Genomic DNA, 115343 nt, shown 5'->3' on the forward strand with positions numbered 1-115343 from the left:
GGTTCTGCACGGCGGCACGGAAGCCGACGTCGGCGCCGCTCGACCAGTCCCGGCGGAAGTGATGGCCCTCGACGAGCATGTCGGTGGAGATGGCGGCGTCCCCACCCATCATCAGGACCGCGCAATCGTCCCCCGAAGGCACCGCTACCCCTTCGCCGCGAGGCAGAAGGGGTAGGAGGCGGGCGATAAGATCGTCCTCGGTCGTCTGCGAGATGAGCATGTGCTCAGACTAGCAAACGGCCACCGCGTTCTTACTTGTTGTTCTCGACGAACTGGGCAAACGCGCCAATGAAGTTCGCGAGAATCTCGCGGGTGGCCTCATTCGTGATCGCGCCGTCTTCGAGCTGGCCAGTGCGGGTGGCGTCGATGTAGGCCTCCGGCTGGGTCATGAGCTTGGGATTGAAGAAGAGGAGGGTGCTGCGCAGGTGCGCCTGGGCGAGCGAGGTTCCGATGCCCGACGCCGAGGTGCCAGCGATCGCGATGGGCTTGCCGGCGAGGTCCCACTGGCCGACAGGGCGCGAGGTCCACTCGATGGCGTTGTGGAGCAGGGCGGAGAACATCCGGTTGTGCTCGGGGGTGATGAGCAGGACGCCGTCGGCGGAGGCGATGAGTTCCTTGAACTTCACGGCGGTCTCGGGGTAGTTGCCGTCGAGGTCGCGGTTGTAGAAGGGCAGGTTCGTGATCTCGGCCTCGACCATCTCGACGCCCTCGGGGGCGAGCTCCACGATCGCCTCAGCGAGCTTGCGGTTGATGGAGGTCTCAGACGGAGAACCGACCAGGTAAACAATCTTCATTTTTAGCCTTTCGCCAGTATGTATTTTTCGCGAGGACTCGCGATCTGATTTAAGGCTAAACAGCATTAGTGGAATCTTCAACTATATCGGCGGTGTGCTATGTCACTGTGCAAAACGCGCGCCTAACCCCGCATCACGACGCCGTTCGCCCGGCTAACGTAGCCCACGCGGCCGCTCAAGCGCGAGCGCCACCAGCTCATCCACCAGCTCCCCATAGGGGATACCGGCCTCGCCCCACAGCGCCGGGTACATCGAGAACGGGGTAAAACCGGGCATCGTGTTGATCTCGTTGATGATCGGTTCACCTCCAGCGATGAAGAAGTCCACCCGCGTGAGCCCCTCGCATCCGAAAGCACTAAAAGCCTGCACGGCCAACTCCCGCACGCGCGCCGTCGTCGCCTCGTCGATCTTTGCGGGGATCGACATCGTCAGGCCCGACGTGGAAACGTACTTCGAGTCGAAGTCGTAGAAGCCACCGGCCGGCGCCTCCAAAACCACCTCCCCAAGAACCGAGGCCTTGGCCGGCTCGTCCCCACGCCCGCCGAGCACCGCGCATTCGACCTCGCGCCCTGAAATCCCCTGCTCGATCACGACCTTCGGGTCGTGCTCCTGGGCCGCCTCCACCGCGGTGCCAATCCCGTCCAGGCTCGCCACCTTGGAGATCCCCAGCGACGAACCGGCGCGTGCCGGCTTGACGTAGACCGGGAACTCTAGCTGCGCGACCTCAGCCAAGACCTGCTCGCGGTCCGCTCGCCACCGATGGGGGCTGACCGCCAGGTACGGGCCAACCGGCAGGCCGGCAGAGGTCAGCACTTGCTTCATGAAGTCCTTGTCCATCCCCGCAGCTGACGCCAACACGCCGCAGCCCACGTACGGGATACCCGCCATCTCGAGCAGACCTTGGATCGTGCCGTCCTCACCGAAAGGCCCGTGCAAGACCGGGAAGACGACGTCGACGCCGCCCAGCTCGCGCACGTGACCGCCGCTGATCTCGAGTAACGACTGGCTGCCGTCTCCCGGCGGGATGACGATGCGCCTGTCGGAGGGGCCCACCTCGGTCAGGCCGCGGGAGATGTCCAGCGCGTCGGGGTCGGTCTCCCCCGGCACCCACGTGCCGTCTCGGCGAATGCCAATGCTGACGACGTCGTAGCGGGCCGGATCCAGCGCCCCCATGATCGCGCCCGCAGTCACGCACGAAATCGAATGCTCCCCGGATACTCCGCCGTAAATCAAGGCGATACGAATCTTCTTCACCTATCCAGCCTACCCGAGGCTGCTAAAAGTGTCGGAGAGCCACGGTAGTCTGTTGGGCAACACCAAGGAGGAATCGTGAAGGCACACCTTATCGCTGCGGCCGCCCTACTGACGCTCGCCGCCTGCAGTCAGCCACCCGCCCCGGAAAACAGCGCCTCGCCCACGCCAGAAGCGAGTACGACGGCGTCGCAATCCCCCACCGCAACCGCGCCGGCACCCGCCACAGATACATCCCACACTGCCGAACCCGGCGGGGGCGAAGAGCAAAGCAGCACGCTTGAGCGCGCCGCGCCGGCCGGCTCCTACACCGCACCGGATCAGTCCTCGCAGTCTTCCACCTGGCCCGACACCTCGGCTCAGGCCCTGCCCTACGCCGTCAACTACGGCTACAACTACGTGGACGTCGTCTATTCATGGGACGGCACGGGCGAGCTGAGCTGGTACACGCCCGGCTGGGCGGATGAGGCCTTCGAGGAGGGCTCGGGCCTGCCCATCGATGTCCACTCGAACAACGTGCTCCAGATCCACGTGGGCGGCCTGCGCCTACCGGAGCCGGACGAGTACGACTCCAGCGCGTTCACCCTCAGCCAGACCCTTACCGAAGGGATGACCAGGATCGCGGTCTCCGGCGCGTTTGAGGGCCAGCACACGGTCACAATCGGCGCGCGCACGCGCATGCCCTACGCCGTGGAGGTCATGAATCAGCCCAATGCGCAGGGAGGCACCGACGCCGTGTTGCGCGTCTACTTCGAGGAGTAGGCCCCGACCAGCGCAGTGACGCGGCAGGCGGAGCCTGGCGGCGGGCGGCTATTCGACGCGTTCGACGACGGCGCCGACCGCCGCGAGCTTGCGCATGAAGTGCTCATAGCCGCGGTTGATGATGTCGATGCCGGCCACGCGCGATTCTCCCTCGGCCGCGAGCGCAGCGATCAGGTGGGAGAAGCCCCCACGCAGGTCGGGCACCTCGATGTCGGCGGCGTGTAGCTTGGTCGGGCCCTGGATAACGGCGGAATGGTAGTAGTTCTCCTGGCCAAACCGGCAGCCCTTGGAACCGAGGCACTCGCGATAGACCTGGATCTTCGCACCCATCTGGTTGAGCGCCTTGGTGAACCCAAAGCGGTTCTCGTAGACGGTTTCGTGGACGATGGACACGCCCTCGGCCTGGGTCAGGGCCACCACCATGGGCTGCTGCCAGTCGGTCATGAAGCCGGGATGGACGTCGGTTTCTAGCGGGATGGACTTCAACGGGGTGCCGGGGTGCCAGAAGCGGATGCCGTAATCGAGTACGTCAAACTTGCCACCCACTTTCCGAAACACGTTGAGGAAGTTCATCATGGACTCCTGCTCGGCGCCGCGAACGGTAATGTCGCCGCCGGTGGCGAGCGCCGCGCACGCCCATGAGCCGGCCTCGATGCGGTCGGGCAGGGCGGTGTGAACGTAGCCGTGCAGCTCCTCCACGCCCTCGATGTGGATGGTGCGGTCGGTGTCCACGGTGATGAGCGCGCCCATCTTCTGCAGGATCGCGATGAGGTCCATGATTTCGGGCTCGACGGCGGCGCCGCGCAACTCCGTGATACCGCGAGCGCACACGGCCGCAAGCAGGGTCTGCTCGGTGGCGCCCACGGACGGGTAGGGCAGGTGCACTTTGCGGGCCCGGAGCCCGGAGCGGGCAACGAGGTGTAGGCCAAGCTCCTGGGCGTCGCGGGTGGCGCCGAAGTCCTCGAGAACCTTGAGGTGGAAGTCGACCGGGCGGTCACCGATGTGGCAACCGCCGAGGTCAGGAATGAACGCCTCGCCCAGGCGATGCAGGAGCGGGCCGCAGAAGAGGATCGGGATACGGGAAGAGCCGGCGAGCTGGTCAACCTCCGCCGGATCCGGTAGGTGAAGCTTGCCGGGGGTGATCTTGAGGATGCCCTCGTCTTGGTTGTAGTCGATCTCGGCGCCGTGCAGGCGCAACAGCTCGGAGACGACGTCGACGTCCCGGATCAGCGGCACGTTGCGCAACACGGACGTCTCCTCCGTCAGTAGCGCGGCCACCATCGCTTTCGATACGAGGTTCTTCGCCCCGCGCACATGGATCTCGCCACGCAGAGGGTGTCCGCCCCGGACGCTCAAAACTCCCACCATCACTGTCCTTCCCTGTGTGGTGCCATCATAGCCACTACCGGGAACAATTCCTGTGATCTAGCGTCCACGGGGAGTTCGCCGGGTGATGAATGCCGTGGCGGGGCGGGGATGGTGTGATGATAGGTGTATGGAAATCAATGGGCTTTCATTCGGCGAACTGCTCGGTATCACCGGCCTGCAGGCGCTCGCGGTGGTGGTGGGGACGGTGGCGATGTACGCCTTCCTACTCCTCATCCTGCGTGTGATCGGCCAGCGGGTAAGCGCGCGTCTGTCCACGCACGACATGGCGGCGATCATCATCGTCGGCGCGATTGCCGGCCGCTCCACGCTCGGCCACACCCCCACGCTCGCGGGCGGCGCGATCGCGCTGGTCACGCTCTTCCTCATGCGTTCGGTGCTCGGGCGGATGCGGCACAACCCGCACGGTGACTCGCTTATCAACAACCCGCCCATCGTCGTCATGGCCCGCACCGACATTTTTCCCGATAGCCTCCACCACGCGCGCGTGACCGAGGCCGAGCTGTGGATGGCGCTACGTCAGGCCGGGGTGCGCAACGACGACGAGATCGCCGCCGTCGTCTTCGAACCTAACGGGCAGTTCTCCGTGCTGCGCACGGGTGTGCCAATCGACCCGCGAATCCTCGAGCACGTCGATGGCGCCGATCGCATCCCGCGCGAATACATCGGCGACAAGCACTTCGGCGATCTCGACGGGCAGGGCGGCTAGCACGGGGGCGCCGCCCGAGGGGCGGCGCCAACCGGGCCTTAGCTCAATTAGCTCAGTGGGGCATCCCCGCCGACGGGCCGAGCGGCCTTGACCTCGAACTTCGCCTCGGTCTTGGCGGGCAGGGTGCGCGGCTTCCAGCTGGGGCGCGTAGCCTCGAAGGCGGTGATGAGCTCCTCCTCGCGCAGGGTCAGGCCGATGTCGTCCAGGCCCTCCATGAGCATCCAACGGGTGTAGTCGTCGATGTCGAACCGGCAGGTAAATCCACCCGCAACCACCTGTCGGTTCTCCAGATCAACCGTGACCTCCGTGCCCGGCTCGGTTTCGAGGATCTTCCACAGCTGCTCGATGTCTTCCTGGGCGACGACGCCGGCAACCAACCCCTGCTTGCCCGCGTTCCCGCGGAAGATATCCGCAAAGCTCGGGGCAAGGACGGCCCGGAAGCCATAGTCCTTCAGCGCCCACACCGCATGCTCACGTGAGGAACCGGTGCCGAAGTCGGGACCGGCCACCAGCACCGAGCCGCGTCGATACGCCTCCTGGTTGAGGACAAACTCGGGGTCCTTGCGCCAGGCGTAAAACAGTGCGTCGTCGAAGCCCGTGCGTGCCACACGCTTGAGGAAGACGGCCGGGATGATCTGATCTGTGTCCACATTCGAGCGGCGCAGCGGCACCCCCACGCCCGTGTGCGTGATGAACTTGTCCATTTACTTCCCCGCTTCCATGAGGTCTGCCGGCGTGGCGAAGTGCCCCGCGATCGCCGTCGCCGCCGCGACCAGCGGCGAGACGAGGTGGGTTCGCCCACCCTTGCCTTGACGGCCTTCAAAGTTCCGGTTCGACGTCGACGCCGCCCTCTCCCCCGGCGCCAGCTGGTCCGGGTTCATGCCCAGGCACATGGAGCAGCCGGCGTTGCGCCACTCGGCACCAAAGTCGAGGAAGACCTTGTCCAGGCCCTCGCGTTCGGCCTGAAGGCGAACGCGCGCAGATCCGGGGACCACGAGCACGCGGACGCCGTCGTGCTTCTTCTTGCCCTGGATGACTCCGGCAACCGCGCGCAGATCCTCTATACGGCCGTTCGTGCACGAGCCGATGAATACCGTGTCAACCGCGATGTCGCGGATCGGCTTGCCGGGCTCGAGGCCCATGTATTCGAGGGCGCGTTCGGCGGCGGTGCGCTGAGTTTCGTCGGCCATGTCGGCCGGGTCGGGTACGCCGGCTGAGATCGGCACGCCCTGGCCGGGGTTGGTTCCCCAGGTCACATACGGTTCGAGGTCGTCGGCGTCGAGGTCGACCTCGGCGTCAAAGACGGCGTCGTCGTCGGACTTGAGCGTGCGCCAGTAGGCCAGCGCGGCGTCCCAGTCCTCGCCCTCGGGGGCGTGGGGGCGGCCCTTGATGTAGGCGAACGTCGTCTCGTCGGGGGCGATCATGCCCGCGCGTGCGCCGGCCTCGATCGACATGTTGCAGATCGTCATGCGCGCCTCCATGGACAGCGCGCGGATTGCCTCGCCGCGGTACTCCAGCACGTATCCGGCGCCGCCGTTGGTGCCGATCTTGGCGATGATGGCGAGGATGATGTCCTTGGCGGTGGTTCCCGGCTTGAGGGCGCCGTGGACGTTAATCGCCATGGTCTTGAACGGGGCGACGGGCAGGGTCTGGGTGGCGAGCACGTGCTCGACCTGCGAGGTGCCGATTCCGAATGCGAGCGCACCGAAGGCGCCGTGGGTGGAGGTGTGGGAGTCGCCACAGACGATCGTCATGCCGGGCTGGGTGATGCCCAGCTGTGGGCCGACGACGTGGACGATGCCCTGATCGGCGTCGCCTAGGGAGTGCAGACGGATGCCGAACTCTTCCGCATTCTTGCGCAACGTGTCAATCTGGGTGCGCGAGGTGGGGTCGGCGATCGGCAGGTCGATGTCGAGAGTGGGGGTGTTGTGGTCTTCCGTGGCGATCGTTAGATCGGGCCGGCGAACCTTCCTTCCCGCTAGGCGCAGGCCCTCGAATGCTTGCGGGCTCGTGACCTCGTGGCACAGCTGGAGGTCGATGTACAACAGGTCAGGGGCGCCATTCTCCCCGCGTTTGACGATGTGGTCTTGCCACACCTTTTCAGCCAAAGTTCCGCTCATGCCTTCACTTTAAGGGGCTGTCACCCACGATCACTTGCATCTCACCCTGTGAGATGGGAAGATCATTGCATGGACAAGCAAAACGGAAGCGGCGTCGGCGTTCTCGACAAGGCCACGCTTGTACTTAACGCGCTCGAATCTGGCCCACTGACCCTGGCTCAGCTGGTGCAAGCCACACACCTCGCACGCCCGACAGCCCACCGGCTCGCCGTGGCTCTAGAATATCACCGCTTTGTTGCCCGCGACATGCAAGGACGCTTTACCCTCGGCCTGCGCCTGTCCGAGCTCGCCTCGGCAGCCGGTGAGGACCGGCTGCTCGCCGCGGCCAACCCCGTCCTGACCGCACTACGCGATCACACCGGCGAGTCCGCCCAGCTCTACCGCCGCCAAAACGACGTGCGCGTGTGCGTGGCCGCCGCCGACCGCTCGATGGGCCTGCGCGATTCGATCCCCGTAGGGGCCACCCTGTCCATGCTCGCCGGCTCGGGCGCGCAAGTGCTACTCGCCTGGGAGGAGCCGGACAAGCTCCACCGCGGCCTGCACGGCGCCGAGTTCACCGCCACCGTTCTGTCCGCCGTGCGGCGCCGCGGCTGGGCCCAGTCCATCGGCGAGCGCGAGCCGGGAGTGGCCTCGATTTCGGCGCCAGTGCGCGGACCGTCCGGGCGCGTCATCGCGGCCGTGTCGATCTCCGGGCCCGTCGAGCGCATGGGCCGCCAGCCCGGGCGCCACCACGCCGCCGCCGTCGTCACCGCCGCAAATCGGCTCACCGAAGTACTCAAGCGCTCCGAGTTCTAGCCAGCCATGCGTAAGACCCTCCTCGTCACCAACGACTTCCCACCGCGCGCCGGCGGCATTCAAACCTTCCTCGAAGGCTTCGTCGGCCAACTCGACCCGGACCAGCTCCTCGTCTACGCCTCCACTCCCCCGGACGCCGACGCAGTGGCGGGTCCGACGCTCGCCGCGCAATACGACGCCAAGCAGCCCTACGACGTCGTGCGCTACCCCGGCACCATGATGCTGCCCACGCCAACCGTGCGCCGTCAGATGCAGCAACTGATCCGCGAGCACGACGTGAAGAACGTGTGGTTCGGGGCCGCAGCACCGCTGGGCGTCATGGCGAGCGCCGCCCACGCCGCCGGCGCCGACCGCGTCATCTCCACCACGCACGGCCACGAGATCGGCTGGTCAATGATCCCGGGCGCCCGGCAGATCCTGCGCAAGGTCTTCCGCGACGCCGACCTCGTCACCTACCTGACCGAGGCTACGCTCGCCCGACTCAAGCCCTTCATCGGTGACACGCCTATCATGCAACTACATGGCGCGATCGACCCCGAAATGTTCGCGTTCAATGCCCGCGCGCGCCGTGAGCTACGCGATCGCTACGGGCTGGGCGAGGCGCCGGTCGTCGTGTGCATCTCGCGGCTTGTGGAACGCAAGGGCCAGGACCGGCTCATCGACGCCTGGCCTGCGGTTGTGGCGCGCCACCCGCAGGCCAAGCTTGTGATCGTGGGCAAGGGGCCCTACGGGCAGCGGTTGCGGGAGATGGCGCAGTCCTCGCCCGTGTCAGCCTCCATCATTTTCACGGGCGAGGTGCACTACGCCGAGCTCGTGGCCCACTATTCGCTGGGAGACATCTTCGCCATGCCGTGCCGCACACGTGGTGCGGGCCTCGACATCGAGGGACTCGGCATCGTCTACCTGGAGGCCTACGCGGCGGGGCTACCCGTCGTCGCCGGGGATTCCGGCGGGGCGCCCGAGGCGGTGCAAAATGGGCGCACGGGTCTGGTGGTCAACGGCCGCTCCGTCAACGCGATCGTTGCCGCCCTGGACTACCTTCTCGAAGACCCCGAGCGTGCCGCTGCCATGGGCGAGGCCGGCAAACGCTGGGTGGACGACGAGTGGCGCTGGTCCGACGTGGCAAAGCCGCTCATCGAGGCTCTTTCCTGATGGCGAGAATCGGCCTGAGCGCCTCCTCGAACCCCATCTCAGAAAGGCGGGCGCAGCGGCTGGCCGACCTCGTCGGCGTGTTCGAGCGCGCGGGGCATCGCGTGGATGCGAGGTACGTGGAGCGTTTCTCTGGGCACGAGCAGCGAGTCGATGTAGCACCGGGTCAGCGCGGGCGCGTGTGGCGCGTGAACCCGCGCGTGCGCGCTGAGCTGCTCACCGAGCTCTTTGCCGACGCCGCCGTCGACGCCATTTTCGACATCACCGGAGGGGACCTCGCCAACGAGGTCCTCGGGTGGGTGGACTGGAACATCGTGGCGGATAATCCGAAGCCGTTCGCCGGCTACTCGGATCTGAGCGTCGTGGTAAACGCGCTGGTCGCATCCGGTTCTGGCGGCTCCCCGACCGTCAGGGCGGGAGCGGCCGGGACGGGGCGGACGGCGACGCTTTGGAATCCGTGGACCGCGCTCGAGCGCGGCCCTCAGGACGTGGCGCAGATCCTCGCCGGCGGGCGGATCCGGCCGGCGTGCGACCATGAACTGCCCGACCTGCCGATCATCGGAGGCAACGTGCGCTGCCTCGCCAAACTCGGCGGGACACGCTGGTGGCCTGCCCCTGGCGGAGGACACCTGGTGTTATTGGAGGGCATGGCGACCAGTCTGGAGGCGGTGGCCACCTACGCCGAGCAGCTGCGCCAGCTCGGACTCTTCCGCGGCGCTGCGGGCCTCATCCTCGGCCAATTCACGCACATCGACGCGGCCGGGCAACGCGACGTCGTGACCGCAACGCTCCAGGAAATCACCGGGTTGGAGATCTGGCACGCGCCTGAGATCGGGCACTCGCGCTCCGCGGCGCCCGTCACCATCGGCTAGTGGTCATTAGCGAATGAAAGCGGCCACGCGGTCAAAGTCCTCCTTAGTCGGACGTTTTTGGCCACGAATGGGCTTGCACATGGCTTCGGTGGCCTTGTAAACGACGGAAGGAATCGCGTACAGGCGGCCCGCGATGGTGGCCAGGGACGAGAGCTCGATGGCTCCACGGCTAGGGCGGTCAGTGAGCGCGACGAGGAAGACGGCGTCAGGGTCGATCACGAGCGCCTTGGTCTTGCCGTGCCCCTTAAGCCGCGCTTCGACGACCTGGCCGGTGATGAGCGAGCCCTCGCCGGCGTCGAAGGCAGCGATTTTCGTAGCACCCGTGGCGGGCTTGGCACGGCTGAAGGACTCAAACGTGTCTGGCAGCACGGCGTCGACGAAGAAGTCGATGATGATATCTAACAGCATGCCCATGGGAGTATTCTGACACACCGAAATCACCCGATATCCGACTAATGGTCTACGAAAGCGATGTTGACCGCATCAACGTCGAGCGGCTACTCAGGCATCGGCCGGGTGGTCGGCGACGGTCACGGCATGATGCTCGACGTAACCGGGACGAATCGAGCCTCATCTACGAAATAGAGAAAGATGAGGCTCGATTCGTCCCCTGAAGGGAAGGATTAGCCAACCCATAACACGGCCTAGACCGCCGGCTTGCCAGCCACGCGAACAGTCGCGCCACGCTCGCGAAGTCGGGCGACGACGTCGTCGGGCGTGTCGGAATCGACCACTACACTGTCGAAGTCGGCGGTGTCAGCCACCTGATAGAGCGCCTTGCGTTCGAACTTGGATGCGGTGACCGCCAGGTGCGAGTGAGCCGCGGAGGTCAGCATGAGGGCCTTGTACTCGGCGACCTCCGGGTAGGGGTGGTAAACGACGCCGTCGGAGATTGCCGCCGCGGAGATGAAGGCGTGGTCGGCGCGCATGTGTCGCAAGGCCTTCATGCCCTCGGGCCCGTAGTTGGCGTCGAGGTGGCGGTGATAGCGGCCTCCCAGGGTGACGAGCTCCCAGTCCGGGACCGTACCCGCGAGTTGGATGATCGACCAGTTGTTCGTGATTACGGTCAGCCCGCCGACATCGGTGAAGTGCTTGAGGATTGCATAAACGGTGGACGAATCGTCGCAGACGATGGAGGCGCCGCGAATGATGTAGTCCTTGAACTCGGGAGCCAGGGATTCCTTGGCCGCCTCCTCCTGGGTGAGGCGGTACTTCATGGAGGTCTCGCTCAACGACGTCGCAACCGCGCTCACCACGCCGCGCGAGCGCACGATGACGCGGTCGTTCTCCAGCTCAGACAGGTCACGGTAGATCGTCATGGATGAAGCGTCAACCAGCTTCAGAAGATCCTCCACCCGAACCGTACCGGCGTTGAGCACGTGTTCCGCGAGCAACTGTTGGCGATCGTTCTTGCTGAGTTGTGCCACTGAGGTTCCTTCGTGTCGTCTATTGAACGTTGCTATTGAACGTTGCCATCGTATCGCCGCCCGCCTCAAAGCGGCGAAAGGTGTGCCGGGGAGAGGAACCCGCCACACCTTTCGCCGGCCGCCAGACACGCGTGGCCCGGCGGCGCTCAGAGAGCAGGACGTCAGGGCCGAAGAATGTACTTCGAGCCCTTGCCCTGCGCCATGTCCTCCAGTGATTCGACGAGGGCCTCGAGCGGGCGCACCTCGCTACACAGGGACATGCCGTCGAACTTGCCCGTGGACAGCAGCTCCACCGCGATCTTCACGTAGCGCGGCTGGTGGTGGTAGACGCCCTTGAGCGTGTACTCCTTGTAGTGCATGTCCGAGGAGTTCACTGAGAACGGAGCGCCCTTGGGCGTACCGCCGAAGAGGACGGCGGTGCCACCCGGACGCAGGCAGTGCACGGTCTGCTCCCACACTTGAGGCAGGCCGACCGCCTCGACGGCCACGTCAGCGCCGCGCCCGCCGGGGGTGAGTTCGGTGATCTTCGCGGCGCACTCCTCCGGGCTCTCCAGGCCAGTGAGGTTGACGGTGCGAGCACCGGCCGCCTCAGCCTGCGCGAGCCTGCCCTCGGAGCGGTCGGCGGAGATGACGCTCGCTCCACGCAGCTGGGCGAGCTTGATGAACATCTGTCCGATGGGGCCGGCGCCGTTGACCACAACCGTGTCGCCCAGCGTGATGCCGGACTCGGAGATGCCGTGGACGACGGTCGACAGCGGCTCCAGTGGCGCTGCGGCTTCGAAGGAGAGCGAATCTGGAATCATGTAGGTGTTGCGTTCGACGATCGCTTTGGGGATGACGATCTGCTCGGCGAACGCGCCATTCAAGTATTCAAGGTTCTCACACAGGGACTCCCGCCCGATGGAGCAGGCCCAGCAGTGTCCGCAGGGCGCGGTGTTTGCCGCGACCACGCGGTCGCCCGGGGCGAAGTCGGTCACGCCTTGGCCCACCTCGGTGACGACGCCGGCGAACTCGTGACCGAACCTGGCCGGAAGCGTGGGAAACAGGGTGGGGTGCCCACGGCGGTAGGACTTGAGGTCGGTGCCACAGGTGGCGGCCGCCTTCACCTCGACGGCGACCTCGCCCGGCCCTGGCCTACCCGGCTCGATGTCCTCGAGGCGAAGGTCTCCGGGACCGTAAAACATGTATGCGCGCATGGTTTCTCCTCCTTGTTACGGGCGTGCGGGGAGCACGGCTCGGGCCAACACGTTGGCGTAGTCCGGGTCGTCCTGGTAGACGATCCGTTCGGCTGCATACAGCAGCGGCAGGCGGTCTTTGACGCCGCCCGTCTGCTCGACGAGTCTGATTGCGAGCGGAATGGCGGGCACGCCCTCCACGGTCTGCTCGAGCTCCTCCATCGTCTTCAGCGCCGCCTTTGCGCCCTCGCCGCGGCCAATGCGCACGCCGTAGACCTTGTTGCGCCCGGACAGGCCGGTCACCTCGAGGTCGCCCACGCCCGGCAGGCCGTAGGCGGTGGCATCCTTCGCACCGAGCGCCACAGACAGGATCGACATCTCCCGCACACCCTGGGCGAAGGTGGCCGCCTTGAGATTGTGATGCGGATGGCCAGTCTTTTCCTCCAGCCCGTCCGCGATGCCGAGCATGATGGCGTAGACGTTCTTCATCGGCGCACACAGCTCGACGCCGACCTCGTCGTCGGAGGCTTCGATGGCATAGTGCTCCGAGCGCGCCTGACGGGCATAGGTGAGGGCGACGTCGTAGTCCCGGCAACCAAAGATTGTGGCCGTGGGCTCGTTGGCCGCGCACTCGTTGGCCTTGACCGGGCCCGCGATCGCCACGATCGGCGGCAGCGTGACCCCGGCTTTCGCAGCCATGCGGCGCAAACCCACGGGCAGCAGCTCAATGGTGCCGTCCTCGGCAGGCAGGAAGCCCTTCGTGGTCAGCCACAGCGCCTTGGCCTTCGAGATGCCGTCGAAGGCCAGCTCGGCCACTTTCGGCACGCCCACGGACGCGACCGACATCACGACGACGTCGACCCCGTCCATCGCCTTGGCCAGATCGTCGGAACGGAAGGTGGTGACCTTATCTGAGATGACGACGTCGATACGCGGGTGCGGCTTGCCCGCCTCGATCGCGTCAATGAGGTGGTCGTCGAGCCAGGTTCCCCACAGGTTGACCTGCCAGCCCGCTCGCACGAGCGCGTTGGCCAGACCGGAGCCCATGGCTCCAGCACCGAGGATTGCAATGGATGGCATATCTGTTCCCTTCCTATTCTTCTTCGTTGGACACTTCGGCATCCGGGTAGCGGCGTGCGAACTCATGGAGTTGATCGTTGGTCTCCTTCAGGTCCGCGTACAGGCGCCCCTGGATCTCGCCGAGCTCGGCATAGATCTTGTGGTTTTCCTCGTTGGGCTCGGTGGAGTCGGTGAATTGGGCCATGTGCTTGGCTGCCGTGGCGATGGAGTGATCGCCGAAGACGCCGGTGGCGGACATGGCGACGATGCCCGCGCCGAGCGCCGAGATCTCGTCTTCCTTGCACGCCGTCATGGGCAGGCCGATGGCGTCGGTCATGATCTGGCGCCATAGCTGGGAGCGCAGGCCGCCGCCCATCGCGCGCACGGTGGTCAGCTTCGTGCCTGTGGCCTCCTGTAGCGCGTTCAGCGAGCGAGCCATCTCCATTGAGATCGCCTCGAGCAGGGAGCGGTACATCGAGCCGCGCCCGTGCGTGCCTCGCCAGCCGACGACGGCGCCGCGGGCGATCGGCTCCCAGTAGGGGCTTTGCACCGCGTTCCAGTAGGGCAGGGTCACGAGGCCGCCGGAGCCGACGGTGCGGGCCGCGGCAGCTTCCTCCAGCTCGGGATCGGGGCCTCCGTTGAGGGCGGGGTTGCCGAACTGCTTACGGAACCAGGTGGTGAGGAACGCGCCGGAGGATTGCAGGACTTCGAGGACGTAGGTGTCCGGGATGCCGCCGGCGAGCGTGCGGAAGACCTCGCCGTACTGGTATTTGTTTGCGGTCACGCCTGCGTTGACCGCCGTGCCCATGTTGAGGTAGGCGACCTCGGGGTCCACCGCCGCGGCGCCGACGCCTGCCGCCTGGCCGTCACCTAGCCCCGAGATGACGGGTAGTTCTTGGGAGATGCCCCAGAACTCGCGCACGTCCTTCTTCACGTACCCGATCACCTCGCCGGGCTTGTAGAGCTTGGCCATCTGGCTGCGCGTGACGCCCGCGATGTCCATGAGCTTGTCGGAGAAGTCGAGCTTTTCGATGTCAAACAGACCCAGGGAGTCTGCGGAGGTGACCGAGGAATTCCACTTGCCGGTCAGGCAGAAGACGAGGTAGCCGTGGACGTCGACGATCTTGTCTGCGCTGGCCCACATCTCGGGCTCGTGTTCCTTGACCCACGCCATTTTGTAGATCGCGGGAGTAACGTCCGCCGGTTTGCCGGAGAGCTGGTGGATCTCGGGGCTGCCGTACCTTTGGATTTGGTCGGCCGCGCGGATGTCGAGCCACAGGATGCCGTTGCGCAGCGGCGTACCGTCCGCGGTGAAGGGTGCGAAAGACTCGCGCTGGTGGGTGATGCCGATGGCCGCGATCCGGCTGCGGTCGGCCATCGACAGGCGGGAGAGTGCCTCCGCGACGGCGGCGTTGGTCGAACTCCACCAGTTCTCGGGGTCGTGCTCGCCGAATCCCTGGTGAGGGGTGCGTAGTGGGATCTCGCGCTTACCGAGCGCGATCACGTTTCCTTCAACATCGACGACGATGGCCTTTGACGACGTCGTGGACGAGTCAACTGCGATGACGAGCGGGCCATCGGCCGCGTTTAACTTGGTCATGGTGTTCTCCTGATTCTCCTTTGAATCCGACCGGCTGGGACAAACCGGCGCTAGTTATCAACACTAACACTCATGAATGATAATTCCACCAAAAAAGAATGTTGAACAAACGTGCAGAACCCGTGTTCTATTGTTAAATTTTCAGCCCCGGCCGTTTGCATTGGCACGGCCGGGGCTGAACTCCCTCAATTCTGTACGCCGACTTGGCGCCCTGTGCGCTTATTCCCGCCCGGGCTGCTTGCCGTAGTTCGCCATGCCGGCCAGGGCCTCGGCGATCTGCGCGTCGTCGAGAAGGGCGATCGGGGCGCCGGTGGCCATCGCTCGCAACTGAATCTCGCAGAGGTATTCGAGGATGGGCAGCAGATCGACAGCCTTCTTCAGGTTCGGGCCGATCGTGATGGCCCCGTGGTTCTTCATGAGTGCCCCCGTGCGCCCCTCCAGAGCAGCGGCGACGTTCTTGGCAAGCTGATCCGTGCCGAACGCCGCGTAGGGCGCCACCCGCACCACACCGCCGAACATGGTCGAATAGTAGTGCGACGGCGGAATCTCATCGACCACCAGACCGAGCGCCGTAGAGGCGTAGGCATGATTGTGAGTGATCGCCTTCGCGTCCGTCGCCCGGTAGACCGCGATGTGGAGGGGAAGCTCCGAAGATGGGTTGAGAACGCCGTCGACGTGGTGGCCGTCCATGTCGTAGACGACGACGTCCTGCGCCGTCATCGTCGCGTAATCGACGCCCGAGGGCGAGATGACCACGTGATCTCCGATCCGGATCGAGACGTTGCCGGCGGTGCCGACCACAAGCTTTTCTTTCACCATGAACAGGCAGGTATCAACGACTTCTTGACGTTCTTTTTCGTACATCATGCTGAGCTCCTTTACCTGACGCCGCGGCGGTGCGGCATCTGTGTCCGTAAATCCGACGATAGTGGACGCAGCTCACGCCCGCGGCCAGCTCGGACGTGGGTGCGGCAGGAAAGCACGTATGAGCAGGGGCTCAGCTGAGTTCGGCAACTGGGCGTAGCGGCGTCGGCGCCCGTAGAATCGTGCCATGACTAATCCATTGCTTTCCCGATCTGCACTCCCCTACAACGTCCCCGACTGGGGCGCCATCAAGCCCGGCCACATCGTGCCCGCTCTCAAGGAGCTCATGGCCGCCGAGCGTGAGGCCTGGGAGCAGATCGCGACGAATGCCGAGCCCGCCACCGTGGCCAACACGGTCGATGCACTCGAGGACGCCGGCCTGCCCCTCGCCCTCGCCCTGAACGCCGCCTACACGCTCATGAGCTCGATCGGCGGCGACGAGCTCGACGCCGTACAGTCCGAGGTGCTGCCCTTGCTGTCGGAGCACGCGAACGCCTTCCGCCTCGACAGGCGCATCTACGACCGCTTCGCCGCCATCGACCGCACCGGCCTCGATCCCGAGACCGTTCGCTACATCACCGAGGAGCTCGATTCCTTCACGCGCTCCGGCATCACACTCGACGACGCCGACAAGGCGCGCCTTCGCGACCTCGACTCGCGCTTGTCTACCCTCGAGGTGGAATTCTCACAGCGCGTGATCAAGGCGATGGACGACAACGCGGCGGTGCTGGGCCCGGACGACGTGGCCGGGGTCGACGACGCACGGCTGGCCGCCGCCCGTCAGGACGACGGCACGTACCGCTTCGCGCTCGACAATTTCACCAATCAGACCCTGCAGGTGGCGCTCGAGAAGCCGGAGGCCCGCGCGGCCGTCCTTCAGGCCTCGCTCAGCCGCGGCCTGGGCGCCCACGCCTCCTCAGACACCCGCGAGCTCGTGCTTCAGATTGCCCGCCTGCGGGCGGAGCGTGCCGAACTGCTCGGCTACCCGCATCACGCGCAGGCCGTGGCCGACGCCGGGATGGCGAAGGACTCACAGGCGATCGTGGACCTGCTGGGATCCGTGGCACCGAAGGCGCTGGCAGCTGTGGAGCGCGACAGGGTCAAGTTGGACGAGCTTGCCGCCGCCGACCGCGTCACTCTCACGGCCTCCGACTACAGCTACTACCAGGAGAAGCTACGCGGCGAGCTCGGGCTCGACGACGAGGCGCTCAAACCCTACCTTGAGCTGAACAACGTGGTGGAAAACGGTATCTTCTTCGCCGCCGGCAAGCTCTACGGCCTGACCTTTAAGCCCCGCCCGGACATCGCGGGCTGGGTGGATTCGTGCAAGACGTGGGAGGTCTTCGACGAGTCCGGGGAGGGCATCGCCCTGTTCCAGGCCGACTATTTCCGGCGCAAGGGCAAGTCGGGTGGGGCGTGGATGAACCCAGCTGTGGACGGCTCGGCACACGACGGTTTGAGGCCGGTCATCCTCAACAACTGTAACTTCCCCGAGCCCGCCGACGGCGAGCCGTGCCTACTGAGCTGGGACAACGTCATCACCGTGTTCCATGAGTTCGGGCATGCCCTCCACGGCATCCTCACCCGCACGACGTACCGCTCGCTGGCCGGAACCGAAGTTCCGCGCGACTTCGTCGAGCTACCCTCCCAGCTGAACGAAATGTGGGCCTATAACCCGCAGGTTATGACCTCTTACGCCCGTCACTACAAGACGGGCGAGCCGCTGCCGGAACAGATGGCGCGCAAGCTCACTGAGGCCGCGACCTTCGGCCAGGCCCTCGACACCACCGAGTTCCTCGCCGCTGCCCTCCTCGATCAGGCGTGGCACCGGCTTCGCCCGGACGAGGTGCCGACCGACGTGGCCGAGTTTGAAGCCTTCGAGGAAGGAGCGTTGCGGCAGATGCACATTTTCCACGAGCTCGTGCCCCCGCGCTACCGCTCCGCCTACTTCGCCCACACCTTCGGCGGCGGCTACGACGCCGGCTACTATTCGTACATGTGGGCTGAGGTGCTGGTTGCTGACCTGGAGAATTGGTTCCGCAACGATGCCGCGATCGAGTCCGACGGCGGGCTGAACCGAGCTGCCGGGCGCAAGCTCGCTTCCGAGTTGCTTTCGCGCGGCAATTCCCGTGATCCCATGGAATCATTTGTGGCCGTGCGCGGACGCAAGCCTCGCGCCGAGGCGCTGCTTGAGCGCCGCGGGCTCGCCTAACCGCAGCTGTTCGCAGGACAGGAGCGTCGCGGGGGCTCGGCGTCGTAAATCGACGGCGGGCCCCCGACGTGGGGTCAATAGACAAAAAATGTGTTTTATGATCGAGTTTTTCGTTGGTGTAATAAGGGAAAGTCAGGGTTCTTAAGGTTGAGACGCTGAAAGTGGTTGCTTCGTTGACATCTGCCCGGTTACGTGCATGGGGTGAGAAGACCAAACCCGCACGCCCGCCGCTGCCCGATTTGTCAGACCGCCACGAAGAAGAACGGCTCAACGAGTGCTGGCCGGCAGCGCTGGAGATGCCCGGCTTGTGGCCACAGCTTCACCAGCACTCATCGGCGCCAGCAACGCGAAAAACAGTTCCGCGAATTCGTTGAATTCATTACCGACACTGAACCCAAACGTCGCCTAACCGGCTCTACTCGGACGTGGGATCGCGATCACGCTTGGTGTTGGGATACCCGCCCGATCTGGGACATCACCGGAGAGGTTCATGACCAGATCTTCATCGACGGGACCTACATCGCTCACGGCTGGTGCGTCTTGGTGGCGGCTACCACTGACGGTGTTATCGCCTACCAGCTATGCGCCAAAGAATCCAAAGCCGCCTACACGGCCTTACTGTCGCGTATCCCTGCTCCGGCCGTGGTCACCACCGACGGGGACCGCGGGGCCCTGGCCGCGATCAAGGCCTGCTGGCCTACCAGCCGCCTGCAACGGTGCCTAGTCCACATCCAGCGCAACATCCGCACCCTGACCACCACCCGCCCCAAGACCGACCAGCACAAGGCCCTATACAAACTGGCCTTGGACCTGACCAAGATCACCACCGCCGACCAAGCCATCGCCTGGCAAAAAGGCCTCGCAGCCTTCCACACCCTCTACGACACCTGGCTGGCCGAACGCACCTACAAGGCCACTGTCGCCCCCTCACAGATCCCGCGCTTTGCCCAGAACAACAAGTCCTGGTGGTATACCCACCACGCCACCAGGCGCCTGGTCAGAGCCTTAGACGGCTACGTCAAGGCCGGGGTGCTCTTTACCTACCTCGACCCCACCACAGGCGCGACAAGCCCCCTGGCCTCAACCACGAACTCCTTAGAAGGCGGGACGAACGCCGTGCTGAAGACCTACCTACGAGCCCACCGCGGCCTATCCGAAGAGCACATGAAGACCGCCCTGGACTACTTCCTCTACACCCGCTCCATCGACCCCCAACCCCTGGCCACGTTCATCAACAACACCCCCGCCACCACCAAGCCCAAACCCGAACCTGAGCCCGACGGGCCAGCCTACATCGACAACGCCATCAACACCCAAGCCCCTTGGGACGACGGCCTGACCATCCACCAAGGCTGGGCAGGACACTAACGACACGCCCGGATAAGACACATTTTTTGTCTATTAACCCGCGGGCCCCCGACGTGCCGGACGCTACGGGTTTCCTTCCGGACCGGGGCTATAGGACAGACAAAAGGCTCCGAGCCAACGCTCGGAGCCAATCTGTACCCCGTACCGGATTTGAACCGGTGTTACCGCCGTGAGAGGGCGACGTCCTAGGCCGCTAGACGAACGGGGCCTTGACGAAAGATCGTCGGGTTTCACTTTACACAACGAGTAGTCAAGAGAAAAACTAGCTCGGCGCGACCTCTATCACATGCATCGTGCGACTGAACTTCACAGTTTAACGGACCGGCTCGTCAGGGCGAGCCCGGCAGATCCGCGCCGGGGAACGCGTCGGCCGACTCAACACGCAAAAGGGGCTGTATCAAAAGCCCTATTGAAAGTGGGAGTCGATTTCAGTTTTTTGGGGTCGACTCCCACTTTTTCACACCCCTCCTGATGGGTGTTTTTCCGCGGAATAGCAACGCTTCCGGGTAAAATGAGGGGTGTAAGGAGGGCGTGATGGACAAGCGTTTCCGACCAGTTTTTCAGCATCAACCCATGCTGCTTCCCCCTGATATTGAACAGCTCATCGACCAAGACGCACTCGTACGAGTCGTTGACGCGATCGTGGACCATATCGATCGTGAACTCATCGATGGTCTCTACCCCGGAGGCGGAGCACCGGCCTACGATCCGGTGATGCTGCTCAAAGTGGTGATGTATTGCTATGCCAGTGGCATCTACTCCTCTCGCCAGATCGCCCAGGCCACAAGGAAGGACCTGCATGCGATGTGGCTTACCGGGTTGCAGCCCATCTCGCATAACACGATCAACCGCTTCCGGTCTTCACGTATTGAACCAGTCTTCGAACAGATCTTTACCCAGGTCGTCCAGCTACTGGCTGATCGAGGCTATATCGACTTATCAACCTATTTCCTTGACGGGACCAAGATCGAGGCCAATGCTAATAAGTTTTCCTTCGTGTGGTCGAAATCCACTGCGCGTTATAAGACGAATTTGCAAACCAAGATCCACGCTCACTTGGCCGCAATTAACCAGCTGGAGGCTGATGAAGAAAGCGGTGGACAGCTTCAGCCTGAGCATATCGATTCAACGGTGTTAAAGGAGGTAGGTCAGCGTATTAGCCAGCGCCTTGCTGATAACCCAAAAGATAAGACCTTAAAGCAAACCAATCGGCTCATCGAAAAGGAATGGGCTCCCAGGCTGGCAAAGTACGAGACCCAGGAAAAGATCGCTGGATCGCGCGGGTCGTATTCGAAGACTGACCCCGATGCTACTTTCATGCGCATGAAAGATGATCACATGGGAAATGGGCAACTCAAAGCTGCTTATAACATCCAAGTGGGTACCAGTGGTCAGTTCATCATTGATGCCACCGTCCATCAACGTCCCGGCGATACCGCGTGCATGATTGACCACTGTGAGCACCTTCAGCAAGCAATGGGTAAGTTACCCCCAATCGTGGTTGCTGACGCCGGCTATGGCTCAGAACAAAACTATGCCTACCTCGAAGAACACAACGTCCTTGCCCTGGTCAAACACAATGAGTTCTACCGCCTGACAAGGAATAAGAAATGGCGTGAAGACCCCTTCAGGATTGCTAATTGGCCCTACGACCAAGCCAGTGATACCTACACCTGTCCCAATAACCAAACCCTGGCCTTCAACCGTGAAAGCACCACCACAACCACCCTTGGCTACCCCTCCACCGCACGCTTTTACCGATGTCGCTCATGTGAAGGCTGCCCGCTTAGAGCCAAATGCATCAGATCAGATAACCCAAAGACCTGCCGTCAAATCAGTATCAACCCATCAGCCCAGGCCTACAAAGACAAAGCCACCAAAGCACTAAGAACCGAAGAAGGAAAAAGGCTAAGAAAGCAACGCTCAACCGACGTAGAAACAGTCTTCGGAGACATCAAACGCGGGTCAATAGACAAAAAATGTGTTTTATGATCGAGTTTTTCGTTGGTGTAATAAGAGAAAGTCAGGGTTCTTAAGGTTGAGACGCTGAAAGTGGTTGCTTCGTTGACATCTGCCCGGTTACGTGCATGGGGTGAGAAGACCAAACCCGCACGCCCGCCGCTGCCCGATTTGTCAGACCGCCACGAAGAAGAACGGCTCAACGAGTGCTGGCCGGCAGCGCTGGAGATGCCCGGCTTGTGGCCACAGCTTCACCAGCACTCATCGGCGTCAGCAACGCGAAAAACAGTTCCGCGAATTCGTTGAATTCATTACCGACACTGAACCCAAACGTCGCCTAACCGGCTCTACTCGGACGTGGGATCGCGATCACGCTTGGTGTTGGGATACCCGCCCGATCTGGGACATCACCGGAGAGGTTCATGACCAGATCTTCATCGACGGGACCTACATCGCTCACGGCTGGTGCGTCTTGGTGGCGGCTACCACTGACGGTGTTATCGCCTACCAGCTATGCGCCAAAGAATCCAAAGCCGCCTACACGGCCTTACTGTCGCGTATCCCTGCTCCGGCCGTGGTCACCACCGACGGGGACCGCGGGGCCCTGGCCGCGATCAAGGCCTGCTGGCCTACCAGCCGCCTGCAACGGTGCCTAGTCCACATCCAGCGCAACATCCGCACCCTGACCACCACCCGCCCCAAGACCGACCAGCACAAGGCCCTATACAAACTGGCCTTGGACCTGACCAAGATCACCACCGCCGACCAAGCCATCGCCTGGCAAAAAGGCCTCGCAGCCTTCCACACCCTCTACGACACCTAGCTGGCCGAACGCACCTACAAGGCCACTGTCGCCCCCTCACAGATCCCGCGCTTTGCCCAGAACAACAAGTCCTGGTGGTATACCCACCACGCCACCAGGCGCCTGGTCAGAGCCTTAGACGGCTACGTCAAGGCCGGGGTGCTCTTTACCTACCTCGACCCCACCACAGGCGCGACAAGCCCCCTGGCCTCAACCACGAACTCCTTAGAAGGCGGGACGAACGCCGTGCTGAAGACCTACCTACGAGCCCACCGCGGCCTATCCGAAGAGCACATGAAGACCGCCCTGGACTACTTCCTCTACACCCGCTCCATCGACCCCCAACCCCTGGCCACGTTCATCAACAACACCCCCGCCACCACCAAGCCCAAACCCGAACCTGAGCCCGACGGGCCAGCCTACATCGACAACGCCATCAACACCCAAGCCCCCTGGGACGACGGCCTGACCATCCACCAAGGCTGGGCAGGACACTAACGACACGCCCGGATAAGACACATTTTTTGTCTATTAACCCTCAAACGCAACCACCACTTCACACGCTTCACCTTGCGCTCGTTGAAGAAAGTCGCCCTCGAATTTCGCCTCATTGCTATCGGACACAACATAAGAAAGGCACACATCGCCAACCAACACCACGAACAAGCCAACAAGAACTAAGGCCAGGGGCCCAGGCTCACCCCACAAGCCCAAGCCAGCACCCCCGCAACAAAAACAAGGGATGGCTGGAAGCCTCAACACGCTTCCAGCCATCCCAAACAGGACTAGTGATACAGCCCCAATCTGTACCCCGTACCGGATTTGAACCGGTGTTACCGCCGTGAGAGGGCGACGTCCTAGGCCGCTAGACGAACGGGGCCTGATCCCTTGCGGGTGAACCAGCGAGCGAACTCGCGGTTTCGCTGGGGTACCAGGACTCGAACCTAGACTAAATGAACCAGAATCACTCGTGCTGCCAATTACACCATACCCCATGGCGCTACTCCTCAGGAGTGCAACGAATAGATATATTACGCAGGCGCATGCCTCCACGCAAATTTCCGGACGTGAAGGGAATCACGCCGGCTGTCGACTATACTGACCCCAATGTTTCTGCCATGGAAGGAGACGTATGAGAATCCGCCGCGAGCCACGCACGCTCCCCTGGGGTCCCTCGCGAGTCAAGGTCTTCCCCGGTCACCTTGGCCGCGCAGTCGCCCGCCGACTCATCTACAACGCGCGCTTCTTGCTCGATGATCCCGGCGCGCGTCCCGCCTGGGCGCGGTGGCTACCCGAGGTGCCCTTCGTCGAGGCGATACCCACCGCCAACTCCTCACTGCTCACTCGATTCGTTGGCGATGTGGCCGACGACGACCTCCCACAGATCCCGACCGCGGCCTCGTCACTGCCGGAGGTCACCGCTTTCATCCGCGCCTACCACGCCGCCGCGATCGCCTGGTTGACGGCCGCCGACGCGGCCGGCGCGATCACGCCCGCCGATGTTCAATGCGCGATCAGCGACGCCACGGTCGGTTACGCCTTCGGCGATTTCGAACTGATCTGCGTCGATTCGCTTGCCACACCCGTACAGCGCGCGACCACTGACGCGCTCTTGGCCCGCTTTCTCAAGACCGTTCCGTGGGGCGCCCACCCCGTCGCCTACGTGGCCGCCGAGCCCGGCAGGGCTCGGCGCAACATTCGCGCCGGCGAACCCAGCCTCAGCGACTACCAGTGGGAGATTGCCTCCCAATCTCCACGCGAGATGTGGATCGCCTACGACCCCGTCAACCCCGAGATCTTCGTCCCCAACCCCGAGGTCGCTATCGTCTCCACGTGTGAGGTCTACGGCGACGACGCCGGGGATTTCGAGGTCAACCACCGCGCCGCCCTCATCCGCGAGGACCTGCGCGTCTACGAGATCACTAGCACCGACGACGCCGCCGCGCTCATCTCGCGTTACCCCATCCGGCTCGCGGGAGACCCGCAGCTCTACGACGAATGGGCGGGTCTCGAGGCTCCAATTGACTACGTCATCGATTGGGAGGCCCTCGCCCGCGACTGGGACGGGGTGCGCCTGGGAGTACCAGCCGCGCTCGAGGTCGGCTACGTGCCGTTGCGCATCCGCGCCGCAGCCGGCGAGGGCACGGGCATGATCACGGGCTGGACGCCGGGATCGACACTGTATGTGCGCGACCCCGTAGCCAGGTAGAAGGTAGCCAGGTAGAAGGCAGGGCGACCCGGGCGAGCCGCCCCTGCCTCGGAGAGCCTAAAGCGTGGCGCGGAAGCGGCGCAGGCGCGCGAGCGTCTCGTCCTTTCCGAGGATCGCCATCGAGTCGACCACGGGCAATGACACGTTCGTGCCCGTCACGGCCACGAAGAGCGGCTGGAAGGCCAGGCGCGGCTTGAGCTCGAGGGCGGCGACCACGTGCTCGTCGACGCCGGCCTTGATGGCGTCGACGTCCCAAGACTCGGGCGAGATCTGTTCGAAGGCTGCGATAGCGGCGTCGAGCGCGGCGGGTGCCGAGTCGCGAAGCTTGGCTACGGCCTTCTCGTTGTACTCGATCTCGCCCGCGCTGATAAAGAGGAAGCCCATGAGCGCGGGCGCCTCGCCGAGGAGCTGGATACGGGTCTGGACGAGCGGGGTGGCGGCGTCGAGGAGACGACGTTCTTCGACGTCGGCGGCCGCGTAGGATTCGGCGTCGATGATGCCTTCGCGCTTCAAGAACGGCACAAGACGGTCGCGCAAATCGCTCACCTCGAGCATGCGGATGTGCTCGGCGTTGATGGCCACGCACTTCTTGTCGTCGAAGCGGGCGGGGTTGGGGTTGACGTCGGCCACGTCGAAGGCCTGTGCCATCTCCTCACGGCTGAAGAGGTCACGGTCCGCGGCGATCGACCATCCGAGCAGGCCCAGGTAGTTGAGCAGGCCCTCGGGGAGCATGCCGCGGTCGCGGTGCAGGAGGAGGTTGGCTTCGGGGTCGCGCTTGGAAAGCTTCTTGTTGCCCTCCCCCATGACGTAGGGAAGGTGGCCAAACAACGGGGTCTCCTTCGCCACGCCGATGGCCTTGAGTGCATCGTACAGCACGATCTGGCGCGGGGTGGACGAGAGCAGATCCTCACCGCGAAGCACGTGGGTGATCTCCATGAGTGCATCGTCTACCGGGTTGGTCAGCGTGTAGAGCGGCTGACCGTTGCCGCGCATGATGACGTAGTCGGGCACCGAGCCGGCCTTAAAGGTGATCTCGCCGCGCACGAGGTCCGTGAAGGTCACGTCCTCGTCCGGCATGCGGATGCGCAGCACCGGTGCGCGGCCTTCGGCGCGGAAGGCCTCCTTCTGTGCCTCGGTCAGGTCGCGGTCGAAGCCGTCGTAGCCGAGCTTCGGGTCGCGGCCAGCCGCGCGGTGACGGGCCTCAACCTCCTCCGGGGTGGAGAAGGACTCGTAGGCGTATCCCGCCTCCAGCAGCTTCGCCGCCACGTCCTTGTAAATGTCCATGCGCTCGCTTTGCCGGTAGGGGGCGTGCGGGCCGCCGACCCCGATGCCCTCGTCCCAGTCCAAGCCGAGCCAGGTCAGGGAGTCGATGATCTGGTTAAAGGATTCCTGGGAATCACGCTGGGCGTCCGTGTCCTCGATACGGAACACGAAGGTGCCGCCGGTGTGGCGGGCGTAGGCCCAGTTGAACAGGCAGGTGCGCACCATGCCGACGTGCGGCATGCCGGTGGGAGACGGACAGAAGCGGACGCGGACGGATGAATGTGAAGTGCTCATAGTGTCTTAAGGCTACTCTGGATAGAGTAGAAACATGAATTTCGATCAGATCACCATCGACCAGCTACGCGCCGCCGGCTCCCTCAAGTGGAGCGCCCACCCGGATCAGATCGGCATGTTCGTCGCTGAGATGGACCTTGGAATCGCGCCCGCTGTCCGCGACGTCCTCACCCGCTTCGCGGGCCTGCCCGGCATCGGCTACCGCTCGGCCGCCGATTCGCGAGCGCTGGCGGAGGCCACCGCCGCGTGGATCTCCTCCATCTGTGACTTCTCGCCCTCTCCCGACGCCGTCCACGCCGTTCCGGACGTGGTCTCCTCGGCCCGCTTCGTCATCGACGCGCTCACGACGCCGGGCTCGCCCGTCATCTTGCCCACCCCGGCCTACATGAGCTTCGTCGAGCTGGTTCCGACGATGGGTCGGCCGCTCATCGAGGTTCCGTCGGTGCCGGTGGGCGGCCAGCTCCAGCTGGACCTTGACGGGATCCGTGCCGGTTTTGAGGCCGGCGCTCGAATGCTTATCCTCGTCAATCCTTCCAACCCCACCGGGCGGGTGTATTCGCGCGCCGAGTTGCAGGCACTTGCCGCGGTGGTGGGCGACTTCCCGGAGGCCGTCGTCTTTTCCGACGACATCCACTCTCCCTTCGTCCTCGACGGCGAGTACGTCCCCTACGCCTCCATCTCGGATCAGACCGCGGCCCACACCGTCATGGCGATCGCCGCCTCCAAGGGGTGGAATATCCCTGGACTCAAGTGCGCCCAGCTGGTGGTGCCGAGCCCCGCGCTGGCCAAACGTCTGGAGCCGTCGCTGGGGTGGGCGAAGAGCATGACCTCCACCATCGGTTCGGCCGCCGCAGTGGCCGCCTACAGCGACGGTCGGGAGTGGATGGCCGACGTCGTCGACTATGTGCGTGGCAACCGTGACCTTTTCGCCGCCGCCGTTGAGCGCTGGCCCGGCGTGACCATGGAGCACATGGAGGGTACCTACATCGCCTGGCTCGACTTCGCCGGCGCCATCGAGGCCGGCGCCGTCGGCGAGCCGGTAGCCGAGTGGTTGGGCGCGAACGCCGGAGTCGCCATGACGCCCGGCGCGTCCTGCGGGGCCGGATACGCCGCGCATGCCCGCGCCATCCTCGCCACGCCGCGCCCGGTCCTGCGTCAGGCGATCGAACAGATCGACCGGGCGCTCGGGCTGTAGCCGTGGCTGGCCGCCCACCAGCTAGGGCGCACCGGCCCGAGTAGATGCGACGGTGGGCCGCAGGAGGCGACGCTAGAGTTGACGAGCGTTGCCTCCTGCGGCTTTTACAGTGCGATCGTTATCCTTCGCTGCGACAACGCCTCACAAGAAGCGCTCCGAGCGCCGTCACCGCCGCGCCGAGGGCTCCGAGGCCGACGACGCCGGCGCCCGCGTGGGCCAGGCTCTTCTCGCTCTTGCCCGCCTTAGCCGGGGCCGATGCGACAACCGGGTTTTTCTGCGTCGTGCCATCGACCATCGGAGCTTGGGCGCCGGCCTTATGCTCCTTGGAGCCAACCTTTTGATCAGGGCTAGGGGTCACGGCCGTATCCGTTTCAGGTGCCGGCGCCTGCTCCTTGTCTCCTTCAAGCTTGTCTTTACCTTCGGGGTTGCCGGCATTGCCGCCCTCAGGCGCCTCCGGCTGACCGGGCTGCGCGCCTGGCGCGGGCGTGTCGACGTCGTCGGCCGGGATTGCCCAGCCCCGATAGACGACGTTGTTCTTCACAACAAAGTAGTCGGCGTGGTAGCCGCGGATGCCAAGAGGCGAGAGCACGCGCAGGGTGTAGCGGCCGTTCGGGAGGTCTCCATCGGGTAGCGTGACGGACCCGCCGATCGCGCCCTTTGCGTCGACGGTCAGCTCGCCCTTGGCGATCTCATTCCCGTCTGGCCCAAGCACCGAGGCGGGCAGCGCGCCGGGCTCGGTGAAGCCGGAGGCGTTCGGCTCCATCGCCGTCGGCCCGACCTTAACCGTCCGCCCTTCCACACCCACGATCTCAAACGCGGAACGCGGGCTGTCGATCAGCGTGCCGGTGTAGGTGGTGGCTCGCTTGGAGCTCTCGCCCTGGGCCACAAGCGTAAAGCTCTTGGCGCCGGCCGGGCGCTGCGGTAGCCACTGGTCGAGCGTCAGATGGCCGGAGTCGTCGGCGTTGGCGCGGGTGATCTCGGTGGCCTCTGCCTCGCCGAAGGACATCCTTACGACGACGGTCTCGCCCGGCTCGTACGGCCCGGCCTTAATGGGCAAAGCGTTGGCCGGGGCGTGGGTGGTGAGCGTCACGCGTTCGCCGGGGTTAGGCACGAGGCCGTAGAGCGGGTCGCCGGAGTAGCTCACCCACATGTTCGACCTCGTCAGCTCGACGTCCTTGGTGACCTTGCCCAGTTCCTTCCCGTCGCGCATGTTGACGCACCTCGCGGTGAGCGTATAGGTGCCGGCGGGCCATGTGGAGGCGTTCGTGCTCTCCTTGCGCGACTGTCCCCGGACAGTGAGCGCCTCGGTGCCGCGCGAAAGAGAGACCTTGACCGTCTTCTTATTCAGGACGGAGCAGCCATCGACCTTCCAGCTGAGGGTCCGGCCGTGCTGAGTCTCGCCGAAGGCGAGCTCGGCGATGACCGGAGTGTCGGATGCCTTCTCCCCCGCCTTGGGCTCACCCTGTTTCGGGTCTTGCGGCTTGGGGGTGCTCGGAGCCAGCCAGCTACCCAAGTCGTCTCCGGAGGGGGCCTTGATCTCTGGGTCGGCCGGTTTCGAAGAGCCGGGAGCGAGCCACTCGCTTAGATCCGAATGACCCGCTTCGGGAGCGGCCGGCTCCGTCGACTCAGCCTTCTTTGACTCTGGGGCTTTATCCTCCGGAGTCTTAGGCGTCGCGGGCTTCGGGGTCGGAGCGAGCCAACTACTCAAATCGTCCCCACTCGGGGACGCGGTCTCCTTCTCGGCGGGTGGCTGACTACCCGGAGCCAGCCAACTGCTCAGATCCGAATCAAACGGGGATGTCTCGGCCGCTGTGGCGGTGGCCGGCATGGCGATTCCCCCGATGAGGAGGGCTGCGGAGGCTGCCGAGGCGATCTTTCGTCGCATGCTATTCCTTTCGTCGTGAAATTGCGTAGGTAAGGCTACCCTAACTTCATCGAGGTTGGTGCTGACGACGTCATACCCAGGTATCGAATTCGCCCTTGCGACCCGCAAACCACCCCGCTCCGCTCTGAGCCTTCCGGCTAGCTCAGATCGGTGCGGCCCGCGAGCTTCGCCGCCAATTCACTGCGTGACAGGGTTGCGCAGATCTCCGATCCCCTCCACCGAGCACACGACCTCCATGCCCGGGCCCGCCGGAATCGACGGGAAGGCGGCACCCGTAAGGATGATGTCGCCAGGCAGGAGCGTGAACATTGACGAGGCGAGCGCAACAAGCTCCGGGACGGAACGGGCTAGGTCGGCCGTCGTGCCCCTCCCCTTGACCTCGCCGTCCACCGACAGCGTGATCTCCAAATCCGAGACATCCAGGGCTGTGACGATCACCGGACCGATCGGGCAGGAGGTGTCAAAGCCCTTGGCCCGCGCCCACTGCAAGTCGGACTTCTGGGTGAGCCCGTCCGCGACGTCGTTGCCCACCGTGTAACCGAAGATAACCTCGTTTGCACGCTCGAGCGGAACATCCTTGCATAGTCGGGAAATGACGACGGCGAGCTCGGCCTCGTGGATGATGTTCCCCGACCACGCCGGCGCCACGATCGGCACGTTCGGCCCCACCACGGCGGTGTTCGGCTTCAAGAAGGTGGTCGGAACCGCGGCCGGATCCGGGCGGTAGTCGGGGCGATTGTAATTATCGCCGAAGCCGATCACCTTCGAGCGCGGGAGCATGGGCGCCACAAGGTTGGCGTCGCTCGCGGAGACGACCTGTCCCGTCGGGTTGATCCCGGCATACAGAGGGTCGTCCGCAAGCACGTGATAGTTGCCGGTGGCCTCGTCGACGACGGCGAAGCGAGGGCCCTGATCCAGAGAAAGTCGCGCGATCTTCATACGCCCATCCTAGCGCCGCAGCATCCCCCAACACCGGCCCTTTGGCGTCGTCTCCACCCGCCGCCTGTGTCGCGTGCCCCACGCCGGCAAATCACCCCGCACCCCACGTCTAGTTACGGTAACGTAGCCTTTAGTTACGCTGGCGTAGCATTCGTCGACTGAGGGGGAAACATGGTCAAGAAGCGTCGAGGCGGTATCGTCTCCGGGAAGCGGTACGTCACGCCCGAACCCTGGATGAACATCCCCTGGCTCCTCACCCGCCGCCAGGAAGCCCATCCGGACCAGATCTGCATCGAGCGGCAAAGCACCCTCGGCGTCTGGACGCCGATGACCACCACCGAATACCTCGCCGACGTTAACGCCGTCGCCCGCGGCCTGGTCGCCGAAGGACTCAACGAAGGTGACGCCATTGCGATTTTCGCCGCCACCTCCTACGAATGGAGCCTCGTGGACATGGCGGCACTCAGCGCGGGCCTCGTCGTCGTGCCGATCTACGAATCCGACTCCGCCGAGCAGGTGCGCTGGATCCTGGAAAACTCAGCCATCCGCTTCGTCGTCACCGACACGCACGCCCAGCAGGCACTCGTCGAATCGCAGCGCACACCCGCCCTCGGCCGGGTCCTCGCCTTCGACCAAGACGCCCTCGTCAAGCTCTACGCCCAGGGTGAGACGATCGACCAGTCCGAGATCGACGGGCGCCGCAGCCGCCTCACCCTCGACACCCTGGCCACCGTCATCTACACCTCCGGCACCACGGGGCGCCCCAAGGGGGTCGAGCTCACGCACGGCAACTTCGTGGATATCACGTTGAACACCATTCCCCACATGCGCCAGGTCATCGACAGCCCCGAGACCCGCGTCCTCCTCTTCCTCCCCCTCGCCCACGTCATGGCCCGCTCCGTGTTCTTCTTCACGATCGCCGGGCGCGGCGTCGTCGGGCACACCCCCTCCATCAAGAACCTGATCTCCGACCTCAAGACCTTCAAGCCCTCCGGCCTACTCGTGGTGCCGCGCGTGCTGGAGAAGATCTACAACGCCGCCGAAGCCAAGGCCGGCTCCGGCCTCAAACGCAAGATCTTTAGGTGGGCGGCCAACGTCGCCGTCGCCTACTCCGAGCGCGGGCGCGGCCCCATCCGCTCACTCAAGCACGCGATCGCCCGCAAGCTGGTGTTTTCCAAGATCACAAACATCATCGGCGAGGACTGCCACTACGCCGTCGCCGCCGGCGCCCCGCTGGGCAAACGCACCGGGCACTTCTTCCGCGGGATCGGGCTGACGGTCCTCGAGGCCTGGGGCCTGACAGAATCTACCGGCGCCGCCACCGTCAACCTCGTGGACTCGATCAAGATGGGTACCGTCGGCGTGCCGATGCCGACCACCGAGATCAAGATCGACGACGACGGCGAAATCCTGGTTCGCGGCCCGCAGATCTTTCGCGGATACCAAAACAACCCCGAGGCCACGGCGGAGGCCTTCGATTCCGAGGGCTGGTTCCACACCGGCGATCTCGGCACACTCGATCGGCAGGGTTACCTCACCATCACCGGTCGCAAGAAGGAAATCATCGTCACGGCCGGCGGCAAGAACGTCTCCCCCGCCGCGCTCGAGGATCCGCTCAGCTCCCACCCGCTCATCTCCCAGGTCATTGTGGTGGGGGACAAGAAACCGTTCGTCGGCGCCCTCATCACGCTCGACGCCGAGATGCTGCCCGGCTGGCTTGGCGCCCACGACCTGCCAGCGATGGACGTCACCCAGGCAGCCCGCCACCCCGAGGTGCTCGCCTCACTCGAGCGCGCCATCAAGAAGACCAACAAGCGAGTCTCGCGCGCGGAGTCCATCCGCAAGTTCGCGGTCATCTACCCCGACCTGACCGTAGACAACGGGATGCTTACCCCCTCCCTCAAGGTCAAGCGCGAGGCGGTGGCGCGGCGCTACGCGCGTGAACTCAAGGCGCTTTACGGGGAAGGGTAGGGCGGCAAACGAAAGAAGAGTGCGCGAGGCGGGACTTGAACCCGCACGCCCGAGGGCACTGGAACCTAAATCCAGCGCGTCTGCCAATTCCGCCACTCGCGCTCAGCAGAAGTGTATCCTCGCCGCCACCCCATTCCAAAAACGAGGTGGCGGCGAGGGGCCGATGAATGTCTAGGCGGGGTCGATGCCCAGCTCGCGGCGCAGGCGCGCCACGTGCCCGGTGGCCTTCACGTTGTACAGCGGCAGGACAACCTTGCGGTCCTTACCCACCACCACGGTGGAGCGGATCACGCCCTCCACCTCCTTGCCGTAGTTCATCTTCTTGCCAAACGCGCCGTAGGCCCTCATGACGGCCTTGTCCGGGTCGGAGGCGAGCGGGAAGTTGAGCGACTCCTTGTCCACGAACTTGCGGATCGAATCCACCGAGTCGGGCGAGATGCCGATCACCGTGTAGCCGGCGGACTTCAGCGAGTTCTCGGAGTCGCGGAAGTCGCAGGCCTCAGTGGTGCAGCCGGGGGTCATGGCTCGTGGGTAGAAGTAGACGATCACGCCCTGCTCGGCGCGTTCGATCTCTTGGGACAGGGTGACGGGGCCGTCGACCGTATCCAGGGTAAAATCGGGGGCCTCCTGGCCCACCGTGAGCCGTACGTCAGACATGTTTCCTTCTTTCTGTTAGCTGTTCAGGAATAGCCTCAAGGTGATGAGCAAGATAAAGATGATGAAGCCGACGATCATCGGCACGATGCCCGCGACGGTGGGCAGCAGGAGGCCCGCTCCGAGCGCACCTGCGCCCACCCAATAGGCCGAGTCTTGGCGCCACCCCCACACGCCGGCGCCGACCGCGAGCGTCCCGAGCACGGCAGTGGCGATGAGCCCGGCCGCGAAACCGGCCATGGCGACGCTCACCCAGCCGATCACCAGCATGACGACGCAGAACACGAGCGCCACGCCCATCACAGGCCTTTCGTATTTCTCCACGGTTCCACTTTGCCACACCCCCGGCCCACGCGCGCGGGTGAGGCGTTCACCAGTGGCAAATTGTCCGAATCAACGCGGATTCTTCGCCTCGATGCTGGCACAATCGAAGTATGAGTGACGTTGCATCTTCCGACATGGGACCCTGGTTATCGCCCGAAGACCTCGCTTTTGTGCGCCGTAAGGTGCCGATTCTCTACGTCGACGCCGTGCCCGTTCGCCTTCACGACGACGGCTCGCTGGCCTCCGTGGGCCTGCTATTGACTGTCACCGACGAGGGCCTGACCCGCTCGCTCGTCTCCGGCCGCGTGCTCTACCACGAGAAGATCCGCGAGGCACTACGCCGCCACCTCGAAAAGGACCTGGGCGAAATGATTCTGCCCCAGCTTCCAACCTCGCTGGTTCCCTTCACGGTGGCCGAGTACTTCCCGACGCCGGGCGAGGGCTGGCACGATCCGCGCCAGCACGCCGTCTCCCTGTGTTACATCATCCCCGTGCTCGGCGATTGCAACGTCTCCTCCGATTCCCTCGAGGTCAACTGGTTCACCCCCGGCGAGCTACACACACCCGAGCTTCAGGCGGAGATCCTCCCCAAGCACCTGCCCGTCGTGCGCCAGGCGCTCGCGCTGCTCGGGCACGTCTAAGATTCCCACGGCGCAGGGGAAAAACGCGCCCGAGCGGGTTGGCTAGCGCCCGGTCCGCGTTAGAGGATCTTCGCGATGTGCGGGGCCAACGCGGCGAGCGCTCGCGCCCGGTGCGAGATCGCGTTCTTCTCCTGCGGGGGTAGTTCGGCGTTTGTCACGCCGTAGCCCTCGGCTTCGAAGATCGGATCGTAGCCGAAGCCGCCCTTCCCGGCGCGCTCGTAGCGCAGGCTGCCACGCATCTGCCCTTCTTCCACGACGACGCTGCCGTCGGGCATCGCCAACGCCGCCGCGCAGACGAATCTGGCACCGCGCTGTTCAGGCTTGACGTCTGCTAGCTGGGCGAGCAGAAGATCGAGATTGGCGGCGTCGTCACCGTGGTGGCCGCTCCAGCGCGCGGAGAAGATTCCAGGTGCGCCGCCCATGATGTCCACGCACAGGCCGGAGTCGTCTGCGATGGCCGGCACACCGAGTTCGCGCGCCACCTGAGTGGCCTTGATAATCGCGTTCTCTGCAAAGCTGGCGCCGTCCTCCACCGGTTCGGGCAGGCTTTCCGGCACGGCTTCGAGTACGAATCCTTCGGGCAGGAGCGGCGCGAGGATCGCCCGCACCTCGGTGACCTTGTGGGCGTTTCGGGTGGCCAGGATCATGCGAACTCCCTCAGCGTGACCGGGCCGTCGGATTCGAGCGCGGCCTTCTGCAGCTGCGCCAGCTCGGTGTTGCCCTTCGCGGCCAGGTCGAGAAGCGCTCCGAGTTCGGAGCGCGAGAACGGGGTTTCCTCCGCCGTGCCCTGCACCTCCACGAACTCGCCCGAGCCCGTCATGACCACGTTCATATCCGTCTGCGCGCGCACGTCCTCCTCGTATGGGAGGTCGAGGCAGGGCACCGAGTCAATGATGCCCACCGAGATCGCCGAGATTGAGTCGCGTAGCACGGGGGTGCCGCATCGCGGCTTGATCCAGCCCTGCTCGGCGCCGAAGGTGACCGCGTCGGCAAGCGCCACGTAGGCGCCGGTGATGGACGCGGTACGGGTTCCGCCGTCGGCCTGCAGCACGTCGCAGTCAAGCACAATCGTGTTCTCCCCCAGCGCCGCGAAGTCGACCACCGCTCGCAGCGAACGTCCGATGAGGCGCGAGATCTCCTGCGTGCGGCCGCCCACCTTGCCCTTGACCGATTCGCGTTGGGAACGCGTGTCGGTGGCGCGCGGGAGCATGGAGTACTCGCCCGTCACCCAGCCGAGCCCGCCATCCTTACGCCAGCGCGGAACGCCCTCCGTCAGCGATGCCACGCACAGCACCTTCGTGCGCCCAAATTCGACGAAAACCGAGCCTTCGCCCTGGTCGAGATACTTGCGGGTAATACGGATCGGGCGTAGCTGATCGGTGGCGCGCCCGTCTTTTCGACTAAATTCACTCATGCCTCAAGCCTACTCCCCGCCTCCGACAAATCCGCCCCGACCGGTCCGGCACCGCGCCAGCCGACGCCGCCCTGGTAGCCAACGCTCGCCGCGCGCAGCCCCCGGCGTACCGGCCGAGCTAGATCTTGTAAACGGCCCCCGCGCGCACGGCCTCCACGTCGCCGTCGTAGACGGACCGGGCGTCCTTGACGGTGCGCACAGGACTCGTCCACGGCTGTAGGTGGGTCAGCAACAGCCGCCCGACCCCGGCCTCGCTCGCCAGGACGCCGGCGCGCCGGCCCGTCATGTGGATCCCCTCCACGAGGTCGCGCCCCTCCTCGAAGGCGGCCTCGGACAGGAGGAGGTCGACCCCCCGGGCCGCGTCCACCACGCTCGAAATATAGTCGGTATCCCCCGTGTAGGTCAGGCTCACGCGGCGCTCCGGATCGGCCTCGGATGGGCCGGTGATCCGCATCGCCACCGCAGGAACGGAGTGGTAGCCCGCGAAGAACTCCACCTCCATCGGTCCAACCTTGACCGAGTCCCCCGGCTTGATCTGCTGGAACTCGAACTCGCTGGCGTAGGTCTCCTCGAGCGGGTCATCGGCGATCCCGCGGGTGCGGGCGGCGCCGTCGCCGGGAGAAAACACCGGGATCGGACCCAGCGCACCCTCGGGATACCAGCGGCGGTAGACCTGCATGCCCACGATGTCCGCGCAGTGATCGGCGTGCAGGTGGGAAAGGAACATGCCATCTAGGCGCGCCGGATCTACGTAGCGCAACAGGTGCCCCATCGCGCCTGGCCCGAAGTCCAAGACGATCGACCACACGCGCTCCTGACCCGCGTGATCCACGCCGGTGGCCTGCAACAGGTAGGCGGAGGCCGGCGAATCCTTGCCCGACATCGACCCCGAGCACCCGATAATGGTCAGTTTCACGATGCTTTCCCCCCGAGCTGTTGAACGCTCGTCACCTCTGGGCCGAGGAATCGGCGAGCAAGTGTTTGGAATTCGTGGGCGTCGCCCGTGGATTGGAAGGTGTGGGTGGGCGCGGGCGCGCCGGGGTCGCGCAGCAGGGCGCGCGCGGTCAGCTCTCGGTAGACGTCGCGCGCGGTTTCTTGAGCGGATGAGACGAGCGCGACGTCCTCACCCATCACGTAGGAAATCACGCCGGCGAGGATCGGATAGTGCGTGCACCCCAGGATGAGGGTATCCACGCCTGCCTCCTTGATCGGGGCCAGATACTCCTCGGCCACCGCGTGCAGCTCGGGGCCGGTGGTGATCCCGTTTTCCACGAACTCCACGAAGCGCGGTGCCGCCCCCGCCGTCAGCGTGATGCTGGGGACCACCGAGAAGGCATCCTCGTAGGCGCCGGATTCGATCGTGGCCCGCGTACCGATGATGCCGATGCGGTTGTTGATCGTCACGCGCACCGCCGCTCGCACCGCCGGATGGATCACCTCCACCACCGGGATGCCCTTGGATGCGGTGTAGCGTTCCCGCGCGTCGTGAAGCACCGCCGCCGACGCCGAATTGCACGCAATGACCAACATCTTCACGCCGGAGTCAACCAGCTTGTCCATGATTTCCAGCGCGAGCTCGCGCACCTGCGCGATTGGCCTCGGGCCGTAGGGATTGTTGGCGGTGTCACCAATATAGGTAATGGATTCGCCGGGCAACTGATCCATGATCGCACGCGCGACCGTCAGCCCGCCCACGCCAGAGTCGAACACACCTATGGGTGAATCGTCCATACGGTGAATACTACCGGCGCAGAGCCTTGTTCCTCACGGCGGTCACCAGTGAATCTTGCCACCAGGTGCTCATCGAGTACACGATCGCGAGGACGTCGTCCGTGCTTGGCTCGGCAGAACTCTCGCCATGCTGGAACGGGCGCACGCGCTCAGCGACAGCCTCGGAGGACTCCTCGTCGTTGATCCCGAGCCGCGCCGCGAGCACGATCCGCACGTCATTAAGCGCGCTCATCCACGCGGGCGCGTCCTCGTTGGCCACGAGCACATCCCCGCCTCCACGCGCCGACTCCAAACCCTGGTAAACCGTCACCAGATTCTCGATCTTCTGCGAGGCCACCGACGTCTCCGTCAGCTCGCGTAGCGTGGCCGCCTCGTCCGGGTCCTCGCTCATGTCGGGCAACAGTTGCTCGACGACGACGTCGTACGGGGCTCTCGCCCGCGGCTCGCCCTCCGTTGCGATCGCGTCGGCGATGTCCACGACGTCGGCCTCCAACTGCGCGAGTGGATCATCCGGGTCGACCGTCTGGGAGCGGCGCTCTGCCTCGTGGTCGACGTCCGAGCCGAGCAACCACACCGTATCCTTGACCAGCCCGGCGAGAACCCGCCGCTCGTCGTCGTCGATGTGGGCGAGGTAGCCGCCGCGCGCGATGCGGAACGCTGTCAGCATTCGCCCTCCTCGATCGTGGCCCGCAGGCCGTAGGTGTGCATCGCCTGCGCGTCGCGTTCCATCTGCTCTCGCTGGCCAGTGGAGACAACGGCGCGGCCCGCGTTGTGAACCTCCATCATCTTCGCGTACGCCAGGCGCGTGGGCATGGAGAAGTAGCTTTCAAAAACCCATTGAACATATGTCATGAGGTTAACGGGGTCATTATGCACCACGGTGCGCCAACCCGAAGCGGACTGTTGCGTGCTCGGGCGGGGGCTCACCATCGGCCTTTGTATTCTCTGACTCCCTATTTGCACGCTTTCCATAGTAGACCACCGCGCCTTTTTGGGTGAGTAAAACAGCAAGCCGAGCAAAGGTGCAGAAGATTTTTGCCAAGAGAGTTACCGTTAAGACATGACACCTAAGACTAGCACTGCCTTGCTCACAGACATGTACGAGTTGACCATGATCGAATCGGCGATGCAGTCCGGCACCGCCAACCGCCGCTCCGTCTTCGAAGTCTTCGGCCGTCGCCTTCCCGGCCACCGCCGATACGGCGTGGTCGCGGGCGTGGGGCGCGCGCTTGAGGCCGTGAAGAACTTCCGCTTCGGGCCCGAGGAGATCGACTACCTGCGCCAGGCCAACGTCGTCTCCGAGGACACCCTGGCCTATCTGGCCGACTTCACCTTCACCGGCGACATCTACGGGTACCGGGAAGGCGAGCTGTACTTCCCCGGCTCGCCCATCATGACAGTGGTGGGCACGTTCGCTGAGACGGTCCTGCTTGAAACCGTGTTACTGTCCATCCTCAACTACGACTCGGCCGTGGCCACCGCCGCCTCCCGCATGACGATCGCGGCACACGACCGCCCCTGCCTCGACATGGGGGCGCGCCGCACCCACGAATGGTCCGCGGTCGCCGCCGCGCGCGCCGCCGTCATCGGAGGCTTCACCGGCACGTCGGACCTGGAGGCCGGGCGCCTGTACGGTATCCGGCCGATCGGCACCGCCGCCCACTCCTTCACCCTTCTGCACAACTCGGAGGAAGAGGCCTTCCGCGCACAGATCGCCACGATGGGCACCGACACCACGCTCCTGGTAGACACCTACAACGTGGAAAAGGGCGTAGAGCTGGCCGTCCGCGTGGCCCGCGAGGCCGGCGGTGAGCTCGGCGCGGTCCGTATCGATTCGGGCGACCTCGTGGCTCAGGCTTTCAAGGTGCGCAAGCAGCTCGACGATCTGGGTGCGACGACGACGAAGATCACCGTCACCTCCGACCTCGACGAGTATGCGATCGCGGCCCTCAATGCGGCCCCGGTCGACTCCTACGGTGTGGGCACCCGCCTCGTCACCGGATCCGGCCAGCCCACCGCCCAGCTCGTCTACAAGCTCGTGGCGCGCGAGGGCGAGGACGGCACCATGGAGGGCGTGGCGAAGAAGTCCGACTCGAAGACCTCGGTGGGCGGGCTGAAAGTGGCCGGGCGCACCCACGACGAGACGGGCCGCGCGCTCGAGGAGATCGTGGTCGCCGCAGACACCTGGGAGGCGGGCCTGGCCTACCTTGCCGAGCACGAGGCACGCCCGTTGCAGGTCAAGCTGGTCGAGGACGGGACCGTTGACGAACGGTACATCGCCCGCAACTCCCTCGCCCACGCCGCCGAGCAGCACCGCAACTCCCGTGCGGCTCTGCCTTACCCGGCCTGGCGCCTGTCCGAGGGCGACCCGGCCCTCCCCACCGTCATGGTGGACATCACCGAGCGTGGATAGCACAGGGCTACGGCACGCAGTTCGCTGAGCCCATCAGGACGCGTCCAAGCACGCGAGGGCGCCGGATCGGATCCGGCGCCCTGCGCTAGTTTCGGCCCACAAACCACCGCTGGATCTTCGCGATCCTAGCCTCGACCTCTTCGAGCGAGGCGCGAGCCACCTCCGGCCCGCCACAGACTCGGCGCAGGTCGGTGTGGATGAGCGCGTGCGGGCGGTGCGTCTTTGCGGCGTAGGCGGCCACGAGGCTAGAAAGTTGCTTGCGGGCCTCGCGCCGGCGTCGTGAATCCATGACGGTGCTGCGCGCCTCGCTGGCCTTGCCCGTGCTCTTCTTTTGCTCCGCCTGACGCTCACGCAACAAAGTGGCCACCTGGTCCGGCTCGAGCAGGCCGGGGATCCCGAGGAAGTCCGCCTCCTCGTCCGAGCCGACGGCGGCCCAGGATCCGAAATCGTCCCCGTCGAAGACCACCCGGTCAAACGTGGCGTCTGCCGACAGCGCCGCGTATCCCACGCCCGCCAGCTCGTCGGAGGCCCTCTCGGCGCGGTTGGCCGCCTCCAGCAAGTCCTCCGGGTCGTCCGAGGGAACGTAGAGGGCGTGGTCGCGCTCCTTTTCCAGCTCGCCCGCGAGGGCCAGCAGGTGCGGCACCGAGGGGAGGAACACCGACGCCGTCTCCCCGCGCGATCGCGAGCGCACAAAACGGCCGATCACCTGGGCGAAGAAGAGCGGTGTGGAGGTTGACGTGGCGTACACTCCCACCGCCAGGCGCGGCACGTCCACGCCCTCCGACACCATGCGCACGGCCACCATCCAGCGCTGCGTGCCACCGGAGAATTCGGCGATGCGATCCGAGGCGCGGTCGTCGTCGGAGAGGACCACCGTGGGATCCTCGCCCGTGATCTGCGCGAGGATGTCGGCGTAGGCGCGGGCCGTCTGGTGGTCCGTCGCGATGACGAGGCCGCCCGCATCGGGCATACCTTGGCGGACGACCGTCAGCCGATCATCCGCGGCGCCGAGCACCGCTTTGATCCAGTCTCCGGACGGGTTGAGCGCCGTCTGCCAGGCCTGGGCTTCCATGTCCTTCGTCATGGCCTCGCCTAGCTGGGCGTTCATCACTTCGCCGTGTTTGGTCTGCCAGCGCATGCTTCCCGTGTATGACAGGAACATGACCGGGCGCACCACATGATCGGCCAGCGCCTCGGCGTAGCCGTATGTGTAGTCCGCCTTCGAGCGGGGCACGCCGTCGGCGTCGGGTTCGTAGGTGACGAACGGGATCGCCGCCGAATCGGAGCGGAAGGGCGTACCGGTGAGCGACAGGCGCTGCTTCGCCGGCTCGAAGGCCACACGGATGCCGTCTCCCCAGCTCAACGCGTCGCCGCCGTGGTGGATCTCGTCAAAGATGACGAGGGTGGAACGTGCCGAGGTGCGGTGGCGGTGGAAAAGCGGGGAACGGGCCACCTGCGCGTAGGTGACGCAGGCACCGTTGAAGGAGGCTCCTAGGTTGCCTTGCGAGTTCGAGAAGTCCGGGTCCAGCTTGAGGCCGACGCGCCCGGCGGCATCCGCCCACTGATACTTCAGGTGCTCCGTGGGGCATACCACCGTCACCTCGGTGACGATCCTGCGGGCCATGAGCTCGGTGGCCACCCGCAGAGCGAAGGTGGTCTTACCCGCGCCCGGGGTCGCTACCGCGAGGAAATCCCGCGGGGTATCCGCGAGGTACTGTTCGAGGGCCGCCGCCTGCCAGGCGCGCAGAGACCCGGCCGTTCCCCACGCAGCACGTTGCGGGTAGACGGGAGGGAGGTTCTGGGCTGCCGATACTGAAACAGAGCGGGGATGGGGTGAGCGGGCGCTCACTTGCCGTCTCCACCCGGCGGGTTCGGGCCGAACGGCCACGCTCCCCCGCCGTTGCCAAGGTTTTGGTAGATCGCCTTACACGTGGGGCAGATCGGGTACCGATCCGGGTTACGCACCGGGGTCCACACCTTCCCGCATAACGCCACCACAGGCCCGCCTTCGATCGCGGACTGCGTGTAGCGATCCTTGCGCACGTAGTGAGCGTAGCGATCCTCATCGCCTGGCTCACGCTCTTCGCGCGTGCGCTCCAGGGTTGCGGTAGTTGATTCCGGCGCAAGCGAGGGCGCGTCCGGCTGGGCCGGCCCGTCCGGTGCCTGGGGATCAGAATGAGGATCGATAGACATGCCTCCAGTGTATTGCTCCCCTCCGACATTTTCGTGCCAAGGTCGGGTGGGAGATACCACGTCGGCTCGGCGCACCGTGTAGAATCGAGTCGGATTTGCCGATGGCGTTCTTGGTGTGTTCTTGATATGAGGAGTGCGTAGTTCCGGTGTCGATGTGATCTCCACTCAGCGCTGCTGAGACGTGACCATAGTTTCTGCTACGTCCCGGAGATCACCATGCCCGCAATTATCCTCGATGCTGTTTCCTTTTCTTACGGGTCCCGACCCGTCCTTGACCACGTCAGCCTGTGTGTCTCTAGCGGTGAGCGCGCCTTCTTGGTCGGCCCGAATGGGGTCGGCAAGTCCACGCTCGTGAGAATCCTCGCCGGAGAATTGACTCCGGATTCAGGGCGAGTTGTATCTGGCGTCGTTCCTCAGCGACTTCCCGATCCAGAATCCTTCACCGGCAGCGTCGCCCAATTCCTCGACTCGGTTCTGATGCCGCTGAAAAAGCTGCTCGCACGTTTCGAGCAGCTTGCGCAGGCTATCGCTTCTGGTCGGGACGATTGTTCTTCGGATTATGACCATGTTCTTGCCCAGTTGAATTCTTTGGACGTGTGGTCATTGGATGGGCGGGTGAACCACGCATTAGACGGGCTGGGCCTGGCGGAGTTCACAGAGTCTGGAAGCGACCGGCTGTTGATGACACTCTCGCCGGGCCAGCGCGCGCGGTTGAAGCTCGCCGCACTTCTAATAGTCCGACCCGAGGTGCTAGTCCTCGATGAACCGACCAACCATCTGGATAGGGAGGCGATCAGTTTCCTGACGGACGCTGTGAAGAATTGGGAAGGGCCAGTGCTAGCGACCAGTCATGACAGAGCCTTTATCGAAGATACCGCGACCGTGATTTACGACTTGGACATCTCCGTGTGGCAGGAGCTCGCGAAAAATGACGGCGAGGAAATGGTGGGCGTATACCGCAACGCGGGTAACTACACGGACTACCTCGTTGCAAAGGCGACCGCCCGCGAGAAACACCAGCAGATACATGCGGCACAGCAGGCTGAAAAGCGGGGGCTGCGCGAACATCGGCATGAGAGCATGAAGATTGCTCGTGGCGGGGTTCGATTGGAAATGGCTGTTGGCAAAGAAAAGAAATTCTTCATGGATCGGGCGGCAGCGACGTCAGTGACAAGGACGCGTCACGATGGTGTTCGATTAGCACGCCTCGCTCAGCGAGAACTTCGAAAACCCCGCCACTATGATCTTCAGTTCCCTGTTCTTGAGTCTGGCCCCGAATCTGGTCTGGCGGTGTCAGCGCGCGCCGCGGCCGTGGCGGATCGGCTTGCGCCGGTCACATTCGATCTGTGTCGAGGCGAGCATCTCCTCGTGACGGGGGCGAATGGTGCAGGAAAATCAACGCTTCTGAACTGGATTACGGCGGGCAGTCCTCCAGCGGAGACGGTATGCAGTGGCACCATCACACGCGACGGCCCCATCGGTGCGGTGCCACAACGACTACCCGCCGAGTCAGACCCGGGATTCGGGGAGAGAACATGGACCGCCGGGATTGGCGAGGCCGGGAAAGGAATCCTTCATCCTTCCATGTGGAGCGTGAGTATCCCTCACCTGTCTGCGGGTAATCAACGCCGCGCCCAACTATCGATCGCGCTGGCCGCCCGCCCAGCCGTTCTGGTTATCGACGAACCGACCAATTACCTCGACCTCGAGACAATGAACGCGCTCGAAGAGGCCCTTCGAACCTGGCGAGGAACTTTGATCATCGCCAGTCACGACCGTTGGCTGATCGATCACTGGCACGGTCATCGTCTTCACCTCGAACCCGCCGCCCGTCACATAGATGCCCCGATTGGCGTAACACCGCCGGGCATGAAAAAGCGCCCCTCACAAGGGGCGCCCTTTCGGAGCTGAGACTACTTGGCAACAGCCTTCTTCAGGGTGGAGCCGGCCGAGATCTTCACGCCGAAGCCGGCGGGGATCTCGATCTCCTCGCCCGTGCGCGGGTTGCGGCCCTTGCGGGCGGCGCGCTCGGTGCGCTCAACGGACATGAGGCCCGTGATCTTGACGGCTTCGCCAGCGGCGAGGGAGTCAACGAGGACGGTCTGGAGAGCGGAAATGGCCTTGTCAGCATCGGTCTTGGTCAGACCGGACTCTTCGGCAATCTTGGCAATAAGCTCGGTGCGGTTGAGGGACATATATCTACCTCTCAGTTTGTTCCTTCGATTCGGCTCGGATTGAACCGCTAGCAGTCAATTTAGCTGAAATACCGCCGCAAACACCAACTCTGCCGGGCTTTTGTACGAAAATGGACGCGCTTTTCACTCTCAGATGATCTCAACATTCACATGTACCCCATTTGCCACAGCACGCGGCGCTCACCGCGGCGCCGCTAGAAGGCGAGGATGACATGGACAAGGAGGATCTTCGCGATCATGGACAGCGCGAACACGGAGGCGTAACCAGCCTCGATTCGCTCGTCGGCCTCCTTCGAGGACGCGAAGGCGAGGATCGCAGGCTGGCCGAGCACGCCCGCCATTACGCCGGCGGTGCGCTGCGCGCTCACGCCCAGGACACGCCCCATCGCGAGCGTGACAAGCAACACGACGACGGCGATCACGCTACCCATCGCGAGCGCCTTCAGACCGACCGGGGAGAAAGCCGTCCGCGCAAAGGCCGGGCCCGAGGCGATGCCGACCGCGGCCAGGAACAGGAGCAAGCCGAGCTGGCGGATGGTTTGGTTCGCCGCGCCAGGCAGCTGCCACACGAGGGGCCCCGTGCGGCGCAGGTAGCCCAGGATCATGCCCACGATGAGCGGGCCGGCAGCGGCTCCGAGGCTGAAGGATCCCCCGTTAGACAGGCTGATCTTCACCATCCCCAGAAGAAGGCCGAGCACCATGCCGAGGCCGAGCCCGACGGCGTCGACGGTGGAGACCGTACGCTCGGAGTTGCCAAAGAACTCCTCGATCGCGTCGTACTCGCGGCGCGGGAAGGCCACCATCACGCGGTCGCCGATCTCGAGGCGCTCTTGGCTGCCGGCGAGTAGCTCGGCGTCGCCGCGAAGGATGCGGGTGGCGACGGCGCCGAAGCGACCGGGCAGGTTGAGCTCGGCCACGGTGGAGCCGGCAAGTTCCTTGTGCGAGACGGTAAAGGAGCGGAAGTCGACGCGCGATCGGTCGTCGGCGAGGTGCTCGGGCAGCACGTGGCCGATGGCGTCGATCGCCGTGGTAACGTCGTTTTCCCTGCCTACGACGACGATCTGATCCTCTGGCTCGAGCTCCTCACCCGGGCTGATGACCCGCGTCTTACCGTTACGCATGAAGTAGGAGACGAGGATATTCTGCTCGAGGTAGCCGGGGACGGCCCGGAGCGAAACGTCGCGTTCGACGACGGCGGTGTTCGCCACGATCGACTGGCCCGCAACGGAGGGCGTGTCGTTGCCTCCAGGCCACCTGCGCGAGACGACCATGGAGACGATGATGATGCCGAAGAAGACGCCCATCGGGTAACCCAGTGAGTAGCCGACCCCCGGCTCGGCCGATCCCAGCGCCGTGTTCGCAGCTGCGAGCGCGGGGGTACTGGTCAGGGCGCCGGCGAAGAGGCCGACGGAGAGCTCGGAGCTCAACCCGAACAGCGGGGCCAGCCCGATCGTGGCGATCGCCCCTACGATGACGGCCACGACCGTGCCCAGCATGAGCTTGTAGTGGCGCGCCAGGTCGGCGAAGAAGGTCTGGCCGGCTGACAGGCCCACCATGTAGACGAAGAGGGCCAAGCCGAGGTTTTGCAGCAGGCCGAGCTCGGCGCCAAGTTCGGGGACGATATTCCCGATGAAGAGGCCCACGAAGAGGGCGGCCGCCGCGCCGAAGCGAAGCTTGCCGAAGGGAATGATGCCGAGCACTCCTCCGAGCGCGACGACGAGGAAGACTGTCATGAGCGGCGAGGCGCTCAGCAGATTTGCCACAACAAACCTTTCATTGACGAGTGTTGACCGCTACAATTCTAGCCGTTTGGAACCATTCAAGCTTGGCCGGGCTACGCCGACCGGGAAGCTAGCGCCACCAGGTGTCGTCGGGCTCGACGGGGGTGGTGCGCTTGTGGCGCGCCCGCACCCACTTTCCTTCGAGGTTGGCCGCCGCCTCGGAGGAGATCTGCTTGCCCTCCAGATAGTCGTCGATCTCGTCGTAGGTGATCCCGAGCTCGTCCTCGTCGGTGCGCAACGGGCGCCCGTCGAGCAGGTCGGCTGTCGCCACCTTCGTCCACAGCTGCTCCGGCGAACCCAGGTGTTCCAGCAGTGAGCGGACCTGGCGCTTGTTCAGGCCGGCCAGCGGCAGGATGTCCGCGCCACCGTCGCCGAACTTGGTAAAGAAGCCGGTGGTGTTCTCGGCCGCGTGGTCGGTACCGATCACGAGCAGGCCCAGGTCGCCGGCGATCGCGTATTGGGCGATCATGCGCTGGCGGGCCTTGACGTTGCCCTTGTTAAAGTCCGAGATGTCAACGCCCATCGCTTCGCGGTAGGCGCGCTCGACGCCGTCGGTGGCCTCCTTAATGTTGATCGTGACCTGGTGGTCGGCGCCCACCCAGGCCATCGCGGCTGCGGCGTCGGCCTCGTCGGCCTGAACGCCGTAGGGCAGGCGCACCGCGTAGAAGGTTGCCTCGTGGCCCTCGGCCCGTAGCTTGTCGACGGCGAGCTGGGCCAGCCGCCCGGCGAGCGTGGAATCCACCCCGCCCGAGATCCCGAGCACGAAGCCCTTCGTATGCGTGGCTAGCATGTAGTCGCACAGGAACTGGACGCGTCGCCTCACCTCCTGGGCAGGGTCAATGACGGGCCGCACGCCCGTAGTCTCGATAATGTGCTGCTGCAAAGGATGGAACATAGGCCTAGTCTAGCCACCTCCCCACCTCGCCTTCCATGGCCCTCCGCCTTCGAGAATGCCCCCGCAGGCGCGGCGAAGGCCCGGAGCCCACGCGCTCGATGCGTGGGCTCCGGTCCTGGCGCACCCTTAGGCGGCGCGCCTTAGGCGCAACGACGCCGTAGTGCCACTCCGCCGACGAGGAGCGCTCCGGCCACCATCGCGATGACCTGCACCGAGGCGCCGGTCATTGGTAGCTTCTGGCGCGTGTTCTGCTGCTGGTCCGGCGCGGGCTGGGAGGCATCGGGCCGCTCGCCCCCGGAAGGGGCTTTGTCCGAGCCACCCGGCTCCTGGCCGGGAGTGGGTCCGGGCTCGCCGCCCTCGCCGTCCTCGCCGCCCGGGTTGATCCCCGGCGCAGAGGCGGAGGAGGTGCCAACCGTCCAGTTCAGCGTGAAGATCTTCGCCGGATCGATCACGCCGTGCTCCTCACCCCAGGCGATCATGAGTTCGCGGATGGCCTGCTGCTCGTCGTAGACCACCTTGGCCGTAGACACGTGCGGGTAGAACGAGCCGCCGGACTGGCGGTAGTTGTTGACGGCGAGGATGAAGCGGTCCTCGTCGCCAACGGCCCGCCCGTCGGGGTAGGACAGCCCCTCGATGCGCTCGCCCACGGGCTTGGAGATGTTGATGTGGTAGTTCACCCCGGCAAGCATGTCGTAGCTGTAGTCCGGGATGCCGCGCGTTTGCCCCTCGTAGAGAGCGTTAATGACCGTGGACCAGTCCTCGATCGTGGCGCCCTCGGGCTGTTGTGCGTAGTAGCGGGCCGACCACTCGAGGTAGTCCTTGATCTGCGCACCCGTCATTTCCACGCCAAGGAGCGTGTTATCGAAGGTGTAGAGTCCGGCCATGTCGGCGATCGTCACGTCGCCCTTGGTGAAGCGGGCGCTGGCGGAGAACGGCGAGGCCTGGGAGAGCACGGGGATGCCGGCATACTGCGTACCCTCGAGCGCCTTGGCCACCGTTTCTCTTTGAACAAGGTTGATGAAATCCACGATCGGGGTGTCCTCGTAGCGGGCGCGCTCGGCCGTCATGTCGTCGGTGGCCTGAGCGACCACGGTGGAAACCCAGGCAACCGTCTTTGAATGCCAGGGTTCGACCGCTTCGCGCACGCCGGCGTCCTCGCGGCCGAGGTAGTTCGAGGCGTAGAGCGGGCTCGCCGACGCCTTGCAGGTTTCGGTGTTGACCACGGTGGGTTCCTCACCGTCAAACGCGATCGGCACCTCGACCTTCGACACGGAGCGGGCGTGGTAGCCAGGCTGGGTGACGAGCACGCTCTTGCCCGCCGCGTTCGTCAGGAATGTCTCAGCGTTGTCGGTCACGTGCGAGTGGCCCGCGACCACCACATCCACGCCCTCCGTCTGGGTGGCGATCGAAGCGGCCACGTTCTCCGTCAGGTCGGCCGGGTTCCACGCGTACCCTTTCGCGTCCATACCCGTGTGCGCGAGAACGACGACGACGTCCGCGCCCGCCTCACGCACCGTCGGCACCCACGCCTTGACCGCCTCGACGGCGTCCTGGAACTGAAGGTCCTGCGTGGAATTGCGGTCCCAGATGCGCACGCCCGGCGTCACCACGCCGATCACGCCCACCTTGACATCTTTGCCGGCCACCTTCTTGTCGATCATGGTGTAGGGCGTGAGGTAGGGCTTGCCGCTGGCCTTGTCGATGACGTTCGCGCCGAGCAGCGGCATATTGAGGGAGTCGCGGTACTGGTTGAGGTCGCCCTTGACCCCGTCCTTGTCCAGGTGACCGTAATTAAACTCGTGGTTGCCGACCACCCCGGCGTCGTAGCCGAGGTAGTTGAACACGGAGGCGATCGGGTCAACCGAATCGGCGGTGCGATCGGCGTGGTAGACGATGTTCAGCGGGCTACCCTGGTTGGCGTCTCCGTTGTCGAGTAGCACCACGGAGTCCTTGCCCTTCTCGGCGCGCACGTCGGCGATCGCGGGCGCGAGCAGCTCAAGTCCGCGCGTGCGGTTGCGCTGATCAGCCTTGGCATCCGTGAACGGTTTGCCTGTGAAGTAGTCGTAGTTGAGCGCCGTGCCGTGTAGGTCGGTGGTGGCGAGGATGGTCAGCGTCTGCTCCTCACAGCCCGTGGTCTCCGTCGCGCTGGCGGCGGCGGGGCTGAGGAAGAGCAGACTCGCTGCAAGGATAGATATTGCGGTTTTCTTCATTCGGTATTCCTTTTTCTGTGGTGACACGATGAGTACACGCGTGTGGGCCCACATTACAAAAGAAATGCCGAGGTGCGGAGCGTTTTTCTATAACTCCTGTTGGCTGACCTGGAAATACGGGGAAAAGTTCCCTATTGCTCCCCCAACCCCATATCGAATCCCTGGCCCTCAACGTAGCGGAAGAAGTTGACGGACGGTTCGGGCATGGCGATCCGCGCGACCTGGGTGGTGAAGGCGTCCACGCGGCGGTTGGCGTCGCGCAAGTCGTAGTAGGTGTGCATCTCGGCGTCGTAGTCGTGCAGGGCATCCATCCAAGAATCAGGTTCGCGGTAGGCGTCCGTCATCACGCGCAGGCGGGCGGGAATTCGCGGCTTGAGTTGCGGGGACTGTGCCGGGTAGCCGAGCATCATGCCGAGCGCGGGGAAGGTGTAACGTGGCAGGGCGAGCTCCTCGATGAGGCGCCCGTAGTCGTTGAGGATCGAGCCCAGGTGCGTCACCCCCAGCCCGAGGCTCTCGGCCGCCACGGACATCGACTGGATCATGAGCACCGCGTCCGTAAATCCCTCGCGGAAGGCCGCCGCAGATGCCGCCGGCGCCGGGTCTAGGCCCTGTTCCTCGCGGATGCGCACCGAGCGGCGCGCGTCCACGATCCCGACGATCAGCTCCGGAGCCCGCGCGATGTAGGGCTGCTTGCCGATGCTCGCCAGCTCCTCGCGCTTGGCCTGGTCCTTGACTCGGATGAGCGCCGCGTGTTGCAGCCCACGGGAGGTGGAGGTGCGCATGGCGACCTCAAAGAGGGTATCCATGGTCTGTTCGGGGATCTGCTCTGCGGTGAATTCGCGGATGGAGCGATGGGCAAGCTGAGTCTCAATCGTCGTGTTCATGCCCCTAAGGATAGACACAAACATCATCGACGATTGTGAGCGGTGCTACGTTACGGGTATGAGTATTCGCATCAGGGCGGCGACCGCGCTCGACGCCGCCGCCGTCGCCGACGTACACCGCGCCTCCTGGAAGGACACCTACCGCGGCATCCTTCCCGACGACGTCATCTCCCGCCACACCCTCTCAATGGACGGGGTGTGGATGGCGCGCCTTGCTGACCCCGGTGCCACCACCACGTGGGTCGCCACCGAGAACGACGCCGTCGTCGGATTCATCCTCGTGGAGGCGATGGGCCCTGGCCACCCCGCGCCGCTACGGGTGGGGGCGCTCTACCTGCGCCCCGAGGTCAAGCGCCGCGGGTATGGCACGGCCCTGCTTGAGTACGCCATCGGGGACGTGCCCGCGTATACCGAGGTCGCGGTCTCGAACCGCGGGGCCATGGACTTCTGGAATCGCCTTGGCTTTACACAAACGGGCGCCGAGTTCGACGAGGCCTTCGGCGCCGACATCGCCACCCTCGTCCGGGAAGGATAGATATGCGCCCGACACGCACTGACCTGCGTCTTATCCCCACCAGTGAGTCTGACCGCACCTACATCGCGCGGCTGAACTTCCTCACCGACACTTTCGGGGACGAGCTCGGGGACCTGCCCGAGGACTTCGACCAGTGGCACGACTACTACGTCGGTGCGTGGAAGCCGGAGGGCGGCGGGCTCATCGCGTGGAAGGGCAACGTTCCCGCCGGGGGCTCCTGGCTCATGTGGGGCACGGAGACCTACCATGGCTTTGGGCACGTGGCAGAGGGGGTGCCCGAGCTGGCCATCGCCGTCGAGCGCCGATACGCGGGCCACGGCATCGGCCCCCGCCTCATCGACGGGGTTAGCGAGATCGCCCGAGATGCCGGTGCGCCGGGCATCTCGCTGTCGGTGGCCCGCCTCAACGAGCGGGCCCACCGTCTTTACCTGAAGATGGGCTTTGAGCACACGGGCAAGGTGGTCGAGGACTACTCGGTCATGCTCAAGCAGTTTTAGCCCGCCTCGACAGCCTCGACAAGGCGTGCCGCGCGCCGCGCGCCGCCGGGTTTTCCTCACCGCGCATCTGAGGGACGCATATGCCGCCGAGCCTGAAGACCGCGACTGCTTTTGCCGTGGAGAGACGTCAGGGGCGGGCGGCTTTCGCCGCCCGCCCCTCTAGCTAGGCGCTAGCTAGGCCCGGCTCTTTCGCCGGATGAGCGCGCCTGCGACGAGCAGCGCCCCCGCAAGCGTGGCCAAACCGGTGACCGCCGCGCCCGTGTAGGACAGCGCCCCCTTGTTCGGCGACTTTTGGCCGCCGGTGGCGCCGTTGTGGGCGCCCGGTATCGGGCCATCGGTCGTGCCGACCTTGCCAGGAATCCTGGTGTCTGGGCCGTTGGTATCAGGATCGATGAGGTCGTCCTGATCGATGCCCGGGACGAAGTTGTCGTCCGGGGCCTCGCCTGGAGCGGGAGCCTCGCCCGGCTTCTCGTTGGCCTTCACCTCGAAGGGAACCTCGGCCGAGGAGGCGTTGCCCGCCTTGTCGGTGGCGTCCACGACGATCGTGTGCTCGCCGACCTCGAAGTCGGGTCCGACCTCGAAGCTGAGCAGCGTCACGCCCTCCTTGGGCCCGGTCTCACCGGCCGTGCCAGTTTCGCCAGCCGCGCCGACCTCACCAGCCTCACCGTCCGCGCGGGCCGCGCCGACCTCACCGGCCGTGTCAGCCGCACCCGTATCGCTGGCCTGATCGATCCCTGCCGCACGCATCGCGGTCGGGCTCGGGCGGCCTCCGACTAGGTCAGATCCCTGCTCGCGGACAATCCCGGCACCCGGCGCCTGCGTAAGCACGGCCTGGCGCGCCTCAACGACCTTGCCATCGACGTACACGGCGGCATCGGCCAGGTTCTTGTCGGTCACTCGAATATTGACCACCCTGGTCTGGTCGGCCTTCATGACCGTCCCGGGCTCAAGGTCGACGTCGATCGCCGGCTTCTCGCCGTCTACCACCACGGGGATGAGCTGCATGAAGGCGTTGCCCAGGTGATCCTCGAGGAGCACGAGGATCGTGTCGCCGTCGGCGGCCTTGACCGTCTTAGAAAAGTCGCGGGCGTTGACCGCGGCGCCCGGGTCATCGATCGTGAAGAACTGCTCCACGTGGTCGCCGTTGATGGCGAGCGAGTAGCCAAAGGCGTTGTCGGAGACGGTTCCGGCAAACTCGACGTCGCCGGCCTCGCGCAGGTAGAGCGCGCCGTCGGGGTTAACGTCAGGCTTGTCCATCTTGATCGTCGGGGCGGTGAGGTCAAGGAGGACCTTGACCTTGTTATTGACCAGCACCTTGCCGTCCACGTCCGTGATCGTCACGTTGAAGCCGGTCAGGCCCTCGCGTAGGGTGACTGGCATCTCAAATGTGCCGTCCTCGGCGACCTCGACCTCCTGGCCATCCACCGTGAACGAGCCCGGCACGCGGTTGAACTTGCCAGAGTAGATGTAGGTGTAGCTGCCATCCTCGCCGGGGCTCAGCGCCTCGTCTTCCGCGCCGACCACGTTGAAGCTCTTGTTGAAGCCAAGGTTGGCTTCAAGCTTGAGCGGCGTGGCGGCGTCGGCAGCGGCGAGCACGATCGTGCCCACGCCCTGGTTGCCAGCGGTGTCGCTGGCGTAGACGGAGAGGTTGAGCTGTCCGGGGCTGACGGGGACGGTAACGGAGAAATGTCCGTCGACGACGGGAACCTGCTCGCCGTCGACCGTCACTTTAACATCGCCGAGGTTGTCGCTCACCGTACCCTCAACCGTGACCTTGCCGGCGGCAACCTGAGCCGCGATCTGCTCCCGATCCGTCGGGGAGGTGATGGTGACGACGGGCGGAACCGTGTCGCACACGAAGGTGTAGGTCTTGGTGGCCACCACCTTGCCGTCGGCGTCCAGCGCCTCGACCTTGACAGTGTTCTGACCCTGCTCGACCGACGGTCGGATCTCGAAGCGGCCCGAGGCCGGGACCTCAACCTCGGCGTCGCCGGCGCGAACCTTGGCCACCCCGCTGCCGGCGCGGCCGGTGAGGACGAGCTTGCCGTCCTGGATGAGGAGCTCACCAGTCTGATCCGATTCGGTCTTCGCGTTGATGGAGTCCAAGTTGGCCAGTGTCGGATCCGACTCGATGACGAGCTTCTCGCCAAGCGTCACCGTCTGACGCACCACGTTGATGGCACGGTCAGAGGTGTAGAGCTCGAAGTAGCCCACCGCCTCAGCAAGCTTGCCCGGGATCGTGAGCGTGTAGACGTCGTCGGTGGGCTTGCCGGCGCTGATCACCACGGACGAGGGCCACGTGAAGCGACCCTGCACCGCGTTGATGCCGGAGAAGTCGTCGGTGACCTTGACGCGAACCACGTAGTCGCCGTCGTCGTTCTTGTCCGTGGACAGGATGGTCATCTCGGGCGCCACGCGGTCGATGCCGAAGGGCATGTCGATCGTCTGCGGCTTCCATTCCTTCCCCATCGTGGCCGACAGGCGGTAGGCGTACTTCCCGTCGGGGAGATCCTCGAAGGAGGTCGCCTGCGGATTGTAGACCTTCCCGTTAAAGCGGATAGAGGAGAAATCGGTCTGATTCTCGGTCAGCTGCCCGGCGAGCTGGTCCTTTATGGTCAAGCGGACGGGCTCGTCCTCCGAGCCAATCTCGCGCACCACGTTGCCCTTCTCGTCAAGGATCGACATCTCCACCCGCTTGGGGTTGCGCAGCAGCGCGGCCCGTGCGAAGACGACGTCGGAGAGCCCGTCCCCGTTGGGGGAAATGAACTGCTCGCCGTCTCCGAGGGTGTAGAGCCCGCCGTTGATGAGGGTGTAAAGCGATGTAGCGTTAGCCACGCCGATCTTGGACAGGATCGGCTCGTCGAAGCCCTGGTAGCTCGGGTTGTCGATGATCCGTTCGGCGTTCCAGTTCCCGGCGAAGCCGAGGTAGGGAACCGACAGGCTCGGCTGACCCTCCTTCGCCGATTTGAAGGTGACCCAGCCCTGGGTCCAGTGGTCGTCTCCGGAGACCTTGAGCGTGTAGGTCACCTCGGCGCTACCGCCCGCCGGGACGGTGACCGCCTCGTTGGAGGCGGCGATCGAGTCGGTGGTGGAGCAGAACGTGGTTGCCTTCTCCTTGACCGAGTTGTTCTCGTTGACCACGCACGTGGCGTCCGCGGTAAACGAGCGATCCTCATCGGCGTCATTCTTGAGCGTGACCGTGAACGACGTCGACCCGTCCACTTCCTTCAGCGCCACGACGGGCGAGCCGTCCACCGTGGCATACACGTCCGTGTCGAGCGCGTCCTTGACCTGGACCAGGCCAGCACCCACCTGCCGCGGGGCGTAGGGAACGCCGTCGTGCTCGAGGATGCGTGCGGTGTTGGACAGCGCGACGCGATTACGCAGCACGACCTCCGCGCGGGAGAGGCCAGAGGAGGCCTTCTCCGCGTTCTGAATCATGAGCGCGGCGACACCCGCCACGTGCGGGGCCGCCATCGAGGTGCCGGACTCGGTCTGATAGTGGTTGTCGTTGATGGTCGAGTACACGTTGCCGCCGATGCCGGCGATCTCCGGCTTGAACCCGAGCTCGGGGCCCGGCCCCCACGAGGTGAACGTGGAAGGCGTCATGACGGAGGGGTTAGCCTTGACGAGCGCGTCACTGGTGAGGGAGACCGTCGTGGTGCCCCGATGGATCATCTCCAGTAGCTTCACGCCGTCGGAGTGGCCGATGAAGGCGCCGGGGACCTTGACGTTCTCGATGCCAGCCATGCTGAGGAAGTCGTCCCCGCCCTCAGCGTGGTTGTAGATGATGACGCCGGCCGCGTGAGAGACCTGGGCGTTCATGAACTTGTCAGCGAAGGTGACGTCGCCGCCGCGCTGGATGAGCACGTACTTGCCGGAGAAGTCTTTGTTCAGCGTGTCGTCAATCTTGCCGTACCCGGCGTCGACGATCTCCACCGGCTTGCCGTCCGCGGAGCCAGCCTGCAGCTGGTAGGCGAACTCGTGCTCACCGGCGTCGTTCTTGGCCAGCCCCCGGCTGTTAACCGTGGTGGCATTCTCGATCGAGGCGACGGCCCACGCGCCGGTACCCGTGGAGGGCGAGCCGACGGTTGCGTCGTCGAGGAGACCGAGCATGTCGTCGTTCACGCCGGTGGCCGAGCCGTTCTGGCCCTCGTTTCCCGCGGCAACGATGACCTCGACGCCGGCGGCGCGGGCCTGCGCGATGACGCGCTGCTCGCCCACCGACTGGCCCTCGTGGCCGTTCGGCGCGCCGAGAGAAAGGTTGATGACGTCGGCTCCGTGCTTGACGGACTCCTCGACGGCGGCCATGATGTCGTCGGCCGCGGCGCCCTTGCGAGCCGGGTCGTTGGAGAAGACCTTCATCGCCAGCAGCTGGGCGTTGGGCGCGACGCCGTTAACCCGTCCGTTCGTCGCGACATTGGCGTCCTTCCCGCCGTTTGCCGCCACGATGCCGGCCACGTGCATGCCGTGCTGGGAGGTCGTGGTGTCCTTGACCTCGCCGTTGTCGTCGGCAAAGTTGTAGCCGTAGGGAACCTTCGCGGTGAATCCCGCCTCAGGGGTAAGCTTCGTTTTCACGCCCTCGTCCAGGCGCATGTCCTGGTGCTTGATGTCGATGCCCGTGTCGACGATCGCGACGACGAGGCCCTCGCCGTCCACGCCGTACGATTCAGCAGCCTTGTCCGCCTGCGTCAACGTGACGGCTGACTCCATCGACGGATAGTAGACTCGCATCCGGTCGACGGAGGCCACGCCCTTTTCGAGGGCGAGGTCACCGATCGCGCCGGCGGGGATATAGGCCGAGAAGCCGTTGACCAGGTAGGAAAACTGGCGGCGTAGCGTCATGTTGTACTTGGCCGCGAGGTCCTGAGCGATCTGGTCCACCTGAGCGGCGCTTCCGTCCGACTCAAGCGTGACGATGACGGGAACGGTCTTCTCCGAGCGTTCTGCCGCCGTGGACACTGGTGCGGGTGGCGGTTCTGGCGTGGCCATGGCCGGCACGGAGGCCAGGCTCAGCGCAAGAACCGCAAGTCCTGCGAGTAATTTCTTTTTCATTCGATATCTTTCGTGCGGTGTTGTGTGAACAGATATATTTGGCCACGAGTTGGGCACCGTTCGCATGCGCGCCCGCATGGTGAGCATGCAGGTGGGAGGCCGTGTCGAGACGCTACCGGCACGCCGGCCACGGGCCTGAATCATGGTAACGGGCCGGTAGGTTCGAGCGAACTGGCGCCAGGTAGCCCACACACCCCCACACCACGTTCACAACATCCCGAGGAACTACCCCTGCCCCTCCCCTGGCCCGTCCGCTGGAGACTGGCATCGCAGGAGCTACTTCCTGAAGCTGCCGAGCGTGAGGTCGAGGTAGGCGCCGTAGATTCGGGCCAGCTGTTGGCGCGGCATCGCGGCAAGGCCTTCCATCTCATAGACATAACGGGTAGCAAAAAGCCCGAGCGCCTGAGAAAAGGCCATTTCGATGCGGAGCCGGGCGTCGGGCACACCCAGCCGCTCCACGAGCGGGGTGAGCATCTGCTCATTCATCCATGCCCGGAAGACCTGCAAGGACAGGTCCGAAGAGAGCACCGAGGTGACCATCACTCGGAAGTTCGCGCCCGCCTCCGATTCCTCCCACAGTTCCATGATCGCCAGCAGCACCCGCTCACCGGTGCCCCGTCCGCCATCGCCGAAGGCGTCGGAGATGAGCTGAACCGGGTCGGCGGGCAGCGACATCGCCTCGCGGAAGATCCCGGCCTTCGAGCCGAAGTAGTAGGAGACGAGGCCCGGGTCGCATTCGGCCCGATCCGCGATGGCGCGAATCGTCACGCTCGGGAAGTCCTGCTCCGTGAAGAGCTCCTTGGCCGCCGACGCCAGTCGCTCGCGTATCTCGCCTCGCGAGGCTGCCGGGCCTCGTCGTCCTGCCACGCTTGCCTCCTCGTCCTTGCACATGCGCGCGCCGTCGCCGCGCATAGGCGCGGATCTGAAACCCGCGTTGCGTGCCACTCTACCCCCAAATTTCAACATGGCCGAAATTAAGGCGAAGATCATCGGCGCCCGTCGGCGCCCGCAAAAAGGCGAGTTCTCGCGCGGGCAATCGCCTCCGCCCTCCCCCGCAGTTCCCTAATTTCATTGCTGTAGAAAATTCTCTTGAGGGGCCCTACGCTCACTAGTGGTGGGCACAGTTGCCCCTTCATCAGGAAGAGAGACCATGGTGCAGGCAGACTACGGGACAGCGACACACGACGCGACGCTCGGGATTGACGTCGGCTCGACCACCGTTAAGGCCGTCCTCCGGCGTGACGACGAAACCCTCTTCGCGGACTACCGCCGCCACCACGCGGATGTGCGTACCGAACTCGCCCGCCTGCTCGACGACATCGCCGAGCAGTTCCCCGCCCTGCGGGTGAAGGCCGCGATTACCGGCTCCGGCGGGCTCGCCGTCTCCCAGATTCTTGAGGTCCCCTTCGTCCAGGAGGTCATCGCCGGCACCCAGGCCACCCGAACGTTCTACCCGCAGGCCGACGTCGTTATCGAGCTGGGCGGCGAGGACGCCAAGCTCACCTACCTCCACCCCACCCCCGAGCAACGAATGAACGGCACGTGTGCCGGCGGGACGGGCGCGTTCATCGATCAGATGGCCACCCTCCTGCACACCGACGCCCCCGGCCTGAACAAGCTGGCGTCCCGCTACGAGCGCCTTTACCCCGTCGCCTCTCGCTGCGGCGTATTCGCCAAGTCCGACCTCCAGCCCCTCATCAACCAGGGCGCGGCCCACGAGGACCTGGCCGCCTCCATCTTCCAATCGGTGGCCACCCAGACCGTGGCGGGTTTGGCCAACGGGCGCCCGATCCGCGGAACCGTGCTCTTCCTCGGCGGCCCACTCCACTTCCTGCCCGAGCTTCGCGCCGCTTACGAGCGGATCCTCTCCGGCGCCGACGAGTTCATCACCCCGCCCGACGCCCAACTCTACGTAGCCCTCGGCGCCTCACTACTGGCCGGCAAGGAGGACACCCCGGCCGCCCCGATCGGACGGATGGGCGACAGGCTCCGCGAGGCCGACTCGCTTGGCGAAACAACCATGCGGATGCGCCCGCTCTTCATCGACGACGCCGAACGGGCAGCCTTCGACGAGCGTCACGCCAAGGACGCCATCGAGGTCATCCCCACCGAGCAGGCGAGCGGGGATCTCTTCCTCGGCATCGACGCCGGCTCGACCACGATCAAGGCCGCCGTCATCGATTCTGAGGATCGGATCGTCTTCACCCACTACGCATCCAATGAAGGGGACCCGGTGGCAGCCGCCATCGAGATCGTGGCGCGCATCCACGACGAGCTTCCCCAGGGCGCACGCATCGTGCGCTCGTGCTCCACCGGCTACGGCGAGGGGATCGTGCAAAGCGCCCTCGGCGTGGATGAGGGCGAGGTGGAGACGATGGCACACTACCGGGCTGCGAACCACATCGCCCCCGGGGTTTCTTCCGTCATCGACATCGGCGGCCAGGACATGAAGTACCTCAAGATCCGCGACGGGCTGGTGGATTCCATCTCCGTCAACGAGGCCTGCTCCTCCGGTTGCGGCTCCTTCCTGCAAACCTTCGCGGCCACGATGAACACCGACATCGCCTCCTTTGCCAAGCTCGCCACGCAGGCGAGCGCGCCCGTGGATCTGGGCACGCGCTGCACGGTGTTCATGAACTCCTCCGTCAAACAGGCGCAGAAGGACGGCGCGAACGTGGGCGACATCTCCGCCGGCCTGTCCTACTCTGTGGTGCGCAACGCCCTGTACAAGGTCATCAAGCTCAAGGATCCCTCGGATCTGGGTGACAAGGTGGTGGTCCAGGGTGGCACCTTCCTCAACGACGCCGTTTTGCGCGCCTTCGAGCTACTCACGCACCGCGAGGTCATCCGACCTAGGATCGCGGGCCTGATGGGGGCTTTCGGCGCGGCCCTGACCGCGAAGAGCCACTTCGACCCCGACCTAGCGGCGCGCAACGCCGAGGCAGAGGGCCGTAGCCCCGAGCGGCTGACCAGCCTGCTGACGGTGGAAGAGCTCGAGAGCCTGACGGTGGAGACGTCAATGAAGACATGCCGCCTGTGCCAAAACCACTGCCAGATGACAATCTCCACGTTCTCCACCGGGGAGCGCCACGTAAGCGGCAACCGCTGTGAGCGCGGGGCGAGCCTGGAGCGGGTGCCGAAAAAGTCGCCGATCCCGAACATGTATGACTGGAAGTACAAGCGCGTCTTCGGTTACCGCCGCCTGACCGAGGCGGCCGCCACCCGCGGCGACATCGGCATCCCGCGGGTGCTCAACATGTACGAGGACTACCCTTTCTGGTTCACTGTGCTTTCTAAGCTCCACTTCCGCGTCATCCTCTCGGGTCGCTCGAACCACGACCTGTTCGAGAAGGGCATGGAGTCGATCCCGTCGGAGAACGTGTGCTATCCGGCCAAACTCGCCCACGGCCACATCGAGTCCCTGCTGGATAAGGGAGTCAAACGAATCTTCTACCCGTGCGTGTCCTATAACGAGAAGGCCTTCGAGGGCGCGGACGATTCGTACAACTGCCCGATCGTGGCCACCTACCCCGAGGCGCTGCGCAACAACATGGGGCGCATCGCGCAGGAGAAGGCCGAATTTATCTCGCCCTTCCTCTCGCTTGCAGACCGCCAACTACTGCCCAAGCGCCTGGCCGAGGTCTTCGCCGCCGACGGCGTGAGTCAAGCCGAGGCTCAAGCCGCGTGCGAGGAGGGCTGGAAGGAGATGGAGGCCTTCCATGAGGACGTGCGAGCCAAAGGCGAGGAGGCGCTTGCCTACGTGCGCCAGCACAGGATTCGCGCGATCGTGCTGGCCGGACGCCCCTACCACCTCGACCCGGAGATCAACCACGGCATCCCCGAGGTCATTATCGGGCTGGGCGCCGCGGTCCTCACCGAGGATGCCCTGGCGTTGGGCAACCTCGAGCGACCGTTGCGCGTGCGCGACCAGTGGGCCTTCCACTCCCGCCTCTACGAAGCAGCCGAGACGACTGCCGAGGATCCGGCGATCTCGCTAGTCCAGCTCGTCTCCTTCGGCTGCGGCCTTGACGCCATCACGGCCGACCAGGTTCAGGAGATCCTCGAAGCCAAGGACGACATTTACACCTCGCTCAAGATTGACGAGGTCTCCAACCTCGGTGCGGCCAAGATCCGACTGCGGTCGCTCACGGCCGCCATCGGCGAGCGCGAGAGTCGCCCGCTTGAGCACGAGGAGGTCCCCACCCACCTCGCCCCCGGCCACCTGAACACCGACGACGCCAAGCGGCCCACGCACGTCACCCCCGCGGTGGCCTTCACCCGGGAGATGAAGGACGCCGGCTACACGATCCTCGCCCCGCAGATGGCGCCGATCCACTTCCGGCTCTTCACGCCGGTGCTGCGCCGCGCGGGATACAACGTCAAGCTGCTTGAGCGCACCAGCAAGGAGGATATCGAGGTTGGCCTCAAGTACGTCAACAACGACGCCTGCTACCCGGCGCTCGTCGTCATCGGCCAGCTGCTCGCGCGCTTCATCGAGGGTTCGGAGGATCCGGACCGCACGGCCGTCATGATCACCCAGACGGGTGGCATGTGCCGGGCCACCAACTACGCGGGCCTGCTACGCAAGGGTTTGCGCGACGCCGGCTACCCGCAGGTGCCCGTCATCGCCGCGTCCCTGCAGGGCTTGGAGGACAACCCGGGTTTCAGCCTCACCGCCCCGATGCTGCACCGCTTCATCCAGGCGATGACGGTGGGCGACCTGCTGCAAAAGGTGGTGCTCCGCACGCGCCCCTACCAGATCGACGGCAACGTGGCCGCCCTGTACGACAAATGGGACCGGGTATCGCGGGAGTTTTTCGAGAACGGGGGCTACTGCCCCACGTTGGGGAGGAAGATCGGCTTCCACGCCCTACTGCGTGCCATCGTGGCCGAGTTCGACTCAGTCCCCCTCCAGGACATCCCGCGCAAGCCGCGGGTGGGGATGGTCGGCGAGATCCTCGTCCAATACCACCCGGACGCCAACAACGACGCCGTCGGCACGATCGAGGCTGAGGGTGTTGCGAGCGTGGAAAATGAAGCGGTGTGGTGACGATCGTGAAGCGCGATGGTGAGCATCGTGAAGCGCGTGGGTGACGATTGTGAAGCGGTTGTCACCCACGCGCTTAGTTATTGCTGAGGACTAGGACACTGTTGGTGCCAGCCTCATGTTCGGTCCGTCGACGTTGACGATTTCTGCCCCGCCGACAAGGCGGTTGAGTAGGGATTCAGCCACGACTCGATCAGGCATTGATTCGTACCAGTCTTCTGGGGCGAATTGGGAAGTGACCATGGTCGATCCTCTGCCTTCTCGTGCTGCTAGAAGATTGAACAGCTCGTTGGCGGTTTCACCACTAATTGGAGTGGTGAGAAAGTCATCGAGGACGAGCAGGTCACAGCCAACTATCTGGTTGATGAATTTCAACCGTGCGGGATCGCTGCGGTCGAGTACGGCCAGTTGGTCGGCTAGGTCTGCGGTTCGGAAGAACTTGGCTGAATAGTCCCGCTTACATGCTTCGTGTAAGAGAGCGCAGGCTAGATAGGTCTTTCCGACTGATGATTTGCCCAGGATAACGACGTTGCTGGCGTGTTCTATCCATTGACAATGCGCTAGCCGGCTAGTTAACTCACGGGTGAGGTTGCGCTTTGGTGTGTGACGGATATCAGCAGCACAAGCATCGGGCAGGGGTGTCATTGATGCCTTGAGCAGTTTTGCAAATCGTCGCTCTGCTCGAGCTGCAACCTCTTTTTCTACAGCGAAGATGATCTTGTCTGAAAACGTCCACTCATCAAAGGCACTGTCATTGGCCATACTGATAACGGTCTGGCCAAAGGCAGTCATGCGTAGCTTGGTGAAGGTTTCCATCCACGTGTCGTCTAGATGCTGACGTGGTGCGGTAGAAAAAGTCATTAGTTGTCTCCTTCTTTCATCAAAGCACTCAGTGAGAATTGCTCACGCCCGCCGAGCATGCCGCGTGATTGGGAACGCGATGACGGTGCTGGCTGTGATGGAGTTGCTGGTGCAGATTCCCGCGTGGGCGGGGCGGTTGGCCGTGTGGATTGTTCATGGCGGATGACTGCCATCATGTTCTTGACCGCGGTGTAGCTAATAGCTCGTTGGCGGTGGCCTTCATCTCCTAGAAGGCGCTGGCATGCTTGCTCGAGAATTAGTTTATTCTCTGTAGCTTTACCTAGCTTGATGATGTTGCGGGCTGGTTGAAAGCCTTGGGCTGTAATCTTTTTCGATGCCAACAACGCTTCAACAGCTTGCCGGGTATACGGCCCAATCCGGGATGCTTGGGTCACAAAGTACGACGGTGTCCATAGGTTCCTAGCCTGGGCCATCCCCGGCGGAGCGTGTTCAACATCGGTGACATAGGCACCGCGTTGGACACTGACCTGGTGACGAGCCTGAGCTTGGCCATCGGCAAAGACATCAAGGATCTGCCCACGGATACGCACATCAACACTTCGTCCCACCAGCTGGTAAGGCACCGAGTATTTCACGGTATTGATCGTGATATGCCAGTCAGGAGTGACTTTCGACTTCTTCCACACGGTATCTACCCACCCTGTTGCAGGAAGATTACCTAGTTCGTCAGATTCGAGTTCTTCGAAGATATCCTGGCGGCTACGTTGCTGATTGCGAAACGGGCGGCGATGATTAATCGCCTCAACCTGTCCGGCAACCGCGTCATTAAGGTCGTCAAGGCTGGCAAAGACCACATCGGCAAGTTTGCGAATCACCCAGTTGGTTACAATCTTGACTCCAGATTCCACATTGCCTTTTTCACGTGGGCGAACAGGATTAGTTGGAAGAGCAGCAGTGTTGTAGTGCTCGAGAAATTCCTCATACTTCGCGTTGACTCGTCGTGCGCGTTCACCTTTGGCAATCTGATTCGATGCCGTAGACGCATTATCAGGAACAACCACCTCAGTAACGCCACCGAAATACTCGAAGGCCAAGCGGTGCCCTTCCAGCCACGAGGGTTGTTTTTCATCAATGAAGCCATGGGCAAAGACCATTCCTGAATACGGCAGTGAAGCAACAAAGATATGGATCTTGCTGCGTTTAGCCGTAATCGGATCAACAACTGCCATGGTCGACCCCGCCCAATCCACCTGCATGGTATGGCCCGGCTGGTGCACAATCAGTGCGGTCACGCCTTGGGTGGCAACATGGGCAGCCACCAGCTGGCGGAAGCGCTCATAGCTATAGAACTTCAGACCACGTGGTGCTGGTTGGTCAAGATAGGTCGACCACAGCACTCGCAGTGGAGTCTTGTTCCTGCCGGTACGAGCTTTGATCACAACATCGAAATCGATACCAACGAAGTCATCAGCGACTACGAGTCGACCATCACCAATGAGATCAGTAATCGCCGAATCGTCTAACGACTCTAAAAGTTCACTGGTGATGCCATGGGAATCAATGGCTTTGCGCGCTTTGGCAATCGTGGCCTGAGCAGCACCACAGCGTTGTTGTATCTGCCGATACGAGAGCCCCTGAAGCAGGAGCTTGATAATCAACCGGTAATCAGTCACGGCTGACGTCCTTTCTAACAAGCACGCAACCGGATTGTCACGTGCTAGTAGAAATAGTTATCAGCCCACCGAAAGTGCTTCACGATCGTCACCACACCGCTTCACGATCGTCACCACCCTGCTTCAAAAAGCACGTTCCTAACACTGAGGGGTGCGAGGCCGTCCTCCCCGCGCTGTCGCAGTTCTTCCAGCAGGGTTTCATCACGGCCGACTGGAACCGCGCCACCATCGGCAAGGGCACGAACGTCACCCGCTGGGCCTCGAAGTTCGGGTTGTGGGCGCTGGAGCAATACGAGAAGCCGATGCGGAAACTGCTCGCGGCCTCGGAGCGCTTCGAGGCCGGCGCCACGGTGCGTGAGCTCATGGAGAAGGTTCAGGAGATCGCCTCATTGGGTAACCAGGCAGGCGAGGGCTGGTACTTGACCGCCGACATGATGGACATGATCGAGAACGGCTGCCCCAACATCATCTGTGCCCAGCCCTTCGCCTGCCTGCCCAACCACGTGATCGGCAAGGGCATGTTCCACCCGCTTCGCGAGAAGTACCCGCAAGCCAACATCGTGGGAATCGATTACGACCCGGGCGCCTCGGAGGTTAACCAGCTCAACCGAATCAAGCTCATGATCTCCACCGCGCTCGAGAACCACAACCAGGGCGACCCGATCCTGCACATGGATCCGTTAGCTGGCTTTACAGATCCGGTGGCCGACGTCGCGAGCGAGGTCAGTCGTCGGCTGGTGCCCGTCACCATCGGGCGCCGTCCGCCACTTGGTGCGATGCGCTAATGGCCTCTGCTTTCTTCCTGAATGGCCACCAGACGTTTGGTCCGATATCCAGCACCAGTCCAGGGATCAGGAGCGTCCTCACTATCAGGGTGTCAACCAGCACACCGAATGCCACGATAAACGCTGTTTGCGCCATCATGACCAGAGGAACCACTGCAAGCGCCGCGAAGGTTGCAGCCAGCACGATTCCAGCCGAGGTGATCACCCCACCGGTCACAGCCAAAGAATGCAGAACTGCCTTGCGAGTCCCCATGCTCGGAGTGTTCTGCCTGGCTCTGGCCATCAGGAATATCGTGTAGTCGATTCCCAACGCGACCAAGAATACGAATCCGTAAAGCGGGACGCTAGGGTCGGCTCCGTCGAACTTGAATACGTGGTTAAACACCAGAGCAGATACCCCCATGGCAGTCCCAAAGCTGACAACTGTTGCAACAATGAGCAGGATGGGAAGCAGAACTGCGCGTAGCAAAACCATCAGGATGACCAGCACCACGACAAGGACCAGGGGGATGATGACTTGGAGGTCGCGCCTGGCAGAATCGTTGGTATCGATTGCCGTGGCTGTCGTGCCGCCGACTAAAGCTGAGTCATCGATACTCCTGACCTGATCTCGGATCTGGGTAACGATGTCCTCGGCCTCGGTGGAATCGGCTTCTACCTCTAGCGTTGCTTGCATCAAAACATCACCGTTGACGACCTTTGCCGGTTCATCCATCGGCGCAACGCCGGCAGGGGCGCCGCTCGAAGAGGTCAGAGTAGCAGTCGCGACGCCGTCGATCCCCTTGACCACACGAAGAACCTCATCAGCCTTGCCCTGCGAGACAACAATCGTTGTCGGAGAACCAGAACCGGCGTCGAAATGCTCGTTGAGCAGTCGCTGGCCCATCTTGGAATCCGTATTGCCAATCACCCACTCGGAATTGGCAAGGCCGTCAGCCTTGAGGGTGGGCAGCCAAGCAGCACCCACAGCTAGCAGGACAAGGGTGCAGAGCCATACCGCCCGAGGCCTGTGGCCTACCCAGTTTGAGATCTTCGACCAAACACCGTGCTCATCTTCTCCACTGGTTGCTACCTCGCCCTGGTAACGGACTTCGGAAGGCCAGTATGCCGCCCTGCCGAACAGATACAGTAGCGCTGGCAACATGGTGAGAGCCGCTGCCCACGCAAACGTGATGCCGATGGCCGCGATTGGCCCAAGAGAGCTGTTGGACTCCAAGTCGGAGGCGAGAAGGCACAGCAAGGCGAGCACAACTGTCAAGGCAGAAGCGGTAATCGCAGAGAACGATCCACGTACCGCCTTTTTCATGGCGTCGAAGACGGACTTGTTGGTGTGTAGCTCTTCTTTGTGACGCGCGACCAGCAAAAGGGAGTAATCTGTGGTTGCTCCAATCACAAGAATCGACGCGATTCCTTGGGACATCCCATTGAGCGCGATCACGTCCCATTTCGCGAGATAGTAGATGGCGATGATCGCTCCACACAATCCAGCCATTGCGGTGAGGAGAACGAGTATAGGGAGCAGGATTGAGCGGTAGACAAGGATCAGAATAACGAAAACTACAGACAGCGTAACCAGAAGAAGCATGCTGTCAATGCCGGAGAAGGCTTCAGAAAGATCCGCCGCAAAACCGGCTGGACCCGTGAGATGAAATTCTAGACTCTTGAGATTCTCAGCCCCGAAAACAGAATCGGAGTCGTCTGCTATCACGCTGCGAATCTGATTCGCCACATCAACCGTATTGACGCTTTCGGCATTGATGAGCGTGATGTACTCAACCGCCTTGCTGTCATGAGATGGAATTGGGCCGACGACCTCGTCAACCCCTTCAATTTCCTTTAGCCTCTCGGCAACTATCGCGAGGTCAGCTACATCCTTGTCCGCGAACTGTTGATCGGCCGAGGCCACAACGATTGCTGGCACCTGGGAAGAATCCGTAAACTCTTCAGCTTTCTTAGCGGCCTTAGTCGATTCGGAGCTAGCCGGGAGAAAAGTGGATCTGTCGTTAGAGCTCACTTCGGATATCGTGCCGAAGGTGGGCCCACCCAATCCACTGGCCACGAGCCATATGCCGATGCAAGCCAGGGCGATCAGGATTCTGATTGTCTTCATGGAACCAACATAACAGATACTTAGATAGTCAAACTATTTTACAATCTAACTACTGTTAGTATCTTTGATATGCAGAAGATCTCGCCCCATCAGGAAACGAAATATGTGGTGGTCGATGCCCTACGAAGATTCAGCGAAATTGCCGAGCAGGCGATTGACATAGGAGCGGCGGGGAAGCATATCCATAGAACCGACATGCGAACACTGTCAATACTTCAACGAAACTTCGCCAACGGTAAGGATGTGACCACGTCGTCGATAGCCAGGGCGCTGGGAATATCGGCGCCTTCAGCCACGTCACTCGTAGACAGGTTGGAGTCCAGGGGCCACGCTCAAAGAATGCGCTCCACGATAGATAGGCGAATTGTCAACGTCTTACCGACCGCCACCGCCCTTCAAGAAGCCAGAGACATTTTCTTGCCAATATCACAGGCCATTCTCGAATCTCTCGATGGTTTTTCAGAACAAGAACTGACAGTTGCGAGTGAAGTCCTTTCAAGCGCGGCTAAGGCTCTAGAAAAACACATCGACGCACAGCGAGAATGATCCAACGCCGCCCACTGTCGCAAGACGCCAGCATGAGCGTTATCAGGCAAAGTGACGCCCGCGGTAAGGCATTGGTGAGGAGGCACTTAATCGATAAGTCACCACAATCGAGTGGCAACCGCTGTTGCCGTACTCCCCTGGAGATGGGATTCTGCGGCCGGATAGACTCATGCTGGCGGAAGCTCGCTATGCGCAAGTTCACGACCATCAAGACCGAAGAATGACCGACGGGCTGGGTTCTGAGAGCGCGCAGTTTCTAGGATACTTCCATGAGCGCAGATAAGAACACGGCAGAAGACCAAGGGGCGCAGTTCAACGAGGCGGCCAACGAAAGATTGGCGGCCGCACGCCAATCGGGTGTGGCCGTCACCCTTCGAATTGTGGCTTCCGCGGGCGTATCCTTCGTCCTGCTCAGCGGAGTGTATGCGGCCCTGGCGCGCAGTTTCGGGCGCAGCCAGGAATGGGCGGATAACTTCCTCAAGCTGTTCGATCCTCTTGGCCAGCCTTTTGACCCCCGCTGGTTGCCTCTCGCAGAGATGGACGGCACCACGCCGGTGCTGCACCGCGCTCTCGCCGTCATGATCAGCCTGGGTATCGCCGTCGCCGTCGCCATGCGCTCCCTGAACGACGCCCTCAGCAAATCTGTTGACGCGGCCGATCCGGCTGGCAACAAAACCGCCATCTCGTGGGTGGCCATCCGCCAGATGCACCTCTTCGCCTATTACATTGCCGGCATGTTTCTGTATTGCGCAATTATCGGCGCCGTCGCCGGCGATCCGATCAGCGCCATCCTCGCCGCCCTCGCCTGCTGGTTCTTTCGGATCGAAATCCAGCGAACGGACCTGACCGTTCAGCTCTCGAAGGTACCCCGCATCCAGATCACGCGCGCCGAATACGAACACCTGCGTCGTTCCATTGAATACGAACTCCACCCGCCCGCCCGCGCCGAGTATTTCTACACGGCGGGAGCCGCACTCCTTGTCCTGGGGGCGGCCATGATCGCCAGCCATTTCGGGGCCAATATTGGTGGCGCAGTTGGATCGGAGGGCGCCGTCGATGCCCTCAGCAGCTGGGGCTATAGCTTCGGGATTCTCCTGGCGATCATGGCCGTCTTTGTTCTCGTGTGTATGGTATGCGCGAGCCTGATCGCGGAGGTCATCCGCACCGTCAGGCGCGGCGACAAGCTGGGCGAACAAACCAGCAGCATCGCCATCAGCCTCACGCTCACGATCGTCGGGGCCCTGGCCTGCGGCTATATCGCTGAGACCCTCACCTTCACTCCCCTGACCGGAACTGCTACGCCGAACCCAACGATCCAGCAGGGCTGGCTCAACAACACGTGGGGAATCGCGCTCAGCTCAATACTCGGCTTCGCGGTCATCTGCTCGTTCGTCAAGGGCCTGCGCGGGCGTGGTCCGATGCGTGGCTACCTTGGCCGCACGTATGCTCGCGCCGCCGCCAACCCGATTCTCCGCCTGCGTTCAACCTCTCCGCACAACGCGCTTGCCGCTGGCGGCTCGCTCGCCCGTCGTCGTCGCAACACGACACCGCCTCAGCAAGCCGACGTGTTAGCGAAAGACACGCGATTACGGTCAGCCGTGCTCGTTCCCTGCGGTCTGCCTCGGCGAGTCCTGTATAGCCTTCTGGCCGTCGCCTGCGTGGGATTCTTCCTGTGGGAGGGGCCAGGCTTCCTTCGCACGTCCGAATCCGCGTGGGCGCTGCATTCGGCTGGTCAACTCTTCGCGGCGCTCGTCGTGGCCGCGCTCGGCTATGCCGCTTTCGCCTTTGTGACCGTTCAAGGAGTGCGCCTCAACGACTCGGCATTTAACGTGCGGCACCTGTGCGTCATTTTCTTGTTCGAATGTATCGCCCTCGCGAAAGTGCTCACGACGTCGTACAACCCGTCGCATCCGGCGCTCGCGGTCACCTGGGTAGCGTTTCGTCTTTTGGCGGTCCTCGGAAGCGCGATCCTGGTTACACTGGCACTTCTGCGCCCGCTAGAACCCACCACAGTGGAACCCGGCGACGGCCGTATCGAAGAGTGCGAACAAGCGTCGTCGTCACGGCTGGCGCCGGGCTTTGTGGTGTTATTCAAGCTTGATCGCTTCTTCGCCAGGATGAGCTTGAATATCGACGAACAAAGGTGGGCCCTGTGGAATGAAGTTACCGCCGGCCCACACGGCGAACGATATGTGGCGGTCAATAGCTATGAAGGTGCGCTTGCGGCGCTTTTCGATACCTGCGCTTTCACCCCAGACCAGCAAGTAATACCAACGGAGGACAAAGCAGAGCACTAAGTGTTTCCCGCCGCTGCACGGGCAGCCGGGCCCTGCGGGAGGACCCGGGGGCTCGGTCTGGTTGTTCAGGGCGATACAGACTGTGGGGAGCTGAACTGCCCCGCACACCTCAACCCGACAGACACGGTTTGGCCCGGCGCTAGTTACTATTCGTAGGTAGTTCGCTACCGCGCACTGAGGTTCTGATGCTGGGCTGAGGTCAGCTCAGCAACCAGGTGTTGAAGGAGTATCTAGGGCCGTTCACTGGGTGGCGGCTCCTCCTTGAGTTTCCGTGGACGATGCGCGCGCTCGGCGTCGTATGCGATAACAAGGAGCGGGTAGCTGGGGCGCTTTTAGTGACGACACGCTACACCGCCTCAATGCCAGGATCGGCTAGCATCTTGCGCATATGAACACGCTGTTGACTAGCTAGTGATTCTACTCAGATTGGCCAGGCCGCCGAAAGCAAACGCGCCACTCGTGGGGACGGCGCAGCCGCACCTCGCCCGTGTCCTTAGCCCACTTCTTCTCCAGCAAAGGCTCCCCGCGGGCTGAACCGATACGGTGGACTGCGGAGTCTGATATCGGTCTGGCCCGCGAGGAGTCCTGCCACTGAGTCTTGGCCGACGGCCTCCGGTGACCTTTACAAGGGTTTCCACGGCGCTAGCGCCGGGATAATCCCGTACCGGCGCCAGGATTCCGGTTAGGCGTGGGTCGAGGCCGTGTCGCTTACGTCGTCGGGCCGCGGAATGAGTGTGGAGAAGGCGAGCGAGCACAGCACAAGGAACGCCCCGCCCGCGATTGCCCACCGGTAACCGGCGAGCACCCCCGCGCTCTGGCCAACGAAGGTGTTGATGGCGTAAAGGATCGCGAAACTCAATCCGGCACCCAGATTGAAAGCGCCGGAGTTCATGCCCGGAAGGTACCCCTGGTTATCGGCCGGGCTGAGCACCACGCCCAAACCGTTGAGCATGATGTTGACCATGCCCGCATAGGCAATACCCACTGCGATGCAGATGAGTAGCAACAGCAGGCGCGACGGCCGGTCGGCAACGAAAACGGTAAAGAGGAGCAGTGCGCTGGTGAGAATCAAGCCGGCCTGCAGGACCCGCTTGAATCCAAAACGGGAAGCGAGTTGCCCACTCACGGGGCCCATGAGCAGACCCGCAATCGCATACGGCGAGAGCGTCCAGAATGATACCTCGGCGGCGCTGATACCCGGGCCCACGCCACCGTCCTGCGCCAGACTCGGCACGAGGCCGTTCATCACGGCGAATACGCCGGTCATGGTCAGCAGAGTGGTGCCGAGGAGCGCCCAGGTGCGGCGTTGCTTCAAATACGTGGTGGTGACCAGCGGGTGCGCCACCCTGTTTTCGACACTCCAGAAGACTGCGAAGGCAACAATTGCCACCACGATCAGGCCCGCAAACACCAGCCAGTTCGCTTCTGCCAGCTTGCCAGCCTCGTTGAAGGCGAAGTATAGCGCGCCCAGCACAACAACCAGTGGGAACGTACCCTTCCAATCCATGGGCACTCGTTCGTCGCCGCGCGATTCCACAGTGCCGAAGCTAATGGCGACGACGGCGATCACGCACACCACGGCCATCGTGAAGAATACGGACTGGAAGCCACAATGCTCTGCAAGCCAGCCACCGGCCATCGCATCCACGCCCGCGATCCCGCCGTTGACCGCGGTCAGAACGGCCATCAGTTTGGCATATTGGCGGTTATCAGGAACCTGGACGTGCAGCATAATCAGTGCCATGGGAACGATCGGCCCGGCCACGCCTTGTACGACGCGACCGACCGCCAGCATGGTTACCCCGCCCACATAGGCGGAAAGGCCAGAAATGATGCAGCCGATCGCGGTGATCGTGAGCATCCACAGCATGATGCGGCGCCGGCCAATCAGATCACCCCAGCGGGGAAGGAATAGGGAGAACAGGGCGGCAGCGGCGAAGAATGCCGTCTGGGTGAGCCCGATTTGGCTCGCATCGACTCCGAGCTGATGTTCCATGGTCACCAGCGCGGGAGAAAGCATGGAGGCATTGAGCTGGAAGGCGAAGATCGCGCAGATGAGCGCAGTCATGAGAACCGGGACGCTTGGGAGGCTATTCTCGGCCCTTCTGGAAGTTGAGGTATTCATTGGATGCTCCTCGTTGAGCTAGCTGGAATATACGGGGGCGGGCGGGCCCATCGGTGTGTGGTCCCGCCCGCCGACATCTGTGTTCTTAGTTGTCTTCTGTGAGTTCGCCCTCGCGGGGCTCGGTTGCCCCCGGCGAATAGAGCACTCGGCGGGCGAGTGCGTGGCCGTCTTCGGTAGCCCGCACCACATCGCGGTGACGCAAGTATGAGGCAAGGAATCCGGCGTTGAACGCGTCGCCAGCTCCCGTCATATCGCGCGGATTCTTTACAGGACGTACCGGCACGACGGCGTGCAGCTTGCCCTCGGTAAACACCTTCGTGGCGTCCTTGCCGGCCCGGGCGAGGAGTGTCGTGCCCGGCAAATCAGCAAGGAAGTCTCCCGGTTCGTCGCCGTTGGCCAGATCCATGTATTTTGTTTCGTCTTCATTGGCGGAAACGAAATCGGGGCGCAGCTCGCGCATGAGATCTTTGAACCTGTCGATACCAAAGAAATCGATCATGCCCGTGGAAGAAACGTCAAAGGAGAGCATTTTGCCTTGGGCTTTGACAGTCTGTGCCGCTTCAATCACCGACGCGGCGGTGGGGTCGCCCTGCAAGGAGTAGCCGGTAATATGCAGTAATTCGATCCCGTCGAGCCATTGCGGGTCAATTGAACGCAACTGGCCAGATGCTCCACGGGACGGGAACATGTTCCTCTCGCCTTGGTCGTTGATGAGCACCACGATCATTCCGGTGGAATCAGCTACCTGGCAGCGCACGTCCACGTCATGGCTTTCCATTTCCCGCGTGAGCGTGACCCCTGCCAGATCGTCACCGACGCAACCAATGAATCGGGTGGGATAGCGCGTGCCCGCGAAGGCGGCCACATTCGCGGCCGACCCTCCGCGAGTCATGGTGATCTCGGACCGAGTGTCAGTAGCCGGACGAACCGGCTCCTGTAACCAGACCACCACATCCTGAACAATATCTCCTATAACACCTAACATGACACATCAGTCTTCTTAGGAGACAAGGGCGGTTGCGATCTTGGCGGCCAGGCGGGCGTTGTTAAAGTACAGGGCCACGTTGGCATCCAAGCTGGCGTCCTTCGTCTCCTGCCGGATGAACTCGAGCAGGAACGGCGTCACCGCCTGACCCTCCACCTTCTGATCTTCGAGAGCCTGCCAGGCCTTCTCGATCACAACGTCCAAGCCCTTCGGATCGAGCTGCTCATCTTCGGGGACCGGGTTGCCCACGCAGATGGCCTCCGAAAGGCCCATATCACGCATGACGTTGTAGATAGTGGCGACCTCTTCGGGAGAGTCCACGCGGTTGCCCAGTTTGAATCCGGAATCGGTGACATAGAAGCCCGGGTAGTTATTCGTCTGGTAGCCGACGACCGGAACCGAAAGGGTTTCGAAGCGTTCCAGCGTGGCGTGAATGTCCAAGACGGCCTTGGCTCCCGAGCTGACGAGCACGATCGGATACTTGGCAAGCGCGACCAGATCGGCGGACTCGTCAAAGTTCTCTGAAGCGCCGTGGTGTACGCCGCCAAGGCCGCCGGTAGCAAAGACCTTAATGCCGGCCTTGTAGGCCAGGAACGTGGTGGCCGCAATGGTGGTACCACCGTTCTTCTTCGATACCGCGCCAAGAGCGAGGTCTCGAATGGAAGCCTTGAAGACGTCGTCGTCCTCACTCAGTTCCTTGATCTGTTCCGGGCTCAGACCCACCGTGGGGACGCCCTTGTAGACGCCGATGGTGGCCGGGATGGCGCCGAGCGCGCGAATCGCTTCTTCGCCTTGAATCGCCACTTCGTAGTTACGGGGGCGGGGCAGGCCGTGGGTGAAAATGGTCGATTCGAGGGCGACGACCGGCTTGCCGGCGGCTAGCGCTTCAACGATGGAGTCAGCAACTTTGATGGAGGCCATGTTCTTTCCTTTACATGATTGGAGGGATCTCTTACTTCCCATCTAATGAGAGAATTGATGCTGGAACCAGACCGATTTGGCTATTTTCTGATAGGAAAGCCTTATGAAGTACACGCTGAATCAACTCCGCACCTTCACGGTTCTTGCCCAAACCCAGCACTTCGGTAAGGCCGCAGATATCTTGGGCGTATCGCAACCAACTGTCAGCAACGACGTCCGCAATTTGGAGCGGGCACTCGGCGTGGTTCTTTTCGAGCGTTCCCGCGCAGGATCGAGACTCACTGCCGCCGGAAAAGCCCTGCTAGACCAGGCCGAATTAGTCCTCCGCGAAGCCGAAAAACTGGCGGATCTGGCCAGCTCACAAGTGGCGGCTGAAACGGTCCGGTTCGGAGTTTCTCCCAGCATGGTCAACCGGTTAGCGCCCGCGGTGCTAGCCGCCCTCGATCGCGACGCAAGAACCGGCGGTCCTTCAGTCTCCGTGGAACTACGGGAAGTGGAGACCGGCGGATTGGAGAAACTCCTGATGCGGGACGAAGCGGATGTGGTAGTCGGACACTTCGTGGAAGCCCCGCCTGGAGCCCGCGTCGCAACGATTGGTCACGACGCCATTTGGGTCGTTTCCGCGCAGGGACGATACCGCACCGATACTCCGGTAGAAATAGCAAGCTTGCGCGATCGGAAACTATTGATCTGGCCGCGGGAGAACAGCCCGCGCTACTACGACTATTTGGTTGGTCTATTGCACGGTTCCGGAATCGATCCGGAAGTCTCACACGCCGGCCTACGAGTCTCAGGGGCCTATTCTTACCTGCTCACTACCGGTGAAGCCTATGCTTTGGTTCCCGAGGACTACGCTTTGGAGATCCCACAAAGCCTTTCGGCGGGTCCGATCTCCCCGATCGCCCAGATCCCACTCCACGTGGCCTGGCATCAACCGGCCTCACCCGGCGTCGAATATCTCCTCCACATGATCGTAAAAGTGCGCAAGAACCAGACCCGGAAGAAACACACTCGGAAAAGACGCCCCCGGTAGGGTGAGCAATCGCGAGGAAGCCACCCGGCTATAGGCCGGCTCCACAAAGGATCACGAGAGAGCGGCCGGTGCGCAAACTGCTAGGCGCCGCGCGATCTGTTCTCGGGCCGCGGGCGACACGAACGAGTCCCAGAGCTCCCCGAAAAGAGGGCCCCACGATGAGGGAACCGCCGGGACCGGGCAGGCGCCTGCTGACGCGGCGAGTGTTCTCCCCGACCGCGATTGTGCCAAGCGGGCCGGGCTACCACATCCGTGATAGCCCGGCCCGACTCGAATTCTTCTAGCTGTTCTTTCTGCGACGATCGGTCAACGCCGCGCCCACAGCAACAAGGGACAGGCCCGCGAGCGCCAACGGGGCGACCGCCGCGCCCGTGTTGGCCAGCGTCCCAGACTTGTTGTTCTTGTCAGGCTTGGAGACCTGCGCGGGCTGCTTGCCGTGAGGGGCCTTGTTGGCGGGCTTGTCACTAGCCGTGCCAGGTTGACCGTCGGCCCCCTGGTCGCCGGCGCCCGGCTTCTCGCCCTGGCCGTTCGGATCCTCACCTTCGGTCTTGGCCTTGTACGCAGCGAGCGCGTCCTGCGCCTTGAGCAGCGCCGCACGAGCCGCCTGCACCGCGGCCGCCGCTTGCTCGTATGCCTTCGCCGGCGCCATCAACGGATCGCGCTCATCCATGGCCTGCGCAAGCGCCGCCTCGGCCTTAGCAAGGCTCGTGTTATGTTCCTCGACAGCCTTGGCGGCGCTGGTGGCCGCAGTAGCGGCGTCGTCGGCTGCTTGCTGCTTCTTGGCGACATCGGCCTTCAGCGCCGCAGTCTCCTCCGATTTGGCCGCGGCGCCCTCCACTGCCGTGTCGTAGGCCTTCTGCGCCGCGTCGCGCTCTTCGGTTGCCGTCTTGACGGCATCTTTCTGCGTCTCGACGCCGTTTTCCGCCTTCTCGAGGGCCGCATCGGCGAGTGCCTTCGACTGCTTTGCGGCCTCGAGTTCCGCCTTCGCCGAGTAGGCGCCGGCCCGCCCCCTGCCTGCGCGCAGCCAATCCGGATCCCAGATACGCCACACGACCGGACGCAGCCACCGGACGCAGCCATACCATCGGCAACTATCATTGTGCTTTGTGAATGAACAGACCCCTATGAACAAGAATGTGTGGAGCTATCCGGGCTTCACGAACGTCATGGTTGCTATTTTCGCGGCGTTTGGCTGCTGGGCGTTGTTGCTTCCGGTCATCCCGCAGGCGATCATCGAGAGCGGCGGCTCGGCGGGTTTGGCTGGCGCATCCACCGGCGTATTCATGGGGGTCACCGTTATTGCTCAGACTCAGACTCCGAGAATAATCCGCCGTTTCGGCTATGTGCCGACGATGGCATTCTCTGGCGTGCTGCTGGGCATCCCGAGCCTGATCCACATTTTCACTATGAGCGCGCCCGCCGTTTTCGCGGTTGCGGCACTGCGCGGTATCGGTTTCGGCACACTATGCGTCGCTGAGTCTGCCCTGGTTGCGTCTCTGGTACCGCTCAAACTTCTCGGCAGGGCTTCTGGGACGCTTGGGGCGATGGTTGGGCTCGGCGAGCTGGTGATGCTTCCGCTCGGTCTGGTGGTAGCGTCGTCAGTTGGCAGTTACGCCCCCGTCTACATAATCGCGACCGTTCTTGGCCTAGCCGGAACGTTTCTCGCCACCAGAATTCCCCACATCGAACCGCCCAAGAAACACAGCCAGAAGATCTCCTCGGCGCGGGTGCCAACCTGGAAACTAGTCGCGGTTCCTGCCGCCGCGATGTGCTTCACCGCGATGGGGTTTGGCGGCATTTCGGCTTTCCTCGCTCCTGCCGTCACACATGTGGGAATTGAGCGGGCCGCGCTGATCGCAAGCCTGGGTCTGTCCGTGGTAGGGCTGGCTCAGATGATATGTCGTTATGCCGCAGGGATTTTCGCCGACGCAAAAGGCGCTGGCCGCCTGATCGTGTGGGCTTCTCTTACCTCTGCAATCGGGCTTGCCGGAATCGCCGCGATACTGATTACGGGTGCCAGCGGCTGGCTTCTGTTCTTTGCGCTGATCGCCTACGGGGCCGGCTTTGGGATAGTTCAAAACGAGGCGCTTCTGTTGATGTTCGGTCGGCTATCGAAGGATAGGAATGAGGTAGCCTCAGCCATTTGGAATGCGTCCTTCGACTCCGGGACGGGCATCGGATCGTTCCTCCTGGGAGGCGTGGCCACCATCGCAGTCGGATCGAGCCAGTTCTTTTGGGTTTTCGCGGCTGCTAGCACTCTGGTCGCTGTGGCTTTCCTCGTCACCCTCGCAGATTTGATTCTCGGAAACCACAGGATCGCGGAAGAAAACAACCTGCGCGCCGTGATACGGAGAATGATCGGAGCCTTGCACATTACGGCGATCCCGAAGCGCTGAAAAGGCACCAGCCAATTCAAGAATAGGGAATCGGACATTGGCTCGAACGATTCCGGTCACCTAGGTTCGATCCACGTGGTCGCGTGACGCGTTTGCAGATCCCACCCGGGGTGTCGATCCTTGACGGCAGTTGAGTGATCGGCCGCGGGCGGGGGCATCGTCGTCGTCTGAAGCCCGCGCGCCCGCCGCAATGAGTCACTTGCTAGATGCTAGGAAGCTCGAGGTCACGCTCCACAGTTATCGACCGTTCAAAGATCGTCTCTCCCTTACGCACCGAGCGGAGCACGTGAGCTCGCTGGCGCACCGCCTCGAGGGCGTCAGGCGCGTCGAGAACGATGAAGTTCGCATCCTTGCCCGTCTCGAGCCCATACATGTCTTGGATAGACAGCGTCGTTGCCCCGTTGTACGTGATGAGGTCCAGCGCCACTTCCATCTCGTCGAACGACATGATCTGAGCCAGATGCAGCGTGTTGTCCAGCACGTTCATCAGGTTTCCGTTACCGGCAGGGTACCACGGATCCACAATCGAATCCTGCCCACACGATACGTTAATCCCCTCCTCAAGGAACTCCTTGACGCGCGTCAATCCTCGGCGCTTCGGGTACGTGTCTGCACGCCCTTGCAGGTATGCATTCTCCGTGCCCTGGGCCGTGAAGTTTATGCCGGACTTCTTAAACAGCCCCATCATGCGGAAGGCATACGCGTTGTCTACCGAACCGAACGAGCAGGTGTGCGACGCCGTCGTTCGCGGACCATAGCCTTCCGCGAGCACGCGCGCGTTGAGCAGCTCCACGAACCTGGACATCGGATCGTCCGTCTCGTCGCAGTGCACGTCGATCAGCTTGTCGTACTTCAGCGCGAGGTCGACGATCTTGTGGATGGTTTCCTCGCCGTACTGGCGCGCCCACTCCGAATGCGGGATTCCACCGACGACGTCGGCCCCCATCTTCAGGCCTTCCTCCACAAGTTCTGCACCATTCGGGTAATTGTGCATTCCCTCCTGCGGGAAGGACACAATCTGGATCGTCACCAGATCCGCGAGTTGCTCGCGAAGCTCCAGCATCGCCCGCATGCCGGTCAGCTCCGGATCCGTCACGTCAATGTGCGTGCGGATGTACTGGACGCCGTGCATCATTTCTTCCCGGATACCTCGCAGCGCCCGGCGCTTGACGTCCTCAACAGTCTGGTTCTTCTTGATGTGCGACCAGCGCTCGATCCCCTCAAACAGAGTGCCTGAGACGTTATCCGCCGCCTCGTCGTCGCGCCCGGTGCCAATGTAATCAAGGTGAAGATGCGAGTCGACGTACGGTGGTGCGATGAGCTTTCCGCCCAGATCAACCGTCTCGTCTGCCTCGCCGAGATCGGTGCCGATGGCCTTGAACTTTCCGTCCTCCACAAGGATTTCGTTCGCATCTGGCTGCTTATAGACGGCAAGATTAGTGAATTTGATCGCGTTCACGGCTACTCCTTACCGTTACATCGTACACTGCCGGCGCCGTATTCTGATCGGTTCGCGACTCGTTTGTGAGGCTGTCGCAGGATTTCTTCGACGAGCACTTCCCTGACGGGCGACGAGCGCGCAAAGCATCGTATGTCCAGCCGAACTACAAGGCCTTGACAGTAGTGCCGTTGGCGCACAAAAGCTTGCACAGTATTCCTTTGATGTGCGAGGGGACCCCTCGCGGACGGCGTTTTCTTTTTGCCACAAAGCACTACCGCAAGCCCCGTGCCACCAGCGATTTCCTACCCAAATCCGCCCACAAAGACTGGCGAAGAGCCGAATCACAGCCTTTTGCCGAGGTGGGACACGTTGCGGTTTTCCTATTGCGCACCTGCGGGGCGAGCATGACTGAGATACATCAGCGCACAGCAGGCTAGCGCAACAACAATTACCCATGACGTTCCATAGGGCATCGCCGACTGTTCTTGCCCGCTATGAAATGCCATGCCAACAATTGATGTGGTTAGTGGAATGAACATTGTTGAGGAGAGCGACTCTACAATAACCGATGAGCTCGCTATTTCCTCAATAGAGACGCCGTCTGGGGTTGCTGGGTCCTCAAACAAAATATTCAATGTATCAAGGTAAGCTAAGCCCATACCGACTCCGGCAATGGTCCAGAAAACGACGAACATGGCAGTCGGCGATATAGGTTGCCAGTTAAGGAAGGTAAAAACGCCGATCGCCGCTGACGATGCGGCGAGCAAGGTCACGCCGATCGTTGACCTTGCCCGGTACGTTCGGGTCCGAGTTAGCTGGTTTCATCCCGCACAGCACACCAAGGACCGCCCATGCTAGGCCGCCGCCCGTGAGAATAAGGCCGAGAGAATCCGCTCCGGCACGATAGATGTCGTGCGCCGTCAAACTGACAAGTTCATTGGCCGCGAAATAGCTGCCAGTTAAGAAGAACATTCCTGCAAGAGCGGCCCTGCGTGAAGTTAGTTGAGTGAATGTTCCCTTGGGCATGAGCACAATGGCGACACGGCCAAGAAGAAGCATTCCCGTAATGAGCAGTCCAATTTTGATAACCCCGTTGGCTGGGATAATCGTGGCAGTAACCCCCGCGATAATCATAAGAAGTGCCGCATAAGAGAAGGGTGAATCCTTTCTACTGCCGTCAGTCTTGAGGTTAACCGCAGAGGGTGTCAAATGGTTTGTGTATGAGGATCTGATGAAAGGATTCGATTATGACCATGACACATAATGAGAGCCAAAGACCTCGCATTTGATAAGGCTGAAGATTGCTGTCAACTTGTTGTTGAACAGGGGTTTCGTCGCAATCCAGGGTTGGGATACACGGCTACTTAACGTTTTCGTGCGACCGTCGGTCGGGCGATTTGCGGTTTAGTAGCGCGCCGGTACTTGGCGAGGGGGAGATACGATATGGCTGGCGTTGGTGAGTTCAAACCCGGGATGCCAAAGAGGAGATCATTCTGGAGTGTTCTTGGGACATATCGATTCAGAATTTGTCCATTAGGTATGGGTACGTTTACTTTGCCTGTCTAAGAAGCGAGTCTGGGGGCATCCTTACCCGAGACCAGCTAGCGGAAGCATCATTTCTTGTCTAAAGACGCCAGCTTTACGATTTCCTCAATCATCCATGCAATGGCGCTTGACGGATTCGGCCCCACTCGATTGTCGACAAGCTTTGGCCAAGCCTTTTGCGCTCGTTCCATTGCTGGCTTGTAATTCTTAATTTCGAATCCCTTGGCTAGCTCTTTTCCGTTTCTCCCCTCAACGAGATGCAAGTCCCGTACACGCCAGTCTAGCTGTGCGCCGTCGATTGACGCTCTCTGTTCGTCCTTATGCCAGAGGAGCCACAGTTCAAACTTTGGATTTGTGACAATTCCATGGATTTGCTCGGACTCGCACTCCTGCAAAACACGTTCCAACGTGCCGTGGTCGTCTCGGTCAACGACAATGAATCGGGCGTCATACGCTGGCTCCCCGTTTTCGGCCCGCTTTTCTTGCTCCGTAGTCTTATTTCGACATGCCTTAAGAACTCGCGAGGGCTCGCCGGCTCCGGGTTCCACCTGCAGCGAGAGAACCGTGGCGTTACCTCTCAGTTCTTGATTGAGTAGCTGGAAATAGGCTTGCTCGGATTTTCCTCTCGCTCCTTCAACAACGATCAATACCCGTTTACTTTGCCGTCTCTGCGGACGTCTCCTAGATAGTCGTGAGCTTCTCGCCAAGTGCGGTCATCCTCTCGTCGAAACGTCACTTGGGTCAGGGAAAGTATCGTTAAGCAAACGTCCCAGCAGTGCTGGTGCCAAGCGCGGAACTGCACCGAACCGCCCCTCAAGATACTGTTTGCTGACGTTTGACCCGGGCTTAACATCTGTGAAGTCATCAAGTGAATACAATTCGGATGCGCCAGATCGTTCCTTCTCAACGTACCAAATCTGTTTCCGTTCTAAGTTCAACTCATGCTGCGGACTCAGAAGTGAAACGTCGTGAGAGGTGAAAATAAGTTGTGCTCCTCGGCGATTCGTCTCTTCGGATTGGAACAACGAAATGATGAGCGCAGCTAGGTATGGGTGCAAGCTCGTATCCAGCTCGTCAACACACAAGAGGCCGCCGTTTCGTAACGTCTTTACGACATCCACCGCAAGCGCCAGCCATGCCCGAGTTCCAGAGGACTCATCTGCTAAGCTGAATGCCTCAGATGCCACCTCGTCAGCTTCATGTTGGAACCGCAGCGAGCGCACCATCATTTCTTCAGTGATGTCGATTCTCGTCGGCTCTACGTCGACTTCTTTTGTTTCTTCGTCTTCTCCCTCGGACGCCTCTCGATTAAGGTGTGAAATAAGCTCCCGAATGGGCTCCGGAATCTCTTCTTCCTCCACGAATATCTTTGAAATTCCCACGTCGGCAACCCGCGCAAGAAGCTCAAGGTCTTCAAGCTTCAACTCGCCCGAAGCGAGTTCGTCAGCAATCCGGCTTAGACGCCATTCTTGCGCTTTGTCGCCAACGTCGTACACTGTGAGAGTTTGTAGCATTTCTTCACCGATAAAGGTCAGAAGTTCCTTATCCATGTGCAGAGCACGTGACAGTGCCAACTCTCGGTCAGAAACCTCGATCTGACCCAGACGAAGGCCGAGCCGAACCCTACGTTTTTTATCTTCGCGCAAACGGTTGATAATATTTGTTGGTCGCGAGGTCCGGTATACGACGAGGTTTTCTGCCACCACCCCCTGCCGGTCGATCGTGAATTGGTATACGAATCTATGCTCTCCCGCCGAAAGTTCAGAAAAACCGGCTGGAATATCGAGAATAAAATCGAGTTCGTATGAACTCAACCCTTGCGTGGAATCTGGATCCAGCCTAAAAGGGTCACGCACCATAGTGTCTGACTCCATCCAGCGAGTGGAAGATAGAGCTACGGCTGTTCTAAGAAAGTGAAAAGCGCGAATCATTGAGGTCTTACCGGACGCGTTTGCACCAAAAATCCCCGCTACCGGGAAGAGCATATCTCGCCAGGTAGAACCTTCCGGTGGCAGATTAGTTCTCAGCTCATTTCTTGTCAGGTCAAGGAAAAAATCGTCTCTGAAGCTACGATGGTTCCGAACCGAGAAAGACAGTATCCTCATAAGCCTTATCCTACTGCAAAATCCAGATTTTAGAAAAATATTTCCTTGGATGAGGGTTTCGCGTGCGTTTCAAGTGACACGCAGCCTAATAGTGACGAGCCGAAGCGGCGTGGTTCTAGTAACGGGGAGGTTATGCTGGGAGGCGATAGTTGGGCGCTAGAGGCAGGTCGACGAACTCACGGCCAGGCTAGCCTCGATATCAATGATTATGGTGCCGGCGGTGGGTGAATACTTTCATTTATGCCGAGGTGGTGCCTAGTGTGTTCTAGATAGACTCCTGTGGATTTGGGATTTGATGGAATCTATCTATACCGACCAGTGCAGTCGTACATACCTCGCCCGAGAGCGGGTTTTCCTATACCTCAAAAACTTTCCTAACCGAGGAAAAATAAGAACTTGCCAACGCGCTTACTAGCGAAAACATAAACTCGCCAACGCTCGCCTATTTTTTAGCCCCCTAGGGCGTGCTTGCCAAACGCAACGCTAGCCTTATCAAATCCGAGGTCATAGTGGAGCCAAAGATCTCGCATTTGATAAGGGGCGAGATTGCCGAGAATCGGCTGTTGAGCAGGGGTTTTGCTGGTTTGAGTGCCGTTGCGCCCCTTCTTTTGGTGTAGTCATGCGAGCCGTCCGGAGCGGCCCCAGCATCCCTGGCGGCTCCTGATGCGACGGGAGGGGTCTGGTTTGGCGATTGCGTTGGCGGGTTCAAGGCGAGGGGGTTGCTTCTTCGTGCTGCTGAAGTGGCCGGAGTAGGCGCATCATTTCGATGCCGCCCTGGTTAAGCACTTCGGCAATGAGGTCAGTGAGGATTTCGTGCTCTCCTGCTGATGTTGGGCTGACTTGAAGAGTGTGGCTGATGGTTCTGAAATCCTAGATAGCCATCGATTCATCTCGGGGGCGAAGAAGACTGGCTGCCCAGGCTCCTTCGTTTCTGCGGATAATGATGGGTGCTTCACCATGGGGAACTAGGCGAACATGCAGTTCCGAGTCCGAGACAGGGTTGAGGAGACTGGAGAGTTGGCTCGCGCAATTGAACGCTTCAATAAGGGCATATCCAACATCGTTCTGTGTCGTCTCATTAGGCTGGTTGGCGGACAGATTGCGGGCTTGAGAATCCAATTCTGGTTCATCAACCGCAAGCTGTATCGGGGACTACTGTAGGTTTGGTTCAGGCCGACTCGTTCGGCTGATCCAGCGTGATACTAAGCTCCATGTGGGCGGCTCCGTACCCGTCGTGGTCATCAACCTCGTGAACGATTCGCTGTCGGATTTCTCGAGGCTCAGTGATTCCGCGTTCTTCCAAATACAGGGCCAGAGCGATCCCCTCTCTCGAAGGTAGGGATCCTCCCGGTAATAGTTCTTCTAACGTGTCGTCATCGACTGGTCGATCGCCAAGGTGCTCGCCGTCGCCAGATTCTTCCAGCCCTGTCCCTGAATCAGCAAAGCTCGCGGTTCGAATCCAGGCCTCGGTGCGCTCGGGCAGAATCCCTGACACAATATCGGATGCAATCTGCTCACCAGCACCAAAACCAGCCGGTAGTGGGCTAGGAATGGCAAAGCACAGCGCGATGAACACGCGTGATGGCTTGACTTTATCGACATGGAAACTCGTCCAAGAGTTCGCTATAAATTCGCCAAATTCTGCCCCTTCATTCGACTGAGTGGCATTTGCCCTGTCGCCGGGAGTCTCGTGACCCGAATCGGCGTCAAAGATTCTTCGCAAGGTCTCCACCAGAGCCAGCAAATCCCGTTCCAGTTGCGGCAGCACTTCGTCTGCCGACGCTAATTTCTGCTCCAAGTCGGCGGTGTCCACCACGGTCGAGACCCCTGCCCAGTGCAGTCGTCCGGCATGCCGTTCAAGTACCGGATTGACGCGCTGCAAATCGGCGCTCCACATGGCAGCTCGCTCTAAAGCCCAGTCCTCAAGCCGACGCTGAATCTGCATTTGAGTGCGCCGAGCCGCCAACTGCTTGCTGAGCTCATGTGGATGAGTCAGCACCTGCCGCATCTCGGAAATCCCCATCCCTGCAGCCCGCAGTAACCGTATCAGCCCGGCCTGCGCCAACTGTTCGGCTCGATAGTAGCGGTACCCGCTAAACTCATCGACCCGGGCGGCTTCAAGCAGCCCAATGTCGTGGTAGTACCGTAGCGTCTTTATGTTTATTCCGGTGCTGTGGGAAAACTCCCCAATACTGATACTCATGTCGCTCCTCCGCCTTAGGCTTCGCTTTCTGCGCGGCGATCCACCGCTTAATTCGAGTATGAGCCCTCCAGTTACTGGAGGGTCAAGCCCGAAATGAGTTAATCCTGAACGGTGCGGTTTGCGCCCGTTAAACTGAGTGTCTTCCTCGCCACCTACAATCAACTCTTCAGCGCGCCGATCGGGGATTCTCAGCCAACCCACTGGACGGCCCTGATCGACTACGCCATCGTCAGGGGAGGGGCCATTGAGTTCTTCTTCCGCGACGGACGCGCAATCGCCATCAACTTGTAGAAATGTTCCGCTTAGCCAAGCCCGCCTCACTCGAGGGAGGGTTTTCTTTGCCCTGAATCAGCGTCTGACTAGGCAAAACGTGAACTCACCAACGCACGCCGAAATTTAGGCCCCCAAGGGCATACTCGCCAAACGCAACCCCGGCCTTATCAAATCCGAGGTCATAGTGGAGCCCTAGACTCCATATTTAATAACCGACCCGACCGATTCTACTTGTGATTCGGCGGGATTCTAGCCCGCAGACCTCCATTCCAGGTAACCCCATTCTTGCAACTAGCATCGCACCCAAGTCCCCTCGTGGGATCGTATTGGGACTACTGGGTGTGTCGGGTGTGGTCCTTGGAATCCACTGCGTTGGCGTATCAGGGCGTACGGTCGCGCATCACAATCCGTCCTAGAACTCGTGACTATGTCGCGGTCACTAGCACCCACCCCGTTGCGATGGTTCGGATCCGGTATCCTCCGGCGCGTGTTAGCCGAACCGGCGCGGGGGACGTCAGGCTTCAAAGACCTCGCCCCCCACTGTGCTCGCAAACTCGCAGATGTACAGAAATGCACACAACCAATAGCCGATGAACCCATACTGCACACGTCATAGACAACGCCAGCCACCGCGCTCCCAACACTCGCTCTAACCGTGCAGCCACCGCGACCAATGCTCCGCTAACGAAACCATCGAACGTCCCTACTTGACGCGAAGCGGCACACGAAAAGAGATGTAACGAGCCGGGTCGAGCGTGCGACATACATCACGACGCAAAGCACATCGCACCCATATGGGCTCCTCGACAACGTCAAGGCCATATCGATCCCTCTGGACGGCGAACGCCAAAGGCAACGGATCTCTCTATAGAAACATCACCAACAGCACCGACCAAATCACGTCAATGCATCAACGCAACGAAATGCACGTCAGTATTCGACAGCCTTGAACACAGCTTCGGGGAGTTCGGCATTCCTGAACCAGTCCACATACTGCCGGAGACCGAGTTCGAAAGGAATCTGAGATTCGAAACCGAGCACTGACTTAGCCTTCCCTGTGCAGGCGATGCCGCCAAGCGGATCACCAGTGGGGACACCTGTATTCACAAGCCGCGGTTCACCTCCATAGAGTGCACGAATCCGTTCCGCAACAGACCGAACAGTCGTTCCTACACCGGTACCCACATTCAACGTCTGCCCGGCGCAATTCTCGCCGACGAGGGCCAGCACAGTCGCTCGCGCAACATCGTCAACATGAACAAAGTCCCTAACCTGATGCCCACCCCCATGTAGGCAAAGGTCCAACCCCAATTGTGCGCGGGCCGTAAAAGTGGCGACGCACCAAGAGTGGCTCCCAATCTTTGGAAGCTGGGGTTGACCATAGACAGAAAAATATCGGAGTATGACCGCCTCGAACCCACTTTCCCGTGAACGCAGGCGAGCTTCATTCTCGAGCCAGACCTTAGCGTTTGCATACGACGATATCGGCGAATGAGACGCTGACTCCTTCCAGACGATTCCATCGCCGCCAGAACCATAAACACTAGCAGAGGAAACAACCACAATCCGCGAACAGCTTGATGCATTACGCATCGCATCGAACAGCGTGGCCGCGGCCATCAGGTTCATTTCCGAAGCGCGGACGGGGTTGTGCGTGCACTCGGCTACGTCAGCGCACGCCGCAGCATGAACAACGAAGTCAACGTTGTGCATTAGCGCACGCAGCGACGTGTAAGAATGTAAGTATTCGACGATGATCTCATCATAATAGCGATCGGCTTCGAATAGTCTACGATAATCAAAGTGGTACGCGTCGAGAGGATCGATACATATTGTGTGGGCGCCGCAGCCTTTGAGGAACTTACCAATCCGGCTGCCGACGAGGCCGGCACCACCCGTAACAAGAACGGTCTTATTGCGGAGCGTATCAAATTTGGACGTCACTCTATTCTCCTATCACTGGTACTCTCGTATAGGCAACCAAACAGTCGCGCTGACTTGCACTGAGTGACGAATCTGTATAGATTACCCGACCGTCATTCGAAAGACGGAGTGATGATGGATCAATCCCGAGAGTTGCGGCAACTTTGAAAAGTTCGACGCTGGTAAGCGAACCACCCTCGACGCACTTTTCGATCTGGCGCTCATCGCAGCGAGCCATACAGATCGGTCTTTCCCTTCCAAGGACATCATCGTAACGCCGAATCGCTTCCGTATTCGCCTCTGCACGGCCCGTGAATATCCGAGCCATTAATGTCAAAGCGCAAGCCTGATCTTTGACCAGTATGCTCGAGAGTTGCAGTTCCTCGTGGATTGCGGCTATACGAGCTTCAAGTGTTGCCGGGAAGACCTTACGCCCCTCAATTTGATCCATCGCAGGAAGTGGCAGGCCTCTCGCTCGCGCCGCAGCTTCAATCCCCGGAACTGCCACCAATCCGCCAATTACAGATATGCCCAATGGCTCTCCAAAGCGAAGCGCATCAGCAATCTGAACATACGTATCGTTCCATCCTTCAACCACTGGCCGGCAATAGTGAGCGAGAGCTACACATTCAGGTCGCTCTTCCAAGATCCGATCTCGCGCACGCCATCGCGCTTCTCGAACATTCGTGTGACCACTCATTCGTTCCATTCGGCCATCCGCACCAGTGTAATCTAGAAAGAGTGCGATACGAATCTTCTTCAAGTCAGAGAGAAACGAAATATCATCCTTAGAAAGAGGTGCCTTCGTAATCAGGATGATCAAGTCTTCGACCGAATTCTGCTCGAGGTACATAAGCATTGAACGGGTCGACATTCGAGTCGTTGGCAAGAATGGGTCGGTCGTAGCGGAGTGCAAGCAGAGCTGCGTAACTCCGGGGATTCTTTTCGGAGATCGAAGTGCTAACTTGAGCAACTCGAGCTCGTCGTGCACCTGCACCACTACACCGTCGGCGAGTTGCGAATCAACCGTCGGTATCGGTGCCGCCGTCGGCCTAAAGCAGTAGACGCAGCCAAAACTACAGCCTCGGTAGGGGCTCACCACTATCGAACCTGCATGAAACCAGATCGACTCTACTTGCGATCCATCGTTGTTGAAGCCGTTGTCCGCCAAGAGTGCCGTACAGTAACTCAATATTGTTATCGCTTGCTTCAGCGAAGATCCCGAGGCAGCAGATAGAGTGCCATATACGGATTTAACGCAAGAATTCATTAACTCCTGCGGTATAATAAAATCGGCATACCGATCTTGAAGTATATACCTGACAATGTCTTCACTCTTCTCAGATAGCGTTCTCTGAGGTGACGCCAGGACCTCCTGAATTCGCTGGAGAAGCATCTATCGCAATCCACCCTCTACGAATCCGAGATCGCTCAGCAGGCGCAATTGCGCATTGACTGCATCCAGAATCTTTGATTGGTTAAACCCAAGGCGAATAAGGGCATGTTCCGGTCCGCATCCAGTAGCCAGCATGAACGCGAGCACCGATAGGAGATATGACGAGATCTGCAATTCAGACTGCCGCTCAAATAGCGAGCGTGTATCCACTAAACGGAGGCCATCGTCACCACCAAAGCTTAGGACGCCGGGCGCTGGGCGGCATGAACTGACCGGCGCCTGCGGCAAGCGGCCCAACAAACCGACGCACTCGGTTACTATTGGACGAAATCGGATTGGTCCCCATAGCTCAATCTGGAGACAGTAATTCAGCACCTGTAGACGTCTAAAGTCACCCCAAAACGGCATTAACGGCCATTCGACACACTGGGACCATTCCGACTGACGCAACTTCGCAACGCGCCATTTGTCACCAGGAAATGGCTGATCGCGGAGGGCCATCAGGACATCGAGGCAACGCCAAACGAGAGTATTCTCCAAAGCAGCGAAACTTATGACGTCCGAATCCTCTTGAAATCCGACCAAATCCTCAGATGCTGTGACCACCTCCCATGTGGTGATCAAGCCAAAACACTCGAGAATTCGTCGCCGCAGGCTCGCCAAGTCGCGCGCGAGGTCAGAGAACGCCTCAGAACTGTGGATGACCTGGCCGCACATTAGGCGCAGCAGCGATGCCCATGTCGACGAACCAAGATCCAGTTTCAACGCAGAGCCAGGACTAGCCTCAACGTCTCTAAACAACGAGAACAAATCGCGCAGCCAACCGGCGTTAAAATGTTCAAGATCAATACGCTGGCCGTCGTGGTTGAGCGTGTCTGTGAACTTGTCCCTCACGTTTGAAAACACATACACGTCGATGTCTGACCGCGCATGACCGTATCCCGCCACCTGACTGCCGACTAGGACAACACAGGCCGCATCGGTGCCGAGATGAGACAAGACGCGCTCCGACAGTCCGGTCGGAGCGTCGCAGACACTCACGTCAAAATGTCTTCTCGTTCATGGTTGGGACTTCAGGAAGCGTCGGAGTCGCAAGCAACTCGCGGAGTGCTTCAATCTCCTCGGTAGTCAGGTTCTCATCGGCGACAGTCGTCTCGGTTGAGTTCACGATCGTGTCCATGTTGCACTCCTCCTTGAATGCGATGTTAGAGACATCACTAGGTTACCGTGAGTACCGTGGGAGGTCAATAGTTCGGCGCACCTTGCGTAGATCGAGCGAGCGGCGACTCACGTGCCCGTATTGGTTGGAGCACGCAATGGGCGTTCATGTACAACGATCTTGTCGCTATGAGCATCACAGTGGAGGCGACATTGCGGTCGCTCCAGGGGCCCCGCAGAATCGCGCGAAGGCACAATAGGGCTGAATGTTCGACCGTCTCCGTGATGCGACATGCTTGGCTCCGTCAGCTGGCAGGCGTGTTGAAGCAGCCCAATGATCCGGCACGAGGGCGATATTCGTCTCCACGTGCACTCGGATCGTGCCCGCAAGTGTTCGCAGGCCGCGCGCCCGGTGTTGGCGCGTGTGCCACTGAATATTGGCCCTTCGTAAGGGAGGTGCGTTGTCAGTCAAACATACTGATGCAACGCTTCTCCTATAGATCATTGCCTACTCGTTGATCACCATGATGACTCATCCTCTGCGTGGACGCTAAACCGACGGCCATGAGCACGGCAACGATTGATAGCCACTTGGCAATCTAGAATCAGCCTCTGGAACTCACAGTAATCAGGGCAACTCGTTGCGGGCAGCTGCCGTGTCAGTCCATCACCATCCGCAAAGCGGGTCACCAAGGTAAGGATGAGCCCAGATTCATTGAAATGGCCGCGATGGCTGGCGTGTGCTGACCGTATCTGGCAGCACGCCTGAACCCAAACATTGATCACGGGGCTATCGGACGGGATCACCTGGAACTCCTGCGCGGCAACGCCAACGTTCGCATCATGGCAGGCCCGGAACACCCCCTACAAGCCATCTCGTTTCATATTTGTGGTCTTGACTGTGACAACGGCGACGAGTTCTTCAACCGCGAAGCCATCTTACGGGCTGGGGCGCAACATACGCATTTTTGCTCGTTGAGGCCCCAACATTGACGACGTTCACGCTGATCTGCAATCCAAGAACACCTACGTCGTATTCCACCTGTTGTTCAACTACCGGAAGGCCCCAGGAGCCCCTCGCTGCTGACCCAACCGTGGGGATTGATGTGGCTGCATCCGAACTCCTTTACGCCTACCCACATAAGGCAATCGGGTGGTGTGCCCACAGCAGCGGGAGCCGTTAACATGCCTACCCAATCCCTCTCCCCAACCACATCCCCTAAGTGACCGTGACCGCTGCGATGAGCTCTCCAGCACCAAAAGCCGAACTCAAACCCCGTCACACCTCATCAAGCGCCCAAATTCGCCGAGTCATCCTGGGTATACAAGACCCGCTGATCCCATGACCGAATAATCACCGTCGTCGTCGGCAGTGGCATTCGCGCATCAACGGCACGCTGAACTAGCCTAAGAGCAGATGTGGTCCTGAGAATCAGAACCGGCTGATCTCCACTTCAAAACCGACAGTCCAACCACACGACAATCGGAGCCTGCCATCGGCTGCCTTCCATTCGCCAACACCGCACTCTCATTGCAGGATGACCTACTGGTCATGGCCTACAAGCGAACATACCCGGCCTGGCGGGGAACACTAACCGCGAGACCGCAACAAGCCAGCCGGATTTGACGAATATGCCAACATGTCAATGATACTAAGACCTGAAATCCAGGGACTACTACCTCTGTCATACCGACGCAACTCGGGCTCATGCCACACCCAACGCGCGATAGAGTCTGACCATTCTTCCTCGCGATGATAATTCCGCCCGCCTTGGCCCGAAATATAGTTCGAACAATTCAGAGTCTCAGCAAGAGAGATCAATCGCGAATCCGGCGTGGAAAACTTTGGCAGATTCAATTCGGACTCGAGCACCAGTGTCGCCGAGATATCGAGCATGTCGAAGATGCGACGAATGAGTGCGACATTCAACTCCGCAAGCGACTCAAATCGATGCTCAAATACGATTTCAATAAGGTCGTATACTGCACGCCAACCTACCTCGGCACTATAATTATAGTGCAAAATGTTCCGATGGTGAAAATGCCACCCATTATCCACAGGAAACACGGCATTAATAGCTTGCCCAAATTTCGCATGTATCGGAACCGTAAGCCAGCGCCATCCCAGCGAGTTACGATCCGCCACTCTTGTGCGGGACTGGTACTCCTGCCTGACGAATTGGAGGTCATCTTGAATTACGACATAATCGGCAATGAGTGCACGCTCGAAGAAGCCTACCCAAGGAAGGTATCTAGGCTGCTGAGCCACGAACGAATTCATCTTCCCACCCTTGTATTCGCATATCGAAAGATCGTTTCGCAAATGTAGTCGATTTCCTCGCTGCGGAGATCTGGGTAGATCGGAAGGAGCACGGTATCCGTTGCGGAACCTTCAGAATGGCGAAGCCCGGCCTCTGTGCACCGAGCCCGCTGCCTGAAATGTCGAAATGAGGACAAAGGTCGGAAGTATCGCCTCACCTGAATTCCTCGCTCTGTCATATATTCGATAAAGCGAACTGCATTCCAGTCCGGCGCTTGACAAATCAATGGCATGTACAGCCACGAGGGGGCGCAATGAGGTTCAGGTAAGAAGATCGATGCGCCCTCAAGCCCGGCGAGGTTCTCGATGTACCTACTGGCATGTGTTCGTCGAGCCGCCAACAACTCGTCAATGCGAGCTAGTTGCGTCAGAACGATCGCGGCGTTCATCTCGTTCAGTTCCAAGTCCAACGCCGTTTCACCAACCTCCAACCAGGATCGAGGAGCGCCAGCCGGCAACGAGTGCTTCGACCCGAGTTCGTAGCCGCCCGACAAGAACTCACGGCAACTGGCGACAGTGCCAGCATCGCCGCACACCATGCCTCCTGTTCCGCCTGTAATCATCTTTGTAGGGCCGAAACTGTGAATCGAGTACGCAGCCGAGTGACCAACAGGACGACCAAATACCGTGGAACCTTCAAGGCCTGCGAGGTCCTCTATTACCGCTATCCCTCTATTCGCGAGTTGACGCCGAAGCGCACTATTGTCATACGGCATCGCAAACGCGTATGTGCTGACCACTGCCGATGTTGCCGAACTCAACGCACTGACAACTTGAGCAGAATCGACCTGATGAGAGACCGGATCATTATCGACGAGTACCAGCTTGGCGCCCGTTAGGAGTATCGCCTGGGCCACCGAGGGACAGGTCACATTACTAACGACAACCTCCTTTCCCGGTCCGCATCCAAGTGACGAAAGCAGTGCCCACAACCCGGCCGTCGCGGTGACAGCCGTCGTTCCCGCCTCCATTCCTAGCGACCCAGCCACAACCGATTCCAAGGCAGAGTTATACCATCCGCCTCTGAATTGGCCACTGTAAATGACGGCACGAACCGCCGAAACTTCCCAATCTCCCAATGAGGGGCGCATCAATGGAATCATCTGCTGACCACCTGCTCGCGATATTCATGCTCGCGCGCACTCCAACTCGGTTCGCATGCACTGAATCGACTCTTCAATATCCGCGATGCTGTAATCACCGTCGAAATATGACATCATCGGCAGCAACTCAATGCAGCCATGTTTTCGGATCAGGTAGCTCCATGCGCCAAAGGCCTCTCTAATGGACAACTGGTGACGCGGATGTGGTAGGTTGATTGACCTCGCCTCCGAAACCAAGCAAAACTCGTAGTCCGAGCTTTGGATCCTCAGACCTAAATCAATATCGACGTTCCATCCCCCATAACGCTGCAGTTTCTCATCAAGAAGACCATATCGCTCAAAGAAGGACATCGGAATCGTGTGATTCCCGAATCGCATGCCAAGATATGAGGATGCAAGTCGCGGAAAACTCGGACTCGCTAGCACGCTCTCAAATTCCCAGATCCGCCGGTCTACGACGCTCGCATCCCAAATCTGGTCGAAGGTTTCCCGGAGGAATCCATCCCTGAGGAGTGGATCCACGTAGATGTCATTTTGTGCCGCGATTGAAGGGTATAGACGAGCTCGCCCAACGCCGATATGGCGCCCGTTCCCCTCGTACGCGATCATGTGCGCCTGGAGTGCGCCCGGCGAAAGTATCTCATCGTCCAAACCGAGCAGTACCAAGTCGCCCTTCGCATGCTCGATTCCGAAGTTGAACGCACACACCATCCCCGTCTTGTCTGGACAAAGAACGGAAATAGGCAACGACCTGGCCGCAATCGCGTCCGCCAGCGGTGGGTCGCTATGGTCATCTACGACTATGACCTCATAACAATCACCGGCGACCGTCTGGCGTTCAAGAGAGTCAAGAACGAGCCTAAGCCTACTGGTGCCGTGCCGCGTGGAATCTGCACGAGCGGCAATCACTACCGATATCACCGTCAGACCTAGCGGTAAGAGACCAAGGCATGGCTGCTGTACCAGAAATGAGGATGCGTCAAAGCGTAGATCGGTCCATCCACATCAAACAAATGCTCGTGCAAACACCGAGCATCCTGAACGGGCTCACCTTGCCTAAACAATCGCCATTCCCAGATGTGGCCGTCACTTACGTAGCGAGAGTTCGAAAAGAGCTTCAACGCATAATCATCGTACGCTTCATACAGGGCACCCAGCGTTCTCACGTCAACCTTATCAAAGTAGTCAAGGTTGTTGTCCGGCGTGATGTCGCCATGCGATGCGATGCCGACTGGCCGTCCTGCAATTGCAGTCAATACGTCCAATCCGAAGAGAATTGACTTAGTCGAGTCAAGCCCCGAGCTTAGGCGCACGTCAACGGGTTCGGCGTGTAGCCCGATCTCATGTCCCATCCGAACTAACTCATGCAAGATCGACAGATTCTCATGGCTTAGTCCGTTGTACTCATTTGCGTGCAGCCGGATAAAGTACGTAGAGGTGATACCGAGCGAATGTTCCACCCGAGCCATAGCAAGCGCCTTGAGCGGGTTCAGATCAATGTCATGACGAAGGACCATCGTCTGCCCATCCAGAGGCTCGCTTCTAGATAACACCTCCTCACATCGCAAAATCGTCCACTTTCGTTCAATCGCGAACTCAAGAATTTCTTTCCAATGCTGCAAGGACCTTGCGCACTGTGCCGCTCGCCTTTCCCGTTCGGTCATAATACGTTCCTCCTAGACGTCGGGATCGAGAATTCGTAAGCTTTCTTGTTTAACGCGTTCCCAGACTTGACTTTGACTGCAGGATGCATCAATACAAACCGCGTCTTGGACCAAAAGGCCGTACGTCTCAGCTATTCGACTCTGATATTCAACATAGTTCTCCTCCACTGTTCCTGTGTTTAGGAAGTCACTCCCACTAACATAGCCTTGCATGCTCCGTTCCGTTCTTAGCCTACGCTCGAGAGACACTTGAGGTGCGGCTTGAAAGAGGAAGGTAAGATCCGGTCTTGGGCCGAGCGCAAGTAAGCCTTGGATCACGGTCTGATCCCATTCAACGCCACGGACAAGTCCTCGAGCGACCGCGGTGTATAGGTATCGATCCGCGATCACATGAACGCCGGACCGCCATAAGGGTTCGATCTGCCCGAACCATCGCTCCGCAAAGTCGGCCAATTCCAATAGCGTCAGTACGCTTCCGTGCAAGCGGCCGGCGATGCGTTGTTCTAGCATCCACTCTGATAACAGAGCAGACGAGTTCCAGGAGGTGCAGACATGCTCGATACCCCTGCGCGCCAACTCAGCAGACAAGTTCCTAATCTGCGTTGATTTTCCAAGCGAATATATGCCTTCAAATACAATAATTCGACCCTCCATGTACCTCATCTCACCTCAACATCAGCGAATAGGCCTTCGAAAGAGATCAGTCCCTCATAGTACATATTTAGATACTTGAATGGTGTGCTCGAGAGTTTCGACGATAGGAGCGATCGAGCCTCCGACTCTCCACTGAAATCTATGCGGTATCTCGTTCGAACATCGACGCACCCTACATTCGGGAGATAACTCATGTGGTATCCAAGTAGACCGGCGGCGGTAGATATCGCCTGAGTGAGGTACCAATCTCCACGCGGGAACGGGCGCAAGTATTCAGCTATCTCAGTGAGGCCGTCTGTGTGCATGGTCAAGTTTCCAAGTTCGCCATATACCCCTGCGACCAACTCCGGACTTAGCCCTTGCTGCATCCATCTATTCTCGAGTGCAACACGCTCGGTTTCAACGAGATCCGCCCAGTCGACACCGGTCCGTCCTTGCATATGCTCGTGATTACGAAATCTTAACCGCCGAGCAAACGTAATATCATGCCTTCTTGTTACATGGGCTACCATGCGCAGGTATCCGGTTGTTGGAATGCTTAGCGCATCTCCAATGGTCGCCGTACGGTCAGGATATCTCGACTTAAGGGACGCGATAAACTCCCATAGACTATCGCATTCGACATTTCTCACGTTGTCGTAGCGGCTGCCAATAGGTTCGTATTTTGATGGCCTGACATGAACAACTATCACCTCTCCCGCCGCCTGGCTAGCTTCTCGCACCCAATGCGGCAGCGTAGCGTCAATTGTTGTGGACTCACCTAACGCGGCTGCCGTTATCGGATATATACAGAGTTCGTGATCGGTGGTCATATGCGCTCCAAGGCCTTCGTCAAGATTGTCTTTCGGGCTACCAGAACGACCATGACGAGGTATGCGAAAGCGGCAATGCAAGCAACTACTCTCGGTCCCCAAATTGCAGCAAAAATGCCTGATGCTACAGCGGCCGAGAGCATTCCTGCCGTTTCAATTGCGTCCGATAGACTTGTGACACTCGTTAGGTCTCTGAGATCCAAGGCTTTCTGCCGATGGGTGGTGATGAGAACGTCAACGACAAGCCCGAATGCGCCGGACCCTGCCGTGAACAGACAAGCTCCAACAATATGTGCGGTACTGTCTCCAAGCACCATCAGCATGAGTCCACTCAAGCAAGCGACACCAAACGGTATCGCGGCAGACATGCTCCTTTTCAAGCTCTCATTGCCCTTGGCTCGCCAAGAGCAGAATGATGCCGCGATGAGATATCCCACTCCTCCTGCACTGTAGACAATGCCATATTCTATCGAGGTCGCCCCGAAGTCTGCGATCAGTATGACCGGAAGAATTGTCATGACTAGTCTGCGGCAAAACGTGATCAATGCGGGTGCCAGTAGGCCTGCGATCACTCCTTGAATGGACGCCCATCTTGTCAGGGTTGTTCTTGCTGCAACGTAGTGCCCGCGTAACGATGGTCGGCAGCGTCCCGTGGCTTCCGTAGCCGCGTGTTCAGACTCGTGACGATCGACGTTGCTCCCGCGTAGTATCCGCAGGAACACCAGAGCAGAAGCTAGAGATGCAAGAGCATCAACGAGGAATAGCCGAGGCGCCTCGACCATAACGACTAGAGCGCCAACGAGCGAAGGGCCAAGAATCGACGCAGTAGATTGCACCAGGTTTCGGCGACCATTCAGAATAAGATAGTCGTTATCTGACTTTGCGACTTCTGTGACGGCAACGACAATTCCGACCGAATATGTCGACGAAACCAGCGTTACAAGCAGGTATAATAGGACTACGGTAGCGAGAGGCCACCCTTGGAGTGTCGCGGCCCACACGCAGATTAGGCATGCCATAGTAATTAGGCATCCTCCGACCGCCAGCTGTACTGTCCTGATCCTCCTTGCAATGTAGGCCGTAATGGCCGACGCAATCATTGCAGTGACGGACGCCACGGTACTAATGGCGGCGAGATCTCCAGCACTCGCGCTGTATATTTTTACGAGCACATAAGGCACGAGTATATAAGTGAATTGACGCCCAAACTCGCTTAATGCTTGTTCGGCGAGCAAGAAGACTTGTCCGCTTTCTCTATACGCCATAGCACTATCTCCGCCGTCGCATTTCAAATCACAATCGCCGGACGGAGAGCGTCTCGTCGGCTACGGCAGAAACCTGGCGACGGTGCCAAGTTGTGCATGCCCTAATTGACAGCATACATGATTCATATCACTTGTCAACGGTTCTTGGTGCCCGGTCTCGTCGAGCAAGCAAGGGGCATCCGTGCCCTATCTGGGCTCGAGCGCCTGGTGTCTGCGGACAGACCGGAGCTTGCCTCGATACCCTCGACTGAGAGTTGTTGTATATAGGCGACTCAGCGTTCTGCGTCGTAGGCCAGATGGATGCAGGTCATATCCTCTTCCAGTAGCGGTCTGAGATCTTGAGGACTTCGAGGTTGTCGTCGTCAATCACAACATGTCCTGCGATGTGGCAGTTCAGGGACCTATTCCAGTCTGGTGTAGGACTGGCGGTGGAGGGCTGTCTGGACCGCATGGGTAGCTTGGCTCTTGCTCAGCCAGAACTGCCTGAGTGCTCGCCGTCAGTTGCCGTGTCAGCGCTAATGCGGCCTGGAGGGCGGCGATGTCAATCTTGCCGTCGGTAAGTGCCGCGGGCACGAGGTGTGCGAGCTTGCTTCCGATAGCCTGTTTGCAGGATCGCGTGTGGGGAGGCCGTTGGAGGTCCTTCAGTCTTCGGTCCTCCGCCGCTTGTTAGGACTGTTACGCAACGCTCTGGGATAGTTGCGACTGTCACCGTGTCAGGGGTGCCCCCCCCTTTGACCGGTCATCATCTCGAAGTGCTGGCCTTGCCCCATAGCTTGGAAGATCGTTTCGAAGGCAAGCCTGCACTGGGGTTCGTTGAGTTCGGTACTGGCGTAGACATCGTCAAAGGCTGAAACACCGAGGTTAGTGTCCAGGCGGGCGAGGAGTGCTTGCGCGTGTTGCAACGCTGTCGCATCTTCACTGCCATCAGGCAGTCGGGTGATGAAGCGATCCCGATTGACTTCCAATATCTGACTGGTAAGGCTGTGCGCGCTGTGGCCGGTGATGTGGAGGAAGTAGTGGTCCAGGATCCTCTGACAAATCGCAAGCAATGCGTGTGGACTTGTGACTTCCTGGTATTCCTGCCACATGGCGGCGTACGCGTTCATCACTGGCGAGTAGTTCTCCAGTTCTGTCGGCGCGGTTGCCGACTGCCGCACGCAAGCGTTTACCGTGGACTGGTTGTTTTTCTTGGTCAGGTGGAACAACGAGACATATCGGTAGTCCTTGACGCGCGTGCGGCTGACCGCGTCCATGAAATATGGGTTGTGGCTCAGGATGAACATTTGCTCAATCAGGCTGTCGTCTGGTCCACGATAGGTTGGGTTCGCGAGGTTGGAGCAGTCGCTAATGAGCCCTCGCACCAGCGAGGCCACGATATCGAGGGCATCCGTATCCAGGCTGGATACAGGGTCATCGATAACGACCACAGCCTTGCTCGCCGTACTAGTAGGCTGAGTACTTCCTTGGAGAAGGAAGTAGAAGTAGAGGAAGGCGATGAAGTTTTGTTCGCCTTCGGATAGTTCCTGCGCGATATTGCCACTGTCACGGACGACCTGGTAGTTGCCGTTGTGGCTTGGGTGTGCGATCAGGCGGAATCCTTGGAAACCTGACCGACGCAGGTGTTCGTTGATCCGGTTCATAACCGCTGTGGTGTTCACGGCGGTCTCTTCAAGCCGGTGGATGTCCCTCAGAGCGTTGCTAGCTCGCGTTTTCGCATCTTGCTCGAGCGCGCGGGCTTTGCGTTGCTTCTCGGTTAGTTCATCTTTTTCTTCGGTGTAGCGGCGGATCTGCTGGTCAAGCATATGGGCGACGACCTGACCGGCTTTCACTTCGCATTCTTGTCTGCGGGTTTGTTGATTGGCGACAGTGGCGTTGTGTTCTGAGATCGCGGCGTTGATCGTGCTGACAGTGTTACGGACCTGGTCCACCAGCTCTCCGAGAGGCTGGAGCGTCACAGTGGTGCTGGGGGCGTTGAGCTTGTTGTCGATCTGATTGAGATTGCTGCTGAGTCTGTCTTTGATAGCGGTGACAAGGGTGTCGTAGGTGCTTAGGTCAGCCTGCTCTGGCATGGGGCCCAGATCGCGTGAAAGCGGCATCCGCTCTATCGCTGCGGTTGCTTGCTTGTAGGTGCGGCTAAAGGTGTCCAGGGCTTGGATTTTGCGGTCGTATTCGGTGTCGAAACAGGCTTTGAGGGTCTGTTCGAAGTCCGTGGGCAGGGTCTGCTGGCAGTAGGGGCAAGTAGTTCCGGCGGTCTGGGAGTAGTGGGCGTGGCCGTGGCGCACCCAGTCCGCCGCGTTCAGTTTCGATAGGAAACGCGCATACTCGCTTTCAACGCTGCTGACGATCGGCTCAGACAAAATGAGCTTGTCAAGTTTGTTGTGTATGAAGAGGTTGTTTTATAGGTAGGGGTTCATGCGGTCGGGGTAGGCCGCAGCTAGTTGGGCCAGGGCCTGTTTCCAGTTCGTTGTCACCTGCCCTTCGATTAGTCGACCCGCGCCTTTACGCTCTGCGGCGGCTTTGCCTTGGTCTTTGGCTCGCTGACGGGCTCGGGTGTCTTCGATATCGCAGATGGCTAGCCATAATAGTTTGACCACCGCCTCATCGGTAGGGAATTGGCCGCGATTCTTCGTCACCTTACGCAGCTGATAGTTCAACGACTCTATAGCGTTAGTCGTGTAGATGACCTTGCGTAACGCGGGTGGGAACTGTAAAACGGGGTGAAGCGCTCCCACGCGTTTTCCCAGGTCGCAACCGCTGAGGGGTATTTTTTACCGAGGTTAGAAGCAGCGAAGGCCTCGAACGCGCTGCGAGCTGCCTGCTCGCTAGAGGCAGTGTACATCGTCTTCAACGAGGCCGAGACGGCCTTGCGATCCTGGTAGGCCACGAACCGATTCGCGGCCCGGATCAGATGAACAACACAGGTTTGGACCAGCGAGTTAGGCCAGGTGGCCTCGATAGCCTCAGGCAAGCCCATCAGCCCATCACAGCACACGATCAGCACATCGCGAATACCCCGGTTAGCCAGCTGGGCACACACGGAAGCCCAAAATGACGCTCCTTCATTATCGTCGACCCAGATACCCAGCACGTGCTTGATACCCTCCAAATCGACTCCCACCGCGATATGAGCAGCTTTAGAGCGCACTCGGCCTTGATCACGGACCTTAACCCGGATCGCATCAAGATAGATCACCGGGTAGAACTCTTCCAAGGGACGCTCCTGCCAGGTGGTCACCGACTTTAAGACCGCGTCAGTAATAGTCGAAATCGTCTCATGCGACAGCTGCGTCCCGATCGTTTTAGCTAAATGATGCTGGATATCACGGATCGTCATTCCCCCGGCATACAGGCTGATAATCATCTGATCCAGCCCACCGAGGCGCCGTGACCCCTTCGGCACCAGCCTAGGGGTAAACGAGCCTTCACGATCCCGAGGAATCGTTAACTCAATATCCCCAACCTCGCTCGCCACAGTCTTGGTATACGAGCCGTTACGCGCATTAACAGGCCGATCCGTTTCAGCCTTAGCCTGCCGATCGCGAGGCTCATATCCCACGTGTGAGGTCATCTCAGCTTCCAAGCCGCGCTCCAAGGCTTCCTTAATCAGCGCCGGGATCATACCCCCATCACCAGTCAGCTCGATCTGGCCCGAATCAATGCGAGCAAAAAGATCGTCTAAAGCACCACTAGCCTTCAGCTCAGCAACAACATCAGCGCCAGCCGGGCGGGTCTTCTCATCACGTGTCATAGTCATAATCGAATCCTTTCATCAGATCCTCATACACAAACAATCTGACACGCTCGACAAAATCGTCTCATCGGGGGTGTGCACCTCGATGTCATCTAGCATGCGGCATTGAGTGGCGCTGCTGTCATGGGCGAGGCGGTACTGCGCGAGAAGCGCCTTGAGGTCATGGTCGACTGACGTGGTCTGAGCGAGCACGTAGTCAGCGAACTTTTGTTTGCTGCCGCGTACCCCATTAAACGCAAATGGCATCTGTAAGCGCAGATCCTGTGTGACGCTCCAGCACTGTTCTTCAAACGCTGAGCGCAGTTGGGTGAGTTTCTTCCCAATCTCGATTGCTTCCTGCCCAAGCGCTTCAGCCTCATCATCGGCCTGCTGCTGTTTTGTGCGTAGCTCAGCGACTTGCCGGTTGATTTCATTGTTTTCCTCGCCCAGGGTGAAAACACCGGCAAGCCCATCAAGTCGGCTGATGTTACGGCTAATGAAGTCCCGGTTGAACACTCGCACCGGCATGCCGGCCTGCGCGCTTCCACCGTGCCATGTCACGCCTGAACCCTCACCTAGCACCCTGGCGATAGTGCTCTTACCAGTCCCGTTCTTGCCGAAGATGAAGTTAATGTAGGTAGGCCTGATTTCCTGGCCGGTGAAGGTGGCCTGGTTGAGAGTGATGCGCTCGATGGCGGCGGTCATCTTGTCACTGCGAGCGCTCATTGTTTGGCCTCCAAGTCCAGTCGCCCTTCACGCACCCACCGGTCCACTTCAGAGAGCTTGAACTTGTACATCTTGCCGACCCGGTAGGCAGGCAAAAGCCCATCTTTGATCCAGTTACGGATGGTGTCCTTACTGACCGTCAGATGATCAGCGACTTGTTCTAGATTCACCCAAGGTTCGTTGACGTCGTTCGTCATGATCTGCCTCCCCACAGTGCCTTGGCGAGGCCCTTCATCGGGGCGCTTGCAGCTCCCAGAACACCCAGGAGATCCACGTTCTTCAGGGCCCAGTGCGTCTGGTTGAGCTCGTTGAATCGGCTATTGCCCCACAGGTCCAACTCTTTGAGCAGATCGTTGATCACCTGTTGCGGGACGGTATCGATCGCGAAGCACTCCACACGAATGCCTGAGCGAAGGATTCTCACGTCGGTCAGGAATCCAATACGCGCTATCTGTTCCTCGCTAGCGCTGCCATAGTTATCGTTTTCTGCCGCAACAAGCACCGGAAATGTTCTGAGCTCGTCGATAGCTTCTTTGGTCAGCGCAGCAAACCGTGCAACGAGCTGCTCAACCGTCGAGCCAGTGGACAGTACACGGTCGCTACGCAGCGTGATGCTCCCATGAAGGTTTGAGTATTCGACCTCGCCGACGATGAGGTGGTAACACTCCGCGCTCAAACACGACGGAAATGCGATCTCTTTACCGCTGCCGCTGGCCATCTGAAAGAGGTTGAGGGTGGCGACTTGATTGATCTGCACACTGTTGTCGCCACTTTGCGCCAATGCAGGCTTCTGACCTTGTACAGCCTGAGTGTTGCTCGATGGTGAGGTGACATCACGGGTGGTCATGACTGCCCCCACAGGGTGATATTGAGGGTATCGAGATGGCCGATCTGGGTGCTATTCGCTCCGAACTGTTGAAACACGACCTGCTGCACGGTTGGCTGCTGGGTTGATTCAGGATCCTCATGCGCTGCGGACTGATCTGCGCTGTCGTCGTTATCGTCAAGGATTTCAGCGTCGATCACATCGGTCGAAGCCGTCTCATCAACATCTGTCTCCACGCGCGGTTCTTTGTCTGCCTCGCTGTGCAGGGTTGCCGCACACTCCGCCCACCGTGTCACGGCTGGACGTCGGGCGGTGTCTACGTTGACGGCGGCGCGATTGATTCTCCATTGTTGACGGTCGCTGGATCTTGGATAGTGCCAGCGCTTAAAGGTGTCGCGACCGGCACTGTTTGGCAGGTTTCTAGTGATCGCGAAGTACCACAGTCCGAGGATGAGGGTGTCGAGACAGACTTCGTCGGCTGCTAGTAGTTCTGTCTTTGTGATGGTGTGTCCGTCAGGAACAACAAAGAGTGGGGTTGAAGCCTCGATGCTGTCGTCCCGGTCTAGCGCGGTGAGCAATGCCTGAACAAGCCACTGTGTCTGATGCTCATCGGAGTCGATGAAGAAATCGACTACCTCGCTCATCCGCTCAGCGAGCACGGGATAGTCATCGTCAAGCATGCGCGCAAACTTCTCTTGGTGGGCGTCTTCGCGCATGTCCAGGTAGGCGAATGTTCCCTCACTTTCGAGAACGCATGACTTGTAGTTCGACACGCTCTTACGCATCGCATCCGGATGAGGAAAGTAGGCGTCAGGGTTGACCAACCGGATGAGGTCCTCGACAAGCCCCAGGTCGGTCAGGCCATCAGACTTACCTTCATAGGAGTCTCGCTTCTTCGAACGCGTGCGGAAGGCAGCCTTAAGCAAGGCGAGCAAAGTGCCGCCTGTAAGCCGAACATGCGGCTGTTCAAACTGGCCCATGCCTACTCCCAAAAATTCCGAACGTTCTGAACCTTCTGAACATGGTCTCGAGGTAGACGCTGAACCTTCTGAACATCACGGTTGATGTCAGAGATGAACGGCAGGGTTCGTTCCACGCTCGAGACGAGATCCAACTGGTTCCCATCAATTCCTAGGAAACAGTGTAACTCAGGTCTCATCGCGAGTGTGGGCAACCGGCCGGGATTCTTGGCCAGGCCCTGATCAAGCCCGGTCCCACGTGTTCATGTGGGAGAGCTGTTGAGTTGACCTGGCGGGTGCCCCGATTGCGGAGTGCCCGCCTTGGTCTTTTCTTACCAGTTTTCCTCCCATCGTGAGCCCGTAACAGCTCAACGGCTCTCCCTTCATTTGAAGGGACGAGTCAATGCCAACTCCGGCCAGCTCCACCAATCCGTCCGTTTCCGACCTCACCGTCAACTACACAACCCCCAGCGGAAAGCAGATCAGGCTGTGCGTGCCCGAAGTGCCCAACGATCCTGAAGCGCGCCGCTTCTACCTCGACGAGGACAACCGCCCCGACTGGGCTAAAGACCAACTCGAGAGCATCTATCGCGAATACCGCGAGGCTGACAATCGCCGCCGCACCGACGTCAGCATCGATCACGGTGACGCTGGTGCTGACTTCTTCGCAGCCCCGGGCATCCCCATGGAAGAACAGGTCCTGTCAAACCTTGTCGTGCTCGACCTGCTCAGTGACCTCACACCCCAGCAGGCCGCCTTTATCGAGCTGCATGCCATCGATCGTGACCAGTACACCCAAATCGCCGAGGACATGACCGGCAAGGGGCAGCCCACCACTGCTGACGCGGTGCGCAAGACGTTTAGCCGAGGGGCAGCTCAGTTGAGGAAAAAGATCCTGGCTGACCCGTCCGGTTACGACCTTCCCCACGCCCTACAGGTGCAAGGCGCTACCAAGCGCACCACCGACACCACCTTTACAGGAGGGCACGATGAGTAACGCACTCAAGATCCGTCTCTCGCGCACCCCGGACCCCAGGCAGTCCTGGCAGCCCGGAAAGTGCGGTTGAGCCGCCGCATGATCAAGCGCGTCTTCGGCACCGCTAACGCGCCATCGCATGGCGGTACTTCTTCCCGGAGACGCGGCCGATCGCGTGGAAGTCCAGTTCACTCGCGCCGGTGACGACCTGTCAGCCCTGGCAGACGCTATCAAGGCGCACGGCACTGACACCGCTGTCTCGAGCGCTCGGGGCGGTGAGGTGGCATGAACATGCAGCTGCGCAACCAACTCATCGCGGGCTTTAACCGCATTGCAGAAGGTTCTGCCATGGTCAGCAAAGCCTTGGAGGATGACGGCTGGGAAGGGATTGAGGACCACGCTGAAGCCACTGGCCTGCGTCCACTGGCTGCCGCCTGCTTGGAAGAACCATCATTCCAGGCTGCGCTGGAGGAGATGGCTGAGGCTGAGGCCGCAGCCATGAATGCTGCCGCGCCTAGCCCGACGCCGGAGCCCCCGCCCGCCCCAGCAGTCACCTTGGAGCAGGTCCGGGGCGTGCTGGTGGAGCTGTCTCAGGCAGGCTTGCGGGATCAGGTCCACCAGTTGATCCGGGATCTGGGTGCGGAGGCACTGTCCCAGGTGGACCCCGCCCAGTACACGGAGTTGCTGGAGCGGGCTGAGGAGCTGCGCAATGCCTGACAGCCACGCACTCCTAAGCGCCTCGAGCGCTCACCGGTGGCTCAACTGCCCGCCCTCTGCCAAGGCGGTAGAGGGCACGGCAGACACCCCATCGGATGCCGCACTGCAGGGTACGGCCGCTCATGCACTTGCAGAACACAAGCTGCTGCGAGCCTTGAAGCGCCGCTCCAAGCGACCCATCTCTGAGTGGATCGACGACGAGATGGAGACGCTTACGGATGATTACCGCGATTTCGTTCTCGAGCGCCTGGCAGAGGTTCGTCAGACGTGCGTGGACGCGCAGGTCTTCGTTGAACAGCGCCTGGACTACAGCACCTATGCGCCGGGTGGCTTCGGCACGGCAGACGCGCTCATTCTGGCCGAACCAGTACTTCACCTGGTCGACTTGAAGTACGGCGCGGGCATCGCAGTGTCACCCGTCAACAACCCGCAGTTGATGTTGTACGGGTTGGGCGCTTTGGCGGCGTTCGGTGCCCTGTACGACATCACCGAAGTACGGTTGAGCATTTTCCAGCCCAGGCGGGACAACGTCGAAACCTGGACCATCCCCGCCACTGAGTTGATTGCTTGGGGGCAGGAGGTCGTGGCACCCATCGCGGCTATCGCCGCACAGGGTCGTGGCGAATATCGGGCGGGGTCGTGGTGTCAGTTCTGCCGAATCGCACCCACATGCCGCGCAAGGGCAGCCGCCAACCTGGCACTGGCCAGGCATGAGTTCGCGCCGCCCGCCGAGCTCACCTTGGACGAGGTCGCTGACGTGCTCATGAAGATTCCTGAGCTCAAAGCATGGGCGTCGGATGTGGAGGCATGGGCGCTAGCCCAGGCCCAGGCCGGCACGCAGGTGCCTGGGTTCAAGGTCGTCGCAGGCCGCTCGGTCCGCAAGTACTCGGATGAGGCTGCGGTGGCTGAGGCCGCCAAGAAGGCGGGTTACACCGACATCTGGGACAAGAAGCTCATCGGCATCACTGCCATGGAGAAGCTCATGGGCCGATCCACCTTCAAGGACGTTCTCGGGGATCTGGTGGTCAAACCAGAGGGAAAACCCACTCTCGTTCCTGAGTCCGACAAGCGGCCGCCGCTCGAACGTGTCAGTGCCGCCACTGATTTCACCAACACCACCCACAACTGACCAAGGAGGTCACCATCATGAACACTCTCAACCCCACCCGCGTGGTTACCGGCGAAGTTCGCCTCTCCTACGCGCATCTTTTTGAGCCCCAGTCCATCCAGGGATCCAAGCCCAAGTACTCGGTGTCCCTGATCATCCCCAAGACCGACACCGAGACCATCTCCAAGATCGAGCGCGCGATCGACGCCGCGATCGAGGCAGGTATTGGCAAGTTCGGCGGTAAGCGCCCGAACAAGGCTGCCCTCAAGCTGCCGCTGCGCGACGGGGATCTCGAGCGTGATGATGAGGCTTACAAGGGTTGCTTCTTCGTTAACGCCAACTCGATCCAGCCCCCGGAGATCGTGGACGCGGACCTCCAGCCGATTCTGTCCCCGACAGAGGTGTACTCGGGCTGCTACGGGCGGGTGAGCCTGTCCTTCTACGCGTTCAACACCAACGGCAACCGTGGTATCGCCTGCGGGCTGGGCAACCTGCAAAAGCTCCGCGACGGGCAGCCGCTCGGTGGCGGGCGCACTAGCGCGGCGGACGACTTCGCAGCGTTCAGTGCTGGGGCGGACTTCCTCAACTAGTTCGCATCGATCTGTGGCGGAGTGCTGACAGGCCATGGTCTGTTGGCACTCCGCCACACCCTTGAACACGACCACCAACAATGGAAGCGACCGCGATGAAGCACCTGTCATTGGACCTCGAAACATTTTCACCAACTGACCTGACGAAGGCTGGCGTGTACCGCTACGCCGAAGACCCCGCCTTCGAGATCCTCCTGTTCGGATACTCCATCGACGGCGCTCCCGCACGGGTCATCGACCTAGCCAGTGGCGAGCAGATACCTGCAGAGATCTTGGTGGCTCTCACGGATGCGGGGGTGGTGAAGTCAGCGTTCAACGCTGCTTTTGAGCGGCTCTGTCTCTCAGCGTTCCTACGCCGCCACCACCCGCGCCTGCTCGAGAATGGGTTTTTGGATCCTTCGCAGTGGCGGTGCACCATGGTCTGGGCCGCCTCACTCGGCTTGCCGATGAGCTTGGACGGCGTAGCCAAAGCACTCCACCTGGAGACACAGAAAGACAGCGCGGGCAAACGCCTCATCAAACGCTTCTCCATCCCCACTAAGGACGGCGGCAGAGTACTGCCGTCACAAGACCCTGTGGCGTGGATGGAGTTCATCTCCTACAACCAGGCCGACGTGGACGTCGAGGTCGCCCTCGGGAAACGCCTCGCCAAGCACCCCATGCCCGAAGCCGAGTGGGCAACCTACGCACTCGATCAGCGCATCAACGACACCGGAGTCCGCATCGACACCGTGCTCGCCGCCAATGCTGTCACCGCAGACACCACCCACCGAGACACATGCTTGGCCCGCGCCCAGCAGCTCACCGGCCTGGAGAACCCCAACTCTCCGTTGCAGCTCAAGGAATGGCTGGCCGACCGCGGCTGCCAACTCGAGACGCTCACCAAGGCGGAAGTCGAACAAGCCCTCACCACCGCCACCGGGGATGTCGCTGAGGTGCTCAGGCTCCGCCAAGACCTGGCCAAATCCTCCGTCCGCAAGTACCAGGCCATGCTCAGCGTCGCCGGGGGCGATGAGCGTGCCCGGGGGCTGATCCAGTACATGGGCGCGGGACGCACAGGCAGGTTCGCAGGCCGCCTCATCCAAGTCCACAACCTGCCCCGCAACCACATGAAAGACCTCCCCACCGCAAGGAAGCTCCTGCGTGATGGTGACAGCCAAACCCTGGAACTGCTCTACGACCCACTACCAGACACCCTGTCCCAGCTCATCCGCACAGCCTTCATCCCCAGCCAAGGCTGTCGCTTCATCGTCGCTGACTTCAGCGCCATCGAAGCCAGAGTCATCGCATGGCTCGCTGGCGAAACATGGCGGCTGGACCTGTTCAGGCGGGGTGGGGATATTTACTGTCAGTCCGCCACCCACATGTTCGGCGTACCCGTCGCCAAGCACGGCCCCAACGCGGAGTTACGCCAGAAAGGCAAGATCGCCGAACTCGCCTGCGGCTTCGGAGGCTCCGTTGGGGCGCTCACTGCCATGGGCGCACTCAACATGGGGCTGGCCGAAGATGACCTGCCTGGCCTAGTGGATGCCTGGCGGCAAGCAAACCCGGCCATCGTCTCCCTGTGGTGGGACATTGAAGCGGCTGCCATGCAGACCATCACCACCCGCAGGGCTGCTCGGGTGGGCAGGATCCGCATGCGCTACGCATCCGGCTGCCTCTTTATCCGCCTGCCTTCTGGCCGCGAGCTCGCATACCCCAGGGCAAGGATCGGGCAGAACAAGTTCGGCCGCGACTCCATCATCTTCGATGGTGTCGACCAGAGCAGGCGGTGGGGAGCGGTCGAGACCTACGGCGGCAAACTCACAGAGAACATCGTCCAGGCCACCGCCAGGGACCTGCTGGTTCATGCCATGCACACCATCGACGCCGCAGGCCACCAGATCGTCATGCACATTCACGACGAGGCCGTCATCGACGAACCAGCGGGTGGTGCCAGCGTGGACGAGATCGTGGCCCTGATGACTAAGGCTCCCGTCTGGGCTGACGGTCTGCCCCTGAATGCTGACGGCTGCGAGTGCGACTTCTACATGAAGGATTAGGCGGGCTGAAACGTCTTCTGGCTGGCCCGTCCGGTTTTGCCTGCTGCCACGCCTACAGGTAGATGGGCACGGTCCGCTGCGTCGGCATTCGCCGCCACCGTGAACATCGGGAAGAGCGATACGCCATGGAGTGGATTAAGCGTCAGGGGGGCTTTATGAGCTCGCCGACTCTACGCATTGAACGCCTGAACCCCTCAGGCTGCCCGGACCCGACAGCTTTCGAGGTCCTCAAACACGACCAGCGCACCAGGTTCGGCTACAGGCCCCTTGTCTACGTGTGCTCGCCCTTCGCTGGGGACACGCGAGCCAATGTTGCTCTCGCACGCCGCTTCAGTGCGGCGCTAGTTGAGCGCGGATGTATTCCGGTTGCCCCGCACCTGTTGTTTCCGCAGTTCATGGATGACTCAGACTCAGATGCGCGCGAGTTGGCGATGTTTATGGGCCGGATCGTGATGAGTAAGTGTGAACAGGTGTGGATCTACGCGCCGCAAGTCAGCGCGGGCATGCGTGAAGAAGCCCGCTGGGCCCGCCACCTGGACCTACCGATCACCTTCGTTAACCACGACTTTGAGGAGATCCACCCATGAGTGTCTTCACCTTGTTTACCGCTCACGCTGCCGGATGCCAGACAAACACTATCTACCCGTACAAGGCTCCGATTACGAGCGCCGCGGACTTGGAGGCGGCAGCACGAACGGATCACGTGGCCGCCGAGTACCTGGCTAACCAGCGCTCCAGCCATGGCTTCGTCAGCTCTGACTGCCTGGTGATGGACATCGACAACGATCACACGGAGGATCCCGCCGACTGGGTGACCCCGCAGGATCTGGCAGGCCAACTCGCGGACGTGGAGTTCATGACCGCTACCAGCCGCAATCACAATCTGCCCAAGGGCGTGAAGGCTGCCCGGCCGCGCTTCCACGTCTACTTCCCAATCCAACAGGTCACGGATCCTGCCGCCTACGCGGGGCTGAAGAAGTCCCTGGCCGACCAGTTCACCTTCTTTGACCCCGGGGCTGTGGATGCAGCCCGCTTCCTCTACGGGCACCCCACACCACAGGTCGAGACCTTCACCGGCACCATGACCATCGACCAGTGGCTGACCACTCAGGCGGAAGTGGATGCGTTCGCAGCGTTCGATGCCGCCACCATGACCATCGGTGAAGGTAGCCGGAACGCGACCCTGTCACGCTTCGCCGGCCGTGTGCTCATCCGCTACGGGAATGGTGACCAGGCCCGGGCCCTGTTCGACCGCAAAGCAGCACTGTGTGACCCGCCGCTGCCGCAGGCGGAAGTAGAGGCAATCTGGAGATCAGCAACCAAGTTCGCGAGCAAAGTTGCCGCGGACCCGTCCTATATCAGTCCCGCCGCGTATCAGGCGCTGACCAGTCTCAAACCTGACGATTACACCGATGTCGGGCAGGCCGAAGCCATGGCCACCGAGTATGCAGACAAGATCCGCTATTCCATGGCCACCCACTGGCTGGTCTATGACGGCGGAGTGTGGGTAGAAAACGACCTTCTCGCACAAGCAGTCGCCCAAGAACTCACCACCCGCCAGCTTGAAGAAGCACAGGCACTGCTCGAGCAAGCCAGCACGCTCATGGCCGACACTGGCGCGACCCAAGCGATCGCCTCAGCGAGCTCGAAAGCAAAAGGGATCGCGTCCTTGTCCCAGGCCCAGCAAGCGGCCTACCAGCAGCTCGAGGACGCGACCGCGTATTACAAATTCGTGCTCGGCCGGCGGCGATCTGCCAATATCGCGGCCACTCTCAAAGAAGCCCAGCCCCTGTTGGAAGTGCGAGCCAGCGAACTGGACTCAAACCCCTACCTGCTATGCACACCCCAGGCGACCTTCGACCTGCGTGAAGGCATGGGATCTGCGCGAGACAACACACCAGCCGATCTCATTACTTTGCAGACCGCGATCAGCCCGAGTGATGCGGGGCGTGACCTGTGGGAGCAGGCGCTGGCAGTCACCTTCCAGGGCGATAACGAGTTGATCGGGTATGTGCAGCGGGTGTGTGGTCTGGCCGCGATCGGCAAAGTCATGCTCGAAGCCCTCATCATCGCCTACGGAGACGGACGCAACGGCAAATCCACCTTCTGGAACACCATCGCCCGGGTGCTCGGCACCTACTCCGGGTCCATCAGCGCCGACACCCTCACCATCGGGGTGCGCCGAAACGTCAAACCCGAACTAGCCGAAGCCCGCGGCAAACGCCTGTTGATTGCGGCCGAAACCGAGGAGGGCGTGCGCCTGTCCACCTCCAACGTCAAACAACTCGCCTCCACCGACAAGATCGCCGCAGAGAAAAAGTTCAAAGACCCCTTCTCTTTCACCCCATCCCACTCGCTCGTGCTCTACACCAACCATCTGCCCAGGGTGGGAGCAATGGACGCGGGCATCTGGCGCAGGCTCATCGTCATCCCGTTTAATGCGACCATCACCGGGGCAGCCGACGTGAAGAACTACGCCGACCACCTGTTCACCCACGCAGGCGGCGCAATCCTGGCCTGGATCATGGAAGGCGCACGCCTCATCCACGCCGAGAACTACCACCTTGATCCGCCGACCTGCGTACTTGAGGCGTCGATGGCCTACCGGGAAGAAAACGACTGGTTCAGCCACTTCCTTGCCGACCAATGCGTCATCGAAAACGGCAGCGAGGTCAAAGCCGGCGAGCTCTACCAGGCTTACCGGGCCTGGGCGCTGTCCACATCCGGATGGGCGCGCCCCATGGTCGACTTCAACGCCGCGTGTGAGACCGCCGGCTTCCAACGCAAGAAAACCCGAGCCGCGATCAAAGTGTTCGGGCTGCGCCTGAAAGACGAGTTCGAGGACTAAATACGGGCCAAGTGTGCAGAGGGGTGCAGACCGATTACCTATTAATCGCATGTGGAAAAAATGCATGTTAGATCAATATGTAAAAGGTTAGGTTTGCACCTGCACCCCTCTGCACATGGCCACTCAATGGAGGAAGCCATGAACGAGAAAACCCTTGAAAACAGGCTGAAAAAGGCCGTTGAGGCTGCCGGGGGCCTGTGCTGGAAACTCACCTGCCCCGGAACCGCCGGAGTACCAGACCGCATCTGCCTGATGGGCGGCCGGGTCGTGTTCGTGGAGGTCAAAGCCCCAGGAGCCCACCCCAGAGCCATCCAACGCCTGCGAATGCGCCAGCTCCAAGCACAAGGCTTCACCTGCCTCGTCGTTGATTGCCCAGAAGGCATTGAGGGGGTGCTTGATGCGCTACACGCCGCATAACTACCAGTGCCAAGCCGAGCAGTTCATCCTCACCCACCCGCAGGCTGCGATCTTCCTCGGGATGGGGCTCGGGAAAACCGTCATCACCCTCAGTGCCATCTGGCAGCTGGTGATGGACTCCTTCCAGGCCCGCCGAGTCCTGGTGATCGCACCCCTCAGGGTTGCGCGCGACACCTGGACAGCAGAGGCCGCCAAGTGGGACCACCTGGACGGCCTCACCCTCGCCGTCGCGGTAGGAAGCCGCCAGCAGCGCCTGGACGCCTTGGCTGCGGGTGCGATGGTGACGGTGATCAACCGGGAAAACATCCCCTGGCTCGTACGCACCCTGGGCAGCCAATGGCCGTTCGACATGGTGGTGATCGATGAGCTCTCCTCGTTTAAGAACCATAAGGCCGCCCGCTTCAAGGCCCTGGCCTCGGTGCGCAAACACATCACCCGCATCGTTGGCCTCACCGGCACACCCGCAGCCAACGGGCTCGAGGACTTGTGGGCGCAGTTCCGACTCCTCGATGGCGGCGACCGGCTCGGCAGGTACATCACCCACTACCGCTCCCGGTGGTTTGAGCCGGACAAGCGCAACGCCACCCAGATCTTCTCCTACAAACCCAAGCCTGGTGCTGAAGAGGAAATCTATGCGGCGATCGGCGACGTGACCCTGTCCATGCAAACCACCGACCACCTCCAACTCCCACCACTCACGGTCACTACCCAGGAAGTCACCCCCGGCCCCAAGGAACGCAGCCTGTACGAGCAGCTGGTGGCCGAGATGGTGATCAGCTTGGACGGTCAAACCGTGGACGCCAGTAATGCGGCAGCCCTTTCGGGCAAACTCCTGCAACTGGCCTCCGGCGCGGTTTACGCGGAGGGGCGCGAGGCGGTGGTGGTGCATGAGCGCAAACTCGACGCCCTCGAAGACCTCATCGAAGCCGCAAACGGCCAACCCGTGCTGGTCGCCTACTGGTTCCGCCACGACCTGGAGCGCATCGCTGCCCGTTTCCCAACCGCCAGGGAACTGAAGACCAGCCAGGACTTTGAAGCGTGGAACAGGGGCGAGATTCCGCTGGGACTGATCCATCCGGCCTCCGCTGGCCATGGCCTCAACCTGCAGGCCGGCGGTCATGTGTTGGTGTGGTTTTCGCTGACCTGGTCACTTGAGCTGTACCAGCAGACCAACGCCCGCCTGTACCGGCAAGGCCAAACCGAGCCCGTCACCATCATCCACCTCGCCGCCAAGGGCACCCTCGACCAAGCAGTCCTGACTGCTTTAGCTACCAAAGACACCACTCAGACCCGCCTGATCCAGGCGGTCGCAGCACAACTGACCCCCACCAGTGAAGGAGACGAAACATGCATGTGATGACCAAGTACATCGACACCTACAAAGCAGCAATCGCCGCGCTCGAGGACTACGGTGCGATGCAGCAGATCATCGACACCACTGACCAGAACATCAAAGACACCTACAACGCCCTCACCAACGTCTCCTCGGCCCGGTTGGATGGGATGCCGCACGCACCCAACCCCCGTGCTGGCGAGGACAGGATCGCCGCGACCCTGGACAAGGTCGATGCTTACCGTGCCCGGTATGCGCAGGCGCGCGAATACATGGACTGGTTCCTGCCCGCCTGGGCTGCGCTGTCTGAGGACGACCGGTGGGTACTCGACACCTTCTTCCTCGCCGCCGACAATGTCAGCCAGGAAGACCGTGTCACTGCGATCGCTGACAAGTTCTACGTCGAACGCCCCACCGCCTACCGCAAGAAAAACCGCGCTGTCACCCGCCTAGCAACCGCGCTGTACGGCTACTAGGACAGGAGCTGGTGAGCGCGAGCGTTGGCGAGTGTACGAAACGCGAGATGACTTTCCGCTATCCGCCCCTTACGGTGGTAGCAGTCGAGATTTAGGTACAGCCCCCAGCATCCCCGGTGGTGCGTGGGGGCTTTGCCATGCCAAAGGAAGGAACAAGTGCCGTGCCGCGCAAGCCCGCCCGCCCGTGCTCCCACCCTGGATGCCCCGAGCTCACCCACACACGCTTCTGTGACCAGCACGCCAGCCAAGAGGCGCGCCGGTACCGGCGCTATCAGCGTGACCCTGAGATCAACCGCCGCTACGGACACGCCTGGCAGAAGATCCGCGACCGCTACATCGCAGCCCACCCCTTGTGCGAAGACTGCCTGGAAGCCGGACGCACGACTCCTGCGGCTGAGGTGCATCACGTGCTCCCGCTGGGACACGGCGGCACCCACGACGCCAGCAACCTGCGGGCATTGTGCAAGCCGTGCCACTCCCGCCAGTCCGCCGTGGATGGTGACCGGTGGAGGCACGGCCCCAGGGTCTACACCTACTGACATGAGGCCACGTCAGCCCCACTGTGGGCCTGGAATCCCAGAACCCAAGCGTGGGCATTTTCAGCGAGTTCGCCCCACACGCGGCCAGCCAGGCCCCCTAGGGGGCGTGAAATCTCTAGCCCATGGGCTGCTCCTGAGCGGGCCGGGGGTCTTGCGCGCAAAGACGTCGAATCAAACGCCCGATTGACCCCCTGCCCCCATTTCCGGGGCCTCGAGACCTGCCGGAAGGAGGCGTGAAGCGTGGCGAAGGACGGCACCAACCGCGGCGGACGCAGGGTCCGTGCCGGCGCGAAGCCGGAACCGTTGCGTGACAAGCTGGCCGCAGGAAAGCCCGCCACCCGCTTGGCTGAGCCGGAGGTGTTCGAGGGGCCCGATCTGCCGGCCACCGACATCGGCGAGGGCGCGCTGCTTGATGGTGAGGCGATGCCGGAGCCGTCGGAGTACCTGTCGGCCGCCCAGCGCGACGGCAGTGATCTTCTGGCGGCGGATTTGTTTCGGGAGACGTGGGCGTGGCTGGATGCGCGCGGTGTCGCCCAGTTCGTCTCACCCCGCCTGATTGAGGCCTACGCGCAGGCGTTCGCCCGCTACATCCAGTGTGAGAACGCGATCTCGAAGTTTGGTCTGCTGGGCAAGCATCCCACCACCGGGGCGGCGATCGCATCCCCGTTTGTGGCGATGAGCCAGTCGTTTAGCAAGCAGGCGAATGTGTATTGGTACGAGATTTACGAGATCGTGCGCGCCACATCGACCCGCGACTATTCGGGGGCCACGCCTGCTGACCAGTTGATGGAGCGCCTGCTCGACTGACCCCGGCCCCCGCCTGTTGTGCCCTGCCCGCTGCCGTTGTTGGTGGCGGGCAGGCGTGTATGTACACCCGAGATTGGAGTAGCGATGACTGTTCGAACCTGTGAGTCCACTTGTATCGGGCACCCTGACAAGCTGTGTGATCTGATTGCCGACACGATCCTGGACGACCTCCTCTTTGAGGACCCCTCGGCTCGTTGTGCGGTGGAGGTGATGGCGACCAAGGGCCGGATCATCGTCGCCGGGGAAATCACCTCCAACGCCAAGGTATCCATCCGGGCCGCCGTGCGACGGGCCTTGACTTGTGCTGGTTATTCGCCGATTGGCTGGCGCATTAGCGTGCATGTGCATCGCCAGAGTCCGGATATCGCGGCTGGCGTGGATGCTTCCCTGGAAGCCCGAGCGGGTGGTGAGGGCGCGTTCGTGCTCACCGGCGCGGGTGATCAGGGCACGGTCTACGGGTACGCCACCGATGAGACTCCCGAGTACCTGCCGCTGCCGCTGGTGGTCGCCCATGAGATCTGCAAGCGCCTCGACACCGCCCGCACTGACGGGACCATCACCGGTATTGGTTCGGACGGCAAGTCTCAGGTGTCCCTGCGCTACGAGGGAGAAAAGGCTGTTGGTGTTGCGGCTGTGGTGGTCTCGATCCAGCACACCCGCGACACTGACCCGGAGGATCTGGCCCGTCAGGTGCGCTCGATGATTATTGAGCCTGCGCTTCAGGCCCATGGTCTGGGCAGCGACGAGAACACGCTCATCTTGGTTAATCCTGCTGGCCCATTCACCCTGGGTGGCCCCGCGGCAGACACGGGGCTGACCGGCCGCAAGCTCGCGGTTGACACCTACGGCGGTCTCGCACCCCATGGTGGCGGGGCGTTCTCGGGTAAGGATGCGACGAAGGTGGACCGGTCGGGTGCCTACATGGCGCGTCTGATCGCGGAGATCATCGTGCATGCGCGCCTGGCGGGTGAGGTGACGGTCGCGATCACTTATGCGATCGGTAAGGCCGACCCGATCGCGTTCACCATCGACACCCACGCAACCGGCCGCGTCCCCGATGAGGTGCTGACCGATGCGGCGCGGGCGGTGTTTGATCTGCGGCCGGCGGCGATCATCGACCTGCTCCACCTGCGCCGGATCGGGTATGCCGAGCACGCCACCTACG

At 61.5% G+C, this 115343-nt stretch carries 100 protein-coding genes, 4 tRNA genes and 1 pseudogene (2 of these 105 only partly in view); 39 read left to right on the plus strand and 66 right to left on the minus strand.

Features of this window, described 5'->3' with window-relative positions; all coding sequences use genetic code 11:
* From thiL to J2S45_RS06995, 3 genes are all read right to left on the minus strand, one after another.
* A protein-coding gene (gene thiL / locus J2S45_RS06985) for a thiamine-phosphate kinase (protein ID WP_307634954.1) crosses the window boundary here: on the minus strand, positions 1-220 show its start. It extends 746 nt beyond the left edge of the window; 220 of the gene's 966 nt are visible here — the first part of the coding sequence; its start codon is at positions 218-220; its stop codon lies off the left edge, out of view.
* A 31-nt stretch (positions 221-251) separates the two neighbouring features.
* On the minus strand, positions 252-794 hold the full coding sequence (locus J2S45_RS06990) for an NADPH-dependent FMN reductase (RefSeq protein WP_307634955.1): 543 nt from the start codon (positions 792-794) through the stop codon (positions 252-254).
* 153 nt (positions 795-947) lie between these two features.
* Complete coding sequence (locus J2S45_RS06995; protein WP_307634956.1) at positions 948-2048, minus strand: D-alanine--D-alanine ligase family protein; 1101 nt, start codon at positions 2046-2048, stop codon at positions 948-950.
* A 75-nt stretch (positions 2049-2123) separates the two neighbouring features.
* On the opposite strand from J2S45_RS06995, the gene J2S45_RS07000 reads away from it, so the two are divergent.
* Positions 2124-2807: an AMIN-like domain-containing (lipo)protein gene (locus tag J2S45_RS07000; RefSeq protein ID WP_307634957.1), complete on the plus strand. Its 684-nt coding sequence runs from the start codon at positions 2124-2126 to the stop codon at positions 2805-2807.
* A gap of 48 nt (positions 2808-2855) precedes the next feature.
* Here the strand turns inward: J2S45_RS07000 and murA are convergent, their stop codons facing one another.
* Positions 2856-4175, minus strand: coding sequence for a UDP-N-acetylglucosamine 1-carboxyvinyltransferase (murA, locus tag J2S45_RS07005; RefSeq protein ID WP_307635438.1), 1320 nt, complete (start codon positions 4173-4175; stop codon positions 2856-2858).
* 127 nt (positions 4176-4302) lie between these two features.
* Between murA and J2S45_RS07010 the strand changes: the two genes are divergently transcribed.
* Positions 4303-4902: a DUF421 domain-containing protein gene (locus J2S45_RS07010; protein WP_307634958.1), complete on the plus strand. Its 600-nt coding sequence runs from the start codon at positions 4303-4305 to the stop codon at positions 4900-4902.
* Between the two features lie 47 nt (positions 4903-4949).
* On the opposite strand, the gene leuD is transcribed toward J2S45_RS07010, so the two are convergent.
* A complete protein-coding gene (gene leuD / locus J2S45_RS07015; RefSeq protein ID WP_307634959.1) occupies positions 4950-5606 on the minus strand; it encodes a 3-isopropylmalate dehydratase small subunit in 657 nt (218 codons plus the stop codon).
* Positions 5607-7022 carry a 3-isopropylmalate dehydratase large subunit gene (leuC, locus tag J2S45_RS07020; RefSeq protein WP_270975244.1) on the minus strand — a complete coding sequence of 472 codons (1416 nt, stop codon included), beginning with the start codon at positions 7020-7022 and terminating at the stop codon, positions 5607-5609.
* 69 nt (positions 7023-7091) lie between these two features.
* Here leuC and J2S45_RS07025 point away from each other — a divergent pair, with 69 nt between their 5' ends.
* From J2S45_RS07025 to J2S45_RS07035, 3 genes are read left to right on the plus strand one after another with little or no spacing between them, the layout of a single operon-like run.
* Positions 7092-7817 carry an IclR family transcriptional regulator gene (locus J2S45_RS07025; protein ID WP_270975243.1) on the plus strand — a complete coding sequence of 242 codons (726 nt, stop codon included), beginning with the start codon at positions 7092-7094 and terminating at the stop codon, positions 7815-7817.
* 6 nt (positions 7818-7823) lie between these two features.
* Complete coding sequence (locus J2S45_RS07030; RefSeq protein WP_307634960.1) at positions 7824-8969, plus strand: glycosyltransferase family 4 protein; 1146 nt, start codon at positions 7824-7826, stop codon at positions 8967-8969.
* A complete protein-coding gene (locus tag J2S45_RS07035; RefSeq protein ID WP_296931503.1) occupies positions 8969-9838 on the plus strand; it encodes an LD-carboxypeptidase in 870 nt (289 codons plus the stop codon). Before J2S45_RS07030 ends, J2S45_RS07035 begins: the two co-directional genes overlap by 1 nt.
* A gap of 6 nt (positions 9839-9844) precedes the next feature.
* Here J2S45_RS07035 and J2S45_RS07040 read toward each other — a convergent pair whose 3' ends face one another.
* The 6 genes from J2S45_RS07040 to J2S45_RS07065 all read right to left on the minus strand — a co-directional run bounded on the left by J2S45_RS07040 (position 9845) and on the right by J2S45_RS07065 (position 15966).
* Complete coding sequence (locus J2S45_RS07040) at positions 9845-10252, minus strand: hypothetical protein (RefSeq protein ID WP_307634961.1); 408 nt, start codon at positions 10250-10252, stop codon at positions 9845-9847.
* Positions 10253-10482: 230 nt separating this feature from the next.
* Complete coding sequence (locus J2S45_RS07045; RefSeq protein WP_270975239.1) at positions 10483-11265, minus strand: DeoR/GlpR family DNA-binding transcription regulator; 783 nt, start codon at positions 11263-11265, stop codon at positions 10483-10485.
* A 161-nt stretch (positions 11266-11426) separates the two neighbouring features.
* Positions 11427-12461: a zinc-dependent alcohol dehydrogenase gene (locus J2S45_RS07050; protein WP_307634962.1), complete on the minus strand. Its 1035-nt coding sequence runs from the start codon at positions 12459-12461 to the stop codon at positions 11427-11429.
* Between the two features lie 15 nt (positions 12462-12476).
* Entirely contained in the window at positions 12477-13520 is a 1044-nt protein-coding gene (locus tag J2S45_RS07055) for an NAD(P)H-dependent glycerol-3-phosphate dehydrogenase (RefSeq protein WP_296931505.1), read from the minus strand.
* Between the two features lie 13 nt (positions 13521-13533).
* On the minus strand, positions 13534-15099 hold the full coding sequence (locus tag J2S45_RS07060; RefSeq protein ID WP_296931507.1) for a xylulokinase: 1566 nt from the start codon (positions 15097-15099) through the stop codon (positions 13534-13536).
* A gap of 219 nt (positions 15100-15318) precedes the next feature.
* Positions 15319-15966 carry a class II aldolase/adducin family protein gene (locus J2S45_RS07065; RefSeq protein ID WP_307634963.1) on the minus strand — a complete coding sequence of 216 codons (648 nt, stop codon included), beginning with the start codon at positions 15964-15966 and terminating at the stop codon, positions 15319-15321.
* A gap of 184 nt (positions 15967-16150) precedes the next feature.
* Between J2S45_RS07065 and J2S45_RS07070 the strand changes: the two genes are divergently transcribed.
* On the plus strand, positions 16151-18175 hold the full coding sequence (locus tag J2S45_RS07070) for a M3 family metallopeptidase (RefSeq protein ID WP_307634964.1): 2025 nt from the start codon (positions 16151-16153) through the stop codon (positions 18173-18175).
* 201 nt (positions 18176-18376) lie between these two features.
* A complete protein-coding gene (locus J2S45_RS07075; protein ID WP_307634965.1) occupies positions 18377-19543 on the plus strand; it encodes an IS1249 family transposase in 1167 nt (388 codons plus the stop codon).
* 135 nt (positions 19544-19678) lie between these two features.
* Here the strand turns inward: J2S45_RS07075 and J2S45_RS07080 are convergent.
* A tRNA-Glu gene (locus tag J2S45_RS07080) sits at positions 19679-19751 on the minus strand.
* Positions 19752-20077: 326 nt separating this feature from the next.
* On the opposite strand from J2S45_RS07080, the gene J2S45_RS07085 reads away from it, so the two are divergent.
* The 4 genes from J2S45_RS07085 to J2S45_RS11140 all read left to right on the plus strand — a co-directional run bounded on the left by J2S45_RS07085 (position 20078) and on the right by J2S45_RS11140 (position 22985).
* The gene (locus J2S45_RS07085) at positions 20078-21535 is read left to right on the plus strand and encodes an IS1182 family transposase (protein WP_307634966.1); all 1458 of its coding nucleotides are present in this window, start codon (positions 20078-20080) and stop codon (positions 21533-21535) included.
* A gap of 100 nt (positions 21536-21635) precedes the next feature.
* The gene (locus J2S45_RS07090; protein ID WP_307634304.1) at positions 21636-22325 is read left to right on the plus strand and encodes an IS1/IS1595 family N-terminal zinc-binding domain-containing protein; all 690 of its coding nucleotides are present in this window, start codon (positions 21636-21638) and stop codon (positions 22323-22325) included.
* A gap of 138 nt (positions 22326-22463) precedes the next feature.
* Positions 22464-22802 carry a hypothetical protein gene (locus J2S45_RS07095; protein ID WP_307634303.1) on the plus strand — a complete coding sequence of 113 codons (339 nt, stop codon included), beginning with the start codon at positions 22464-22466 and terminating at the stop codon, positions 22800-22802.
* A 21-nt stretch (positions 22803-22823) separates the two neighbouring features.
* Entirely contained in the window at positions 22824-22985 is a 162-nt protein-coding gene (locus J2S45_RS11140) for a transposase (RefSeq protein WP_407702506.1), read from the plus strand.
* Between the two features lie 126 nt (positions 22986-23111).
* Here J2S45_RS11140 and J2S45_RS07100 read toward each other — a convergent pair.
* Positions 23112-23184: transfer RNA gene (locus J2S45_RS07100), tRNA-Glu, on the minus strand.
* 43 nt (positions 23185-23227) lie between these two features.
* Positions 23228-23299 (minus strand) — tRNA-Gln (locus tag J2S45_RS07105).
* Between the two features lie 137 nt (positions 23300-23436).
* On the opposite strand from J2S45_RS07105, the gene J2S45_RS07110 reads away from it, so the two are divergent.
* Entirely contained in the window at positions 23437-24513 is a 1077-nt protein-coding gene (locus J2S45_RS07110; protein WP_307634967.1) for a hypothetical protein, read from the plus strand.
* A 57-nt stretch (positions 24514-24570) separates the two neighbouring features.
* On the opposite strand, the gene gltX is transcribed toward J2S45_RS07110, so the two are convergent.
* Positions 24571-26070 carry a glutamate--tRNA ligase gene (gene gltX / locus J2S45_RS07115; RefSeq protein WP_307634968.1) on the minus strand — a complete coding sequence of 500 codons (1500 nt, stop codon included), beginning with the start codon at positions 26068-26070 and terminating at the stop codon, positions 24571-24573.
* A 34-nt stretch (positions 26071-26104) separates the two neighbouring features.
* Here gltX and J2S45_RS07120 point away from each other — a divergent pair, with 34 nt between their 5' ends.
* The gene (locus J2S45_RS07120) at positions 26105-27265 is read left to right on the plus strand and encodes a MalY/PatB family protein (RefSeq protein ID WP_307634969.1); all 1161 of its coding nucleotides are present in this window, start codon (positions 26105-26107) and stop codon (positions 27263-27265) included.
* A 118-nt stretch (positions 27266-27383) separates the two neighbouring features.
* Here the strand turns inward: J2S45_RS07120 and J2S45_RS07125 are convergent, their stop codons facing one another.
* Positions 27384-29150 carry a hypothetical protein gene (locus J2S45_RS07125; protein WP_307634970.1) on the minus strand — a complete coding sequence of 589 codons (1767 nt, stop codon included), beginning with the start codon at positions 29148-29150 and terminating at the stop codon, positions 27384-27386.
* A 177-nt stretch (positions 29151-29327) separates the two neighbouring features.
* Positions 29328-30089, minus strand: coding sequence for a fumarylacetoacetate hydrolase family protein (locus J2S45_RS07130; RefSeq protein WP_307634971.1), 762 nt, complete (start codon positions 30087-30089; stop codon positions 29328-29330).
* Positions 30090-30260: 171 nt separating this feature from the next.
* On the opposite strand from J2S45_RS07130, the gene J2S45_RS07135 reads away from it, so the two are divergent.
* Complete coding sequence (locus tag J2S45_RS07135) at positions 30261-32060, plus strand: AMP-dependent synthetase/ligase (protein ID WP_307634972.1); 1800 nt, start codon at positions 30261-30263, stop codon at positions 32058-32060.
* Between the two features lie 20 nt (positions 32061-32080).
* On the opposite strand, the gene J2S45_RS07140 is transcribed toward J2S45_RS07135, so the two are convergent.
* The 3 genes from J2S45_RS07140 to J2S45_RS07150 form a co-directional block, all read right to left on the minus strand.
* Positions 32081-32162 (minus strand) — tRNA-Leu (locus J2S45_RS07140).
* A 69-nt stretch (positions 32163-32231) separates the two neighbouring features.
* Positions 32232-32717, minus strand: a complete 486-nt coding sequence (locus J2S45_RS07145) for a peroxiredoxin (protein WP_307634973.1) — start codon at positions 32715-32717, stop codon at positions 32232-32234.
* 15 nt (positions 32718-32732) lie between these two features.
* The gene (locus J2S45_RS07150; RefSeq protein ID WP_307634974.1) at positions 32733-33038 is read right to left on the minus strand and encodes a hypothetical protein; all 306 of its coding nucleotides are present in this window, start codon (positions 33036-33038) and stop codon (positions 32733-32735) included.
* Positions 33039-33148: 110 nt separating this feature from the next.
* Between J2S45_RS07150 and J2S45_RS07155 the strand changes: the two genes are divergently transcribed.
* On the plus strand, positions 33149-33679 hold the full coding sequence (locus J2S45_RS07155) for a DUF4916 domain-containing protein (protein WP_270975225.1): 531 nt from the start codon (positions 33149-33151) through the stop codon (positions 33677-33679).
* Positions 33680-33738: 59 nt separating this feature from the next.
* Here the strand turns inward: J2S45_RS07155 and rdgB are convergent, their stop codons facing one another.
* The 6 genes from rdgB to clpS all read right to left on the minus strand — a co-directional run bounded on the left by rdgB (position 33739) and on the right by clpS (position 37754).
* The gene (gene rdgB, locus J2S45_RS07160) at positions 33739-34326 is read right to left on the minus strand and encodes an RdgB/HAM1 family non-canonical purine NTP pyrophosphatase (protein WP_307634975.1); all 588 of its coding nucleotides are present in this window, start codon (positions 34324-34326) and stop codon (positions 33739-33741) included.
* Positions 34323-35093 (minus strand): ribonuclease PH, encoded by a 771-nt coding sequence (rph, locus tag J2S45_RS07165; RefSeq protein ID WP_307634976.1) that lies wholly within the window; start codon positions 35091-35093, stop codon positions 34323-34325. Before rph ends, rdgB begins: the two co-directional genes overlap by 4 nt.
* A gap of 118 nt (positions 35094-35211) precedes the next feature.
* Entirely contained in the window at positions 35212-36009 is a 798-nt protein-coding gene (locus J2S45_RS07170; RefSeq protein ID WP_296930491.1) for an MBL fold metallo-hydrolase, read from the minus strand.
* Positions 36006-36824: a glutamate racemase gene (gene murI, locus J2S45_RS07175; RefSeq protein WP_307634977.1), complete on the minus strand. Its 819-nt coding sequence runs from the start codon at positions 36822-36824 to the stop codon at positions 36006-36008. Before murI ends, J2S45_RS07170 begins: the two co-directional genes overlap by 4 nt.
* Before the next feature lie 10 nt (positions 36825-36834).
* Positions 36835-37491, minus strand: coding sequence for a DUF2017 family protein (locus tag J2S45_RS07180; RefSeq protein WP_270975220.1), 657 nt, complete (start codon positions 37489-37491; stop codon positions 36835-36837).
* A complete protein-coding gene (gene clpS / locus J2S45_RS07185; RefSeq protein ID WP_296930483.1) occupies positions 37485-37754 on the minus strand; it encodes an ATP-dependent Clp protease adapter ClpS in 270 nt (89 codons plus the stop codon). The genes J2S45_RS07180 and clpS overlap by 7 nt, the downstream gene beginning before the upstream one ends.
* Positions 37755-37884: 130 nt before the next feature.
* On the opposite strand from clpS, the gene J2S45_RS07190 reads away from it, so the two are divergent.
* Complete coding sequence (locus J2S45_RS07190; RefSeq protein WP_307634978.1) at positions 37885-39237, plus strand: nicotinate phosphoribosyltransferase; 1353 nt, start codon at positions 37885-37887, stop codon at positions 39235-39237.
* Between the two features lie 85 nt (positions 39238-39322).
* Here J2S45_RS07190 and J2S45_RS07195 read toward each other — a convergent pair whose 3' ends face one another.
* Entirely contained in the window at positions 39323-41086 is a 1764-nt protein-coding gene (locus J2S45_RS07195; RefSeq protein WP_307634979.1) for a DEAD/DEAH box helicase, read from the minus strand.
* Positions 41083-41430 (minus strand): DUF3039 domain-containing protein, encoded by a 348-nt coding sequence (locus tag J2S45_RS07200; RefSeq protein WP_300047640.1) that lies wholly within the window; start codon positions 41428-41430, stop codon positions 41083-41085. The genes J2S45_RS07195 and J2S45_RS07200 overlap by 4 nt, the downstream gene beginning before the upstream one ends.
* Before the next feature lie 216 nt (positions 41431-41646).
* On the opposite strand from J2S45_RS07200, the gene J2S45_RS07205 reads away from it, so the two are divergent.
* Entirely contained in the window at positions 41647-43341 is a 1695-nt protein-coding gene (locus tag J2S45_RS07205) for an ABC-F family ATP-binding cassette domain-containing protein (protein WP_307634980.1), read from the plus strand.
* Between the two features lie 2 nt (positions 43342-43343).
* On the opposite strand, the gene J2S45_RS07210 is transcribed toward J2S45_RS07205, so the two are convergent.
* From J2S45_RS07210 to J2S45_RS07230, 5 genes are all read right to left on the minus strand, one after another.
* A complete protein-coding gene (locus tag J2S45_RS07210) occupies positions 43344-43625 on the minus strand; it encodes an HU family DNA-binding protein (RefSeq protein ID WP_270975213.1) in 282 nt (93 codons plus the stop codon).
* A gap of 194 nt (positions 43626-43819) precedes the next feature.
* Positions 43820-45358, minus strand: coding sequence for an aspartate:alanine exchanger family transporter (locus J2S45_RS07215; protein WP_307635439.1), 1539 nt, complete (start codon positions 45356-45358; stop codon positions 43820-43822).
* Positions 45359-45476: 118 nt separating this feature from the next.
* On the minus strand, positions 45477-46301 hold the full coding sequence (nadE, locus tag J2S45_RS07220) for an ammonia-dependent NAD(+) synthetase (RefSeq protein ID WP_307634981.1): 825 nt from the start codon (positions 46299-46301) through the stop codon (positions 45477-45479).
* Positions 46302-46441: 140 nt separating this feature from the next.
* Positions 46442-48511: a bifunctional metallophosphatase/5'-nucleotidase gene (locus tag J2S45_RS07225; RefSeq protein ID WP_307634982.1), complete on the minus strand. Its 2070-nt coding sequence runs from the start codon at positions 48509-48511 to the stop codon at positions 46442-46444.
* Between the two features lie 131 nt (positions 48512-48642).
* Complete coding sequence (locus J2S45_RS07230; protein ID WP_307634983.1) at positions 48643-49395, minus strand: nitroreductase family protein; 753 nt, start codon at positions 49393-49395, stop codon at positions 48643-48645.
* Between the two features lie 58 nt (positions 49396-49453).
* Between J2S45_RS07230 and J2S45_RS07235 the strand changes: the two genes are divergently transcribed.
* Positions 49454-49930 (plus strand): GNAT family N-acetyltransferase, encoded by a 477-nt coding sequence (locus J2S45_RS07235; protein ID WP_307634984.1) that lies wholly within the window; start codon positions 49454-49456, stop codon positions 49928-49930.
* 2 nt (positions 49931-49932) lie between these two features.
* Positions 49933-50427 (plus strand): GNAT family N-acetyltransferase, encoded by a 495-nt coding sequence (locus tag J2S45_RS07240; RefSeq protein ID WP_270975206.1) that lies wholly within the window; start codon positions 49933-49935, stop codon positions 50425-50427.
* 174 nt (positions 50428-50601) lie between these two features.
* Here the strand turns inward: J2S45_RS07240 and J2S45_RS07245 are convergent, their stop codons facing one another.
* Positions 50602-55482, minus strand: coding sequence for a S8 family serine peptidase (locus tag J2S45_RS07245; protein WP_307634985.1), 4881 nt, complete (start codon positions 55480-55482; stop codon positions 50602-50604).
* Between the two features lie 276 nt (positions 55483-55758).
* On the minus strand, positions 55759-56349 hold the full coding sequence (locus tag J2S45_RS07250) for a TetR/AcrR family transcriptional regulator (RefSeq protein WP_296930452.1): 591 nt from the start codon (positions 56347-56349) through the stop codon (positions 55759-55761).
* A gap of 283 nt (positions 56350-56632) precedes the next feature.
* Here J2S45_RS07250 and J2S45_RS07255 point away from each other — a divergent pair, with 283 nt between their 5' ends.
* On the plus strand, positions 56633-60532 hold the full coding sequence (locus J2S45_RS07255; RefSeq protein ID WP_307634986.1) for an acyl-CoA dehydratase activase-related protein: 3900 nt from the start codon (positions 56633-56635) through the stop codon (positions 60530-60532).
* 90 nt (positions 60533-60622) lie between these two features.
* On the opposite strand, the gene J2S45_RS07260 is transcribed toward J2S45_RS07255, so the two are convergent.
* Positions 60623-61390: an ATP-binding protein gene (locus J2S45_RS07260; RefSeq protein WP_307634288.1), complete on the minus strand. Its 768-nt coding sequence runs from the start codon at positions 61388-61390 to the stop codon at positions 60623-60625.
* Complete coding sequence (gene istA, locus J2S45_RS07265) at positions 61390-63024, minus strand: IS21 family transposase (protein ID WP_307634289.1); 1635 nt, start codon at positions 63022-63024, stop codon at positions 61390-61392. Before istA ends, J2S45_RS07260 begins: the two co-directional genes overlap by 1 nt.
* Positions 63025-63065: 41 nt before the next feature.
* On the opposite strand from istA, the gene J2S45_RS07270 reads away from it, so the two are divergent.
* On the plus strand, positions 63066-63809 hold the full coding sequence (locus J2S45_RS07270) for a hypothetical protein (protein ID WP_307634987.1): 744 nt from the start codon (positions 63066-63068) through the stop codon (positions 63807-63809).
* Here J2S45_RS07270 and J2S45_RS07275 read toward each other — a convergent pair.
* Positions 63769-65919, minus strand: a complete 2151-nt coding sequence (locus J2S45_RS07275; RefSeq protein ID WP_307634988.1) for an MMPL family transporter — start codon at positions 65917-65919, stop codon at positions 63769-63771. The genes J2S45_RS07270 and J2S45_RS07275 overlap by 41 nt on opposite strands.
* Positions 65920-65988: 69 nt before the next feature.
* Between J2S45_RS07275 and J2S45_RS07280 the strand changes: the two genes are divergently transcribed.
* The gene (locus J2S45_RS07280) at positions 65989-66465 is read left to right on the plus strand and encodes a MarR family winged helix-turn-helix transcriptional regulator (RefSeq protein ID WP_307634989.1); all 477 of its coding nucleotides are present in this window, start codon (positions 65989-65991) and stop codon (positions 66463-66465) included.
* 269 nt (positions 66466-66734) lie between these two features.
* Complete coding sequence (locus J2S45_RS07285) at positions 66735-68762, plus strand: hypothetical protein (protein ID WP_307634990.1); 2028 nt, start codon at positions 66735-66737, stop codon at positions 68760-68762.
* A gap of 682 nt (positions 68763-69444) precedes the next feature.
* On the opposite strand, the gene uriT is transcribed toward J2S45_RS07285, so the two are convergent.
* The 3 genes from uriT to J2S45_RS07300 form a co-directional block, all read right to left on the minus strand.
* The gene (gene uriT, locus J2S45_RS07290) at positions 69445-70887 is read right to left on the minus strand and encodes a uridine transporter UriT (protein WP_456126036.1); all 1443 of its coding nucleotides are present in this window, start codon (positions 70885-70887) and stop codon (positions 69445-69447) included.
* 85 nt (positions 70888-70972) lie between these two features.
* Positions 70973-71872, minus strand: a complete 900-nt coding sequence (locus tag J2S45_RS07295; RefSeq protein ID WP_307634992.1) for a carbohydrate kinase family protein — start codon at positions 71870-71872, stop codon at positions 70973-70975.
* A gap of 15 nt (positions 71873-71887) precedes the next feature.
* Positions 71888-72793, minus strand: coding sequence for a pseudouridine-5'-phosphate glycosidase (locus tag J2S45_RS07300; RefSeq protein ID WP_307634993.1), 906 nt, complete (start codon positions 72791-72793; stop codon positions 71888-71890).
* A 103-nt stretch (positions 72794-72896) separates the two neighbouring features.
* Here J2S45_RS07300 and J2S45_RS07305 point away from each other — a divergent pair, with 103 nt between their 5' ends.
* A complete protein-coding gene (locus J2S45_RS07305) occupies positions 72897-73826 on the plus strand; it encodes a LysR family transcriptional regulator (protein WP_296930430.1) in 930 nt (309 codons plus the stop codon).
* 280 nt (positions 73827-74106) lie between these two features.
* Here J2S45_RS07305 and J2S45_RS07310 read toward each other — a convergent pair whose 3' ends face one another.
* On the minus strand, positions 74107-74877 hold the full coding sequence (locus J2S45_RS07310) for an LPXTG cell wall anchor domain-containing protein (protein ID WP_307634994.1): 771 nt from the start codon (positions 74875-74877) through the stop codon (positions 74107-74109).
* A 55-nt stretch (positions 74878-74932) separates the two neighbouring features.
* On the opposite strand from J2S45_RS07310, the gene J2S45_RS07315 reads away from it, so the two are divergent.
* Positions 74933-76222 carry an MFS transporter gene (locus J2S45_RS07315; protein ID WP_307634995.1) on the plus strand — a complete coding sequence of 430 codons (1290 nt, stop codon included), beginning with the start codon at positions 74933-74935 and terminating at the stop codon, positions 76220-76222.
* Positions 76223-76424: 202 nt separating this feature from the next.
* Here J2S45_RS07315 and J2S45_RS07320 read toward each other — a convergent pair whose 3' ends face one another.
* The 6 genes from J2S45_RS07320 to J2S45_RS07345 form a co-directional block, all read right to left on the minus strand.
* A complete protein-coding gene (locus J2S45_RS07320; RefSeq protein WP_307634996.1) occupies positions 76425-77681 on the minus strand; it encodes an amidohydrolase family protein in 1257 nt (418 codons plus the stop codon).
* A 362-nt stretch (positions 77682-78043) separates the two neighbouring features.
* On the minus strand, positions 78044-78436 hold the full coding sequence (locus tag J2S45_RS07325; protein WP_307634997.1) for a hypothetical protein: 393 nt from the start codon (positions 78434-78436) through the stop codon (positions 78044-78046).
* On the minus strand, positions 78384-78872 hold the full coding sequence (locus tag J2S45_RS07330) for a hypothetical protein (protein WP_307634998.1): 489 nt from the start codon (positions 78870-78872) through the stop codon (positions 78384-78386). Before J2S45_RS07330 ends, J2S45_RS07325 begins: the two co-directional genes overlap by 53 nt.
* Positions 78873-79276: 404 nt before the next feature.
* Positions 79277-79855, minus strand: a complete 579-nt coding sequence (locus J2S45_RS07335; protein WP_307634999.1) for an RloB family protein — start codon at positions 79853-79855, stop codon at positions 79277-79279.
* Positions 79856-79921: 66 nt separating this feature from the next.
* Positions 79922-81313, minus strand: a complete 1392-nt coding sequence (locus J2S45_RS07340; RefSeq protein ID WP_307635000.1) for an AAA family ATPase — start codon at positions 81311-81313, stop codon at positions 79922-79924.
* Between the two features lie 1168 nt (positions 81314-82481).
* On the minus strand, positions 82482-83516 hold the full coding sequence (locus J2S45_RS07345; protein ID WP_307635001.1) for a MerR family transcriptional regulator: 1035 nt from the start codon (positions 83514-83516) through the stop codon (positions 82482-82484).
* A gap of 111 nt (positions 83517-83627) precedes the next feature.
* On the opposite strand from J2S45_RS07345, the gene J2S45_RS07350 reads away from it, so the two are divergent.
* Positions 83628-83807, plus strand: a complete 180-nt coding sequence (locus J2S45_RS07350; protein WP_307635002.1) for a hypothetical protein — start codon at positions 83628-83630, stop codon at positions 83805-83807.
* Positions 83808-84719: 912 nt separating this feature from the next.
* Here J2S45_RS07350 and J2S45_RS07355 read toward each other — a convergent pair.
* The 17 genes and pseudogenes from J2S45_RS07355 to J2S45_RS07425 form a co-directional block, all read right to left on the minus strand.
* Positions 84720-85733, minus strand: coding sequence for an NAD-dependent epimerase/dehydratase family protein (locus tag J2S45_RS07355; RefSeq protein WP_278787562.1), 1014 nt, complete (start codon positions 85731-85733; stop codon positions 84720-84722).
* A gap of 1 nt (position 85734) precedes the next feature.
* Positions 85735-86571: a hypothetical protein gene (locus tag J2S45_RS07360; protein ID WP_307635003.1), complete on the minus strand. Its 837-nt coding sequence runs from the start codon at positions 86569-86571 to the stop codon at positions 85735-85737.
* 537 nt (positions 86572-87108) lie between these two features.
* A complete protein-coding gene (locus J2S45_RS07365; protein ID WP_278787564.1) occupies positions 87109-88149 on the minus strand; it encodes a hypothetical protein in 1041 nt (346 codons plus the stop codon).
* A 1-nt stretch (position 88150) separates the two neighbouring features.
* On the minus strand, positions 88151-88288 hold the full coding sequence (locus tag J2S45_RS07370; RefSeq protein WP_278787565.1) for a hypothetical protein: 138 nt from the start codon (positions 88286-88288) through the stop codon (positions 88151-88153).
* Positions 88289-89857: 1569 nt separating this feature from the next.
* Positions 89858-90547, minus strand: coding sequence for a WbqC family protein (locus J2S45_RS07375; protein ID WP_307635004.1), 690 nt, complete (start codon positions 90545-90547; stop codon positions 89858-89860).
* Positions 90544-91689: a DegT/DnrJ/EryC1/StrS family aminotransferase gene (locus tag J2S45_RS11145; RefSeq protein WP_407702479.1), complete on the minus strand. Its 1146-nt coding sequence runs from the start codon at positions 91687-91689 to the stop codon at positions 90544-90546. Before J2S45_RS11145 ends, J2S45_RS07375 begins: the two co-directional genes overlap by 4 nt.
* 24 nt (positions 91690-91713) lie before the next feature.
* The gene (locus J2S45_RS07380; RefSeq protein ID WP_278787567.1) at positions 91714-92598 is read right to left on the minus strand and encodes a glycosyltransferase family 2 protein; all 885 of its coding nucleotides are present in this window, start codon (positions 92596-92598) and stop codon (positions 91714-91716) included.
* Positions 92599-92618: 20 nt separating this feature from the next.
* Complete coding sequence (locus J2S45_RS07385; protein ID WP_278787568.1) at positions 92619-93353, minus strand: polysaccharide deacetylase family protein; 735 nt, start codon at positions 93351-93353, stop codon at positions 92619-92621.
* Positions 93354-93365: 12 nt separating this feature from the next.
* Complete coding sequence (locus J2S45_RS11150) at positions 93366-94016, minus strand: dTMP kinase (RefSeq protein WP_367207789.1); 651 nt, start codon at positions 94014-94016, stop codon at positions 93366-93368.
* Entirely contained in the window at positions 94013-94819 is an 807-nt protein-coding gene (locus J2S45_RS07390) for a hypothetical protein (protein WP_307635005.1), read from the minus strand. Before J2S45_RS07390 ends, J2S45_RS11150 begins: the two co-directional genes overlap by 4 nt.
* Positions 94816-96084: an MFS transporter gene (locus J2S45_RS07395; RefSeq protein ID WP_278787569.1), complete on the minus strand. Its 1269-nt coding sequence runs from the start codon at positions 96082-96084 to the stop codon at positions 94816-94818. The genes J2S45_RS07390 and J2S45_RS07395 overlap by 4 nt, the downstream gene beginning before the upstream one ends.
* A gap of 713 nt (positions 96085-96797) precedes the next feature.
* On the minus strand, positions 96798-98441 hold the full coding sequence (locus tag J2S45_RS07400; protein WP_307635006.1) for an AAA family ATPase: 1644 nt from the start codon (positions 98439-98441) through the stop codon (positions 96798-96800).
* Positions 98442-98480: 39 nt separating this feature from the next.
* A pseudogene (locus tag J2S45_RS07405) lies at positions 98481-99832 on the minus strand (IS256 family transposase).
* Positions 99833-99853: 21 nt separating this feature from the next.
* The gene (locus J2S45_RS07410) at positions 99854-100540 is read right to left on the minus strand and encodes an AAA family ATPase (RefSeq protein WP_278787571.1); all 687 of its coding nucleotides are present in this window, start codon (positions 100538-100540) and stop codon (positions 99854-99856) included.
* Positions 100537-100737, minus strand: a complete 201-nt coding sequence (locus J2S45_RS07415; RefSeq protein ID WP_278787572.1) for a helix-turn-helix domain-containing protein — start codon at positions 100735-100737, stop codon at positions 100537-100539. Before J2S45_RS07415 ends, J2S45_RS07410 begins: the two co-directional genes overlap by 4 nt.
* Positions 100734-101387 (minus strand): hypothetical protein, encoded by a 654-nt coding sequence (locus tag J2S45_RS07420; protein ID WP_278787573.1) that lies wholly within the window; start codon positions 101385-101387, stop codon positions 100734-100736. The genes J2S45_RS07415 and J2S45_RS07420 overlap by 4 nt, the downstream gene beginning before the upstream one ends.
* Positions 101384-102346, minus strand: a complete 963-nt coding sequence (locus tag J2S45_RS07425; protein WP_278787574.1) for a hypothetical protein — start codon at positions 102344-102346, stop codon at positions 101384-101386. Before J2S45_RS07425 ends, J2S45_RS07420 begins: the two co-directional genes overlap by 4 nt.
* Before the next feature lie 382 nt (positions 102347-102728).
* Between J2S45_RS07425 and J2S45_RS07430 the strand changes: the two genes are divergently transcribed.
* The 13 genes from J2S45_RS07430 to metK all read left to right on the plus strand — a co-directional run.
* Complete coding sequence (locus J2S45_RS07430) at positions 102729-103322, plus strand: hypothetical protein (protein WP_278787575.1); 594 nt, start codon at positions 102729-102731, stop codon at positions 103320-103322.
* Between the two features lie 264 nt (positions 103323-103586).
* Positions 103587-104018, plus strand: a complete 432-nt coding sequence (locus J2S45_RS07435) for a hypothetical protein (RefSeq protein WP_278787576.1) — start codon at positions 103587-103589, stop codon at positions 104016-104018.
* Complete coding sequence (locus tag J2S45_RS07440; protein ID WP_278787577.1) at positions 104011-105147, plus strand: DUF2800 domain-containing protein; 1137 nt, start codon at positions 104011-104013, stop codon at positions 105145-105147. Before J2S45_RS07435 ends, J2S45_RS07440 begins: the two co-directional genes overlap by 8 nt.
* Before the next feature lie 17 nt (positions 105148-105164).
* On the plus strand, positions 105165-105716 hold the full coding sequence (locus tag J2S45_RS07445) for a DUF2815 family protein (protein WP_278787578.1): 552 nt from the start codon (positions 105165-105167) through the stop codon (positions 105714-105716).
* 95 nt (positions 105717-105811) lie between these two features.
* Positions 105812-107758, plus strand: a complete 1947-nt coding sequence (locus J2S45_RS07450) for a DNA polymerase (RefSeq protein WP_278787579.1) — start codon at positions 105812-105814, stop codon at positions 107756-107758.
* 155 nt (positions 107759-107913) lie between these two features.
* The gene (locus J2S45_RS07455) at positions 107914-108345 is read left to right on the plus strand and encodes a DUF7768 domain-containing protein (protein ID WP_296930748.1); all 432 of its coding nucleotides are present in this window, start codon (positions 107914-107916) and stop codon (positions 108343-108345) included.
* Positions 108342-110606 (plus strand): phage/plasmid primase, P4 family, encoded by a 2265-nt coding sequence (locus J2S45_RS07460; RefSeq protein WP_278787581.1) that lies wholly within the window; start codon positions 108342-108344, stop codon positions 110604-110606. The genes J2S45_RS07455 and J2S45_RS07460 overlap by 4 nt, the downstream gene beginning before the upstream one ends.
* Before the next feature lie 138 nt (positions 110607-110744).
* Positions 110745-111023, plus strand: coding sequence for a VRR-NUC domain-containing protein (locus J2S45_RS07465; protein WP_278787582.1), 279 nt, complete (start codon positions 110745-110747; stop codon positions 111021-111023).
* Complete coding sequence (locus J2S45_RS07470) at positions 111004-112380, plus strand: DEAD/DEAH box helicase (RefSeq protein ID WP_307635007.1); 1377 nt, start codon at positions 111004-111006, stop codon at positions 112378-112380. The genes J2S45_RS07465 and J2S45_RS07470 overlap by 20 nt, the downstream gene beginning before the upstream one ends.
* Positions 112371-112832, plus strand: coding sequence for a hypothetical protein (locus J2S45_RS07475; RefSeq protein WP_278787584.1), 462 nt, complete (start codon positions 112371-112373; stop codon positions 112830-112832). The genes J2S45_RS07470 and J2S45_RS07475 overlap by 10 nt, the downstream gene beginning before the upstream one ends.
* Positions 112833-112993: 161 nt before the next feature.
* Positions 112994-113371, plus strand: coding sequence for an HNH endonuclease (locus tag J2S45_RS07480; protein WP_278787585.1), 378 nt, complete (start codon positions 112994-112996; stop codon positions 113369-113371).
* Positions 113372-113611: 240 nt separating this feature from the next.
* The gene (locus tag J2S45_RS07485) at positions 113612-114178 is read left to right on the plus strand and encodes a P27 family phage terminase small subunit (protein ID WP_278787586.1); all 567 of its coding nucleotides are present in this window, start codon (positions 113612-113614) and stop codon (positions 114176-114178) included.
* A gap of 84 nt (positions 114179-114262) precedes the next feature.
* Positions 114263-115343, plus strand: partial view of a methionine adenosyltransferase gene (gene metK / locus J2S45_RS07490; protein ID WP_307635008.1) — the 5' portion only. The gene runs 104 nt beyond the window's last position; the window shows 1081 of its 1185 coding nt (coding positions 1-1081); the start codon lies at positions 114263-114265; the stop codon falls past the right edge of the window.

This window comes from Trueperella abortisuis (assembly GCF_030811095.1).
GTDB classification, from domain to species: Bacteria; Actinomycetota; Actinomycetes; order Actinomycetales; family Actinomycetaceae; genus Trueperella; species Trueperella abortisuis.

Excerpts from the sequence above, each read along its gene's own strand:
- J2S45_RS06990 (WP_307634955.1), bottom strand. The coding sequence starts at position 794 with ATGAAGATTGTTTACCTGGTCGGTTCTCCGTCTGAGACCTCCATCAAC.
- murA (WP_307635438.1), bottom strand. The coding sequence starts at position 4,175 with ATGGTGGGAGTTTTGAGCGTCCGGGGCGGACACCCTCTGCGTGGCGAG.
- J2S45_RS07010 (WP_307634958.1), top strand. The coding sequence starts at position 4,303 with ATGGAAATCAATGGGCTTTCATTCGGCGAACTGCTCGGTATCACCGGC.
- leuD (WP_307634959.1), bottom strand. The coding sequence starts at position 5,606 with ATGGACAAGTTCATCACGCACACGGGCGTGGGGGTGCCGCTGCGCCGC.
- leuC (WP_270975244.1), bottom strand. The coding sequence starts at position 7,022 with ATGAGCGGAACTTTGGCTGAAAAGGTGTGGCAAGACCACATCGTCAAA.
- J2S45_RS07025 (WP_270975243.1), top strand. The coding sequence starts at position 7,092 with ATGGACAAGCAAAACGGAAGCGGCGTCGGCGTTCTCGACAAGGCCACG.
- J2S45_RS07030 (WP_307634960.1), top strand. The coding sequence starts at position 7,824 with ATGCGTAAGACCCTCCTCGTCACCAACGACTTCCCACCGCGCGCCGGC.
- J2S45_RS07035 (WP_296931503.1), top strand. The coding sequence starts at position 8,969 with ATGGCGAGAATCGGCCTGAGCGCCTCCTCGAACCCCATCTCAGAAAGG.
- J2S45_RS07040 (WP_307634961.1), bottom strand. The coding sequence starts at position 10,252 with ATGGGCATGCTGTTAGATATCATCATCGACTTCTTCGTCGACGCCGTG.
- J2S45_RS07050 (WP_307634962.1), bottom strand. The coding sequence starts at position 12,461 with ATGCGCGCATACATGTTTTACGGTCCCGGAGACCTTCGCCTCGAGGAC.
- J2S45_RS07055 (WP_296931505.1), bottom strand. The coding sequence starts at position 13,520 with ATGCCATCCATTGCAATCCTCGGTGCTGGAGCCATGGGCTCCGGTCTG.
- J2S45_RS07060 (WP_296931507.1), bottom strand. The coding sequence starts at position 15,099 with ATGACCAAGTTAAACGCGGCCGATGGCCCGCTCGTCATCGCAGTTGAC.
- J2S45_RS07065 (WP_307634963.1), bottom strand. The coding sequence starts at position 15,966 with ATGATGTACGAAAAAGAACGTCAAGAAGTCGTTGATACCTGCCTGTTC.
- J2S45_RS07070 (WP_307634964.1), top strand. The coding sequence starts at position 16,151 with ATGACTAATCCATTGCTTTCCCGATCTGCACTCCCCTACAACGTCCCC.
- J2S45_RS07085 (WP_307634966.1), top strand. The coding sequence starts at position 20,078 with ATGGACAAGCGTTTCCGACCAGTTTTTCAGCATCAACCCATGCTGCTT.
- J2S45_RS07110 (WP_307634967.1), top strand. The coding sequence starts at position 23,437 with ATGAGAATCCGCCGCGAGCCACGCACGCTCCCCTGGGGTCCCTCGCGA.
- gltX (WP_307634968.1), bottom strand. The coding sequence starts at position 26,070 with ATGAGCACTTCACATTCATCCGTCCGCGTCCGCTTCTGTCCGTCTCCC.
- J2S45_RS07120 (WP_307634969.1), top strand. The coding sequence starts at position 26,105 with ATGAATTTCGATCAGATCACCATCGACCAGCTACGCGCCGCCGGCTCC.
- J2S45_RS07125 (WP_307634970.1), bottom strand. The coding sequence starts at position 29,150 with ATGCGACGAAAGATCGCCTCGGCAGCCTCCGCAGCCCTCCTCATCGGG.
- J2S45_RS07130 (WP_307634971.1), bottom strand. The coding sequence starts at position 30,089 with ATGAAGATCGCGCGACTTTCTCTGGATCAGGGCCCTCGCTTCGCCGTC.
- J2S45_RS07135 (WP_307634972.1), top strand. The coding sequence starts at position 30,261 with ATGGTCAAGAAGCGTCGAGGCGGTATCGTCTCCGGGAAGCGGTACGTC.
- J2S45_RS07145 (WP_307634973.1), bottom strand. The coding sequence starts at position 32,717 with ATGTCTGACGTACGGCTCACGGTGGGCCAGGAGGCCCCCGATTTTACC.
- J2S45_RS07155 (WP_270975225.1), top strand. The coding sequence starts at position 33,149 with ATGAGTGACGTTGCATCTTCCGACATGGGACCCTGGTTATCGCCCGAA.
- rdgB (WP_307634975.1), bottom strand. The coding sequence starts at position 34,326 with ATGATCCTGGCCACCCGAAACGCCCACAAGGTCACCGAGGTGCGGGCG.
- rph (WP_307634976.1), bottom strand. The coding sequence starts at position 35,093 with ATGAGTGAATTTAGTCGAAAAGACGGGCGCGCCACCGATCAGCTACGC.
- murI (WP_307634977.1), bottom strand. The coding sequence starts at position 36,824 with ATGGACGATTCACCCATAGGTGTGTTCGACTCTGGCGTGGGCGGGCTG.
- J2S45_RS07180 (WP_270975220.1), bottom strand. The coding sequence starts at position 37,491 with ATGCTGACAGCGTTCCGCATCGCGCGCGGCGGCTACCTCGCCCACATC.
- clpS (WP_296930483.1), bottom strand. The coding sequence starts at position 37,754 with ATGGTGAGCCCCCGCCCGAGCACGCAACAGTCCGCTTCGGGTTGGCGC.
- J2S45_RS07190 (WP_307634978.1), top strand. The coding sequence starts at position 37,885 with ATGACACCTAAGACTAGCACTGCCTTGCTCACAGACATGTACGAGTTG.
- J2S45_RS07200 (WP_300047640.1), bottom strand. The coding sequence starts at position 41,430 with ATGTCTATCGATCCTCATTCTGATCCCCAGGCACCGGACGGGCCGGCC.
- J2S45_RS07205 (WP_307634980.1), top strand. The coding sequence starts at position 41,647 with ATGCCCGCAATTATCCTCGATGCTGTTTCCTTTTCTTACGGGTCCCGA.
- J2S45_RS07210 (WP_270975213.1), bottom strand. The coding sequence starts at position 43,625 with ATGTCCCTCAACCGCACCGAGCTTATTGCCAAGATTGCCGAAGAGTCC.
- J2S45_RS07215 (WP_307635439.1), bottom strand. The coding sequence starts at position 45,358 with ATGACAGTCTTCCTCGTCGTCGCGCTCGGAGGAGTGCTCGGCATCATT.
- nadE (WP_307634981.1), bottom strand. The coding sequence starts at position 46,301 with ATGTTCCATCCTTTGCAGCAGCACATTATCGAGACTACGGGCGTGCGG.
- J2S45_RS07225 (WP_307634982.1), bottom strand. The coding sequence starts at position 48,511 with ATGAAGAAAACCGCAATATCTATCCTTGCAGCGAGTCTGCTCTTCCTC.
- J2S45_RS07230 (WP_307634983.1), bottom strand. The coding sequence starts at position 49,395 with ATGAACACGACGATTGAGACTCAGCTTGCCCATCGCTCCATCCGCGAA.
- J2S45_RS07235 (WP_307634984.1), top strand. The coding sequence starts at position 49,454 with ATGAGTATTCGCATCAGGGCGGCGACCGCGCTCGACGCCGCCGCCGTC.
- J2S45_RS07240 (WP_270975206.1), top strand. The coding sequence starts at position 49,933 with ATGCGCCCGACACGCACTGACCTGCGTCTTATCCCCACCAGTGAGTCT.
- J2S45_RS07245 (WP_307634985.1), bottom strand. The coding sequence starts at position 55,482 with ATGAAAAAGAAATTACTCGCAGGACTTGCGGTTCTTGCGCTGAGCCTG.
- J2S45_RS07255 (WP_307634986.1), top strand. The coding sequence starts at position 56,633 with ATGGTGCAGGCAGACTACGGGACAGCGACACACGACGCGACGCTCGGG.
- J2S45_RS07260 (WP_307634288.1), bottom strand. The coding sequence starts at position 61,390 with ATGACTTTTTCTACCGCACCACGTCAGCATCTAGACGACACGTGGATG.
- J2S45_RS07275 (WP_307634988.1), bottom strand. The coding sequence starts at position 65,919 with ATGAAGACAATCAGAATCCTGATCGCCCTGGCTTGCATCGGCATATGG.
- J2S45_RS07280 (WP_307634989.1), top strand. The coding sequence starts at position 65,989 with ATGCAGAAGATCTCGCCCCATCAGGAAACGAAATATGTGGTGGTCGAT.
- J2S45_RS07285 (WP_307634990.1), top strand. The coding sequence starts at position 66,735 with ATGAGCGCAGATAAGAACACGGCAGAAGACCAAGGGGCGCAGTTCAAC.
- uriT (WP_456126036.1), bottom strand. The coding sequence starts at position 70,887 with ATGAATACCTCAACTTCCAGAAGGGCCGAGAATAGCCTCCCAAGCGTC.
- J2S45_RS07295 (WP_307634992.1), bottom strand. The coding sequence starts at position 71,872 with ATGTTAGGTGTTATAGGAGATATTGTTCAGGATGTGGTGGTCTGGTTA.
- J2S45_RS07300 (WP_307634993.1), bottom strand. The coding sequence starts at position 72,793 with ATGGCCTCCATCAAAGTTGCTGACTCCATCGTTGAAGCGCTAGCCGCC.
- J2S45_RS07305 (WP_296930430.1), top strand. The coding sequence starts at position 72,897 with ATGAAGTACACGCTGAATCAACTCCGCACCTTCACGGTTCTTGCCCAA.
- J2S45_RS07340 (WP_307635000.1), bottom strand. The coding sequence starts at position 81,313 with ATGAGGATACTGTCTTTCTCGGTTCGGAACCATCGTAGCTTCAGAGAC.
- J2S45_RS07345 (WP_307635001.1), bottom strand. The coding sequence starts at position 83,516 with ATGAGTATCAGTATTGGGGAGTTTTCCCACAGCACCGGAATAAACATA.
- J2S45_RS07360 (WP_307635003.1), bottom strand. The coding sequence starts at position 86,571 with ATGCTTATGTACCTCGAGCAGAATTCGGTCGAAGACTTGATCATCCTG.
- J2S45_RS07370 (WP_278787565.1), bottom strand. The coding sequence starts at position 88,288 with ATGGACACGATCGTGAACTCAACCGAGACGACTGTCGCCGATGAGAAC.
- J2S45_RS07375 (WP_307635004.1), bottom strand. The coding sequence starts at position 90,547 with ATGAATTCGTTCGTGGCTCAGCAGCCTAGATACCTTCCTTGGGTAGGC.
- J2S45_RS11145 (WP_407702479.1), bottom strand. The coding sequence starts at position 91,689 with ATGATTCCATTGATGCGCCCCTCATTGGGAGATTGGGAAGTTTCGGCG.
- J2S45_RS07385 (WP_278787568.1), bottom strand. The coding sequence starts at position 93,353 with ATGACCGAACGGGAAAGGCGAGCGGCACAGTGCGCAAGGTCCTTGCAG.
- J2S45_RS11150 (WP_367207789.1), bottom strand. The coding sequence starts at position 94,016 with ATGAGGTACATGGAGGGTCGAATTATTGTATTTGAAGGCATATATTCG.
- J2S45_RS07390 (WP_307635005.1), bottom strand. The coding sequence starts at position 94,819 with ATGACCACCGATCACGAACTCTGTATATATCCGATAACGGCAGCCGCG.
- J2S45_RS07395 (WP_278787569.1), bottom strand. The coding sequence starts at position 96,084 with ATGGCGTATAGAGAAAGCGGACAAGTCTTCTTGCTCGCCGAACAAGCA.
- J2S45_RS07410 (WP_278787571.1), bottom strand. The coding sequence starts at position 100,540 with ATGAGCGCTCGCAGTGACAAGATGACCGCCGCCATCGAGCGCATCACT.
- J2S45_RS07415 (WP_278787572.1), bottom strand. The coding sequence starts at position 100,737 with ATGACGAACGACGTCAACGAACCTTGGGTGAATCTAGAACAAGTCGCT.
- J2S45_RS07420 (WP_278787573.1), bottom strand. The coding sequence starts at position 101,387 with ATGACCACCCGTGATGTCACCTCACCATCGAGCAACACTCAGGCTGTA.
- J2S45_RS07425 (WP_278787574.1), bottom strand. The coding sequence starts at position 102,346 with ATGGGCCAGTTTGAACAGCCGCATGTTCGGCTTACAGGCGGCACTTTG.
- J2S45_RS07430 (WP_278787575.1), top strand. The coding sequence starts at position 102,729 with ATGCCAACTCCGGCCAGCTCCACCAATCCGTCCGTTTCCGACCTCACC.
- J2S45_RS07435 (WP_278787576.1), top strand. The coding sequence starts at position 103,587 with ATGAACATGCAGCTGCGCAACCAACTCATCGCGGGCTTTAACCGCATT.
- J2S45_RS07440 (WP_278787577.1), top strand. The coding sequence starts at position 104,011 with ATGCCTGACAGCCACGCACTCCTAAGCGCCTCGAGCGCTCACCGGTGG.
- J2S45_RS07445 (WP_278787578.1), top strand. The coding sequence starts at position 105,165 with ATGAACACTCTCAACCCCACCCGCGTGGTTACCGGCGAAGTTCGCCTC.
- J2S45_RS07450 (WP_278787579.1), top strand. The coding sequence starts at position 105,812 with ATGAAGCACCTGTCATTGGACCTCGAAACATTTTCACCAACTGACCTG.
- J2S45_RS07455 (WP_296930748.1), top strand. The coding sequence starts at position 107,914 with ATGAGCTCGCCGACTCTACGCATTGAACGCCTGAACCCCTCAGGCTGC.
- J2S45_RS07460 (WP_278787581.1), top strand. The coding sequence starts at position 108,342 with ATGAGTGTCTTCACCTTGTTTACCGCTCACGCTGCCGGATGCCAGACA.
- J2S45_RS07465 (WP_278787582.1), top strand. The coding sequence starts at position 110,745 with ATGAACGAGAAAACCCTTGAAAACAGGCTGAAAAAGGCCGTTGAGGCT.
- J2S45_RS07470 (WP_307635007.1), top strand. The coding sequence starts at position 111,004 with ATGCGCTACACGCCGCATAACTACCAGTGCCAAGCCGAGCAGTTCATC.
- J2S45_RS07475 (WP_278787584.1), top strand. The coding sequence starts at position 112,371 with ATGCATGTGATGACCAAGTACATCGACACCTACAAAGCAGCAATCGCC.